The organism is Pseudomonas sivasensis, assembly GCF_013778505.1.
Lineage (GTDB): Bacteria > Pseudomonadota > Gammaproteobacteria > Pseudomonadales > Pseudomonadaceae > Aquipseudomonas > Aquipseudomonas sivasensis.
The window spans coordinates 337,669-448,843 of the sequence record NZ_JAAOWU010000002.1 but is presented as its reverse complement, the minus strand read 5'-3'; the positions used below and the strand labels follow the sequence as shown (position 1 = coordinate 448,843).

108 protein-coding genes, 1 other RNA gene and 2 pseudogenes (2 of these 111 running past the window's edge) are annotated in these 111,175 nt (G+C 59.8%); 66 read left to right on the top strand and 45 right to left on the bottom strand.

What is annotated here, in order from left to right; all coding sequences use genetic code 11:
* From G9Q84_RS05655 to G9Q84_RS05635, 5 genes are all read left to right on the top strand, one after another.
* Positions 1–325, top strand: the 3' portion of a protein-coding gene (locus G9Q84_RS05655; RefSeq protein ID WP_017135862.1) for a RidA family protein. 29 nt of this gene lie to the left of the window's left edge; the window shows 325 of its 354 coding nt (coding positions 30–354); the start codon falls outside the window, past its left edge; its stop codon occupies positions 323–325.
* Between the two features lie 80 nt (positions 326–405).
* A complete protein-coding gene (gene alr / locus G9Q84_RS05650; RefSeq protein ID WP_181643008.1) occupies positions 406–1,479 on the top strand; it encodes an alanine racemase in 1,074 nt (357 codons plus the stop codon).
* 116 nt (positions 1,480–1,595) lie between these two features.
* Positions 1,596–2,144: a cupin domain-containing protein gene (locus G9Q84_RS05645; protein ID WP_003176893.1), complete on the top strand. Its 549-nt coding sequence runs from the start codon at positions 1,596–1,598 to the stop codon at positions 2,142–2,144.
* Positions 2,145–2,325: 181 nt separating this feature from the next.
* Entirely contained in the window at positions 2,326–2,739 is a 414-nt protein-coding gene (locus G9Q84_RS05640) for a c-type cytochrome (RefSeq protein ID WP_032884380.1), read from the top strand.
* Between the two features lie 137 nt (positions 2,740–2,876).
* Positions 2,877–4,799 (top strand): acetyl-CoA hydrolase/transferase C-terminal domain-containing protein, encoded by a 1,923-nt coding sequence (locus tag G9Q84_RS05635; protein ID WP_032884379.1) that lies wholly within the window; start codon positions 2,877–2,879, stop codon positions 4,797–4,799.
* 126 nt (positions 4,800–4,925) lie between these two features.
* Here the strand turns inward: G9Q84_RS05635 and G9Q84_RS05630 are convergent, their stop codons facing one another.
* The gene (locus tag G9Q84_RS05630; RefSeq protein ID WP_003176890.1) at positions 4,926–5,495 is read right to left on the bottom strand and encodes a xanthine phosphoribosyltransferase; all 570 of its coding nucleotides are present in this window, start codon (positions 5,493–5,495) and stop codon (positions 4,926–4,928) included.
* A 58-nt stretch (positions 5,496–5,553) separates the two neighbouring features.
* Complete coding sequence (gene rep / locus G9Q84_RS05625) at positions 5,554–7,563, bottom strand: DNA helicase Rep (protein ID WP_095185200.1); 2,010 nt, start codon at positions 7,561–7,563, stop codon at positions 5,554–5,556.
* A gap of 267 nt (positions 7,564–7,830) precedes the next feature.
* Here rep and G9Q84_RS05620 point away from each other — a divergent pair, with 267 nt between their 5' ends.
* Complete coding sequence (locus G9Q84_RS05620) at positions 7,831–9,504, top strand: putative bifunctional diguanylate cyclase/phosphodiesterase (protein WP_032884377.1); 1,674 nt, start codon at positions 7,831–7,833, stop codon at positions 9,502–9,504.
* Here G9Q84_RS05620 and G9Q84_RS05615 read toward each other — a convergent pair.
* Complete coding sequence (locus G9Q84_RS05615) at positions 9,501–10,913, bottom strand: NorM family multidrug efflux MATE transporter (RefSeq protein WP_179179749.1); 1,413 nt, start codon at positions 10,911–10,913, stop codon at positions 9,501–9,503. The genes G9Q84_RS05620 and G9Q84_RS05615 overlap by 4 nt on opposite strands.
* Before the next feature lie 152 nt (positions 10,914–11,065).
* Here G9Q84_RS05615 and G9Q84_RS05610 point away from each other — a divergent pair, with 152 nt between their 5' ends.
* Together G9Q84_RS05610 and G9Q84_RS05605 are read left to right on the top strand one after the other, a co-directional pair.
* Positions 11,066–11,986 (top strand): LysR substrate-binding domain-containing protein, encoded by a 921-nt coding sequence (locus G9Q84_RS05610; RefSeq protein WP_032884375.1) that lies wholly within the window; start codon positions 11,066–11,068, stop codon positions 11,984–11,986.
* A 177-nt stretch (positions 11,987–12,163) separates the two neighbouring features.
* Positions 12,164–14,140 (top strand): methyl-accepting chemotaxis protein, encoded by a 1,977-nt coding sequence (locus G9Q84_RS05605; protein ID WP_099601749.1) that lies wholly within the window; start codon positions 12,164–12,166, stop codon positions 14,138–14,140.
* 3 nt (positions 14,141–14,143) lie between these two features.
* Here G9Q84_RS05605 and G9Q84_RS05600 read toward each other — a convergent pair whose 3' ends face one another.
* Both G9Q84_RS05600 and G9Q84_RS05595 read right to left on the bottom strand, forming a co-directional pair.
* The gene (locus G9Q84_RS05600; protein WP_095185196.1) at positions 14,144–15,640 is read right to left on the bottom strand and encodes a YifB family Mg chelatase-like AAA ATPase; all 1,497 of its coding nucleotides are present in this window, start codon (positions 15,638–15,640) and stop codon (positions 14,144–14,146) included.
* A gap of 226 nt (positions 15,641–15,866) precedes the next feature.
* The gene (locus tag G9Q84_RS05595; RefSeq protein ID WP_032884370.1) at positions 15,867–16,127 is read right to left on the bottom strand and encodes an accessory factor UbiK family protein; all 261 of its coding nucleotides are present in this window, start codon (positions 16,125–16,127) and stop codon (positions 15,867–15,869) included.
* A 421-nt stretch (positions 16,128–16,548) separates the two neighbouring features.
* Here G9Q84_RS05595 and glnK point away from each other — a divergent pair, with 421 nt between their 5' ends.
* The 4 genes from glnK (at position 16,549) to sutA (ending at position 19,325) form a co-directional block, all read left to right on the top strand.
* Complete coding sequence (glnK, locus tag G9Q84_RS05590; RefSeq protein WP_002555808.1) at positions 16,549–16,887, top strand: P-II family nitrogen regulator; 339 nt, start codon at positions 16,549–16,551, stop codon at positions 16,885–16,887.
* 34 nt (positions 16,888–16,921) lie between these two features.
* On the top strand, positions 16,922–18,259 hold the full coding sequence (locus G9Q84_RS05585) for an ammonium transporter (protein ID WP_032884369.1): 1,338 nt from the start codon (positions 16,922–16,924) through the stop codon (positions 18,257–18,259).
* Between the two features lie 211 nt (positions 18,260–18,470).
* Positions 18,471–18,896 (top strand): secondary thiamine-phosphate synthase enzyme YjbQ, encoded by a 426-nt coding sequence (locus tag G9Q84_RS05580; RefSeq protein WP_032884368.1) that lies wholly within the window; start codon positions 18,471–18,473, stop codon positions 18,894–18,896.
* A 102-nt stretch (positions 18,897–18,998) separates the two neighbouring features.
* A complete protein-coding gene (gene sutA, locus G9Q84_RS05575) occupies positions 18,999–19,325 on the top strand; it encodes a transcriptional regulator SutA (protein ID WP_032884367.1) in 327 nt (108 codons plus the stop codon).
* 106 nt (positions 19,326–19,431) lie between these two features.
* Here sutA and G9Q84_RS05570 read toward each other — a convergent pair whose 3' ends face one another.
* Genes G9Q84_RS05570 through lptM form a run of 6 tightly spaced genes read right to left on the bottom strand, consistent with a single transcriptional unit; the run spans position 19,432 to position 24,017 of the window.
* Positions 19,432–20,127: an HAD family hydrolase gene (locus G9Q84_RS05570; protein ID WP_181643007.1), complete on the bottom strand. Its 696-nt coding sequence runs from the start codon at positions 20,125–20,127 to the stop codon at positions 19,432–19,434.
* Positions 20,124–21,023, bottom strand: coding sequence for a tyrosine recombinase XerC (xerC, locus tag G9Q84_RS05565; protein WP_032884365.1), 900 nt, complete (start codon positions 21,021–21,023; stop codon positions 20,124–20,126). The genes G9Q84_RS05570 and xerC overlap by 4 nt, the downstream gene beginning before the upstream one ends.
* A 2-nt stretch (positions 21,024–21,025) precedes the next feature.
* Positions 21,026–21,742, bottom strand: a complete 717-nt coding sequence (locus G9Q84_RS05560) for a DUF484 family protein (RefSeq protein ID WP_181643006.1) — start codon at positions 21,740–21,742, stop codon at positions 21,026–21,028.
* 13 nt (positions 21,743–21,755) lie between these two features.
* Positions 21,756–22,586 (bottom strand): diaminopimelate epimerase, encoded by an 831-nt coding sequence (gene dapF / locus G9Q84_RS05555; protein WP_032884362.1) that lies wholly within the window; start codon positions 22,584–22,586, stop codon positions 21,756–21,758.
* Between the two features lie 3 nt (positions 22,587–22,589).
* A complete protein-coding gene (gene lysA, locus G9Q84_RS05550; RefSeq protein ID WP_032884361.1) occupies positions 22,590–23,837 on the bottom strand; it encodes a diaminopimelate decarboxylase in 1,248 nt (415 codons plus the stop codon).
* Between the two features lie 9 nt (positions 23,838–23,846).
* Positions 23,847–24,017 (bottom strand): LPS translocon maturation chaperone LptM, encoded by a 171-nt coding sequence (lptM, locus tag G9Q84_RS05545; protein ID WP_010207449.1) that lies wholly within the window; start codon positions 24,015–24,017, stop codon positions 23,847–23,849.
* 238 nt (positions 24,018–24,255) lie between these two features.
* On the opposite strand from lptM, the gene cyaY reads away from it, so the two are divergent.
* The 3 genes from cyaY (at position 24,256) to rnk (ending at position 25,354) form a co-directional block, all read left to right on the top strand.
* Entirely contained in the window at positions 24,256–24,588 is a 333-nt protein-coding gene (gene cyaY, locus G9Q84_RS05540) for an iron donor protein CyaY (RefSeq protein ID WP_032884360.1), read from the top strand.
* A gap of 2 nt (positions 24,589–24,590) precedes the next feature.
* Positions 24,591–24,809: a DUF1289 domain-containing protein gene (locus G9Q84_RS05535; RefSeq protein WP_081797581.1), complete on the top strand. Its 219-nt coding sequence runs from the start codon at positions 24,591–24,593 to the stop codon at positions 24,807–24,809.
* A gap of 131 nt (positions 24,810–24,940) precedes the next feature.
* Positions 24,941–25,354, top strand: coding sequence for a nucleoside diphosphate kinase regulator (gene rnk / locus G9Q84_RS05530; RefSeq protein ID WP_181643005.1), 414 nt, complete (start codon positions 24,941–24,943; stop codon positions 25,352–25,354).
* On the opposite strand, the gene G9Q84_RS05525 is transcribed toward rnk, so the two are convergent.
* From G9Q84_RS05525 to G9Q84_RS05515, 3 genes are all read right to left on the bottom strand, one after another.
* On the bottom strand, positions 25,351–28,191 hold the full coding sequence (locus G9Q84_RS05525) for a class I adenylate cyclase (protein ID WP_181643004.1): 2,841 nt from the start codon (positions 28,189–28,191) through the stop codon (positions 25,351–25,353). The two genes, rnk and G9Q84_RS05525, sit on opposite strands and share 4 nt — an antisense overlap.
* 168 nt (positions 28,192–28,359) lie before the next feature.
* Positions 28,360–28,614: a TIGR02647 family protein gene (locus G9Q84_RS05520; RefSeq protein WP_003195403.1), complete on the bottom strand. Its 255-nt coding sequence runs from the start codon at positions 28,612–28,614 to the stop codon at positions 28,360–28,362.
* A gap of 95 nt (positions 28,615–28,709) precedes the next feature.
* Positions 28,710–28,994 (bottom strand): hypothetical protein, encoded by a 285-nt coding sequence (locus G9Q84_RS05515; RefSeq protein ID WP_032884356.1) that lies wholly within the window; start codon positions 28,992–28,994, stop codon positions 28,710–28,712.
* 125 nt (positions 28,995–29,119) lie between these two features.
* On the opposite strand from G9Q84_RS05515, the gene G9Q84_RS05510 reads away from it, so the two are divergent.
* Positions 29,120–29,779 (top strand): glutathione S-transferase family protein, encoded by a 660-nt coding sequence (locus tag G9Q84_RS05510; protein ID WP_095185191.1) that lies wholly within the window; start codon positions 29,120–29,122, stop codon positions 29,777–29,779.
* Positions 29,780–29,815: 36 nt separating this feature from the next.
* On the opposite strand, the gene argH is transcribed toward G9Q84_RS05510, so the two are convergent.
* Positions 29,816–31,210, bottom strand: a complete 1,395-nt coding sequence (gene argH / locus G9Q84_RS05505; protein ID WP_181643003.1) for an argininosuccinate lyase — start codon at positions 31,208–31,210, stop codon at positions 29,816–29,818.
* Positions 31,211–31,600: 390 nt separating this feature from the next.
* Here argH and G9Q84_RS29710 point away from each other — a divergent pair.
* The 8 genes and pseudogenes from G9Q84_RS29710 to G9Q84_RS05475 all read left to right on the top strand — a co-directional run.
* A pseudogene (locus G9Q84_RS29710) lies at positions 31,601–31,717 on the top strand (sensor histidine kinase); the annotation flags it as partial.
* Positions 31,714–32,460: a LytR/AlgR family response regulator transcription factor gene (locus G9Q84_RS05500; RefSeq protein ID WP_095185190.1), complete on the top strand. Its 747-nt coding sequence runs from the start codon at positions 31,714–31,716 to the stop codon at positions 32,458–32,460. The pseudogene G9Q84_RS29710 and the gene G9Q84_RS05500, both read left to right, overlap by 4 nt.
* Before the next feature lie 138 nt (positions 32,461–32,598).
* The gene (hemC, locus tag G9Q84_RS05495; RefSeq protein ID WP_181643002.1) at positions 32,599–33,540 is read left to right on the top strand and encodes a hydroxymethylbilane synthase; all 942 of its coding nucleotides are present in this window, start codon (positions 32,599–32,601) and stop codon (positions 33,538–33,540) included.
* Positions 33,537–34,298, top strand: a complete 762-nt coding sequence (locus G9Q84_RS29140; protein WP_338104075.1) for a uroporphyrinogen-III synthase — start codon at positions 33,537–33,539, stop codon at positions 34,296–34,298. Before hemC ends, G9Q84_RS29140 begins: the two co-directional genes overlap by 4 nt.
* 18 nt (positions 34,299–34,316) lie before the next feature.
* Complete coding sequence (locus G9Q84_RS29135) at positions 34,317–35,432, top strand: uroporphyrinogen-III C-methyltransferase (RefSeq protein ID WP_032884350.1); 1,116 nt, start codon at positions 34,317–34,319, stop codon at positions 35,430–35,432.
* A 5-nt stretch (positions 35,433–35,437) separates the two neighbouring features.
* Positions 35,438–36,679, top strand: a complete 1,242-nt coding sequence (locus tag G9Q84_RS05485) for a heme biosynthesis protein HemY (RefSeq protein WP_122754201.1) — start codon at positions 35,438–35,440, stop codon at positions 36,677–36,679.
* A gap of 237 nt (positions 36,680–36,916) precedes the next feature.
* Positions 36,917–37,438 (top strand): disulfide bond formation protein B, encoded by a 522-nt coding sequence (locus G9Q84_RS05480; protein WP_095185188.1) that lies wholly within the window; start codon positions 36,917–36,919, stop codon positions 37,436–37,438.
* A 213-nt stretch (positions 37,439–37,651) separates the two neighbouring features.
* The gene (locus G9Q84_RS05475) at positions 37,652–38,110 is read left to right on the top strand and encodes an Rsd/AlgQ family anti-sigma factor (protein ID WP_032884346.1); all 459 of its coding nucleotides are present in this window, start codon (positions 37,652–37,654) and stop codon (positions 38,108–38,110) included.
* Positions 38,111–38,164: 54 nt separating this feature from the next.
* On the opposite strand, the gene G9Q84_RS05470 is transcribed toward G9Q84_RS05475, so the two are convergent.
* Positions 38,165–38,842 carry an FKBP-type peptidyl-prolyl cis-trans isomerase gene (locus tag G9Q84_RS05470; RefSeq protein WP_181643001.1) on the bottom strand — a complete coding sequence of 226 codons (678 nt, stop codon included), beginning with the start codon at positions 38,840–38,842 and terminating at the stop codon, positions 38,165–38,167.
* Between the two features lie 192 nt (positions 38,843–39,034).
* Between G9Q84_RS05470 and G9Q84_RS05465 the strand changes: the two genes are divergently transcribed.
* Complete coding sequence (locus G9Q84_RS05465; protein ID WP_181643000.1) at positions 39,035–40,153, top strand: AlgP family protein; 1,119 nt, start codon at positions 39,035–39,037, stop codon at positions 40,151–40,153.
* On the opposite strand, the gene G9Q84_RS05460 is transcribed toward G9Q84_RS05465, so the two are convergent.
* The gene (locus tag G9Q84_RS05460) at positions 40,150–40,617 is read right to left on the bottom strand and encodes a TIGR02444 family protein (protein WP_122681930.1); all 468 of its coding nucleotides are present in this window, start codon (positions 40,615–40,617) and stop codon (positions 40,150–40,152) included. The two genes, G9Q84_RS05465 and G9Q84_RS05460, sit on opposite strands and share 4 nt — an antisense overlap.
* A gap of 50 nt (positions 40,618–40,667) precedes the next feature.
* Here G9Q84_RS05460 and G9Q84_RS05455 point away from each other — a divergent pair, with 50 nt between their 5' ends.
* The 3 genes from G9Q84_RS05455 (at position 40,668) to G9Q84_RS05445 (ending at position 43,874) form a co-directional block, all read left to right on the top strand.
* Positions 40,668–42,578 (top strand): ATP-binding cassette domain-containing protein, encoded by a 1,911-nt coding sequence (locus tag G9Q84_RS05455; RefSeq protein ID WP_032884341.1) that lies wholly within the window; start codon positions 40,668–40,670, stop codon positions 42,576–42,578.
* Entirely contained in the window at positions 42,578–43,150 is a 573-nt protein-coding gene (locus G9Q84_RS05450) for a mechanosensitive ion channel family protein (protein WP_032884339.1), read from the top strand. The genes G9Q84_RS05455 and G9Q84_RS05450 overlap by 1 nt, the downstream gene beginning before the upstream one ends.
* Before the next feature lie 91 nt (positions 43,151–43,241).
* Positions 43,242–43,874 carry a LysE family transporter gene (locus G9Q84_RS05445; RefSeq protein ID WP_032884337.1) on the top strand — a complete coding sequence of 211 codons (633 nt, stop codon included), beginning with the start codon at positions 43,242–43,244 and terminating at the stop codon, positions 43,872–43,874.
* Positions 43,875–44,017: 143 nt separating this feature from the next.
* Here G9Q84_RS05445 and G9Q84_RS29130 read toward each other — a convergent pair.
* Positions 44,018–44,315, bottom strand: a pseudogene (locus G9Q84_RS29130) (penicillin-binding protein activator LpoB); the annotation flags it as partial.
* Between the two features lie 218 nt (positions 44,316–44,533).
* Between G9Q84_RS29130 and G9Q84_RS05435 the strand changes: the two are divergent.
* Both G9Q84_RS05435 and G9Q84_RS05430 read left to right on the top strand, forming a co-directional pair.
* Positions 44,534–46,429: a cytochrome c/FTR1 family iron permease gene (locus tag G9Q84_RS05435; RefSeq protein ID WP_181642999.1), complete on the top strand. Its 1,896-nt coding sequence runs from the start codon at positions 44,534–44,536 to the stop codon at positions 46,427–46,429.
* Positions 46,430–46,431: 2 nt separating this feature from the next.
* The gene (locus G9Q84_RS05430) at positions 46,432–46,887 is read left to right on the top strand and encodes a YaiI/YqxD family protein (RefSeq protein WP_032884331.1); all 456 of its coding nucleotides are present in this window, start codon (positions 46,432–46,434) and stop codon (positions 46,885–46,887) included.
* Between the two features lie 58 nt (positions 46,888–46,945).
* On the opposite strand, the gene elbB is transcribed toward G9Q84_RS05430, so the two are convergent.
* Entirely contained in the window at positions 46,946–47,611 is a 666-nt protein-coding gene (gene elbB / locus G9Q84_RS05425) for an isoprenoid biosynthesis glyoxalase ElbB (RefSeq protein WP_032884330.1), read from the bottom strand.
* Between the two features lie 116 nt (positions 47,612–47,727).
* Between elbB and G9Q84_RS05420 the strand changes: the two genes are divergently transcribed.
* Positions 47,728–48,963 carry a sterol desaturase family protein gene (locus G9Q84_RS05420; protein ID WP_181642998.1) on the top strand — a complete coding sequence of 412 codons (1,236 nt, stop codon included), beginning with the start codon at positions 47,728–47,730 and terminating at the stop codon, positions 48,961–48,963.
* Here G9Q84_RS05420 and G9Q84_RS05415 read toward each other — a convergent pair.
* A complete protein-coding gene (locus G9Q84_RS05415) occupies positions 48,944–49,579 on the bottom strand; it encodes a DedA family protein (protein ID WP_032884326.1) in 636 nt (211 codons plus the stop codon). The two genes, G9Q84_RS05420 and G9Q84_RS05415, sit on opposite strands and share 20 nt — an antisense overlap.
* Positions 49,580–49,786: 207 nt before the next feature.
* Here G9Q84_RS05415 and hemB point away from each other — a divergent pair, with 207 nt between their 5' ends.
* Together hemB and ppk1 are read left to right on the top strand one after the other, a co-directional pair.
* Complete coding sequence (gene hemB / locus G9Q84_RS05410) at positions 49,787–50,800, top strand: porphobilinogen synthase (protein WP_032884324.1); 1,014 nt, start codon at positions 49,787–49,789, stop codon at positions 50,798–50,800.
* Positions 50,801–50,818: 18 nt separating this feature from the next.
* Positions 50,819–53,041, top strand: coding sequence for a polyphosphate kinase 1 (gene ppk1 / locus G9Q84_RS05405; protein WP_032884322.1), 2,223 nt, complete (start codon positions 50,819–50,821; stop codon positions 53,039–53,041).
* A gap of 127 nt (positions 53,042–53,168) precedes the next feature.
* Here ppk1 and ppx read toward each other — a convergent pair whose 3' ends face one another.
* Positions 53,169–54,671, bottom strand: coding sequence for an exopolyphosphatase (gene ppx / locus G9Q84_RS05400; RefSeq protein ID WP_032884523.1), 1,503 nt, complete (start codon positions 54,669–54,671; stop codon positions 53,169–53,171).
* 504 nt (positions 54,672–55,175) lie between these two features.
* Here ppx and G9Q84_RS05395 point away from each other — a divergent pair.
* From G9Q84_RS05395 to G9Q84_RS05375, 5 genes are all read left to right on the top strand, one after another.
* Positions 55,176–55,820 (top strand): DUF1120 domain-containing protein, encoded by a 645-nt coding sequence (locus G9Q84_RS05395; RefSeq protein WP_122681935.1) that lies wholly within the window; start codon positions 55,176–55,178, stop codon positions 55,818–55,820.
* A gap of 63 nt (positions 55,821–55,883) precedes the next feature.
* Positions 55,884–56,606: a DUF1120 domain-containing protein gene (locus tag G9Q84_RS05390; protein WP_181642997.1), complete on the top strand. Its 723-nt coding sequence runs from the start codon at positions 55,884–55,886 to the stop codon at positions 56,604–56,606.
* Positions 56,607–56,704: 98 nt separating this feature from the next.
* A complete protein-coding gene (locus G9Q84_RS05385) occupies positions 56,705–57,421 on the top strand; it encodes a fimbria/pilus chaperone family protein (RefSeq protein WP_081797568.1) in 717 nt (238 codons plus the stop codon).
* A gap of 117 nt (positions 57,422–57,538) precedes the next feature.
* Positions 57,539–59,932 carry a fimbria/pilus outer membrane usher protein gene (locus G9Q84_RS05380; protein WP_181642996.1) on the top strand — a complete coding sequence of 798 codons (2,394 nt, stop codon included), beginning with the start codon at positions 57,539–57,541 and terminating at the stop codon, positions 59,930–59,932.
* The gene (locus G9Q84_RS05375; RefSeq protein WP_181642995.1) at positions 59,889–60,461 is read left to right on the top strand and encodes a DUF1120 domain-containing protein; all 573 of its coding nucleotides are present in this window, start codon (positions 59,889–59,891) and stop codon (positions 60,459–60,461) included. The genes G9Q84_RS05380 and G9Q84_RS05375 overlap by 44 nt, the downstream gene beginning before the upstream one ends.
* Before the next feature lie 4 nt (positions 60,462–60,465).
* Here G9Q84_RS05375 and G9Q84_RS05370 read toward each other — a convergent pair whose 3' ends face one another.
* Genes G9Q84_RS05370 through G9Q84_RS05355 form a run of 4 tightly spaced genes read right to left on the bottom strand, consistent with a single transcriptional unit; the run spans position 60,466 to position 63,308 of the window.
* Entirely contained in the window at positions 60,466–61,203 is a 738-nt protein-coding gene (locus tag G9Q84_RS05370) for an amino acid ABC transporter ATP-binding protein (protein ID WP_032884313.1), read from the bottom strand.
* The gene (locus G9Q84_RS05365; RefSeq protein WP_095185177.1) at positions 61,190–61,840 is read right to left on the bottom strand and encodes an amino acid ABC transporter permease; all 651 of its coding nucleotides are present in this window, start codon (positions 61,838–61,840) and stop codon (positions 61,190–61,192) included. Before G9Q84_RS05365 ends, G9Q84_RS05370 begins: the two co-directional genes overlap by 14 nt.
* Positions 61,837–62,505, bottom strand: coding sequence for an amino acid ABC transporter permease (locus tag G9Q84_RS05360; protein ID WP_017736949.1), 669 nt, complete (start codon positions 62,503–62,505; stop codon positions 61,837–61,839). The genes G9Q84_RS05365 and G9Q84_RS05360 overlap by 4 nt, the downstream gene beginning before the upstream one ends.
* Before the next feature lie 17 nt (positions 62,506–62,522).
* On the bottom strand, positions 62,523–63,308 hold the full coding sequence (locus G9Q84_RS05355; RefSeq protein WP_017530859.1) for a transporter substrate-binding domain-containing protein: 786 nt from the start codon (positions 63,306–63,308) through the stop codon (positions 62,523–62,525).
* Positions 63,309–63,573: 265 nt separating this feature from the next.
* Between G9Q84_RS05355 and G9Q84_RS05350 the strand changes: the two genes are divergently transcribed.
* The 5 genes from G9Q84_RS05350 (at position 63,574) to G9Q84_RS05330 (ending at position 68,803) form a co-directional block, all read left to right on the top strand.
* Positions 63,574–64,269, top strand: coding sequence for a FadR/GntR family transcriptional regulator (locus G9Q84_RS05350; RefSeq protein WP_032884308.1), 696 nt, complete (start codon positions 63,574–63,576; stop codon positions 64,267–64,269).
* Between the two features lie 121 nt (positions 64,270–64,390).
* Entirely contained in the window at positions 64,391–64,720 is a 330-nt protein-coding gene (trxA, locus tag G9Q84_RS05345) for a thioredoxin TrxA (RefSeq protein WP_015886460.1), read from the top strand.
* 235 nt (positions 64,721–64,955) lie between these two features.
* Positions 64,956–66,215, top strand: a complete 1,260-nt coding sequence (rho, locus tag G9Q84_RS05340; RefSeq protein ID WP_003176825.1) for a transcription termination factor Rho — start codon at positions 64,956–64,958, stop codon at positions 66,213–66,215.
* A 156-nt stretch (positions 66,216–66,371) separates the two neighbouring features.
* Positions 66,372–67,838, top strand: a complete 1,467-nt coding sequence (gene ubiD, locus G9Q84_RS05335) for a 4-hydroxy-3-polyprenylbenzoate decarboxylase (protein WP_032884305.1) — start codon at positions 66,372–66,374, stop codon at positions 67,836–67,838.
* The gene (locus G9Q84_RS05330) at positions 67,838–68,803 is read left to right on the top strand and encodes a CDP-6-deoxy-delta-3,4-glucoseen reductase (RefSeq protein ID WP_122681938.1); all 966 of its coding nucleotides are present in this window, start codon (positions 67,838–67,840) and stop codon (positions 68,801–68,803) included. Before ubiD ends, G9Q84_RS05330 begins: the two co-directional genes overlap by 1 nt.
* Positions 68,804–68,879: 76 nt before the next feature.
* Here the strand turns inward: G9Q84_RS05330 and G9Q84_RS05325 are convergent, their stop codons facing one another.
* Positions 68,880–69,362 carry a sn-glycerol-3-phosphate transporter gene (locus G9Q84_RS05325; RefSeq protein WP_181642994.1) on the bottom strand — a complete coding sequence of 161 codons (483 nt, stop codon included), beginning with the start codon at positions 69,360–69,362 and terminating at the stop codon, positions 68,880–68,882.
* 343 nt (positions 69,363–69,705) lie between these two features.
* Between G9Q84_RS05325 and G9Q84_RS05320 the strand changes: the two genes are divergently transcribed.
* Both G9Q84_RS05320 and G9Q84_RS05315 read left to right on the top strand, forming a co-directional pair.
* Positions 69,706–72,093, top strand: a complete 2,388-nt coding sequence (locus G9Q84_RS05320; RefSeq protein WP_181642993.1) for a TonB-dependent receptor plug domain-containing protein — start codon at positions 69,706–69,708, stop codon at positions 72,091–72,093.
* Between the two features lie 27 nt (positions 72,094–72,120).
* Positions 72,121–72,774 carry a gamma-glutamylcyclotransferase gene (locus G9Q84_RS05315; RefSeq protein ID WP_122754207.1) on the top strand — a complete coding sequence of 218 codons (654 nt, stop codon included), beginning with the start codon at positions 72,121–72,123 and terminating at the stop codon, positions 72,772–72,774.
* Here G9Q84_RS05315 and glpT read toward each other — a convergent pair.
* Complete coding sequence (gene glpT / locus G9Q84_RS05310; RefSeq protein WP_032884299.1) at positions 72,771–74,108, bottom strand: glycerol-3-phosphate transporter; 1,338 nt, start codon at positions 74,106–74,108, stop codon at positions 72,771–72,773. The genes G9Q84_RS05315 and glpT overlap by 4 nt on opposite strands.
* Positions 74,109–74,399: 291 nt before the next feature.
* Entirely contained in the window at positions 74,400–75,377 is a 978-nt protein-coding gene (locus G9Q84_RS05305; RefSeq protein ID WP_181642992.1) for an NADPH:quinone oxidoreductase family protein, read from the bottom strand.
* A gap of 150 nt (positions 75,378–75,527) precedes the next feature.
* Here G9Q84_RS05305 and G9Q84_RS05300 point away from each other — a divergent pair, with 150 nt between their 5' ends.
* A complete protein-coding gene (locus G9Q84_RS05300) occupies positions 75,528–75,935 on the top strand; it encodes a flagellar basal body-associated protein FliL (RefSeq protein WP_032884296.1) in 408 nt (135 codons plus the stop codon).
* A gap of 17 nt (positions 75,936–75,952) precedes the next feature.
* Here the strand turns inward: G9Q84_RS05300 and G9Q84_RS05295 are convergent, their stop codons facing one another.
* The 4 genes from G9Q84_RS05295 to G9Q84_RS05280 form a co-directional block, all read right to left on the bottom strand.
* Positions 75,953–77,071, bottom strand: a complete 1,119-nt coding sequence (locus tag G9Q84_RS05295) for an ABC transporter permease (protein WP_181642991.1) — start codon at positions 77,069–77,071, stop codon at positions 75,953–75,955.
* Positions 77,071–79,788 carry a ribosome-associated ATPase/putative transporter RbbA gene (gene rbbA / locus G9Q84_RS05290; protein ID WP_122756255.1) on the bottom strand — a complete coding sequence of 906 codons (2,718 nt, stop codon included), beginning with the start codon at positions 79,786–79,788 and terminating at the stop codon, positions 77,071–77,073. Before rbbA ends, G9Q84_RS05295 begins: the two co-directional genes overlap by 1 nt.
* A complete protein-coding gene (locus G9Q84_RS05285) occupies positions 79,785–80,750 on the bottom strand; it encodes an HlyD family secretion protein (protein WP_095185174.1) in 966 nt (321 codons plus the stop codon). The genes rbbA and G9Q84_RS05285 overlap by 4 nt, the downstream gene beginning before the upstream one ends.
* A 135-nt stretch (positions 80,751–80,885) precedes the next feature.
* Complete coding sequence (locus G9Q84_RS05280; protein ID WP_095185173.1) at positions 80,886–81,335, bottom strand: EVE domain-containing protein; 450 nt, start codon at positions 81,333–81,335, stop codon at positions 80,886–80,888.
* A 194-nt stretch (positions 81,336–81,529) separates the two neighbouring features.
* Here G9Q84_RS05280 and G9Q84_RS05275 point away from each other — a divergent pair, with 194 nt between their 5' ends.
* Positions 81,530–81,679: a hypothetical protein gene (locus G9Q84_RS05275; RefSeq protein WP_010207387.1), complete on the top strand. Its 150-nt coding sequence runs from the start codon at positions 81,530–81,532 to the stop codon at positions 81,677–81,679.
* A gap of 7 nt (positions 81,680–81,686) precedes the next feature.
* On the opposite strand, the gene G9Q84_RS05270 is transcribed toward G9Q84_RS05275, so the two are convergent.
* From G9Q84_RS05270 to G9Q84_RS05255, 4 genes are all read right to left on the bottom strand, one after another.
* Complete coding sequence (locus G9Q84_RS05270; protein WP_181643048.1) at positions 81,687–82,316, bottom strand: 5-formyltetrahydrofolate cyclo-ligase; 630 nt, start codon at positions 82,314–82,316, stop codon at positions 81,687–81,689.
* A 58-nt stretch (positions 82,317–82,374) separates the two neighbouring features.
* A non-coding RNA gene (gene ssrS, locus G9Q84_RS05265) (6S RNA) lies at positions 82,375–82,553 on the bottom strand.
* A gap of 30 nt (positions 82,554–82,583) precedes the next feature.
* Positions 82,584–82,901 (bottom strand): cell division protein ZapA, encoded by a 318-nt coding sequence (locus G9Q84_RS05260; protein WP_027608375.1) that lies wholly within the window; start codon positions 82,899–82,901, stop codon positions 82,584–82,586.
* Positions 82,898–83,107 (bottom strand): TIGR02449 family protein, encoded by a 210-nt coding sequence (locus tag G9Q84_RS05255; protein ID WP_007982902.1) that lies wholly within the window; start codon positions 83,105–83,107, stop codon positions 82,898–82,900. Before G9Q84_RS05255 ends, G9Q84_RS05260 begins: the two co-directional genes overlap by 4 nt.
* Positions 83,108–83,246: 139 nt before the next feature.
* On the opposite strand from G9Q84_RS05255, the gene G9Q84_RS05250 reads away from it, so the two are divergent.
* From G9Q84_RS05250 to gcvH, 9 genes are all read left to right on the top strand, one after another.
* Entirely contained in the window at positions 83,247–83,804 is a 558-nt protein-coding gene (locus G9Q84_RS05250) for a YecA/YgfB family protein (protein WP_015886444.1), read from the top strand.
* A gap of 20 nt (positions 83,805–83,824) precedes the next feature.
* Positions 83,825–85,147, top strand: a complete 1,323-nt coding sequence (pepP, locus tag G9Q84_RS05245) for a Xaa-Pro aminopeptidase (protein WP_181642990.1) — start codon at positions 83,825–83,827, stop codon at positions 85,145–85,147.
* A complete protein-coding gene (gene ubiH, locus G9Q84_RS05240) occupies positions 85,144–86,331 on the top strand; it encodes a 2-octaprenyl-6-methoxyphenyl hydroxylase (protein WP_099601730.1) in 1,188 nt (395 codons plus the stop codon). Before pepP ends, ubiH begins: the two co-directional genes overlap by 4 nt.
* On the top strand, positions 86,324–86,809 hold the full coding sequence (locus G9Q84_RS05235) for a DUF4442 domain-containing protein (RefSeq protein ID WP_032884283.1): 486 nt from the start codon (positions 86,324–86,326) through the stop codon (positions 86,807–86,809). The genes ubiH and G9Q84_RS05235 overlap by 8 nt, the downstream gene beginning before the upstream one ends.
* A gap of 9 nt (positions 86,810–86,818) precedes the next feature.
* Positions 86,819–88,036: a 2-octaprenyl-3-methyl-6-methoxy-1,4-benzoquinol hydroxylase gene (locus tag G9Q84_RS05230; protein WP_181643047.1), complete on the top strand. Its 1,218-nt coding sequence runs from the start codon at positions 86,819–86,821 to the stop codon at positions 88,034–88,036.
* Between the two features lie 95 nt (positions 88,037–88,131).
* Positions 88,132–89,136: an extracellular solute-binding protein gene (locus G9Q84_RS05225; protein ID WP_032884279.1), complete on the top strand. Its 1,005-nt coding sequence runs from the start codon at positions 88,132–88,134 to the stop codon at positions 89,134–89,136.
* Positions 89,137–89,300: 164 nt separating this feature from the next.
* Positions 89,301–90,917 (top strand): ABC transporter permease, encoded by a 1,617-nt coding sequence (locus G9Q84_RS05220; RefSeq protein WP_181642989.1) that lies wholly within the window; start codon positions 89,301–89,303, stop codon positions 90,915–90,917.
* A 156-nt stretch (positions 90,918–91,073) separates the two neighbouring features.
* Entirely contained in the window at positions 91,074–92,156 is a 1,083-nt protein-coding gene (gene gcvT / locus G9Q84_RS05215; protein WP_032884277.1) for a glycine cleavage system aminomethyltransferase GcvT, read from the top strand.
* Positions 92,157–92,207: 51 nt separating this feature from the next.
* Entirely contained in the window at positions 92,208–92,591 is a 384-nt protein-coding gene (gene gcvH, locus G9Q84_RS05210; RefSeq protein ID WP_095185169.1) for a glycine cleavage system protein GcvH, read from the top strand.
* Positions 92,592–92,637: 46 nt separating this feature from the next.
* Here gcvH and G9Q84_RS05205 read toward each other — a convergent pair whose 3' ends face one another.
* The 6 genes from G9Q84_RS05205 to G9Q84_RS05180 form a co-directional block, all read right to left on the bottom strand.
* On the bottom strand, positions 92,638–93,777 hold the full coding sequence (locus tag G9Q84_RS05205; RefSeq protein WP_032884274.1) for a DegT/DnrJ/EryC1/StrS family aminotransferase: 1,140 nt from the start codon (positions 93,775–93,777) through the stop codon (positions 92,638–92,640).
* Positions 93,778–93,941: 164 nt separating this feature from the next.
* The gene (locus G9Q84_RS05200; protein WP_003176799.1) at positions 93,942–94,256 is read right to left on the bottom strand and encodes a DUF2388 domain-containing protein; all 315 of its coding nucleotides are present in this window, start codon (positions 94,254–94,256) and stop codon (positions 93,942–93,944) included.
* Positions 94,257–94,325: 69 nt separating this feature from the next.
* Positions 94,326–94,772 carry an NfeD family protein gene (locus tag G9Q84_RS05195; RefSeq protein WP_181642988.1) on the bottom strand — a complete coding sequence of 149 codons (447 nt, stop codon included), beginning with the start codon at positions 94,770–94,772 and terminating at the stop codon, positions 94,326–94,328.
* Between the two features lie 10 nt (positions 94,773–94,782).
* Positions 94,783–95,703: an SPFH domain-containing protein gene (locus tag G9Q84_RS05190; RefSeq protein ID WP_032884271.1), complete on the bottom strand. Its 921-nt coding sequence runs from the start codon at positions 95,701–95,703 to the stop codon at positions 94,783–94,785.
* Positions 95,704–95,780: 77 nt separating this feature from the next.
* Positions 95,781–97,460: a GspE/PulE family protein gene (locus G9Q84_RS05185; protein ID WP_181642987.1), complete on the bottom strand. Its 1,680-nt coding sequence runs from the start codon at positions 97,458–97,460 to the stop codon at positions 95,781–95,783.
* An 83-nt stretch (positions 97,461–97,543) separates the two neighbouring features.
* Positions 97,544–97,882 carry a hypothetical protein gene (locus G9Q84_RS05180; RefSeq protein ID WP_032884268.1) on the bottom strand — a complete coding sequence of 113 codons (339 nt, stop codon included), beginning with the start codon at positions 97,880–97,882 and terminating at the stop codon, positions 97,544–97,546.
* Positions 97,883–98,009: 127 nt separating this feature from the next.
* On the opposite strand from G9Q84_RS05180, the gene G9Q84_RS05175 reads away from it, so the two are divergent.
* Positions 98,010–98,474 carry an Lrp/AsnC family transcriptional regulator gene (locus G9Q84_RS05175; RefSeq protein WP_181642986.1) on the top strand — a complete coding sequence of 155 codons (465 nt, stop codon included), beginning with the start codon at positions 98,010–98,012 and terminating at the stop codon, positions 98,472–98,474.
* A gap of 90 nt (positions 98,475–98,564) precedes the next feature.
* Here G9Q84_RS05175 and G9Q84_RS05170 read toward each other — a convergent pair whose 3' ends face one another.
* Complete coding sequence (locus tag G9Q84_RS05170; RefSeq protein WP_032884264.1) at positions 98,565–99,932, bottom strand: CYTH domain-containing protein; 1,368 nt, start codon at positions 99,930–99,932, stop codon at positions 98,565–98,567.
* 158 nt (positions 99,933–100,090) lie between these two features.
* On the opposite strand from G9Q84_RS05170, the gene argE reads away from it, so the two are divergent.
* The gene (gene argE, locus G9Q84_RS05165) at positions 100,091–101,239 is read left to right on the top strand and encodes an acetylornithine deacetylase (RefSeq protein ID WP_032884262.1); all 1,149 of its coding nucleotides are present in this window, start codon (positions 100,091–100,093) and stop codon (positions 101,237–101,239) included.
* A gap of 143 nt (positions 101,240–101,382) precedes the next feature.
* Entirely contained in the window at positions 101,383–102,684 is a 1,302-nt protein-coding gene (gene argA / locus G9Q84_RS05160; RefSeq protein ID WP_032884260.1) for an amino-acid N-acetyltransferase, read from the top strand.
* 132 nt (positions 102,685–102,816) lie between these two features.
* Here the strand turns inward: argA and tauA are convergent, their stop codons facing one another.
* The gene (gene tauA, locus G9Q84_RS05155) at positions 102,817–103,803 is read right to left on the bottom strand and encodes a taurine ABC transporter substrate-binding protein (RefSeq protein WP_181642985.1); all 987 of its coding nucleotides are present in this window, start codon (positions 103,801–103,803) and stop codon (positions 102,817–102,819) included.
* Positions 103,804–104,173: 370 nt separating this feature from the next.
* Between tauA and G9Q84_RS05150 the strand changes: the two genes are divergently transcribed.
* Together G9Q84_RS05150 and G9Q84_RS05145 are read left to right on the top strand one after the other, a co-directional pair.
* On the top strand, positions 104,174–105,574 hold the full coding sequence (locus G9Q84_RS05150; protein ID WP_032884257.1) for an OprD family porin: 1,401 nt from the start codon (positions 104,174–104,176) through the stop codon (positions 105,572–105,574).
* Between the two features lie 293 nt (positions 105,575–105,867).
* Complete coding sequence (locus G9Q84_RS05145) at positions 105,868–106,506, top strand: peroxiredoxin (RefSeq protein WP_181642984.1); 639 nt, start codon at positions 105,868–105,870, stop codon at positions 106,504–106,506.
* A 124-nt stretch (positions 106,507–106,630) separates the two neighbouring features.
* On the opposite strand, the gene G9Q84_RS05140 is transcribed toward G9Q84_RS05145, so the two are convergent.
* The gene (locus G9Q84_RS05140; protein WP_143521203.1) at positions 106,631–106,828 is read right to left on the bottom strand and encodes a hypothetical protein; all 198 of its coding nucleotides are present in this window, start codon (positions 106,826–106,828) and stop codon (positions 106,631–106,633) included.
* Here G9Q84_RS05140 and ssuE point away from each other — a divergent pair.
* The 5 genes from ssuE to ssuB all read left to right on the top strand — a co-directional run.
* Entirely contained in the window at positions 106,827–107,420 is a 594-nt protein-coding gene (gene ssuE, locus G9Q84_RS05135; RefSeq protein ID WP_032884253.1) for an NADPH-dependent FMN reductase, read from the top strand. The two genes, G9Q84_RS05140 and ssuE, sit on opposite strands and share 2 nt — an antisense overlap.
* Before the next feature lie 92 nt (positions 107,421–107,512).
* Positions 107,513–108,481, top strand: a complete 969-nt coding sequence (locus tag G9Q84_RS05130; protein ID WP_032884251.1) for a sulfonate ABC transporter substrate-binding protein — start codon at positions 107,513–107,515, stop codon at positions 108,479–108,481.
* A 25-nt stretch (positions 108,482–108,506) separates the two neighbouring features.
* Positions 108,507–109,655 carry an FMNH2-dependent alkanesulfonate monooxygenase gene (gene ssuD, locus G9Q84_RS05125; RefSeq protein WP_003176786.1) on the top strand — a complete coding sequence of 383 codons (1,149 nt, stop codon included), beginning with the start codon at positions 108,507–108,509 and terminating at the stop codon, positions 109,653–109,655.
* 9 nt (positions 109,656–109,664) lie between these two features.
* On the top strand, positions 109,665–110,453 hold the full coding sequence (ssuC, locus tag G9Q84_RS05120) for an aliphatic sulfonate ABC transporter permease SsuC (protein ID WP_032884249.1): 789 nt from the start codon (positions 109,665–109,667) through the stop codon (positions 110,451–110,453).
* A protein-coding gene (gene ssuB / locus G9Q84_RS05115; protein ID WP_032884247.1) for an aliphatic sulfonates ABC transporter ATP-binding protein crosses the window boundary here: on the top strand, positions 110,450–111,175 show its 5' portion. Its footprint extends 81 nt past the window's final position; only the first 726 of its 807 coding nucleotides appear in the window; it begins with the start codon at positions 110,450–110,452; the stop codon falls past the right edge of the window. The genes ssuC and ssuB overlap by 4 nt, the downstream gene beginning before the upstream one ends.

The following is a 111,175-nucleotide window of genomic DNA, read 5'->3' as shown; positions in this document are numbered from 1 at the left end:
GCGCATGAGCCAGATCGTAGTCCACAGCGGTACCGTGTATCTGGCCGGGCAAGTCGGCGACGACATGAACGCCGGGATTGAACAGCAGACCCGTGAAACCCTCGCCAATATCGAGCGTTTGCTGGACCTGGCCGGCACCGACAAGACCAAGCTGCTGTCGGTGACGATCTACCTGAAAGACATCGACGCCGATTTCGCCGGCATGAACGCGGTGTGGGACAAGTGGCTGCCAAAAGGCGTCGCTCCGGCCCGCGCCACTGTCGAGGCCAAATTGTGCGAACCAGAAATCCTGGTAGAGCTGTCCGTCGTGGCCGCGCTGCCTTAAACAACGATCCCTCTCCCGGTGCCGAAGCTGTTGGTCGGTGCCGGTTTTTTCTTCACTTAGCCGCCTAGAAGCCTGCCGCCATGCGTCCTGCCCGTGCCCTGATCGACCTCCAAGCCCTGCGCCACAACTACCAACTGGCCCGTGAAATTACGGGGGCCAAGGCCCTTGCCGTGGTCAAGGCCGACGCCTACGGCCATGGTGCCGTGCGTGTGGCCCAGGCGCTGGAAGCCGAGGCAGATGGGTTTGCCGTGGCATGCATCGAGGAAGCCCTGGAGCTGCGCGCCGCCGGTATTCGGGCGCCGGTGCTGCTGCTGGAAGGTTTCTTCGAAGCCGACGAGTTGCCGCTGATCATCGAGCATGATTTGTGGTGCGTAGTGCATTCTTTGTGGCAACTGGAGGCGATCGAACAGGCCAAACTGAGCAAACCCCTGACCATCTGGCTCAAACTGGATTCGGGTATGCATCGCGTCGGCCTGCATCCAAAGGATTATCACGAGGCCTACCAGCGCCTGCTGGCCAGCGGCAAAGTCGCGAAAATCGTATTGATGAGCCACTTTGCTCGCGCCGATGAACTCGATTGCGTCAGCAGCAACGAGCAAGTCGCGGTGTTTGAGGCGGCGCGCCAAGGCCTGGCGGCCGAGGTCAGCCTGCGCAATTCGCCGTCGGTGCTGGGCTGGCCGCGCATGACCAGCGACTGGGTGCGCCCCGGCATCATGCTTTATGGCGCGACGCCGTTTGGCGAAGACCATTCCATTGCCGCACGTCTGCAGCCGGTGATGACCCTGGAATCGAAAGTGATCTGTGTACGCGAACTGCCGGCCGGCGAGCCAGTGGGCTACGGCGCCCGGTTTATCACGCCTAAACCGATGCGTATCGGCGTGGTTGCCATGGGTTATGCCGACGGCTACCCGCGCCACGCGCCTACCGGCACGCCTGTGTTGGTGGCGGGGCAGCGCAGCCAATTGCTGGGGCGCGTGTCCATGGACATGCTGTGCATCGATCTAACTGACGTCCCTGAGGCAGGTCTTGGCTCTACGGTGGAGCTGTGGGGCAAGAACATCCTCGCCAGTGACGTCGCGGTTGCCGCTGAGACCATTCCCTACCAGATCTTCTGCAACCTGCGCCGGGTGCCAAGGCTCTATTCCGGCGCTTGACGGTCAGGCACGAACACAGCTTCCTGGGATTTAGGCCCAAGTGTTGTAAATACTGAACGCTGTCGCCATGATAACGCTCAATTACAACAAAGCCTGAATCCTAGGAGGCTCCCGCATTGGACGTCGGCGAACGACTGCAATCCATCCGCAAGCTGAAGGGTCTTTCCCAGCGTGAACTCGCCAAGCGCGCGGGCGTCACCAACAGCACCATTTCGATGATCGAAAAAAACAGTGTCAGCCCCTCGATCAGCTCCTTGCGCAAGGTGCTGGGCGGCATCCCCATGTCCATGGTCGAGTTCTTTTCCGAAGAGATCCTCCAGGAAATACCGACACAGATCGTCTATAAAGCCAATGAGCTGATCGACATCTCTGACGGCGCCGTCACCATGAAACTGGTGGGTCGAGCGCACCCGAGCCGGGCCATCGCGTTTCTCAACGAGATCTACCCACCGGGCGCCGACACTGGCGAAGAAATGCTCACCCACGAAGGCGAAGAAACCGGGATTCTGGTGGAAGGTCGCCTTGAATTGGTGGTCGGTCTTGAAACTTTTGTGCTCGAAGCTGGCGATAGCTACTACTTTGAAAGTACCAAGCCCCATCGTTTTCGAAATCCGTTCGACGTACCGGCGCGACTAATCAGCGCAGCCACACCCGCGAACTTTTAAGAATAGAGGCGTCCTGCCAGCGTTGCAGAGACACCCGAGCTGTATTCCGCGAGGCTGAATCTCCCTTTATTTAATAGGGTTGTTTCGGCCCGGCGGGCTAACCGTTATACTTTCGCCGCCTGCGAAACCGTGGCCGCAGGCGTGAATAGCCACCATTGAGGGTGAACGCGTGAACCTAATTATGAAAATGCTGGCTGCACCAGCAACCGTATTGGCCCTATGGGCTGTGAGCGCACAAGCTGCGACCAATGATGATATTGCCAAGCGTCTGGAGCCGGTGGGCCAGGTCTGCGTCCAGGGCGAGGAATGCAAAGGCATGGAAGTCGCCGTGGCAGCGGGCGGCGGCGGCGGCGCGAAAACGCCGGATGACATCATCGCCAAACACTGCAACGCGTGCCACGGTACCGGCCTGCTGAACGCGCCGAAAATCGGCGACACCGCCGCCTGGAAAGAACGCGCCGACCACCAGGGCGGTCTCGACGGCATCCTGGCCAAGGCGATCACCGGCATCAACGCCATGCCACCTAAAGGCACCTGTGCTGATTGCTCGGATGAAGAGCTTAAAGGCGCGATCAAGAAGATGTCCGGCCTGTAACCTGCCGATCTTCGCCAAAAAAGCCGCTTACGAGCGGCTTTTTTGTGCCTGTGATTTACCCGTCGAGGCTGTTCTTTGCAGCAAAGACCCGGCAAGCTCGGTCCAACCCCTAATCATGGAATGTTCAGGAGGGTCGGATGGTGCAGTTGTGTTCAATCGAGCAAGCAGTTGACGACGTATTGGCGCGTTTGCCAGCGCATATTCACATGGGCATGCCGCTGGGCCTGGGCAAGCCCAATCTGTTCGTTAATGCGCTGTACCGGCGTATCGCCAAGCTGCCGGAGCGGGCGCTGACGATCTATACCGCGTTGAGCCTGGGCCGTCCGACAATGGGTGATGGCTTGCAGAAGCGCTTTCTTGAACCCTTTATCGAGCGGGTGTTTGGGGATTACCCGGAGTTGGAGTTTCTCGCCGCGCTGCATTCAGACAGCTTGCCGAAGAATATCCACGTGCAGCAGTTCTTCATGCAGCCCGGTAGTCTGCTGCACAGCACGTCGGCCCAGCAGGATTACGTCAGCAGCAACTACAGCCACGCCGCCCGCGATATCAACGCCGCTGGCCTGAACCTGGTGGCACAACTGGTCGCGAGCAGCGCGGAACACCCGGACCGCCTGAGCCTGAGCTGCAACCCCGACATCACCCTCGACCTGCTGCCCATGATCGCCAAGCGCCGTGAAGCGGGCGAAACCGTTTTGATCGTTGGGCAGGTTCACACCGATTTGCCCTACATGCCCGGCGATTCCGAGTTGGGCATGGACGCGTTCGACTACCTGATCGATGCTAAGGACAGCACCACACTGTTCTCCACGCCGAACATGCCGGTGGGGTTTCAGGACCATTTCATCGGCCTGCATGCCAGCACTTTGGTGCGCGATGGCGGCACCTTGCAGATCGGTATTGGCTCCATGGGCGATGCGTTGACCGCCGCCTTGCTGGCGCGCCAAGCCGATAACGAAGCTTACCGCCTGCTGCTGACGGATCTGGATGTGTATCAGTGGGCACCGCTGATCAGCCATGAAGGCGGTGTCGATCCCTTCGCCCGTGGCCTTTACGGTTGCAGCGAAATGTTCGTCAACGGCCTGCTGGTGCTGGCGGATGCGGGGATTATCCGGCGCAAGGTCTACCCGGATGTGGCCACTCAGGAACAAGCCAACGCCGGTTTGCTGGACGATGCGGCGCAGCCCGATGGGGTATCGATCCACGGTGGCTTCTTCCTCGGGCCACGCAGTTTTTACCAGCGTTTGCAGGAAATGACCCACGCCAAACGCCTTGAATTCAACATGACCCGCATCAGCTATATCAACGAGCTGTACGGCCAGGAAGAACTCAAGCGTTTGCAGCGCCAGGATGCACGGTTTATCAACAGCGCGATCACGGTGACGTTGCTGGGCGCAGGCGTGGCCGACCAGTTGGAGGACGGCCGCGTGCTCAGCGGCGTGGGCGGGCAATACAACTTTGTGGCTCAGGGGCATGCGCTGGAAGGCGCGCGCTCCATCCTGATCCTGCGCAGTTGGCGTGAGTCGGCGGGGGAGGTCAGTTCCAATATCGTCTGGGAGTACGGACACTGCACCATTCCCCGGCACCTGCGGGACATCGTCATCACCGAGTACGGCATTGCCGACCTGCGCGGGCAGACGGATGCCAAGGTCATTGAGGCGTTGCTCAACATCACTGACTCACGCTTCCAGGCCGACTTGATTGAGCAGGCGCAAAAGGCTGGCAAGTTGCCCAAGGATTTCCAGATGGATCCGCGCTTCACCGACAACACGCCGGAGCGGCTCCAGGGTATCCAGGCGCGGCATCGGCGTTTGTTCCCGGAGTATCCGCTGGGCAGCGATTTCACGGACGAAGAGCGGGATCTGTTGCGCGCATTGAACTGGCTCAAGAGCAAATTCAAGCTGACGGAAATTCTGGAGTTGGGCAAGGCGGCGCTGGATGCACCGGAGCCGGAGGCGTTTCCCGAGCACCTGAAACGGATGTGCCTGGATAAGCCGGAGGGGTTGAAGGAGGATCTGTATCAGCGCTTGTTACTCGCCGGCCTGCAGGCCACCGCGCACTAACAGACAATAGAGCGCAAATGTGGGAGGGGGCTTGCCCCCGATTGCCGTGTATCAGTCACCGAAAATATTGGCTGACCCACTGCTATCGGGAGCAAGCTCCCTCCCACATGTTAAGCGGTGTTGGCTTCAGATGAAGGTAACCACGCCACCGGCCAGCGATTTCACCCGCGCCAGCGACTCAACCCGATAACCCTGCGCATCCAGCTCTGCACGGCCACCCTGGAACGACTTCTCAATCACAATCCCCAAACCGGCAACGGTCGCACCGGCCTGCTTGATGATCGAAATCAGCGCCTGGGACGCCTTGCCGTTGGCCAGGAAGTCATCGATCACCAGTACACGGTCGCTGCTGGTCAGGTGGCGCGGCGAGATGGCCACGGTGCTCTCGGTTTTCTTGGTGAAGGAATACACCGTTGCCGACAGCAGGTTTTCGGTCAGGGTCAGGGACTGCTGCTTGCGGGCGAAGATCACCGGCACGCCCAGGTTCAGGCCGGTCATGATCGCCGGCGCAATGCCCGAGGCCTCGATAGTGACGATCTTGGTGATGCCCGAGTCCTTGAACAGTGCGGCGAATTCATCACCAATCAGCTTCATCAGCGCCGGGTCGATCTGGTGGTTCAAAAAGGCGTCGACTTTGAGTACCTGATCGGAAAGCACGATGCCTTCTTCGCGAATTTTCTTGTGCAGTGCTTCCACGGAAAGCTTCCTCTAATGGCGCGGTCTGCGCCGAAAGTAGATTAAAAAGTAGTCGATTCTAGCGCTTTAACATCGCGCGTATGTCCGCCAGGGCGGTGTTGCCGCGTACGGCTTTCACCTCGGTCGGGGTGTCGTCATTGCCTTCCCAGGCCAGGTCATCCGGCGGCAGTTCATCCAGGAACCGGCTGGGGGCACAATCGATGATCTCGCCGTATTGCTTGCGCTTAGCGGCAAAGGTGAAGGCCAGGGTCTGACGCGCGCGGGTAATACCCACGTAGGCCAGACGCCGTTCTTCCTCAATGGTGTCGGCTTCAATGCTGGAGCGGTGCGGGAGGATTTCTTCTTCCATCCCCATGATGAACACGTAGGGGAATTCCAAGCCCTTTGAGGCATGCAAGGTCATCATCTGCACACCTTCGGCGCCGTCTTCCTCTTCCTGCTGACGTTCGAGCATGTCGCGCAGTACCAGCTTGCCGATGGCGTCTTCAACGGTCATCTCGCCGTCTTCGTCTTTTTCCAGGGTGTTCTTCAGCGCTTCGATCAGGAACCAGACGTTGCCCATGCGGTAATCCGCAGCTTTGTCGCTGGAGCTGTTGGTGCGCAGCCAGTTTTCGTAGTCGATGTCCATGACCATGCTGCGCAGGGCGCTGATCGGGTCTTCGCCGGCGCACTGCTCGCGAACCTTGTCCATGAAGCGCTTGAAGCGCGCCAGGCGATCGGTGAAGCGCGTGTCCAAGTGCTCGCCCAGGCCTATCTCGTCGGTGGCGGCGTACATCGAAATCTTGCGTTCGGTCGCGTAGTTGCCGAGTTTTTCCAGGGTCGTCGAGCCGATTTCCCGGCGCGGCACGTTGATCACGCGCAGGAAGGCGTTGTCGTCGTCCGGGTTAACGATCAACCGGAAGTAGGCCATCAGGTCTTTCACTTCCTGGCGTCCGAAAAAGCTGTTGCCCCCCGACAGACGATATGGAATCTGGTGGTGCTGCAACTTCAGCTCGATCAGCTTGGCCTGGTAGTTACCGCGATACAGGATCGCAAAGTCGCTGTAGGGCCGATCGGTACGCAGGTGCAATGTGAGCAGCTCGACGGCCACGCGCTCGGCTTCGGCGTCTTCGTTGCGGCAGCGGATTACGCGGATCTCATCGCCGTGGCCCATCTCACTCCACAGCTGTTTTTCAAACTCGTGGGGGTTGTTCGAGATCAGCACGTTGGCGCAGCGCAGGATGCGGCTGGTGGAGCGGTAGTTCTGCTCCAACATCACCACTTTCAAGGACGGGTAGTCGACCTTGAGCAGCATCAGGTTTTCCGGGCGGGCGCCGCGCCAGGCGTAGATCGACTGGTCATCGTCGCCCACCACGGTGAACTGGTTGCGCTTACCGATCAGCAACTTCACCAGCAAGTACTGGCTGGCGTTGGTGTCCTGGTATTCGTCCACCAGCAGGTAGCGCACCTTGTTCTGCCACTTTTCGAGGATGTCGGCGTGTTCCTGGAACAGCTTGACCGGCTGCAGGATCAGGTCGTCGAAGTCCACCGCATTGAACGCCTTGAGCGTGCGCTGGTAGTGGGTGTAGACGATGGCCGCGGTCTGTTCCTTGGGGTTGCGCGCGTTTTCCAGGGCCTCCGGGGGGAGGATCAGGTCGTTTTTCCAGGCGCCGATCATGTTTTTGATCTCGTCGACGCCGTCGTCGCCTGCGTATTCCTTCTGCATGATGTCGGTCATCAGGGCCTTGACGTCGGTCTCGTCAAAGATCGAGAAGCCCGGTTTGTAGCCCAGCCGAGCATGCTCCTTACGGATGATGTTCAGCCCCAGGTTGTGGAAGGTACACACCGTGAGGCCACGGCCTTCGCCACCCTTGAGCAGGCTGCCGACGCGTTCTTTCATCTCGCGCGCGGCCTTGTTGGTAAAGGTCATGGCGACGATGTACTGGGCGCGGATGCCACAGCTCTGGATCAGGTGCGCGATCTTGCGGGTGATCACGCTGGTCTTGCCGGAGCCTGCACCGGCGAGCACCAATAGAGGGCCGCCGACGTAGTTCACGGCTTCTTGCTGCCGGGGATTGAGTCGGGACATACAGAATTCAGGGAGTCGTTGTTCAAAAGGGCGGGCATTTTAACAGGCTGGCAAGATTCTGCTGCTCTGGATCGACGGTGTGACGTACCACTCGATCTAAATTTGCCGGTTTTGCTACTTTGCCGCAGGATGTCGAGGCTTTTTGCGGTTAAAACAGCGACAAATGCTTACACCTGCGTATTTGATAACCCCTATCATTGGTCATTATCAGGCCGCACGTCATAATGCCCGCCGCCAACGAAACTTTGCAGAGTCTAGGGAGCTAGCTTGTCTACGCCTGTCGAACCCTTGCGTTTGCTGCTACTGGCCGATACGCCTGAGTGGGCAGCGTTGTTGCGCGAGTGCCTGGCGCCGATGGGCGATGGGGCTGTGCTGATCAGCGCGCCAAACTGGGACTCGGTGAGTCGTCTGTTCGAAGATGACACCAGCGCCGTGCTGTTGACCACGCCCAGCCTGCAACCCGGCCCTGGCCGTTGCAGCTTGTCGTGCGTGGTGTTGTTGGAGCAGGAACCGTTGGTTTCTCCGCTTGGCGTGAGTGATTGGCTGATCCGTGATGCATTGGACGCCGACACACTGCGCCGCTGCCTGCGCCATGTTCGTGAGCGCGGCTTGCTGGAAAACACCCTGCAACGCCTGGCCGAACAAGATCCGCTTACCGGTATCGCCAACCGCCAGGGCTTCCAGACCCTGCTGGCGGCGCGGCTGGCCGAGAACGAGGGCCGTGGCCTGGCCCTCGGTCACCTTGACCTCGACAACTTCCGCCACGCCAACGATGCCCTCGGCCACCAGGCTGGCGACCGTTTGATCCTGCAAGTGGTCTCGCGTCTCAAGAGCCAGCTCGAAATCGGCGACCAACTGGCACGCCTGGGCAGCGACGAGTTCGCTTTGCTGATTGACACCCGCCGCGCACCCCAGCGTGCAGAGTGGATGGCCGAGCGCATCACCGAAGCCATGGCCGAACCGTATTGGGTGGATGGCGAAAGCCTGCTGATCGGTTGCAGCCTGGGCGTGGCCCATGCCCGCGCCCGCGCTGGCGCCGACCCATTGATGTGGCACGCCCATATCGCCATGCAGCAAGCCAAGAGCACTCAAGGCTGCACCTTCCATATCTTCAACGAGCGCATCAACCGCAACGCGCGCAGCCTGGCCGACCTGGAAAGTGAACTGCGCCGCGCCTTGCGCCGGGATGAGTTGGAGCTGCACTACCAGCCGCGCCTGGACCTGGATGACGGCCACATTGTCGGCCTCGAAGCCCTGGTGCGCTGGCGCCACGGCGAGCGCGGCCTATTGCCGCCCAGCGAATTCGTCCCCCTGGCCGAACAGAGCGGCCTGATCGTGCCGTTGGGCTACTGGGTGATCTCCCGCGCCCTACGCGATATGCAGGACCTACGCGAGCGCGGCCTGCCGCCGTTGCACATGGCGGTCAACCTGTCGTTCCGCCAGTTTCAGGACAGTCAGTTGCTCTCTACCCTCAGCCGGCTGATTGCCGAGCGCGGTGTGGAAGCGCAATGGCTGGAGTTCGAGCTGACCGAAACTGCCGTGATGCGCCGCAGCGATCTGGTCAAACAGACCATGGATGCCCTCGGGCGGCTGGGTGTGCGGTTTTCTTTGGATGACTTCGGCACCGGTTTCTCGTCGTTCGTGCACCTCAACAGCTTGCCGATTGCCTTGTTGAAAATCGATAAGAGCTTTGTCGGTGGCATGGAAGAGCGCGAAGAGAATCGCAAGCTGGTGCACGCGATGATCAACCTGGCGCACAACCTGAATCTGGAAGTGGTGGCTGAGGGCGTGGAGACTCCGGAGCAGTTGGCGCTGCTGAGGCTGTTTGGCTGCGATCAGGCTCAGGGTTACTTGATCAGCAAGCCGCTGCCGTTGCCGGAGTTGGTGGAATACCTGACATTCGGCAAGGGCCAGCAGACGCTCGCTGGCGAAGTGTTCTAATCCGGCTGAGTGGCCCGGAACCCTTGGCGGGTTTCGGGTACTGCACCTTCCAGACCAATCATGCGCTTCATCTTCGCTTCAAACGCCCAAGTCAGGCTTACAGCCGCACACGCCAGCCCCAGCGCCAATCCCCACCACACCCCGGTCGGCCCCCAGCCTAGGGTGAAAGCCATCAACCACGCCGAAGGCGCGCCGATTAACCAGTAGCAACCCAGGCCCACCAGGAAGGTGGTCTTGGCATCCTTGAGCCCACGGATGCAGCCCATGGCGATGGTCTGGACGCCATCAAACAGCTCGAACCAGGCCGCGACGGCCAGCAGGCTGACGGCAAGCACGATCACCTCGTGGAATGCCGGGTCGTCATGGTCGAGGAACAGGCCGATCAGCGGGTCGGAAAACAGCCACAACACTAAGGCAAATCCCAACATCACCGCCGCGCCAAAACTGATGCCGACACGACCGGCCATGCGCGCTTGCAGCAACTGCCCGGCGCCATAGTGCTGGCCGATGCGCATGGTCACTGCATAGGACATGCCCGCCGGCACCATGAACGCCACCGAGACGATTTGCAGGGCAATCTGATGCGCCGCCAATTGCGTACTCCCCATGGTGCCCATGCACAGCGCGGCAAAGGCAAACAGCCCGACTTCTACTGCATAGGTGCCGCCAATCGGCAGGCCCAGACGCCACAACTCGCGCAAGTACTGGGTGTTGAGGCGCAGCAGGCCGGCGCTCAGCGGGTAAGCAGCGTAAGCGCGGTTGCTGCGGATGTACCACATCAGCGTCAGGGCCATGCCATTGGCGACGATGGCAGTGACCAAGCCAATGCCCATCAATCCGAGCTTCGGCAGGCCGAACATACCTTCGATCAAGGCGTGGTTGAGCAGGTAGTTCAGCACCGTGCCGCCGAGGCTGATCACCATCACCGGAGTGGCTTTGCCAATGGCGCTGGTGAATCCGCGCAAGGCCATGAAACTCAGGTAGCCGGGCAGGGCGAACGGCAGCATGGTCAGGAATTGCCCCGCCGACTGCACGTTGGTATCGGTCTGGCCGAACATCAGCAGCACCGGCTTCAAGTTCCATAACAGCAGTGCCGCCGCCAAGGCCATCAGCCAGGCGAGCCAGAGCCCGGCCTGGGTTAGGCGAGTGGCACCTTCGATGTCGCCAGCGCCGTGACGGATTGCCACCAAGGTGCCCACGGCGGCAATCACTCCGATGCAGAAGATCGACACGAACGAATAGCTCGCTGCGCCCAGGCCACCACCGGCCAGCGCTTCAGGGCTCAGGCGAGCCATCATCAAAGTGTCGGTCAGCACCATCAGCATGTGCGCCAACTGTGAGGCAATCAACGGCCCAGACAGCCGCAGAATGGCCCAGAGTTCGTTACGCGCTGGATGCTGCATGATCATCACACTCAGAAAGTCAGAGGGTTGGAGAGGGTTGGATTCTCGGCCCTCTCAGCTCATTGCACAAAGGGATAAAAGCGATCATCTACATGATTAAAACTCATGCCTGACTGATTCTGGTACGGTTTCGGCATCCTGCTGTCGGAGCTTTCCTCATGTCTCGTCGTCTTCCTCCTCTTTATGCCTTGCGTGCATTTGAAGCGGCCTCCCGGCATAACTCCTTTACCCGCGCCGCCGAGGAACTGTCGATTACCCAAAGTGCGGTGAGCCGACATATCCGCACGCTGGAAGAGCATTTCGCCTGTCGCCTCTTCCAGCGCAGCGGCCGTAACCTACAGCTCACGGAAGCGGCGCGCCTGCTGTTGCCCGGTGTGCGCGAGGGGTTCGCGGCGCTGGAGCGGGCCTGCCATACCCTGAACGCCGAAGATGACATCCTGCGCATGAAAGCGCCGTCGACCCTGACTATGCGGTGGTTGTTGGCGCGCCTCAGTCGCTTCCGCGCATTACAGCCAGGCAATGAAGTGCAATTGACCAGCGCCTGGATGAATGTGGATGAAGTGGATTTCAACCAGGAGCCGTTCGACTGTGCGGTGCTGTTGAGCTACGGGCACTTTCCGGCGGATTGGGAGGCCAGCTATTTATTTCCTGAGCTGTTGATACCGGTGGGCGCGCCGAATCTGTTGGACGATGGCCCATGGGATGTAAATCGACTCGCCGGTGCCGAGTTGCTGCACCCCACGCCCGACCGCAGGGACTGGCGCAATTGGCTGGAGCGCATGGGGCTTTCGAATCAGGTTTCGCTCAAGGGTGGGCAGGTGTTCGATACCCTGGAGCTGGGCATGATCGCCGCCGCTCGCGGTTATGGCGTCTCCATGGGCGATCTGCTGATGGTGGCCGAGGATGTGGCGCAGGGACGTTTAAGCTTGCCGTTGCCGACGGCGGTAGCGAGCAGGGAAAATTACTATTTGGTGTGGCCGAAAACCCGTCCGGGCGGCGAGCGCTTGCGACGCTTGGCGGATTTCCTCCAGAGCGAAGTGCAGGCCATGGTTTTGCCCGATGTCGAACGGCTTGATTGAATAATTCTGGCTCTATCACGCAACCGTTTGCGTGATACCCCTGCGATTCGCTCAAGTATTGCAAAGCGCCGCCGAAGTAGGGGTGTTGGAACCATCGTGCACCAACGTTTCCCACCAGATAATTTGCCGAGCAGCGCTATGAGATCAGGATGATCCTGGCCTCGGCCAGGAGCTTTCATGTCTCAACCTCGCGCCCGGATCGCCTCGCAGTTAGGTCTTGCATTAGCCGTGATTTTGGCTGTCGTCATCAGCGGCAGTACTGTTTTCGCCTTGCGTTCCCTTGACTCCGCCAACCTCGATACCCGCGAGGAACACTTGGCCAGCGAGGCACGACTGCTGGCCGACCAACTCAATACCTTCCACAGCACGCTGCGCGAGAGCACCCAGCGTCTGACCGGATTGTTTGAAAAGCGCTTCAGCGCCGGGTTGCGTGTGCAGGCTGATCAAATGGTCGCGGTGGCTGGGGTCCAGACGCCGAGCTTGTTGCTGGGCAGCGAAGTGCTCAATAACAACTTCACTGAAGTCGATGAGTTCAAGCAGATGTCCGGCGGTGTGGCCACGGTGTTCGTGCGCAGCGGCGACGACTTTGTGCGCGTCAGCACTTCCCTGACCAAGCAGGACGGCAGCCGCGCCATCGGCACCGTGCTTGACCGCCAGGGTCCGGCTTACCAGCGCGTGCTCGGTGGTCAGGCGTATATCGGCCGCGCGGTGTTGTTCGATCGCTCCTACATGACCCAATACAGCCCCGTACGAGACAGCAGCGGCAAAGTGATCGCTGTGTTGTTCATCGGCTTTGACTACACCGACGCCCAGGCCGCGCAGTTTGAGAACCTCAAGCGCTTCCGCATCGGTCAGACCGGCTCCCTGGCGTTGCTCGACGAGCAGAAGCGTTGGCTGGTACCGCCCGCGGGTGTGCAGGCCTTGGACCAGTCGGTTGCGGTGATGCTGGACCTGGCCAAGACCCCAGGCAAAGGCCGCTTCTGGAGCGATAAGAACGAAGACTTCTACAGTGTTTCGGTACCGTTCGACGGCGGTCCTTGGGCCGTCGTTGCGAGCATGCCGAAAGCTGAAATCCGTGCAGTGACCTGGGCGGTCGGTATTCGCCTGGTGATCGGCAGCATACTGGCGATGTTGCTGGCGGTAGGCGCCACGGTCTGGTTGCTGCGCAGCAAACTGCAGCCGCTGAGTGATCTGGTGCGCCAGGCCGAAGCCTTGGGCGCGGGGGACTTGAGTGCGCGCCTCAACGTGTCCAGCCATGATGAAATCGGCCAACTGGCCCGCAGCTTCAACCAGATGGGTGAAGCGCTCTCGACCATGGTTTCCCATATCCGCAAGGCGGCCGAAGAGGTCAACAGCCGTGCACAGGCACTGTCCGGGTTATCCGGCGGGGCCTATGACGGGATGGAGCAGCAGTCTGGCGAAATCACCAGCATGGCTGGTGCGGTGGAAGAGTTCAGCGCCACTTCGCTGAATATCGCCGACAACATGGGCAACACCGAGCGTCTGGCTCAAGAGAATGCCCAGCAAACCCGCATCGGCCGCACCTCGATGCAGGAGGCGTCGTCGTCGCTGGAACATATCGCGACCGCGCTGAATAGCACGGCCACGGTGATCAATACCCTGGGCCAGCGCTCCCAGGAAATCGGCGGCATCGTCGGTGTGATCACCTCCATCGCCGAACAGACCAACCTGCTGGCGCTGAACGCCGCCATCGAGGCTGCTCGCGCAGGTGAACAGGGCCGTGGGTTTGCCGTGGTCGCTGACGAAGTGCGTAACCTGGCCTCGCGTACCCGCGAAGCCACCGATGAAATTTCCGGGATGATCCAGAGCATTCAGCGGGAAACCGGCAACGCCATCAGCACCATGGAGCACGGCAACACGCTGATGCAGGAAGGCCTGTCGCGCAACGCCGACGTGGCGTCGGCCCTGGCACGTATCGACGAGCAGAGCCGTTCGGCCGGTCAGCAGTTCGCGGCGATTACCACGGCGACTCAGGAGCAGAGCAGCACCGCGACATTGCTCAGCAGCAATTTGCAGAGCATCGCACTGGCCAACAGCGAGCAGCGGGAAGTGGTGTCGAACCTAGCGATTACGGCCAAGGAGCTCGAGACGTTGGCGGCGGGCTTGCGTCATGAGGTGGATCGCTTTCGCTGAGGCTCAATTGAGGGAGGCCGGGCGGTACTGCAAGGCCTCCTTCAAATGGTCCCGCGTGATGGCATCCACCTGATCCAGGTCCGCCAACGTGCGTGACACTTTGAGCAGCCGATGAGCCGCACGCAGCGACAACGTCAGTCGCTCGCAGGCGCTTTCCAGCCAGCCTTCATCGGCTTTCAAAAGTTGGCAGTGCTCACGCAACCTCGGTAGATCAAGGAAGGCGTTGGCACAGCCTTGGCGTTGTTGCTGACGCTCCCGAGCATCTGCCACCTGGGCTGAGGCCGTTGCCGTCGTATCTCCAACCTGCTGGGTTGGATTCAGCGCAGTTGTTTCCCGCGCCACGGTGAGGTGCAAGTCAATCCGATCCAGTAACGGTCCAGACAGCTTATTGCGATACCGCTGGACCTGCTCCGGTGTACAGCGACAACGCCCAGTGGGTTCGCCCATATACCCGCAAGGGCAGGGGTTCATCGCTGCCACCAGTTGAAAACGCGCTGGGAAACTCACACGGTCGCGGGCGCGGGAAATCACGATATGCCCTGATTCCAATGGCTCACGCAAAACCTCCAGCACCTTGCGATCAAACTCCGGTAACTCATCCAGGAAAAGCACGCCATGATGTGCCATGGTGATTTCCCCAGGCTGCGGTTTCGATCCACCGCCCACCAGTGCGGGCCCTGACGCAGAGTGGTGCGGCTGGCGAAACGGCCGGTGCGGCCAATGGCTCAGCGGTGCGAGGCTGACCACCGACTGAATTGCCGCCACTTCCAGGGCCTCCTGCTCGCTCAGCGGAGGCAGCAAACCGGGCAAGCGGCTGGCAAGCAAGGTCTTGCCGGTGCCCGGTGGCCCGCTGAACAGAAGGTTATGTGCGCCCGCTGCTGCAATCAACAACGCCCGCTTGGCGGAGAGTTGGCCTTGCACTTCGCTCAAATCCGGGTAGGGCTTGTTCAGGTACAACAAACCATCGGATTTATAGGGCTCAATCGGCACTTGTCCGTTGAGGTGCGCCACCACCTGTAGCAAGTGATCCACGGCAATCACCTTCAGCCCCGACGCCAGGCAAGCTTCCTCTGCATTCGCCCGCGGCACTATCACGGTGCGCCCAGCCTTGCGCGCCGCCAAAGCGGCTGGCAACACACCTTTGACCGCACGCACTTCGCCGGACAACGCCAACTCACCCAGGCATTCAATGTCATCGAGCATCAACGCTGGCACCTGCACACTGGCGGCGAGGATCCCCAGTGCAATCGCCAAATCAAAACGCCCGCCGTCCTTGGGCAGGTCGGCGGGCGCGAGGTTGAGCGTGATGCGGCGGGAGGGGTATTGCAGGGCGGAGTTGAGGATGGCGCTGCGTACTCGGTCCTTGCTTTCCTTGACGGCGGTTTCGGGAAGGCCCACCAGCGTGAGGGACGGGAGACCGTTGGCCATGTGCACTTCGACGGTGACGGCTGGGGCTTCTACGCCGATCTGGGCGCGGCTGTGGACGATGGCGAGGGACATGCTCGTTCCTTGAGTGGGAGGGCCGCTTCCTGCGGGTTTTTCAAGGGTAGACGAGGGGTGGGGCTAGTGAGGGAGGGAGGTTTTACAGAACGTATCCAGAGAACGGCGCAGAACAAATGTGGGAGGGGGCTTGCTCCCGATAGCAGTGGGTCAGTTGATAAATATGTCACTGACCCACCGCCATCGGGAGCAAGCCCCCTCCCACATTTTGGCCTCGTTGCGTCAGTTACTCGGCCGTTGGGATTAGCCGCGCTTCCAGTTCAGCCACCTTCGCCTCCAGGCTCTCCAGCCGCGCACGCGTGCGGGCCAGCACCACCATTTGGCTATCAAATTCTTCCCGGCTCACTAGGTCGAGCTTGCTGAAACCGCTTTGCAGCAAGGCCTTGAACTGGCTTTCGATTTCATTGCGGGGCAGAGGGGTTTCGCCGCTGAACAGGCGAGAGGCGTGGCCGCTCAGGGCGTCGAGTAGGTCTTTGGGCGCGAGCATGGGAAATATTCCGGAAACTGTTGGCGGGCAGTGTATCACGCAGCGTCTATAGTCTTTTTCGCGGCCTGCAGCGCACGCTTTTCGCGCATCGGGCTGTGCGACGGCGCACTGTTTTCGTGCGCATTGCAGCTGCCAAATAGTCCTGTGGGTGAGGTTAAGTGGGCAAAGGACTGATTTCAGTGATTTTTACGGAGCTGGCAAGGTTTCTGCTTAGACGATCATGACCCATGCACTGATGCAGTCGCTGTGACGAATGCAGTGCGCCGACGGATCAGGGGTACAGGTTTCGTCACCAGTGGTTCGCTGGCGTCGCAAAGGCAACTGCCCTTGCGACGATGCGTTACAAAGCCAGGCACTGCGCTTAGACTTGAGACGGGTTTGTTTTCCTGGGGCAAGTCCACCAATTCGGGAGAGAGTTTTCATGAAGCTAGTCACTGCCATCATCAAGCCGTTCAAGTTGGACGATGTACGCGAGTCGCTGTCCGAGATCGGCGTGCAGGGCATTACCGTTACTGAGGTCAAGGGCTTCGGTCGGCAGAAGGGTCACACCGAGCTGTATCGCGGCGCGGAATACGTAGTCGATTTCCTGCCGAAGGTGAAGATTGATGTCGCCATTGACGACAAGGATCTTGACCGGGTTATCGAAGCGATAACCAAGGCCGCCAACACCGGCAAGATCGGTGACGGCAAGATCTTCGTGGTCAATCTGGAACAGGCTATTCGCATCCGTACCGGCGAAACCGATACCGACGCAATCTAAGCCGCCAAACCCCAACGCCCCAGGAGAAAACAATATGACTCTGCGTAAATTCGCAGGGCTCGGAGCCCTGTTGTCCATCGTAATGCCAAGCCTGGCCATGGCGGCAGACGAAGTGGCTGCTCCAGTCCTCAACTCTGGCGACACCGCCTGGATGCTGACCGCCACCGCACTGGTGCTGTTCATGACCATTCCCGGCCTGGCGCTGTTCTACGGCGGCATGGTCCGCTCCAAAAATATTCTGTCGGTGATGATGCAGTGCTTCGCCATCACTGGCCTGATCAGCATCCTGTGGGTCGTCTACGGCTACAGCATTGCGTTCGATACCACCGGTATGGAACAGGGTGTGGTCAACTTCAATTCCTTCTTCGGCGGCATGGGCAAGGCGTTCCTGGCGGGTGTGACCCCAGCCAGCATCACCGGGCCTGCGGCGTTGTTCCCGGAAGCGGTGTTCATCACCTTCCAGATGACCTTCGCCATCATCACCCCGGCGCTGATCGTCGGTGCCTTCGCTGAGCGTATGAAGTTCTCTGCGATGCTGATCTTCATGGGCATCTGGTTCACCCTGGTTTATGCGCCAATCGCGCACATGGTCTGGAGCGGCAACGGCGGCCTGATGTGGGACTGGGGCGTGCTGGACTTTGCCGGCGGCACCGTGGTGCACATCAACGCCGGTGTGGCTGGGCTGGTGGCGTGCATCGTGCTCGGCAAGCGTAAAGGCTTCCCTACCACCCCGATGGCACCGCACAACCTGGGTTACACCCTGGTGGGCGCGGCAATGCTGTGGATCGGTTGGTTCGGCTTCAACGCCGGCTCCGCTGCTGCGGCCAACGGCACTGCTGGCATGGCGATGCTGGTCACTCAGATCGCTACCGCTGCTGCGGCGTTGGGCTGGATGTTCGCCGAGTGGATCACTCACGGCAAGCCAAGTGCACTGGGCATCGCCTCGGGCGTAGTGGCTGGTCTGGTAGCTGTAACACCAGCCGCCGGCACCGTTGGCCCGATGGGCGCTCTGGTAATCGGCCTGGTGGCCGGTGTGGTCTGCTTCTTCTGCGCGACCAGCCTCAAGCGTAAGCTGGGCTACGACGACTCCCTGGACGCATTCGGCGTGCACGGTATCGGCGGCATCGTCGGTGCGATCCTCACAGGTGTATTCGCAGCCCCTGCTTTGGGCGGCTTCGGCACCGTCACTGACATCGCGGCTCAAGTCTGGATCCAGTGCAAGGGTGTTGGCTTCACCGTGATCTACACGGCGATCGTCACCTACGTCATCCTCAAGGTGCTCGATATGGTCATTGGCCTGCGTGTTACCGAAGAGGAAGAGGCTGTCGGCCTCGACCTGGCGCAACACAACGAACGCGGCTACAACTTGTAAGTGCGCGTAAAAAAAATGCCCGGCTTGCCGGGCATTTTTTTGCCTGGTGTTTGTCAGTCGTAAGACGCTGTGCCGGTTTTTGCGCAAAGTTTGTGATCGGCCGCACACGGCACTTTTCAGTGTGCGAATGTCTTACAGGCACGTAGGCGTATTCGGCACTTTGTTTTTTCCCAGAGCGCGCTAGAATGCGCGCCGATGGGCGGAGAACTCTATGTGGCAACAGACCCTGATTACCCTGCGGGCCAAGCCCCGGGGCTTTCACTTGGTGACCGATGAGTTGCTTGCCGGCTTGCCTGAATTGAAGGCGTGTCGTGTGGGCCTGTTACACCTGTGGTTGCAGCACACCTCGGCTTCTCTGACCGTCAACGAGAATGCCGATCCGGCGGTTCGCCGTGACTTCGAACGTTTTTTCAACTTGCTGGTGCCGCAAGGCCGTGCCGGGTTCGAACACAATGACGAAGGTCCGGATGATCTGCCGGCGCACTTCAAGGCCAGTCTCCTGGGCTGCCAGCTGAGTTTGCCGGTCAAGGCCGGCCGCTTGGCGATGGGTACCTGGCAAGGTGTTTATCTGGGCGAGCACCGTGATCATGGGGGTGCTCGTAAAGTCCTCGCCACCTTGCACGGTGACGGGGCGTAAGCCACTGGTTATCCAGTGGATGTTGATTTTTCCCTGGCGACCTCGACAGAGGGCGAAGCTGGGCTATAACTAATCTGCTTTTCGCAAGTCATGAGGTAGAACATGAGCGACGATGATCTGGAAAACGACGAACTCGAAGTAGGTGACGAAGACGACACCGAAGAAGGTCTTGAAGCTGCAGCGGAAGACGTTGCGGACGACGATGGTGGCGATGATGCGCCTGCCCCTGCGGCCAAAGGCAAAGCCAAGGCAGCTGTTTCGGTAGATGAATTGCCGAGCGTTGAGGCCAAGAACAAAGAGCGCGATGCTCTGGCCCGTGCGATGGAAGAATTCCTCGCTAAAGGCGGCAGAGTGCAGGAAGTCGAGGCTAATGTGGTGGCAGACCCACCCAAAAAGCCGGATAACAAGTACGGCAGCCGACCTATCTGAGGTCAGTCACCTGCTTGTAAGAAAAAGCCCGCCGTCGCTGCGGGCTTTTTCATGCTTGCTGATTCATTTGAGCTTCGTGGTGATCCCCATATTGGGATCTGTAGTACTACTGCCACTTGCGGAGTAATTTCGGCAGCTCCGTAAGGCTACGAATCTCCGCGTCGGGGCGTTTATCCCCCTCCCACACCTTGGCGCTGGGGTTAAACCACACGGCCCGCAGCCCCGCCTGCTGCGCCCCCGCAATGTCGTCCCCGGGATGGTCGCCAACATGCACTGCTGCGCTGGCATCCACTCCGCCGCGTTGCAGCGCCTCTTGGAACAGCCGCGCATCCGGCTTGGCAATACCAATATCTTCAGCGCGCAGCGCAAAGTGAAAGTAGTCAGCCAGGCCCACACGCTGCACATCGGCATTGCCATTGGTGATCACACCCAGCAGAAAGTGCTGGCGCAGCGCTTGCAACATCGGCTCGGCTTCAGGGAAGGGAGTGAGCTGATGACGGGCGTGAATGAACGCCTCGAAGCACACGTCTGCCATTTCCGTGGCTTGCGGCTGTGGATATCCGGCCTCCTCGAAGGCGTGCATCAGCACCCGGTGGCGCAACACGCTGATGCGGTGTTTGAGCTCCGGATGACGCTGCAGCACCTGTTGGCGCAGGCTGGCGAAATGCTCCAGTGGCAGGTCGCCGACGTTGGGGGCATGCACGACCAGCCATTCGCGCATCGACGCCTCGGCGCTGATGATGACGGGTACGTTGTCCCAGAGTGTGTCGTCCAGGTCGAAGGTGATCAGCTTGATACTCATGAGTCGCCGCCCTTGATGCGTTTGGCCCGTGGATGGGCGCTGTCGTACACCGTTGCCAGGTGTTGGAAGTCCAGATGGGTATAGATCTGCGTGGTCTTGATATCGGAGTGGCCCAGCAACTCCTGCACGGCGCGCAGATCCTGGGACGATTCCAGCATATGGCTTGCAAAGGAGTGCCGCAGCATATGCGGGTGCAGGTTTTGACCCAGTTCGCGCTCCCCGGCGGCTTTGACCCGCACCTGAATAGCCCGCGGCCCCAGTCGCCGGCCTTGCTGGCTGATAAACACGGCGTCGTCCGCCGGGTTGGCCAACGCCCGCAGCGGAAGCCAGAGTTGCAGGGCTTCGCGGGCCTTCCTGCCCACCGGCAGCACGCGGGTTTTGCTGCCCTTGCCGAGTACTTGCACCAGGCCGTCTGCCAGGTCCAATTGGTCTAGGTTCAGGCCAGTGAGTTCCGACAGGCGCAGGCCCGAGGAATAGAACAGCTCCAGGATCGCCTGGTCGCGGTGGGCCAGGAAGTCATCCTCTACGGCGCCATCAAGCAATTGCAAAGCGCGGTCGGTATCCAGGGTCTTGGGCAGGCGCCGTTCGCCCTTGGGCGGAGACAGGCCGTTGGCCGGGTCGTGGTCGCACAGGCCTTCGCGGTTGAGGTAGTGATAGAGCCCGCGCACAGCCGACAGCAGGCGAGCGAGGCTGCGCGAGGATTGGCCCGTCTGGTGCAAGCGCGCGATCAGGCTGCGCAGGCTCTGGATATCCAAGGCCTTCCAACTGGTGACCTGCTGTTTTTCGCAGTAGGCCAGGACTTTGTTCAAGTCCCGCCGATAGGCTTCCAGTGTGTGGGGCGACACCTGGCGCTCGTTGCGCAGGTGAGCGCAGTAAGCGTCCAGTTGCCGTTCCATGGCTAGCGCACCGCGCGCAGGGCAGTGGTGAAGCGCGGCAGGACGCGGCCCAACACTTCGGCGATATAGGTCAGGAACAGTGTGCCCACCGAGCTTTTGTAGTGCGCAGGATCACGGCTGGCGATAGCCAGCACGCCATGCAAGCCTTGATGGCTGAGGGTGACCACGGCTGTGGAGCCGATCTCCTTGAGCTGTTCGGGACCAAACAGGAAGTCCAGCTCATGCTCGCGCAAGGTGCCGCTGATGGTCTTGCCTTCGGACAACAGGCCGCCAATCGCGGTCTGTGCGTCGCTGCCGCTGACCCAGCGGCCTACAGGCATCGGGTTGTCGCTGAATAGGATCAGGCTGACAAATGGCACTTGGAAGTCCTGGCGCAGGCTGTCTTCCACGGCGATCACGGTTTCTTCCAGGCTGGTGGCGTCCATCAGCGCAAGGATCAGGCGACGTGTTTTGTCGAACAAGCGGTCGTTGTCGCGGGCGACGTCCATCAAGTGCGAGAGCTTATGACGCATCTCGATATTGCGCTCGCGCAGGATCTTCATCTGTCGCTCCACCAGCGACACGGTGTCGCCGCGCTGGTGGGGGATGCGCAGTGCCGGCAGCAGTTCTTCGTGCTCGACGAAGAAATCCGGATTCGCCTCAAGGTACGCCGCGACAGCAGCGGCCTCCAGACTTTCGCTCGGGGTTGCGGGTGCGGGTACTTGAGGCTTATCGGTCATTAGCTTGGCTCACTCATAGACGGACCTGTCCTTCGTATACACGCGAGGCCGGCCCGGTCATCAGAACCGGGTGGCCAGGGCCTGCCCATTCGATGGACAGGCGTCCACCGGGCAGGTCGATCAGCAGCGGCGAATCCATCCACCCCTGGCTGATCGCGGCCACGGCAGCGGCGCAAGCACCGGTGCCGCAGGCCTGGGTTTCGCCGGCGCCGCGTTCCCACACACGCAATTGCGCGCGGGAACGGTCGATCACCTGCAGGAAACCCACGTTGACCCGTGCCGGAAAGCGCGGGTGGTGTTCGATCTTCGGCCCCAGTTCATGTACGGGGGCATTGTTGATGTCGTTGACCCGCAACACAGCATGGGGGTTGCCCATGGAGACGGCCGCCAAGTCGACGATCTTGCCGTCGACATCGACTGCGTAGCTGGTGGCCTGCTCGCTGGCCTGGAAGGGAATATCCGCTGGCACCAAGCGCGGCGCGCCCATGTTGACGCTGATTTGGCCGTCGCTGCGAATATCCAGCTCGATCACGCCGCTCTTGGTCTCGACGCGGATCTGGCGCTTGGCGGTCAGGCGCTTATCCAGCACGAAACGCGCGAAACAGCGCGCACCGTTGCCGCACTGTTCCACTTCGGAACCGTCGGAGTTGAAGATCCGATAACGGAAATCCACCTCCGGGTTGCTTGGCGCCTCGACGATCAGCAATTGGTCGAAGCCAATGCCTGTATGCCGGTCGCCCCACTGTTTAGCGTGCTTGGGCAGGATGTGCGCGTGCTGGCTGACCAGGTCGAGGACCATGAAATCATTGCCGAGCCCGTGCATCTTGGTAAAACGCAGCAGCATGGCTTACTCCGGCAGCAGGCTTTCGCCAGCATACAACTCGGCTACCGTCTCGCGGCGACGCACTTCAAACGCTTGATCACCGTCCACCAGTACCTCGGCGGTACGGCCGCGGGTGTTGTAGTTGGAACTCATGACAAACCCGTAGGCACCGGCCGAATGCACGGCCAGCAGATCGCCTTCCTCCAGCGCAAGCTGACGATCCTTGGCGAGGAAGTCGCCGGTTTCGCAGATCGGGCCGACGATGTCATAGGCGCGAGCTTCGCTGTCGCGAGGCGTCACAGCGGTGACATTCATCCAGGCCTGGTACAGCGCCGGGCGGATCAGGTCGTTCATCGCCGCGTCGACGATGGCGAAATCCTTGTGCTCGGTGTGCTTGAGGTACTCGACCTGGGTCAGCAGCACGCCGGCGTTGGCGACGATGTAGCGGCCCGGCTCGAACATCAGCGTCAGGTCGCGGCCTTCGATGCGCTCGCGCACGGCCTGGATATAGTCGGCAATCAGCGGCGGCTCTTCATCGCGATACCGCACGCCCACGCCGCCACCGAGGTCGATGTGGTGCAGGTAGATACCGCATTCGCCCAGGCGATCAATCAGCGCCAGCAGGCGGTCGAGGGCATCTAGGAACGGCGGCAGAGTGGTCAGTTGCGAACCGATGTGGCAGTCGACGCCCAGCACTTCCAGGTTTGGCAACTGCGCGGCGCGGATATACACGTCCTCGGCGTCAGCAATGGCGATGCCGAACTTGTTCTCTTTGAGACCGGTGGAAATGTACGGGTGGGTGCCAGCATCGACGTCCGGGTTGACGCGCAGGGAGATCGGCGCGCGTACGCCCATTTCGGCGGCTACGACCTGCAGGCGCTCCAGCTCGTCGGTGGATTCGATGTTGAAGCAATGCACACCGACTTCCAGGGCACGGCGCATGTCTTCGCGGCTCTTGCCGACGCCGGAGAACACGATCTTGTCAGCCTGGCCACCAGCTGCCAGTACCCGCTCCAGCTCGCCACGGGAGACGATGTCAAAACCAGCGCCCATACGCGCCAGGACATTCAGTACACCCAGATTGGAGTTTGCCTTGACCGCGTAGCACACCAAGTGCGGTACGCCGTCCAGTGCGTCGGTGAAGGAGCGGTATTGAGCTTCGATGTGAGCGCGTGAGTACACGTACGTCGGGGTACCAAAGCGCTGGGCAATCGCGGACAGCGCCACGCCTTCCGCGAACAGCTCGCCGTCCCGGTAGTTAAAAGCGTCCATGGAGCTCCCTTATTCGTAGGTGTCGTGCTTATGCGCTTTGGATGGCTTTTGCGACGATTGCGCCTGTTCATTCGGGTCTTTGCTGTCATCGGGCAGGTACAGCGGGCCTTTTTGACCACAGGCACTAACGAGGCAAGCGACCGCGACGAGCGCAGCAAGGGAAGAGATCAGGCGCTTCATGGCGAAATCCTTGAATATGCATTAATTGCGCCCGAGTATACCGACCACCCGCCAGCTTGCCTATGCGCCGAAATACCCGTCCGGCGGGGGTTTGCCGACATGAAGGTGAAGCGGGCTACGCTGGCAGAGGATATTTCATACCGTCATCGGTAATGAAATCGGTATCCTTTGCAATCGGCGAGGCTCGCCCGTATCGTGCGGCGCTTGAGCAAAACCAGACACTTTTGAGGTTGCCACAATGAGTTTGACCGAAGCCCGTTTTCACGACCTGGTGGATGCGACCCAGCAGGCGCTGGAAGATATTTTTGACGACAGCGGCCTGGATGTGGACCTGGAAAACTCGGCCGGCGTGCTGACCGTCAAGTTCGAGAGTGGCCAGCAACTGATCTTCAGTCGCCAGGAACCCCTGCGTCAGCTGTGGCTGGCGGCGCGCTCCGGTGGCGTTCACTTTGACTACGACGAAGAAAGCGGCAAATGGCAGTGCGATAAGAGTGAAGAGTTGTTGGGCGAGATGCTCACGCGCCTGGTCCACGAATATACCGGCGCCGAGCTGGATTTCGACGAGATTTGACCGTGACTGAGCCTGCGCCCGTACGTCCGCCAAAGCCGCTGTTCAGTAATGTCAGCCCGGCGGTGCCGTCACCTTGTATCAGTTTGTGTCGTCTGGACGAGCAAAAAGTCTGCCTCGGCTGCTTTCGTCACGTTGAAGACATCCGCGAATGGCGCTCCGCCGACGATGCCCGGCGCAGGGTGATCTGCGCCGAGGCCGAGCAGCGCAGGGCGCACGCCTGAGGCTGTCTTGTTTATTTGTGACGCTGTGGTAGTGTCCGGGTACGCCTCAACTCATCGAGGCCCGCGAGAACCCCGCCTTTTTTTGGCGGGGTTTTGCTTTTTTGTGCAGAAAAAAGGAGTCTGCCTGAATCATGACCACCGCACCGTCCATCATCCTCACCCGTCTTGACGTGCAGCGTCTGGAGCAACTGATCGACCGCTTGGGCGACGAAACTCCCGGCGTCGAAGCGTTGCAAGCCGAACTCGATCGCGCCGAAGAAGTGGTTGGCCACGATGAAGTGCCTGCGGGTGTCGTGACCATGAACTCCAGCGTACATTGCCGTGAGCAAGGCAGCGGCAAGGACTACCACCTGACGCTGGTCTATCCGAAAGATGCCAATGCAGACGCCGGCAAGATCTCGATCCTGGCACCCGTGGGCAGCGCGTTGTTAGGCCTGAAAGTGGGCCAGCATATCGACTGGCCGGCACCTGGCGGCAAGACCCTCAAGCTTGAATTGCTCAGTGTTGAAGTCCAGCCAAAAGACGGCGGCGCCTTCACTCTCTAAATCTGGCTCAGCGCCTCGTTGAGCGACAGCTCCAGCTCGGCCTTGTAACGCAGGTAAAGGTTGCTCGGGCTCTGCACATCACCGAGCAGGCCCGATAGATCCAGGTCGGTGATGTAGCAACGGTAGCGCTCGGTTTCCCGGCGCTGTCCAACGATCTCCTGGGCGACCACGGCAAATAGCTGGTCGCCGAATTCCAATTCGGAAAACTCCCGCTGATTGCAGTACAGGGTAATGCCCACCTTGCCGTGTGCTGCTTTGCCGATAATCGCCTGCACGTCGTAAAACGATTTGTTCGTTGGATTGTGCGGCGCCGGCCGAGGTTCGATCCCGCGGGCGCGTCCGCTTCCTGTCGGCAATAGTTGGTAATACAAGGTCTGCACCGCGCCCAGGGGTTGTTGCGTGTCCAGCGGCGACAACGCATCCCGCCGATAGATGATGGATTGCAGAAAGCGCTGCAAAGGCGCCAGCAGGCTCTGCTCATCATGAAACGGCAGGCGCTGCTGCCAGAGCGCGTTGAACTCATCCAGCACATACAGCTCGGCGAAATCCTCATTGACCCGGTAGAACACTTGCACGCAATCAGCCATGCCCATGGGCAGCAGCAGCGCCAGGTCGTGGTCTTCCAGGGCCATCGTGTCCAGATGCAGCGGGCTGTAGCTGGCCAGCTCTTCGCTGAGGTAGGCGATCAGCGCGTCCTGGGTTGCCAGTGACACATGGGTGGCTTGGCCCGGCATCAACTCCATTACGTGGTAGTGCTGCTGAACTTGCAGCAAGTAGCGGTGGTTGGACTGACCCAGCAGCAGGTTCTGCGCGGTGTCGAAGATTTCCTCCACGCGCTGGGCAATGAACTGCGCACGGTTATGACAGAAGCAGCGCACCCGCAGACGCGGCAGGCGGTCTGATGGCAGTTGGTTTAGGTAGTCGCGCAGGCAATCGAGCAAAGCGTGCGGGCCGTCGTAACGGCTGACCATCACCTCGTTCCAGCTGTTGAGCGTGACTTGGTCCAGGGTCAGCACCAGGTTATCGCGAACACCGGCATAACTCAGGGAGTCGGTGCGCTCGGTGGTCATCAGGATGTTCAGGTCGCGGTGATGCTTGAGCGGGTCGACGCCGACGTTGATCAGCAGCAACACTTCCTCGGGCACCGCCGATCGCAGCAGGCTTATTTCATCGACGCTGGTCAGGGGCAGGGCGACCGTTTGTTGCAGGCTGCCCAGCAGGTTGAACAACTCGAATTCGGTCATGTCGCTGGTGCCGGGGTGCAGCGCCAGGCGCGTGCTGCTGTCGATTACACCGTTGCGATGGCACCAAGTGAGCATTTCCAGCAGGTCGCGGCTGCGCTTGATGGGCGCAAAGTGTTCCCACTCCAGGGCCGTGAGGTTGCCGTTGTACAACCCCCAGTGATGCTGGCCCGGTTCCTTGCGGTTGGGCGACTGCACCAGGGTCAAGGTGTCTTCAGCCAGGTCCGGTGCGATGCCGGGGTTGATGAATTCGACCTTGCCGGCCTTGCGCTCAAAAGCGGCATACAGGCGCCGGCCCAGAACGTTAAGGTCGCGCTTGTTGATCAGGCTGACGGTTTGTTCGGTCCGGGCAAACTGGGTCAGGAAGCGATAGCTGTAGTTCAGCTCGCTGACCAGGGCGCGGCGTTCCGAGGCCACCTGACGCACTTTCCACTGGCTGCGGCTGTCCAGCAGGGCGAGTTGACGCTGGTCCCAGCTCCATTCGCGGGCCAGGCGCTCCAGCAACAGTCGCTGCCAACTGCTGGTGCGTTGGCCGGCGGTGAGCTTGCGATTGACCTTCAGGTACAGCGCGCGGCGTACCAATTCCAGGCGTTCGGGCTCGTTGCGTGCCTTGAGGTATTCCTCGATGCGGCGGTACACCACGATGTATGGGTCCAGCTCATCCAGGTCCATCTGGTTCGCGAACACCGCGCGCTTGAAGCGCAGGCTCAGGCAATGCACGTTGGGGTGTTCGCTGGCGTAGACCTCAGTCAGCAGCAGTTTGAGCACCGATTTGTAAGGTGACTCGATGCCTTTGAACAACTGCCATAGACCGGCTCCGATGAATTCGCCGGGTGGAATATGTGCCAGGTGGCCGAGGTCAAGGGTTTCATCGGCGCGGATAAACCGCTTGGAGAGCAGTGTGTGGGTGAATTCGGCGTAACGGGTCTCTTCGTATACCGGCACCAGCCACCAAATCGGCGTGCGCCCGGCCAACCAGATGGCTGTACGGTAGAACTCGTCCAGCAGCAGGTAATGCTGGGTGGTACCGCAGTCGTCGGAGCTCAGTTGGGTGTCGCGCTCGCCGAGTACGAAGCGCGTTGGCTCGATCAGGAAGAAGTGTGCCTCGGCACCCATGGTGAGGGCCCAGGCTTCTAGCAGTTGGCATTTCTTGCGCAGTTCGGCCAGCTCGTTTTCGCCCAGGTCGGGGGCGTGGCACACCCATACGTCCATATCGCTCTGATCCGCTTGGGCGAGGGTGCCAAGGCTGCCCATCAGAAATAGGCCATGGATAGGCTTGGGCTGATTGACCGGGCGCGGCTTGTAAGAGAACGAGCGGGTCAGGCGTTGGGCTTCGGCCAAGGCCTGAGCGTCGGGCTCGAAATTCGAAAGCCCGGCTGGCGTGCTGCCCGAAACATAACCGGGCAACAGCGGATGATTAACATGAAAAAACAGTGGCAGGAGGGTCAGCACGCTTTGCTGGCGCGGCGTCAGCCCCTCGACGGCACGCGCCATGCGCCCCTCATTGAGGGCCATGAAGCGCGCGCGCAATTGGGCCAGCACCTTGCGGTCGATGCCTTCGTCCAAGTCAGGGCGGATTTCATGGGTGCGGGTCATGTCGAACTCGGTGGCTCGCAGGGCCCGACGTGGGCGGCCGTGTAGGAGTTTACAGCCAGTGGCGTAGGAGGTTTAGGGGGAAATGGTCTTTGACGCCAGAATTTTAACTGGCCCACAGCAACGCCCTTGGAATCCGCAGTGAGCGGACTCCATGGGCGGTATCGGGTATCAGGCTGCTTCTTTGGTGCTGGCAGTGGTCAGAATAGTCAGCAGGGTTTGGGCCTGCTCTGCGGCGTCCCGACCGAGGCTGGTCAGATAGCCCCCGTCTGGCTGGTCGATAAGTCCTTTGGCATGGAGGCGCTTGGCAGCGGCGATGGCAGTAGGAGCGGCGGTCTGATGGACCTTCAGACCTTCCTTGGTGCTGTCCAAGGGGAAGAGTACAAGGATTTCCAGTTCGGCAACCAATTCAGGGGTATACGACATAAGGACTCCAGACTTTCTAAAATTTATTAGAGGCTAGCAGGCCATAAGGTGAACGCACTTTGCCGAACTGTCCAGCGTGTTGCTGCGTGCCGGGATTATTCCTTTTCAGGCGGCAACTCAGGCAGTGCCCGCAGCGCGGTTTCATACCATTCGGTATTGAAGGCGCGGTCCTCGTCCAGCATCGCGTCGATCTCGAACGCCAGCACGTGGGCCATAAGATTCAGGATGTCTTCGCGTTCATAACCCACCAGGGTCAGTTTGTTGAAGGTCGCCTTGGCGGCGGGGGGATTGTCGCTTTCGATCTGGTTCTCGATCGCTTCGATCAGGGTGTTTTCGGTGAATTCTTCTTCGTCACTGTCGATATCGGTCGGCTCGCTCATGGCAGGCTCCTCAAGGAAAGGGCGCCAGTCTACCTCCATTCAGGCAGGTGATGCTGCTGGTCAGGCTGGGCGTCAAGATCTATAACTCTTGCAGCCAACCCCGCACACGGCCTGGAGGCTTTGCGATGCTCAAGCTCTACGGATTTTCGGTCAGCAACTACTACAACATGGTGAAACTGGCGCTGTTGGAGAAAGGGCTCCTGTTTGAAGAGGTGCCTTTCTACGCCGGTCAAACCCCGGAAGCCCTGGCAATTAGTCCGCGCGGCAAGGTACCGGCGCTTGGCGTAAAGCAGGGGTTTATCAACGAAACCAGCGTGATACTCGAATACATCGAGCAAACCCAGGAAGGCCCTTCGCTGTTGCCAGCAGACCCATTCCAACGTGCCCAAGTGCTGGCGCTGTGCCGGGAAATCGAGCTGTACATCGAATTGCCCGCCCGCGCGTGTTTTGCCGAGGCGTTTTTCGGTATGCCGGTGCCGGAGGCGATCAAGGAAAAATCCAAGGCTGAGTTGCTGCTGGGGATCGGTTCTTTAGGTCGGCACGGCAAGTTCGCGCCTTACGTGGCGGGGGAGAGTTTTACGATTGCGGATCTGTATTTCATGTACAGCGTGAACCTCGCCTGTGGCGTGGGCGAGAAGCTGTTTGGATTGGATTTGCTGGCTGAGTTGCCAAAGGCGAAAGCGTTGTTGGAGCGATTGCATGCCATGCCCAACGCCCAAAAGGTGGCAGCGGACCGGGAGGCGGCGATGCCTGCGTTTATGGCGATGATTGCGGCCAAAAAGTGATCAAGTGTGGGAGGGGGCAAGCCCCTCCCACATTTTTTAGCGGCTGGCGAGCAACGCCTGGCCGCGTACGACCGCTGCCTTCACCTGCGCGGGCGCAGTGCCGCCGATGTGATTACGCGCATTCACCGAACCTTCCAGGGTCAGTACGGCGAACACATCCTGCTCGATCTGGTCGCTGAACTGGCGCAGTTCTTCCAGGCTCATTTCTGCCAGGTCTTTGCCGGTTTCCACGCCGTATTTCACTGCGTGGCCGACGATTTCGTGGCAGTCACGGAACGGCAGGCCACGGCGTACCAGGTAGTCCGCCAGGTCCGTTGCCGTGGAGAAACCGCGCAAAGCCGCTTCACGCATGATCGCGTGTTTTGGCTTGATCGCCGGGATCATGTCGGCAAAGGCACGCAGCGAGTCGCGCAGGGTGTCGGCAGCGTCGAACAGCGGTTCCTTGTCTTCCTGATTGTCCTTGTTGTAGGCCAACGGCTGGCCTTTCATCAGGGTCAGCAGGCCCATCAGTGCGCCGAATACGCGGCCGCTCTTGCCGCGGACCAGCTCTGGCACGTCGGGGTTTTTCTTTTGCGGCATGATCGAGCTGCCGGTGCAGAATCGATCCGGGAGGTCGATGAACTGGAATTGCGCGCTGGTCCACAGCACCAACTCTTCGGAGAAGCGTGACAGGTGCATCATCGCAATGCTGGCGGCGGCGCAGAATTCGATGGCGAAGTCACGGTCCGAGACGCCGTCCAGGGAGTTGCCGCCCACAGCGTCGAAGCCCAGCAGTTGCGCGGTGTACTCGCGGTCGATTGGGTAAGTGGTGCCAGCCAGCGCGGCGCTGCCCAGTGGCATGCGGTTGGCGCGCTTGCGGCAATCGACCAGGCGCTCGTAGTCGCGGCTGAGCATTTCGAACCAGGCCAGCAGGTGGTGACCGAACGTCACAGGCTGGGCGGTTTGCAGGTGAGTGAAGCCGGGCATGATGGTGTCCGATTCGCGTTCGGCCTGCTCCAGCAGGCCTTTTTGCAGGCGCGTTATTTCGGACAGGATCAGGTCGAGTTCATCGCGCAGCCACAGGCGGATATCGGTGGCCACCTGGTCGTTACGGCTACGACCGGTGTGCAGTTTCTTGCCGGTCACACCGATACGGTCGGTGAGGCGGGCCTCGATATTCATGTGCACGTCTTCCAGGTCGACGCGCCAGTCGAACGTACCGGCTTCGATCTCACCGCGGATGGTGGTCAGGCCGTCAATGATGCTGTCGCGCTCGGCGTCGGTCAGCACGCCGACTTTGGCCAGCATCGTCGCGTGGGCGATGGAGCCCATGATGTCGTGGCGGTACAGGCGCTGGTCGAAGGTGACGGAGGCGGTGAAGCGGGCGACGAAGGCGTCGACGGGTTCACTGAAGCGGCCGCCCCAGGACTGGTTGGTCTTGTCGGTGCTCATGGATTCGCTCGTGGTCTGCTTAATAAAGAGGCGTGGAAGTCTGCCGGCGATAATAACAGGGTTGCCCGTGGAGGCGGTGCTGCGGGTCGTCGGCATTTTTATTTGTGCAAAGGATGGCTAAGTGCCTTGCCGCCGAACGCGTCCGGGAAGAGACTGGAGGTAGATGTTTATCGAAACGATATTTGACGATTGCGCAATATCGTTCCGGTGAGCGTCTACAGTTGGACTGATAGTGTGTGAATGCACCAAAGTCGGGTATTGCGGTCAGAGCCTGACTATCCATTTAAAAGGGGGGTATTCGGATTGTGTATCAGCAAACCCTACGACGATGCCCGATGGCAGCAGGTCTTGGGCGCTATTGAACAGGTCCGGGTAAATATGGGTGCCGCTGTCAGGGCACTTTTTGCCGCTCGCGCTAGTCTTAGCGTGGATCGCTGTGACGCAAGTCACCGCACCTGTCTACGCTATCCTTGTGCGAGACTCACGCAGGAATCCAGCGCTATATGAATGTCCTGATCGTTGATGACGAACCCCAAGCCCGCGAGCGACTGACCCGCTTGGTCAGTGAACTTGAGGGTTATACAGTCCTTGAGCCGAGTGCCACCAACGGGGAGGAGGCGTTGACGCTGATCGACAGCCTCAAGCCCGACCTGGTGTTGCTCGATATCCGCATGCCGGGCCTTGATGGCCTGCAAGTCGCCGCCCGGCTGAGCGAGCGAGAATCGCCACCCGCCGTGGTGTTATGCGCCGCGCAAGAAGAGTTTGCTGAGCAGACGCTGGAAGCCAGTGGCGTCAGCTTTGTGATTAAACCAGTGACTGCCGAAGCCTTGCTCAAGGCCATGAAGAAAGCCGAGCGCCCCAACCGCGCCCAACTGGCAGCCTTGACCCAGCCTGCCGCCCAAAGTGGTAACGGGCCGCGCAGCCACATCAGCGCACGTACGCGCAAAGGGATTGAGCTGATCCCACTGAGCCAGGTTGTTTATTTTATTGCCGATCACAAGTACGTGACCCTGCGACATGAGGCTGGCGAAGTGTTGCTCGATGAGCCGCTCAAGGCCCTTGAGGATGAGTTCGGCGAACGCTTCGTGCGTATCCACCGCAATGCGTTGGTGGCCCGCGAGCGGATCGAACGTCTTCAACGCACACCTCTGGGACACTTCCAGTTGTTCCTTAAAGGGCTTAACGGCGATGCTTTGATCGTCAGTCGACGCCATGTCGCGGGCGTGCGCAAAATGATGCAGCAGCTTTAGTTCGAGGGCTGTAGCGAGGCCTGCATTCCTTATCCCGGTGCGACGTGGCCAGGGAGGCCCCGCACTTGCTGATTCAAATCAAAGCGCATTTGCCTGAGCTGTTATTATCTGCCGTATCTATTCAGTACGGATTGATCCATGTCCTCTCGCGAAATCCGCATCGCCACCCGTAAAAGTGCTCTGGCCTTATGGCAGGCCGAATACGTCAAAGCACGCCTTGAACAGGCCCATCCCGGCCTCACGGTGTCCCTGGTGCCCATGGTCAGTCGCGGCGACAAGCTGCTTGACTCGCCACTGTCGAAAATCGGGGGCAAGGGCCTGTTCGTCAAGGAACTGGAAACTGCGCTGCTGGAAAACGAAGCCGACATCGCCGTGCATTCGATGAAAGACGTGCCCATGGACTTTCCCGAAGGCCTGGGCCTTTTTTGCATCTGCGAGCGCGAAGACCCGCGTGATGCCTTCGTTTCCAACACCTATGCATCCCTGGATGAGCTGCCGCTGGGCAGCATCGTCGGCACCTCCAGCTTACGTCGTCAGGCCCAGCTGCTGACCCGCCGTCCAGACCTGCAGATCCGCTTTCTACGTGGCAACGTCAACACTCGCCTGGCTAAGCTGGATGCTGGCGAATATGACGCGATCATCCTGGCTGCCGCTGGTTTGATCCGTCTGGGTTTCGAAGATCGCATCACCTCCGCCATCAGCGTCGAAGACAGCTTGCCAGCGGGTGGGCAGGGCGCCGTGGGCATCGAATGTCGCACCGCCGACAGCCAAATCCACGAACTTCTCAAGCCGCTCGATCACCACGATACCGAAGTGCGTGTCACAGCCGAGCGAGCTCTGAACAAGCACCTCAATGGCGGCTGCCAAGTGCCGATTGCTTGCTACGCCGTGCTCGAAGGTGAAGACCTGTGGCTGCGTGGCCTGGTCGGCGACCCTGACGGCGGCACCTTGTTGACGGCAGAAGTGCGCGGGCCGCAGCGTTATGCCACGGCGTTGGGTATCCAGGTCGCTGAAGAGCTACTGGATAAAGGCGCTGGTGCCATTCTGCAAAAAGTCTACGGTGAGGCCGGTCCGCAGTGAGTGGGTGGCGAGTGCTGCTGACGAGGCCTGCAGAGGAATCGACCGCCCTGGCGGCGTCGTTATCTGAAGCCGGCATTTTCAGCAGCAGTTTGCCCCTGCTGGACACTGAGCCGTTACCCATCACGCCCGAGCAACAGGCTGTCTTCCGTGACCTGCATCGCTATTGCGCGGTGATCGTGGTGAGCAAGCCCGCTGCGCGCCTTGCCCTGCAGCAGTTGGCTCATCATCCCAAGCCACAAATTCCTTGGTTCAGCGTCGGCGCCGGAACTGCGCAGGTACTGTCCGATCAGGGCCTGAACGTTCACTATCCCCAAAGCGGCGACGACAGCGAGGCCTTGCTTCAATTACCGGCGTTGCGCGAGGCTATCGCGTGCCGCGATTCACGGGTGTTGATTCTGCGTGGCGAGGGCGGTCGAGAGTTGCTGGCGGAGCGTTTGCGCGAGCAAGGTGCTAGTGTCGACTATCTGGAGTTGTACCGCCGTTTCCTGCCGACCTATGACGCCGGTGTGCTGGTGCAACGCATCCAGTTGGAACGCTTGAACGGCCTGGTGGTCAGCAGTGGGCAGGGTTTTTTGCACCTGCAAGCCTTGGCCGGCCCCGATTGGCCACAGGTGGCACAGCTGCCGTTGTTCGTGCCCAGCCCACGAGTCGCCGAGATGGCACGGGCTGCTGGCGCAGAAAAAGTTGTGGATTGTCGCGGCGCGAGTGCCGCGGCTTTGTTAGTGGCGTTACGGAGTCATCCCGTTCCCACTCTCTGATACGCAAAGGACGGATACGTGAGCGAAACAGCCTTGCCTAAAGATGAAACCCAACCCGCACTCGATGCGCCGGTTGAGTCACCGGTCACCACGCCGCGCCGTGGCAATGGCCTGGCAGTTGTCGCCTTGCTGCTTGGCGCCGTGGGTGTTGCTGCCGGAGGTTGGGGGATCTGGCAGGTCCGCGCCCTGCAAGCCAGCAGCCAGCAGCAGCTGGGTCAGGTGCAGACCTTGGATGACCAATCCCAGTCCCTCAAGCAAAGTCAGCAGCAACTGGCTGCGCGCTTGGCCCAGTTGCCGGGCGCTGACGAGTTGGAAGAGCGCCGCCGTCTGGTCGCCCAGTTGCAAGGTGATCAGCAGCGCCTTAACCAGCGTCTGGAAACCGTGCTGGGGGCCAGCCGTAAAGACTGGCGCCTGGCCGAGGCCGAGCACCTGATCCGTCTGGCGAGTTTGCGGCTGTCCGCCCTGCAAGATATCAACAGTGCCCAGGCGCTGGTGCAGGGTGCCGACGAGATTCTTCGCGAGCAGAGCGATCCAGGTTCCTACGCTGCGCGAGAACAATTGGCCAAGAGCCTGGCCGCGTTGCGCAGTACCGAGCAGCCGGACCGTACCGGGCTCTATCTGCAATTGGCAGCCTTGCGTGACCAGGTTGTGCAGTTGGCAGCCATTGCCCCTGAATATCAACTCACCGAGCCCTCTGGGCAGGGGCGTCCAAGCACTGATACGGATAGCCGCTGGAGACAGTGGTGGGAGCAGATTTCCCGTTACTTCCGCATCGACTTCAATCCCGACGATAACATTCGACCACTGCTCGCCGGTCAGGGGCTGAACCAAGTTCGCCTGGCCCTGAGTCTGGCGCTGGAGCAGGCGCAATGGGCGGCGCTCAATGGAGAGTCGGCGGTGTACAGCCGTTCGCTGGGCGAGGCGCGCAGCGTGTTGCAGGACAACTTCAACCAGGACAATCCGCAGAGCAAGGCGATGCTGGCGCGTATCGCCGAGCTTGAGCCAAAAGCTGTGTCGGTAGTGACACCGGACCTGGCGGCGAGTCTGGCTGCGGTGCAGGCGTACCTAGAACGTCGTCATGTGTCTGCTGACGAAGCTAAGGCGGCGGCTGGCAAGCCGGCGATCCAGGAGTAGAGCCGATGAAGCGTTTCTATGTGATCCTGGTGCTGGTGGTTGCGATCGCCCTGGCACTCGCTGTGGGCATTTCGAAACACACCGGCTATGTGCTGATTACCTATCCTCATGTGCTGCATTACGAGTCGAGCCTATGGGCGACCGTGGTAGCAGTGTTTGCCATCGGCCTCGCCATTTACCTGATTCGCGTGTTGCTGAGCCTGGTGACCACCTCCGGTGGCGTGGTCAACCCGTGGTCTCGGCGTAACCGCAGTCGCCGTGTGCAGATCGCCATCGAACAGGGCCAGATGGACCTCGCTGAGGGCCGCTGGGCCAGCGCTGAGCGTCATCTGCATCGTGCAGCTGAAGCTGAGCGCCAGCCTTTGTTGTACTACCTGGGCGCGGCCCGTGCGGCGAATGAGCAGGGCCGTTATGAGGAGTCCGACGGTTTGCTGGCGCGTGCGCTGGAGCGTCAGCCCCAAGCGGAGTTGGCGGTCGCGTTGAGCCATGCGCAATTGCAGTTGGACCGTGGCGATACTGACGGCGCGTTGACGACCTTGCAGGTCATGCACGAGCGTCATCCCCATAACGCCCAGGTATTGCGCCAATTGCAGCGTTTGCACCAGCAGCGAGGCGACTGGTCTTCGGTCATCCGACTGCTGCCGGAGCTGCGCAAGGACAAAGTGCTGCCTGCCAGCGAACTGGCCGAGTTGGAGCGCCGTGCCTGGGGCGAGAACCTGAGCCTGGCTGCTCAGCGCGAAGAGCAGGGCGAAGCGGGTTTGCAGTCCCTTGAGCGGGCCTGGCAGCAACTCACTTCGGCTCAGCGTCAGGAGCCGCAGTTGGTGCTGGCTTACGCTGAGCAACTGCGCCAGCTGGGCGCCGATGCCAAGGCGGAGGAGGCGTTGCGCGGTGCTATCAAGCGCGGCTATGACAGCCACCTGATTCGTCTGTACGGCCTGCTGCGCGGCGGTGACCAGGCCAGGCAATTGAAGTTTGCCGAGGGGTGGCTCAAGGATCATCCGGGTGATGCCAGCCTGCTGCTGACGTTGGGTCGTCTGTGCTTGCAAAACAGCCTGTGGGGCAAGGCACGGGATTATCTGGAAAGTAGCCTTCAAGTGCAGCGTAATCCTGAGGCGTGTGCCGAGCTGGCGCGGTTATTGGCCCAGTTGGGTGATACCGAGCGCAGCAACCAACTGTTCCAAGAAGGTTTGGGTCTGCTGGATAACCGCTTACTGGCCTCTCCGCTGCCAGTTCCTACCCGGTCTTGATGTAGGAAAGGAATGGAGGGTTTGCTCAGATACGTCTGAGAGTTAGCCCTTCAATGCCCAGCAGATGCTGGGTTTTAAGCGCTCTACTGCAAACTCCTACACTGGGATGCTCGAAGTCTTTCATGCTTATGCGGGATATCCCTGCGATCTCACAGAACTGTCTGCTCTGTCGCGTATTGAAAGGGGTCGGGCCTTTCCTCTACCGTAACGACCTATCTCTCGCTGTGCGGATAAAGCATGTCTTTGGCCCCTTCACGCTCCTTGTTTTTTCTTGCGTTCATGGCGGGTGCGCTGACGTTGGGCGCGTCCTTCTATCTTGAGTTCGGTGCATCGTTACGCCCGTGCTTCCTGTGCCAGATACAACGGGCCTTTCTGGCCGCATTCACGCTCATCAATCTGGTTGCCGCTATCCATTCATCCAGTCGATCCACTTACTACCTGTACGGGCTGACGAGCATGGGATGTGCATTGTTGGGTGCCGTTACCGCTGTGCGTCAGGTGCTGCTGCAAAATGCCGCACCGGATCAGGCCGCCGATTGCTGGCCCAGCCTGAGCCACATGATCGATAACCTCTCGGTGTGGCAGGCCTTACGATTGGTGGTCGAGGGTACCGTCGATTGTGTGGAAATAAGCTGGACGCTGTTCGACTTGAGCCTTCCCGAATGGAGCCTGTTGTTCTTCCTGGGCATGCTAGTCCTCGGTGTCATACAGTTTTCACGGCTGTATTTGAGCCGTCCCCTGCGTCCGGTAGGGCGCTGAACGAAGGTCGCGGTTTGTAGGATGGGATTAAACACTTGTATGAACTTTCTCTCCTGCGTACCTTGAAGCCATAGTCGTGCGGGCATAATCTGGCCCGCACGCGTTATTAAAACCGTTTGCTTGTCAGATGCGGCCTTGTCCCGCTGCGGCTTACTCCTTGAAGTGTTGCGCGGGCATCAGGCGGCAGCGCCCCTATAGGGAAGAGAGATCATCATGCTGGAAAGTTGTCAGAATGCTCAGGAACGCTGGGGTGGGGTGCACAAGCTGATCGACAGCTGGTTGAAGGCACGTCACGAACTGGTTCGGGCCTTTGATGCTCTCGGCGCCAAGCCTGAGGCACTGGGTGAGAATCGCGAGCCGTTGCAGGATTTCTGTGGTGTCTTGGTGGACTACGTGTCGGCCGGCCACTTCGGCGTCTACGAGCAGCTGACCAAGGAGGCCGAAGCCTTCGACGATCAACGTGGTCTCGACTTGGCCGAAACCATTTACCCACGCATTGATGTCATCACCGAGAAGCTTCTGGCGTTCACCGACCTGTGTGATGCCGGAAACTGCGTTGCCGAAAAATTCAAGGAGTTGGGCGCGCTGTTGCATGAGCGCTTCGAACTGGAAGATTGCTTGATCGAAGTGCTGCACAATGCTCACAAGGAAGAGCCAGCCACTCAGGCTTGATCCTCAACGGTGATTTAAAAAAACGGTGCGCATGACGCACCGTTTTTTATTGGATCATTGGCGAGTGCCGAGTAACTCGATCTCGAATACCAATGGCGTGTAAGGCGGGATCAACTCGCCCGCGCCGTCGGCACCGTAGGCTTGGGCTGATGGAATCACCAGGCGCCATTTCGCTCCCACCGGCATCTGTTGTAACGCACTGCTCCAGCCGCTGATCACACTGTCCAGGCGAAACCACTGGGGCTGTGTGCTCTGATCGAAGACTGTGCCATCGGGTAACCGCCCAACGTATTTCACTTGAACCTGATCATTAGCTCCAGGTTTGCTGCCGCTGCCGGGTGTCAGTTCCGTGAGCAGGATTCCGTCAGCTAATTCGCGCACCCCTTTTGCAGTTTTTTCCTTGGCTAGAAACTGCTGTTCAGCTGCGAGCGACTTTTCACTTTTGGGTGCTTGGGCGTCGGCTTCGGCCTGCGCTTCATGCTGGGCAAGAATCTGTTCGATGCGCTTGTTATCCAACGCCAGCGGCTTGCCTTGATAGGCTTGATTGAGGCCCTCGATCAACGCCTGGATCTGCAGGTCCGGCACTTCCTGGCGCAGGCGTTCACCGAGGCTGGCGCCCAGGCTGTAGGCAAGGTCGTGCTGCTCTCGGTCTGCCGTTTTGGAGGGTGATTGCTCGCCCGCATTGGCTACGGAAATTGCCAAGCCCAGAACAAGAAAAAGGTAACGCGACATGGGCATTCTCCCGCCGAAAGTGCGACGGATTATGCCAGTGTGAAAGGGTAAAAAGTGTCGCGTGTTTTCGATATATCGATAAGAATTTTCGTACCGTGCAACGCAAGGCAAACGATACTGTCAACATGCCCTAGCGGCGGTAAGAGCAGAGGGCTAGTATGAGCCGCACCCACGTCAGCCAGGAGGTAAACCATGTCGGCCAAACAGAAGCCTGTTAATACCCCGTTGCACTTACTCCAACAACTGTCGAGCAGCCTGCTCGAACATCTGGAAAGCGCGTGTTCCCAAGCGTTGGCCGATGCAGAAAAACTGCTCGCCAAGTTGGAAAAACAACGCGGTAAGGCGCAAGAAAAGCTGCATAAATCCCGTACCAAACTGCAAGACGCCGCCACCGCCGGCAAGGCCAAGGCACAAGCCAAAGCCAAAGACGCTGTCAAAGAACTTGAGGACCTGCTGGACGCCCTCAAGGATCGCCAAGCTGAAACGCGCGCGTACATTTCCCAACTCAAGAAAGATGCTCAGGAAAGCCTGAAATTGGCCCAGGGCGTTGGTCGTGTTAAAGAAGCCGTGGCGAAAGTGCTGGGCGCTCGTACACCTGCAAAAGCATTTGCAGCGAAGGCACCCGCCAAAGCCGCCGCCAAGCCAGCTGCTAAGGCTGCTGCTGCAAAACCAGCCGCTAAGCCAGCTGCTAAGACTGCTGCTGCAAAACCAGCCGCCAAGCCAGCTGCTAAGACTGCTGCTGCAAAACCAGCCGCCAAGCCAGCTGCTAAGACCGCTGCTGCAAAACCAGCCGCCAAGCCAGTTGCTAAGACCGCTGCTGCAAAACCAGCCGCCAAGCCAGTTGCTAAGACCGCTGCTGCAAAACCAGCCGCCAAGCCAGCTGCTAAGACTGCTGCTGCAAAGTCAGCCGCCAAGCCAGTTGCTAAGACTGCTGCTGCAAAACCAGCCGCCAAGCCAGCTGCTAAGACTGCTGCTGCAAAACCAGCCGCCAAGCCAGTTGCTAAGACTGCTGCTGCAAAACCAGCCGCCAAGCCAGCTGCTAAGACTGCTGCTGCAAAGCCAGCCGCCAAGCCAGTTGCTAAGACTGCTGCTGCAAAACCAGCCGCCAAGCCAGTTGCTAAGACTGCTGCTGCAAAACCAGCCGCCAAGCCAGTTGCTAAGCCTGCCGCTGCAAAACCAGCTGTTAAGCCTGCTGCTGCAAAACCAGCAACAACTGCAACCGCCCCGACAGCCTCCACCGCTCCAACAGCACCGGCCAGCAGCACTCCTGCACCGGCAGCATCGAACACCACCCCAACCAGCGCTTCCTAAGTGCCGGTGGCCACGGCGCGCAAGTGTTGCAGCGCGTCGTGGTCAAGGTTGTTGGCCGCCTCAGCCCCCAGTCCTTCAAGCCATTTCTGACCCCCGCTCACCTCTGCGCTCATCCAGTTCTGCGCCAGCGCCTCCAGGCGTGTCAGTAGCCCGCGCTCCGCCTCCAACTCCAGGGCTTTGACCCGCTCCCGTAACGCCGCCAGCTGTTCGTCCTGCTGTGCCAACGTCCGCCATTGCACGCGCACTTGTCGCAAGGGCTCGATGACTTGCTTCTGCCACGGCCCGGCTATCTGTGTTAACGCTTGAATGCGCTCATAGGTCAGCGCCACGCCACGATGTTCCAGCCATGCCCCACACAGCAGCAGGCACACATCCGCTCCTTGTTCCTGCAAGCGCAGACAAGCGGCTTCCACGCCCGGACGGGCGTAAGTCGAGAGGGCAAAGCTCCACAGGTCAGCGCACATATTCACACCCAAGCCAGCGGGCAACGAAGCTGGTAGACTCCGCCGCCATTATGATCCGACTTCAAAGCCTAACATTACAGCGTGGCCCGCAACGTCTTCTCGAAGACGCCGAGCTGACCCTGCACGCCGGTCACAAAGCCGGCCTGATCGGTGCCAACGGCGCCGGCAAATCCACGTTGTTTGCCCTGTTGCTGGGTGAGCTGACCCCGGATTCCGGGGACTGCTTGCTGCCCGCCGACTGGCGCATCGCCCATATGCGCCAGGAGATCGACACCCTGGACCGCATCGCGATCGACTACGTGCTCGATGGCGACCTGCGTCTGCGCCAGGTGCAACACGACCTGGCCGAGGCCGAGAAAGCCCAGGATGGCGCCGCACAGGCCCGCCTGCACGCGGAACTCGACAGCGCCGACGGCTACACCGCCGACGCCCGCGCCCGCAAGATGCTTGCCGGCCTTGGCTTCACCAACGAGCAGATGGACCGGCCGGTCGCCGACTTTTCCGGTGGCTGGCGCATGCGCCTTAACTTGGCCCAGGCGCTGATGTGCCCCTCGGACCTGTTGCTGCTCGACGAACCAACCAACCACTTGGACCTCGATGCGATCCTGTGGCTGGAAGACTTCCTCAAGAGCTACCAGGGCACTTTGCTGCTGATTTCCCACGACCGGGATTTCCTCGATGCTGTGGTCGACAACATCGCCCACGTCGAACAGAAGAAGATCACCCTCTACCGTGGCGGCTACACCGCGTTCGAACGTGCGCGTGCCGAGCGCCTGGCCCAGCAGCAGCAGGCGTTCGAGAAGCAGCAGGCGCAGCGTGCGCACATGGAAAGCTACATCGCACGGTTCAAGGCCCAGGCCACCAAGGCCCGTCAGGCCCAAAGCCGGATCAAGGCGTTGGAGCGCATGGAAGAACTGTCGGCGGCCCACGTCGATTCGCCATTCGACTTTGTGTTCCGCGAGTCGGTGAAGATCTCCAGTCCCTTGTTGGACCTCTCGGATGCTCGCCTGGGTTATGGCGAAAAAACCATCCTGGAAAAGGTCAAACTGCAGCTCACGCCAGGCGCGCGCATCGGTTTGCTCGGCCCCAACGGCGCGGGCAAGTCGACCCTGATCAAGAACCTCTCGGGCGAGCTGCAACCTTTGGCCGGCCGCCTGACTCGTGGTGAGAACCTGGTGGTGGGCTACTTCGCCCAGCATCAGCTGGACTCTCTCGATTCCAAGGCAAGTCCGTTGCTGCACCTGCAACGCCTGGCGCCGACCGAGCGCGAGCAAACCCTGCGTGATTTCCTAGGTGGTTTCGACTTCCGTGGCGCGCGTATCGATGAGCCGGTGCTGAACTTCTCCGGTGGCGAAAAGGCCCGCCTGGCCTTGGCGCTGATCGCCTGGGACCGCCCAAACCTGCTGCTGCTCGATGAACCCACCAACCACCTGGACCTGGAAATGCGCCTGGCGCTGACCATGGCCCTGCAGGAGTTCAGCGGTGCGGTGCTGGTGGTGTCTCACGATCGCCACTTGCTCAAGAGCACCACCGATAACTTCCTGCTGGTCGCAGATGGCAAAGTCGAAGAGTTCGACGGCGACCTCGATGACTACGCACGCTGGCTGACGGATTACCGTCTGCGCAACGCGCCGGTCAGCAACACACCGGTTAACCCGGATAAGACTGACAAGAAGGCTCAACGTCAGGCTGCTGCTGCATTGCGCCAACAGTTGGCGCCGCATAAGCGCGAAGCCGACAAGCTCGAAGCCGAGCTGGGCAAGGTTCACGAGCGCCTGGCCAAGATCGAAGCCAGTTTGGGCGACAGCGCTGTATACGAGGCGGCCCGCAAGGACGAGCTGCGTGACCTGCTGGCCGAGCAGGCCAAGCTCAAGGTGCGTGAAGGGCAGTTGGAGGAAACCTGGATGGAAGCCCTCGAACTGCTTGAAACCCTGCAAGCGGAGCTGGAGGCGCTGTCCTGATGGAGGCGTTGCAGTTGCCGATACCCACGCAATGGGTCGAGCCCGCGTGGATCGGCGTACAAATCCTGCTGATCCTGCTGGGCGCATACCTCGCCCAGCGTTTCGTTGCCAAAGGCCTGACCCGTTTGGGTGAGCGCTACCCGTTTCCGCCGCAACTGTTGATGCCGCTGCGCGGTGGCTTGCGCTGGCTGATCATGGGCAGTGCGCTGATCTTCGTGCTGGGTCGCCTGGGCGTGTCCGCCACGGTGTTGTGGACGGCGCTGTCGGGGTTTGTTGCGGTTGCCGCCGTAGCGTTCTTCGCGATGTGGTCGGTGCTGTCGAACCTGCTGTGCGCGATCTTAATCTTCACCGTTGGGCCGTTCCGCATTGGTGACATCGTCGAGCTGGTGGATACGGTCGACAAGCCGGGGGTGAAAGGCCGTGTGGTGGCAATCAATCTGCTCTACACCACGCTGATCGAAGTGGCGGAAGCCGGCACCGACAGCGCGATGGTGCAGGTCCCAAACAGCCTATTCTTCCAACGCTCTGTACGACGCTGGCCAGGCACCCATGTGTTTCCTGGTGACCGCTAGCATTCACCGCGCGTAAAAATCTATAGCCAGCCTCTGGTCGGCGGAGTTAGCTTTAGGCACAACAATCGCTGACTCTCTCCCGAGGTGTGCAATGGCACTCGATACGTGGCTGGCCTTTTTCCTGGCCAGTTGGATCATCTCCCTTTCCCCTGGCGCCGGTGCCATCGCTTCGATGTCCAGCGGCCTGCAATATGGTTTCGTGCGCGGTTATTGGAATGCCATTGGCCTGCAATTGGGCCTGGCGATGCAGATTGCTGTGGTGGCGGGCGGCTTGGGTGCCATTCTGGCGGCGTCGTCGACCGCGTTCTATGCGATCAAATGGTTTGGTGTGGCGTACCTGGTGTACCTGGCTATCAAGCAATGGCGCGCCTTGCCCATGGACATGACCGATGACGCGGCGCCACGTCCGATCGGCAAGCCGATGGCGATGATGTTCCGTGGCTTTCTGGTCAACGCCAGCAATCCAAAAGCCCTAGTGTTCATGTTGGCGGTACTGCCGCAGTTCGTGAACCCGCAGGCGCCTTTGCTGATCCAGTATCTGATCCTGGGCGCGACGATGATCAGCGTCGATATGATCGTGATGGCGGGATATACGGGATTGGCGTCAAAAGTGCTGCGGCTGTTGCGTACGCCTAAGCAGCAAAAACGTGTTAACCGCACGTTTGCCGGATTGTTCGTTGGGGCTGCGGGTTTCCTGGCCAGCTTGCACCGCGCTACGGCATAACTGAAGAAACGGGGTCAAAAGTGTGGGAGGGGGCTTGCTCTCGATGGCGGTGTCTCAGCTACAGCTAAACTGACTGAGACACTGCTATCGGGAGCAAGCCCCCTCTTACATTGGGTTTGTGTCGCCCAGAGGATCACCGCTCTGCGCAAAGTCTTCGGCGCTTCATTCCTAGGCACGTTATTACGCAACACCGGTAGGTTGGGCGCTTGATGCCCACCACCCAATTGCTCCACATCCTCTCCGAGTGCCTTTGCCACTTCTTTCATACCATTCGGGCGGTTCAGGCTAACGCGCACATTGCGGCTGTTCACCAGTTTGGTGTCCTGGCCCTCACCGTGGTGGTAAATGCCGAGGTGATCTCAAAGGTGCGTGTGTTGACCGGCTGAAATCCTCCACCAGCGTCAGGCCCAGTACGGTTGAGTGGCTGTGGGAGTTCTCCAGAGCATGGCCAGATCCTCGCGAAATCGTCCCTACCGGTTAATAGCTGTTACCTGTGTGAGTGAACCGATTTGGAGCCCATATGGGTAAGCCATGCCGAAGTGCCACTATTCGACTGCAAAAATCCAGGGTCCTTATCCGCACCCCATCACTTACACCTTGAGTCAAACCGGATAAGCCTTAACAATGTGTTACTTCGTATTTCCCTTTGAGATTCGTTCATGACTGCCCCCTTCCGTTTTCTCGCCTGGCTGATGTTGCCGGCGTTGATGTCGTGCAGCTCCAACCTGTTGGCGGCAACTGCCGAAGGCGCGCCACAAGCCCTGCATTTGCTGGACTACATTGGCGCTGACTACCCGCCGACGGTGGAGGCGGGCAAGGTAGTGGATGATTCGGAATTTCGCGAGCAGGTGGAGTTTCTCGGGGTGTTGCAGGGGTTGGTGGCGGACTTGCCGCAAAGACCCGAGCGTGCCGAGCTGGTAAAGGGCGTTGATGAATTACTGTCAGCTGTCAACGCGCATGAGGATGGCGCGACCGTCGCCCGCCAGGCCCGTCAGTTGGGCGCCAAGTTGGCCATCGCTTATGAAGTCAGTCAGGCCCCGGCCATCACGCCCGACCCGACGCGCGGTGCACCGCTCTATGCCCAGCATTGCTCGGTGTGCCACGGCACTGCCGGCGCGGGTGATGGCCCGGCGGGCGTGGGCCTCACACCGCCGCCTGCCAACCTGCGGGATGCCGCGCGCCTGGATCGTCTGAGCCTCTACGCGATCTATAACACTCTGGGCCTGGGCGTCGAAGGCACCGATATGCCGTCCTTTGCCGATCAGTTGGACGACCGTCAGCGCTGGGACCTGGCGACCTACATCGCTGGCTTCACCGCTGACCCGGCTGCGGCAAAAAGTGAGCAGCCCTTCAACCTCGCCGATCTGGCTCGCCGAACCCCCAACGAAGTGTTGGCCGCAGACGGCCCGGCCGCTGCCGCAACCTTCCGCGCCCAGCGTGCGCAACCACCGCAGGTCAAGCGTGGCCCGGCCCAGTTGCTCGACTACACCGCAACGACCTTGGACAAGAGCCTCGCCGCGTTCCGTAATGGCGACCACGAACAAGCCTACGACCTGTCCGTTGCGGCTTATCTGGAAGGTTTCGAGCTGGTGGAAAGCTCCCTGGATAACGTCGATGCTAACGTGCGCAAAGATACCGAGAAGGCCCTGATGGCCTACCGTCAGTCGTTGCAGGATGGCTTGCCGATTGAGCAGGTGCAGCAGCGCCTGGACGTGGCCAAGGGCAAGCTCACCGAATCCGCCGGTTTGCTGGGCAGCGACGGTTTGAGTTGGTCGTTGAGCTACATCTCAGGCCTGCTGATCCTGCTGCGCGAAGGCCTGGAAGCAATTTTGGTGCTGGCAGCGATCCTTGCCTTCCTGCGTAACACCGGCCAGCAATCGGCGGTGCGCAGCGTTAACGTCGGCTGGGGCCTGGCGTTGCTGGCGGGCTTGGCCACCTGGGCATTGGCGGCGTATGTCATTGATGTCAGTGGGGCCCAGCGCGAATTGCTTGAAGGCTGCACGGCCCTGTTCGCCAGTGTCATGGTGCTGTGGCTGGGCGTCTGGATGCATGATCGCCGCCATGCAGCGGCGTGGCAGGACTACATCAAGAGCAGCTTGGTGGGCGGCGGTGGGCGTTTTGGTTTCGCGGTGCTGGCGTTCTTCTCGGTATACCGCGAGTTGTTCGAAGTAATCCTGTTCTACGAAACCCTGTGGCTTCAAGCCGGCCCGGCCGGGCACAACGCGGTGCTGGCGGGCGGTGCAACGGCGCTGGTGCTGCTGGTGGGCCTGGCTTGGGTAATCCTGCGCGGTTCGGCGAGGTTGCCGCTGGCGCTGTTCTTCGGCATCAACGCGGCGCTACTGTGCGCGCTGTCGGTGGTGTTCGCCGGACATGGCGTCAAGGCGTTGCAGGAAGCCGGCATCTTCGGCACGCGGCCAGTGGCATTCTTTGATTTCGACTGGCTGGGTATCCACGCCGACGCGTATTCGTTGAGCGCCCAGGCCTTAGCGATCCTGGCGATTGTGGTGCTGTATGGTCGCAGTCGTTTGGCCGAAAAACGCCGCGTGACGGCTTGACTATGCGGGTATGGATTGACGCCGATGCCTGCCCTCGGGCGGCCAAGGACCAAGTGGTGAAGTTTGCCCTCAAACGCCAGTTCGAGGTGGTGCTGGTGGCTGGGCAGAGCCAGATCAAGCCGAGCTTTGCCTGCGTGAAGCTGATCGTGGTGCCCAGTGGTCCGGACGCGGCGGATGATTACTTGGTAGAGCACGCCGTGCCCGGCGAACTGGTGATCTGCAGCGATGTGCCGTTGGCCGACCGCCTTGTGAAAAAGGGTGTCACGGCGCTCGACCCGCGGGGCAAGGAGTTCAGCCCCGCGAACATGAGTGAGCGGTTGGCGGTGCGTAACCTGTTTACCGATCTGCGTGAGCAAGGCCAGATGGGCGGTGGGCCGCCGCCCCATAGCGAGAAGGATAAGCAGGCGTTCGCCAACTCGCTCGACCGCATCCTCACCCAGTTGATGCGCCCCGCCTGACTTCCGTACCTCGCCCGGGGCAAGCCCGCTCACCACAATCTAGTGTTGTGTGAGCGGATCAGTCGTTTTCGTGGGTCAGTTCCAATACCCGGTCCACCAGCTTGTTGATGCCTGAAGCCACCTCGCTGATGTTCTTGCCGAGCATATAGGCCGGCGTACTCACGAGCTTGCGCGCCGTGTCTTCGGCGATATCTTCAACCGCGCACTCCTGATGGGAGGCGCCCATTTTGTCCAGGGCTGCGACGGTGTCGGTGTCGTTGCCGATGGTGCAGGTCACGCCAGGGCCGTAGATTTTTGCGGCCAGGGCCGGTGAGATGCAGATCAGCCCGACCGGCTTTCCGGCTTCGGCAAAGGCTTCAGCCAGTGCCAATACTTGTGGATTAACGCTGCACTCTGCGCCTTTTACAGCAAAGTCCGACAGGTTCTTCGCCGCACCAAACCCGCCGGGCACGATCAACGCATCAAACTCTTCGGCATTGGCCTCTTTGATGTCCTTCACCTCGCCTCGGGCAATGCGCGCCGACTCCACCAGCACATTACGTGACTCAGGCATCTCTTCACCGGTGAGATGGTTGACTACGTGCAGCTGTGGAATGTCGGGGGCAAAGCATTGGACCTGAGCGCCGCGCTGGTCCAGGCGCAGCAGGGTGATCACGCTTTCTTGGATCTCTGCGCCGTCATACACGCCGCAGCCGGAAAGGATCACTGCAATCTTTTTGCTCATGGGCATTTCTCCTGGGGTCTTGGCGTTAAATGTCTACTAATTTGTAACCTGTTGCCAATGGGATCTCGCGTCGCTGCACCTAATCTTGATGCCACAACAATAGACCGGACTAGCTCATGGACTTCGTGCCTTACGCGGTACCGTTTTTCATCGCCTTGATCGTGGTGGAATTGCTCGCTGACCGTTGGCGCGGCCAGCGCAACTACCGGGTCGCGGACGCCATCAACAGCCTCAGCACCGGTGTGCTGTCCACCACCACGGGGTTGTTGACCAAGGGCGTCGGGCTGCTGACCTACGCATTCGCCCTCAAGCACTTGGCGCTGATCGAACTGCCTGCCCAGAGTGTCTGGACCTGGGTCTTCGCCTTTGTGCTCTACGACTTCTGCTACTACTGGCTGCACCGGATGGGGCACGAGCGCAATATCCTGTGGGCCGCACACTCGGTGCATCATCAGAGCGAGGACTACAACCTCAGCACCGCCCTGCGCCAGACCAGCACCGGGTTTCTGCTGAGCTGGATTTTCTACCTGCCCCTGGCCGTGCTCGGTGTGCCGTTGGTGGTATTCATCAGCGTCGCCTCGCTCAACCTGCTCTATCAATTCTGGGTGCACACCCGTCATGTGCCCAAGCTCGGCTGGTTCGAGTGGTTCTTCGTCACGCCATCCAATCATCGGGCCCACCATGCACAGAACGCTCTTTACATGGATCGCAACTACGGCGGGGTGTTCATTCTTTGGGACCGGCTGTTCGGCACCTTCCAGGAAGAAGACGACAACGAACCGGTGGTTTTTGGTGTGACGACCCCCTTGGCGAGTTGGAACCCGCTGTGGGCCAACTTGCAGTTTTATGCGCAGCTTTGGAGCGATGCGCGGCGTACCGAGAGTAAGTGGGACAAGCTGCGCATCTGGTTCATGCGCACCGGCTGGCGCCCTGCTGACGTGAAGGCCAAATACCCCCTGGCCAAGCCTGACTTGAGCCAGTTCCGCAAATTCGACGTGCCGCTGGACGCGCGCCAACAGGTGTACATCGCCCTGCAGTTTGCTGCGTATGTGGGGTTTGGCAGCTATTTGATGAATTTCGGCGAGGGTTTGCCCGCCACCGCGCTGATTGTGGGCTGGGGCGCGATGGCGTTTGGGTTGTTTACGTTGGGCGTGGCTCTGGAGAATCGCCCGTGGACCTTGAGGGCTGAGCTGGTACGGCTGGCATTGAATGTACCGCTGGTGTGGCTGGCACCGCAGGTGGGGCTGTGGCCGGCCAGCCACTTGGGCTGGCTTGGGCTGCTGAGTTATAGCCTGCTCAGCGTGATCGGCCTCTACTGCTGTAGAAGCCGGCTTACTCGACTGGTGTCTTAGGCGCTTCGATCGAGGCAGGCTCGGCCGCGAGCCGGGCCTTGGCATCTGCACAGGCCTGGCGGGCGATTCGAGCGTTCTTGAAGCGGCGCCGCAGCCACAGGCCAAAGCCTAGTAACAACAACGCGCCGAGCACCCACAATTCGTACTTTTTGACGCTGCCGAGCATGCCTTCCAGTACTGCGCCGAAGTGATAAGCCGCCGCACCCAAAGCCGCTGCCCAGATGGCAGCACCGATCCCGTTGAGGATCAGGTAGCGCAGTGGCGGGTAGCCCGACAGACCAATCGCGACCGGCATCACCGTGCGCAATCCGTAGACGAAGCGGAAACTCAGCACCCAGATATCCGGGTGTTTGCGGATATGTTCCAGTGCTTTGTCGCCCATCAGTTGCCAGCGCGGCTTGCGTGCCAGCAGTTTGCGGCCGTGCTTGCGCCCCATGTAATACCAAAGCTGGTCGCCGGCGTAGCTGCCGAAGAAGGCAACGACCACCACCAGGTTGATATCCATATAGCCACGGAACGCCAGGAAGCCTGCGAGCACCAGAATGGTCTCGCCTTCAAAGAACGTCCCGAGGAAGAGGGCAAAGTAGCCGAAGTCATGCAGAAATTGTTGAAGCATGGTCTGGGTGCTGGCGAAATGAACGCGCAGCCTACGCCTTCGTGAACATTCATGAAAGTATCGAGATGTGTCACGAAGTGAACAATTCCTACATAAACGACGAATGCGACTACAGGTCGCATCGATAAGCACAACTGTCATACCTTCGTCATAATGGCCGCTTATAACTGCAACGCTCGCCCGTAAACCCGGGCTCAGGAGTCTGTCGTGAGCTTTACCCCTGCCAATCGCCTGTTCCCAGCCACTCGTCTGCGTCGCAATCGCCGTGATGATTTTTCTCGCCGTCTGGTTCGTGAAAACGTACTGACGACGAATGATCTGATCCTGCCGGTGTTTGTGCTCGATGGCGAAAATCGTCGGGAAGCCGTTGCGTCAATGCCAGGGGTGGAGCGTCTGACCATTGATCTGCTGCTGGAAGAGGCGGCGGGTTGGGTCGAACTGGGGATTCCGGCGTTGGCGCTGTTCCCGGTCACGCCGGCTGAACTCAAGTCCCTCGATGCGGCCGAAGCCTGGAACCCGCAAGGGATCGCCCAGCGCGCAACACGTGCTCTGCGCGAGCGTTTCCCTGAGTTGGGGGTGATCACCGACGTGGCGTTGGACCCGTTCACTACCCACGGTCAGGATGGCATCCTGGACGAAGACGGCTATGTTCAGAACGACATCACCGTCGATGCGTTGGTCAGGCAGGCCTTGTCCCACGCCGCGGCAGGCGCCCAGGTGGTCGCACCTTCGGACATGATGGACGGCCGCATCCAGGCGATTCGCGAAGCCCTGGAGCTGGCCGGCCACGTCAATGTGCGAATCATGGCCTATTCAGCGAAGTACGCCAGCGCCTACTACGGCCCGTTCCGGGACGCGGTGGGCTCGGCACTGAATTTGGGCAAGGCCAACAAGGCCTCTTACCAGATGGATCCTGCCAATAGCCATGAAGCCTTGCACGAAGTGGCGGCCGATCTGGCCGAAGGCGCCGACATGGTGATGGTCAAGCCGGGGATGCCGTACCTGGACATCCTTTGGCGGGTCAAAGATGAATTCAAGGTGCCGACCTTTGTCTATCAGGTCAGCGGCGAATACGCCATGCACATGGCTGCAATACAGAATGGATGGTTGAGTGAAGGGGTGATTCTGGAATCCCTGACGGCCTTTAAACGTGCCGGAGCTGATGGCATTCTGACCTACTTTGCCGCCCGCGCCGCCCAATTGCTTAGAGAGCAACAATAGCCCTCACAGGAACACTCGATGAATACCGAAGGACTCTCCGAAGTTGCAGTAAAAGACGCTCACCCGGTGGTTGAACAAGTCGCCGAGACCCCGCCGGAGCTGGAACCGGCTCCGCCTGCCGTGGTGGCCGAAGTACCAGCGCCGGCGCCAGTGCCGATGGTGACCAACCTGGATGACAGCAGCCTTTACATCCACCGCGAGCTGTCGCAACTGCAATTCAACATCCGCGTGCTGGAACAGGCGCTGGATGAGTCCTACCCGTTGCTGGAGCGGCTGAAATTCCTGCTGATTTTCTCCAGCAACCTGGACGAGTTCTTCGAGATCCGTGTTGCCGGCCTCAAAAAGCAGATCACCTTCGCCCGCGAACAAGCCGGCGCCGACGGCCTGCAACCGCACCAGGCGTTGGCGCGCATCAGCGAGCTGGTGCACGGCCATGTGGACCGCCAATACGCGATCCTCAACGACATCCTGCTGCCGGAGCTGGAAAAACATCAGGTCCGCTTCATCCGTCGCCGTCACTGGACCACCAAGATCAAAACGTGGGTGCGTCGCTATTTCCGTGACGAGATCGCGCCAATCATCACGCCGATCGGCCTCGACCCGACGCACCCGTTCCCATTGCTGGTGAACAAGAGCCTCAACTTCATCGTTGAGCTGGAAGGTATCGACGCCTTCGGTCGCGATTCCGGCCTGGCGATCATCCCGGCGCCGCGTTTGCTGCCACGGATCATCAAGGTGCCGGAAGAGGTGGGGGGCGCTGGCGACAACTATGTATTCCTGTCCTCGATGATCCACGCCCACGCCGATGATCTGTTCCAAGGCATGAAGGTCAAGGGCTGCTACCAGTTCCGCCTGACCCGTAACGCCGACCTGGCGCTCGACTCCGAAGACGTCGAAGACTTGGCCCGTGCCCTGCGCGGCGAGCTGTTCTCGCGGCGCTACGGCGATGCGGTGCGCCTGGAAGTGGCCGACACCTGCCCGAAACACCTGTCGGACTACCTGCTCAAGCAGTTCAACCTGGGCGAGACCGAGTTGTATCAGGTCAACGGTCCGGTGAACCTTACGCGTCTGTTCAGCATCACCGGCCTGGACAGCCACCCGGAGCTGCAATACACGCCGTTCACGCCGCAGATCCCGAAACTGCTGCAAAACAGCGAGAACATCTTCAGCGTTGTGAGCAAGCAGGACATCCTGCTGCTGCACCCGTTCGAGTCCTTCACTCCGGTGGTCGACCTGCTGCGCCAGGCCGCCAAGGACCCGCACGTGTTGGCCGTACGCCAGACCCTGTACCGCAGCGGCGCCAACTCGGAAATCGTCGATGCCCTGGTGGACGCTGCGCGCAACGGCAAGGAAGTCACTGCGGTAATCGAGTTGCGTGCGCGGTTCGACGAAGAATCCAACCTGCAACTGGCCAGCCGTCTGCAAGCGGCCGGCGCGGTGGTGATCTACGGCGTGGTGGGCTTCAAGACACACGCCAAGATGATGCTGATCCTGCGCCGCGAAGCGGGTGAGATCGTGCGCTACGCCCACTTGGGTACCGGCAACTACCACGCTGGCAACGCCAAGCTCTATACCGACTACAGCCTGCTGACTTCCGACGACGCCTTGTGTGAAGACGTCGGCAAGTTGTTCAGCCAGTTAATCGGCATGGGCAAGACCTTGCGCATGAAGAAGCTGCTGCACGCGCCGTTCACCCTGAAGAAGGGCATGCTCGACATGATTGCCCGCGAAACCCAGTTCGCCCTCGACGGCAAACCGGCGCACATCATTGCCAAGTTCAACTCGCTGACCGATCCGAAGATCATCCGCGCGCTGTACAAGGCCAGCCAGTCCGGCGTGCGTATCGACTTGGTGGTGCGTGGCATGTGCTGCCTGCGTCCGGGCATTGTTGGCGTGTCGCACAATATCCATGTGCGTTCGATCATCGGCCGCTTCCTGGAGCACACGCGGGTGTTCTACTTCCTCAACGGCGGCGAAGAGCAGATGTTCCTGTCCAGTGCCGACTGGATGGAGCGCAACCTGGATAAGCGTGTGGAGACCTGCTTCCCTGTAGAGGGCAAGAAGCTGATCATGCGGGTTAAGAAAGAGCTGGAAAGCTACCTGACCGACAACACCCACAGCTGGAGCCTGCAATCCGACGGCCGTTACGTGCGCAACACGCCGACCGGCAACCAGAACCCACGCAGTGCGCAGGCGACGTTGCTGGAGAAGTTGGGCAGTCCGATTCTGTCGGTGAACTAAGCACCGACGCGGTCTGAAAATGTGGGAGGGGGCTTGCTCCCGATGAGGGAGTGTCAGTCAATAGATTCATTGACTGGTCCACCGCCATCGGGAGCAAGCCCCCTCCCACAGTTGTTTCCGGTGTTCTCTAGCGCAGGTTCAGGCTGAACCCCACTCGTGTCAGCCACTCCGCTTCCTGGGCGAAGTCCGCCTGGGTCAGTTGGTTCTCATCCAGCCAGCCTTTCGGGAACACGACATCCAGGCTCTCGCCATTGGCGCGCAGGCTCACCTGGGGCATTTCCTGGGTGCCGCGAATGTGGTGGAACAGGATCGCGAAGCGCAGCAGTACGCACAGGCGGATCAGCTTGATGCCTTCATCACCGAACTCGGCAAACTTATCCTTGGGAATATTGCGACGATGGCCGCGCACCAGCAGTGCGAGCATCTGCTGGTCTTCCCGGGAGAAACCGGCCAGGTCGGAGTGCTCGATCAGGTAGGCGCCGTGCTTGTGGTAATGGTAGTGGGCGATATCCAGGCCTACCTCATGCACCTTAGCGGCCCAGCCCAGCAGCTCTCGCCATACGCCATCTTCCAGGTCCCAGTCCTCGGCCACTTGGTCGAACGCGTGCAAGGCTTTGCGTTCCACACGGGCGGCTTGTTCCAGGTCGACGTGATAACGCTCCATCAGCGAGCTGAGCGTGCGCTCACGTACGTCCTCGTGGTGATGGCGGCCCAGCAGGTCGTAGAGCACACCTTCGCGCAGGGCGCCGTCACAGTGGTCCATGCGTTGCAGTTCGAGGGCGTCGAAGATGGCTTCGAGAATCGCCAGGCCGGCCGGGAAAATGGTGCGACGGTCGGGCTTGATGCCGTCGAAGTCGATTTTCTCGGCGTCCCCCAGTTTGAATAGCTTGCGCTTGAGCCACGCCAGGCCTTCGGCGTTGACCTCACCCGTGCCATGGCCGCCGGCCTTGAGTGCCAGGCCGATAGCACGGATGGTGCCAGACGAGCCGATGGCCTCATCCCAGGTCAGGCGGTGCAGGGCGTGTTCGATACTCATGATTTCCAGCCGCGCTGCGGTGTAGGCCTGGGCGTAGCGCGCCGGAGTGATCTTGCCGTCCTTAAAGTAACGTTGGGTATAGCTGACGCAACCCATCTGCAGGCTTTCGCGTAGCAGCGGTTCGAAACGCTGGCCGATGATGAACTCGGTACTGCCGCCGCCGATGTCCGCCACCAGACGCTTGCCGGGGGTGTCGGCCAAGGTGTGGGACACGCCTAGATAGATCAGGCGCGCTTCTTCACGGCCGGAGATGACTTCTACCGGGTGGCCGAGGATTTCCTCGGCGCGGCGGATGAATTCGCCGCGATTGCGCGCTTCGCGCAGGGCATTAGTGCCGACAATCCGCACCGCGCCCAGGGGCATACCGTTAATCAGCTGCGCAAAACGCTTGAGGCAATCGAGCCCGCGCTGCATGGATTCTTCATTGAGCTGGCGGGCGTCGTCGATCCCGGCAGCCAGTTGCACTTTCTCGCCGAGCCGTTCAAGGATGCGGATTTCGCCGTTCTGGGCCTTAGCCACGACCATGTGAAAGCTATTGGAACCCAGGTCTATGGCGGCGATCAGGGACAGATTCTTGGCTTGGGATTGCGGCATGGTTTGGGGGTCTCGGTCGATAACCTGACCATCGTGCCACGATCGACCGCTGGCGCCAACGCGTAGCGCCATAGGATTTCCAATCAGGGCTTCAGCGGAAATTGCCGATGCGGGTTGTAGGAGATTTTCATGACGATTGCATTACAAAGTTAACAGATGCCGTAGTCCTTGATTTCCGGGGCTTTATTTATGGGATTGGTAACTAATTCCTACATGCTTCTGTATTAGTTCTCCAAGTTGTTGTTTTGATTCGCACAACGAATATTCCAGTGTGGAATGGCTGCCGCTGAGTACTCTTACAATCATTGATATTTTTTCCGGTTTAATTGAAGGGGTGGAGTGTTAATACTTCGGTCCGGCGATTTTGCCTAGGTGTTATTTATTTATAGTTGAGCGTTCGGTGTGGGCGGCTTTTAAATGTGGGCTTGTAAGATTGGCTTTTAGATGGTTTGAGTTTTTAGTTGTGCGCAGATAAATGATCTTTGATAATAAGGTGGACTGTATATGAAAAATAAAAGTGCTTTGTTTGGGGGCGTGTTCCTTGCAGTTGCTTGCCTGAGCGTTCAAGCTGCGGACTTACGTGTCAAAGGCTCCATTGCACCTTCCAGTTGCAGTTTTACACTCACAAATTCGACCATTGATTATGGCAAAATCAATCCGAGCTCTTTAAGCGCCACCCAATATAATCCGTTACCAAACAAAAGCACTCCGTTCGTCATAAAGTGTGCTGCACAAGCTCGGGTCGCTATAAGTGCAACGGATAATCGTGCGGCAAGTAAAGTGGGTGGCATAACACTTCAATATGGCTCGCAGTACAATGATAACTATAACTACGGGCTTGGTAATACCGGTAATGGTGAACATATCGGCGGTTATATTTTATACATGAGAAGTTCGGTGGCTGATGGCAAGGCTGTCAATATTATGCAGTCATTCGACAATGGTGGCGTTTGGCGCGGTATCGCCGGTGCCATGGCGCAAACTCCTGTCTTGACCAGCTGGTGGTCGGGTGACCTTACACCGCTGAAGTTTTCCACGCTGTCCGGTACGCTAAACGTTCGGGCCATTCTTAATAAGACATCCGCTCTCAGCCTCAGTAATGAAATCAAGCTGGACGGTCATGCCACGCTGGAACTGAAGTACATCTGAACATAACTACCCTAATGGTCAACTGGGGCTGATTGCTTTTCGGCGGGGCGACGGCGCTCTGCAGTGAATTTTTTCAGTGCCAGGCCTATGGGCGAGCTTTATCTGTGGCTATCCATTTTTTTGTTAAAGGTGATAAGTTTGAAAAATAAAATTATTGTAATGATGGGTGTATGTTTGGCTGCGACGGGGCTCAATGCCCAAGCAGCTGATGTCCGTGTTAAAGGAACCATCGCGCCCGCAAGCTGCAGCTTTACGATAGTCAACTCGGTATTTGATTACGGTATGATTCGACCGAGTTCGCTAAGTGCCACCCATTACACAAAGTTGGATAAAAAAAGCACGCCCTTTACCGTCAAATGCGATGCACCTACTTTGGTAAGCATCAAGACACAGGACAATCGTGCAAGCAGTAAAGTGCCTGGTATGATGCGAAGTGCATTTAATCAGACCTATGTTGACACCTTTAACTATGGGCTAGGCACGTCATCCAAAGGTGAGAAAGTTGGCGGTTACGTTATGTTCATGGCCAATACCGTTGCTGACGGTAAAACGGTCAGGGTTAATGGTTCGAACAATAACGGCGTTACTTGGTCCGTCGGCGACGGGGCCCTGGCACAGCCTCCGCATTTGACAAGCTGGGCGTCTGGGACCACTACGCCGATTAAACTTTCAGTGGTTTCCGGAAACTTGCAAGTGCAAGGGGTTATCAACAAGACCTCTGCTTTTTCCGTCGGTGAGGGTATCAATCTGGATGGCCATGCCACCTTAGAGTTACGTTACTTGTAAGCAATGTTGAGTCGGTCAGCACACGTTGAAACTTTAGGTGTTTGAAGTTTTAACGTGTTCTGACTGTTTTGCTGTGTTCGAAGTAAAGGAAGCGTCGGATGTGTATCGTCTCCAAGTCGAAGTTCTTTTTAGCGTTTAGCGTGTGCGTTAACTTTCTTTTATGCGGTGTGGCGTACGCCGATGGCATGGAGCCTGAAACCACTGTCATTGTGCTAAATGAGTCCGATGGCGAGGCCAGTATTAACGTCAAAAATACTGACGTCGGGCCTGCGCTACTCCATTCGGCTATTGAAGATGTTCCGGAAGACCTGGAACCCTTGGTGGTTGTCACTCCCCCGGTTGCAAGGGTGGATGGTGGCCAACTGCAAATGGTGAGGTTCATGTTGATTGGCAAGGAACCGCTCAAGACTCAGCGTTTGAAGCGTGTCACCTTCGAGGGTATCCCACAAACCCAGCCAGGCTCGGGTGCGACGATCGGTATCAGCCTGCGACAAAACCTGCCGCTGATTCTCCATCCCAAGGGACTGCCACAGCACAATGCGCCTTGGGAGTTACTGACCTGGCGCCTGCAGGGCAAAACGTTGAGCGTGCATAACGACAGTCCCTATGTCGTTCGTTTGGCCGCCGAGGTGCAACTGAACCCGCAAAAAGCCAAAGCCTATCTTTCACGCACCTATATCTTGCCGGGTGAGGTGCTGAGCGCTGAATTTTCAAGCGCTCACCCTGATGCCACGTCAGTCACCATCATGCCTGCCACTGTTTATGGATTTACCGTAGACAACTACGATGCCTTGCTCCTAGCCAACATGCCTTGACCTCGTATGGGAAAAATAAACGAGGTTACCGGCGCTGTTGGTAAAAAACGGTGTGGGGGTAAAAAGGCCGCAGCGCCTTTTAAGTTCAACCGAGTCAGTCTCTCAGCCTGCGTAGCGATGTTTTCTGGCGCCGCAGGTCACGTTTACGCGGGGCCCGGGGCGCACCCGCTGGAATTCGATCTGACTATCTTGCAGCATCGCGGACTCGATCCTTCGGTTGCCCGCTATTTTCGAGACGCGCCACGATTCACTGAAGGTGTTCGGGTTGTTGATCTGACGGTTAATGGTGATCGCGTTGGATTGACCGATGCGCGGTTCAACCATGAAGGGGCGTTGTGCTTTACCCGTGGCTTGCTGGACCGAGCGGGGCTGCGTGTACCTGCTTCAGTGATAGATAAACAGGTTTCTGCTGACCAGGCCTGTCATGACTTCCTTACCGAGTTTCCCAGCACGGAATTGAACCTGCGTCCGGGCAACGAGGAGGTAGCGATCGTCGTTCCCACCCAGGCGATCCGTGAGCCGCAACGAGCCACTGGCCATTTCGCTCGAGGTGGAGCGGCGGGCTTGCTCAACTATGACGTGCAAGGCATCAACAGTCATTCGCGCGATGCCAGGGGCCGTTTTCTATCGGCGTCCACGGAGGTGGGGTTTAACGTAGGCGATTGGATTGCGCGCAGTCGTCAGCTCTATATCTCTACCGATGGTCGGTCTGGGGCCGAGCACCTGTACGCCTATGCGCAACGGGATATTGCGCGGTTGGCGTCGACCCTCCAGGTGGGGCAGATATCCGGTAACAGCCCGGTGTTCGGCGGGGTGCAACTGACCGGTTTCCAACTGTCTCCAGACGGTGTCGACGGCGGTGCCGGCGGTAATGGAGTAGTGGTCGAAGGCCAGGCCCTTAGCCAGTCTCGGATAGAGGTACGCCAGTCGGGCGCACTGATCTACACAACAGTCGTGCCGGAAGGGCCGTTTGCATTGAGCAACCTGCCGTTGCTCAACGGCACGAGTGACCTTGATGTACGGGTCATTGAGACCCGTGGCGGACAGCGTAGCTTTGTAGTGCCGGCTGCTTCGTTTCGCGATGCGATGCCGGTGAAGTCCGGGTATACCGCGGCCGTCGGCAAGATACGGGATGTGGAACGTAGCGGTGCCGATGAGCCTATGCTGGCCGTGGCAAGCGGGACCTGGGCGCTCACCCCCGCCACGGCCCTCAGTTCGGGTGTGCAGGTTACCGATCATTACAATTCGGTGGGGCTTGCGCTGGACAGCAGTTTCGCGCAGCGATTCTCTGTTGGTCTGCGTAACAACCTCTCACGGGACGACAAGAACAACGTACGGGGTGTGCGTAATAGCGTTTCGTTGGGCAGCGTGCTGCCGGGTGACGTGCAGATGACCCTGAGCGCTACGACCCATACACCTGGCTATCGTGATGTGCTCGATAGTGTGCGCGCTGACAGTGGTGAGTTGGCGAACTCGCGGTTCAAAAACCAATACACGGCAGGTCTCAGCTGGGCGGACCCGCAATTGGGTGTGTTCACGATTGGGTACACCCGTGCTGCAAACTTCAACAGTAGCGCCTCTCAGTATGTGCATGGCGCCTGGAACAAGCAGTTCAGGTACGCCAATGTCGGGTTGAGCGTGGACTCGCAAGTTGGCACTTCTGGCACTAACAAGAACAACAACGATGGGCTAGGCGTGCGTTTGCAAGTCAGTGTTCCCTTGGGGGGTGATCGTTCGCTCACTTCTACCGCCAGGCACCAGGGGCGTCGATCGAGTATTGGCGCAGCCTTCAACGAACGCGTCGACGACACACTCAATTATGAACTGCGCACTGACAGCGACCTTGGTACGGCCGCCCGGCATGCGCAGGGCGGTTTGCTCAACATGACGTCCCGTTATGCTCAGTTGGGCCTGGGCATCAACCGGGACTCGACCAACACCAGCTATAGCGGTCAGTTGCAGGGCGCAGTCGTGGCTCATGAGCGGGGGCTGACGCTGTCTCCGTACAGGGTCGAGGATACGTTTGGGGTTGCGTCGGTCGGCGATGTGTCGGGCGCGCGTATCACTACACCCCAGGGGCCTGTATGGACCGATCGGTGGGGAATGGCGGTGATACCGGGATTGCCCGCTTATCAGAGCAGCCTTGTCGAGGTGGAAGGCAAATCCCTGCCACGGCAGGTAGATATCAAGAACGGCACCCAATCCCTGGAAGTTGGACGAGGCTCATTCAGCAAGGTCGACTTTGAAGTGGTTAAGGTCAGGAGGGTGCTGTTGCGTGCCGTCGATCAGAGTGGCCAAGCGTTACCCAAAGGTGCTTCGGTGCTTACGGCAGACAATGCATTCCTGACCTCCGTCGTCGGAGACGGCCTGATTTTCCTGAATAACATCGACGCGCCACAAACCTTGACCGTGTCATCGCCGAACGCGACCTCCTGCAAACTGCAACTCGAACTGTCGGAACAAATCGATGAAGGCCAACTTTATGAAAACACAGCGGCGGTCTGCAGCTAAAAGTGCTCTGACGTCAGGGATGCTCGCGGCGGTGGTGAGCCTATTGACGGTTTTTGAGGCGTCGGCTTCTGAGTGCCACCTGTCAGTGAGCCAACCGCAAATTGATTACGGGCTTCTGCGCCCCGTTTCAAAGCCTGATGCTCGCGGGGTTTTCCTGGGTAAGCGCATGGTGCGTGTGAGCGTGGTGTGCACTGATGCTAGGTTTATAGCCCTGCGTTTTATGGGCGTGCCTGCCGACGGTCAAGGTTTCAGGTTTGGTCGGGAGGGGCGGTTTGACCTGACGCTGCAGCAGCCAGTGCTCGATGGCCAGGCGATAGAGTTGGCGCCGATGCACAACAGGGCCGAGCGCGGTGGTCACCTGAGGCCGGACCAAGCGCTGGTGCTGTTGAAGGCAGGGCAGCCTGTCAGCGGGCGGGTGTTTTCAGCGCAGGTGCAGATTGACACCTATCTCTCGAATGCCGCCGCCTCAGTACGCGATAAAACGTTATTGGAGGGCGGCGGGCGCTTCGAGTTGGTACCTGGCGGCTAATCGATCAGGCGTGGGCTTCTGTTGTACCGATGAAGTTTGCCAACTCAGCGGTCTGGGGATTGGCAAACAGCAGTTTTGGATCGCCGACTTCATGCACCTTGCCCTGGTGCATAAATACCAGCTTGTCACCGACTTCCCGGGCGAAGCGCATTTCGTGCGTCACCATGATCAAGGTCATACCGTCCTTGGCCAGCTGGCGCACCACGCTGAGCACTTCGTTGACCAACTCCGGGTCCAGGGCTGAGGTGATTTCATCGCACAGCAGCACTTTGGGTGACATAGCCAGGGCACGGGCAATGGCGACGCGCTGTTGCTGGCCGCCGGACAAGCGATCTGGGAAAGCGTCGAATTTCTCTCCCAGCCCAACGCGTTCCAGCATCTGCTTGGCCAACTGTGCCGCTTTGGCCTTGGGCACTTTCTGCACCACTTGTGGCGCGAGCATGACGTTTTCACCCACCGTCAGGTGCGGGAACAGGTTGAACTGTTGGAACACCATGCCGACTTTCTGCCGCAGGCTGCGCAAGTCAGCGCGGGCGGCATCAAGGTATTCGCCGTCGACCTCGATCACTCCATCGTTAATCGACTCCAGGCCATTGAGGGTGCGCAGCAGGGTGGATTTACCCGAGCCGCTGCGCCCGATGATCGCCACCACCTGGCCTTCTTCAACCGTCAGGTCGATGCCCTTGAGGACGTGGTGATCGCCGTAATACTTATGCAGGGCGGAAATTCTAAGCAGAGGCATGCAGTCTCCTTTCCAGGTAGCGAGCACTGAGGGACAAGGGGTAGCAAAGCAGGAAGTAACCGAGGGCCACCAGGCCGTAGACCATGAAGGGCTCGAAGGTCGCGTTGGCGAGCATGCCGCCGGTCTTGGTCAATTCGGTGAAGCCGATGATGGAGGTCACGGCGGTGCCTTTGACCACCTGCACCGAGAACCCCACCGTTGGCGCCACGGCGATCCGCAGGGCCTGGGGCAGGATCACGTAGCGCAGTTGTTCAAGCGGATTCAGCGCCAGGCTGGCCGAGGCTTCCCACTGCCCGTGGGCGATGGAGTCGACACAACCGCGCCAGATCTCAGCGAGGTAGGCGCTGGTAAACAATGTCAGGGCAATCGCCGCTGCCAGCCACGGTGAAATATCCACCCCCAGCAGGGCGATGCCGAAGAACACCAGGAACAGCTGCATCAACAACGGCGTGCCCTGGAACAGCTCGATGTAGGTGCGCGCAAGATTGCGCGCGAACGCCTTGCTGCTGATGCGCATGGTCATCACCAGCAAGCCGATCAGGCCGCCGCCGATGAACGCCACCAGCGACAGCAACAGCGTCCACTGAAGGCCCGTAAGCAGATTGCGTACGATGTCCCAGAAGGAAAAATCACTCATCGGCTATTCCTCATCACAAAGCGGCGGCCGATCCAGTTGAGCAACTGGCGAATCATTAACGCCATGCACAGGTACACCAGGGTGGTCAGGGCATAGGTTTCAAACGCGCGAAAATTACGCGACTGAATAAAGTTGGCGGCGAAGCTCAGCTCTTCGGTGGCGATCTGTGAACACACCGCCGAACCGAGCATCACGATGATGATCTGGCTGCTCAGTGCCGGCCACACTTTGCCCAGCGCCGGCAGCAACACCACATGGCGGAACGCTTCGAAACGCGTCATCGCCAGCGCGGCGGCGGCTTCCAGTTGCCCGCGCGGGATGGCCTGGATGCCGGCGCGAATGATCTCCGTGGAGTAGGCCCCCAGGTTGATCACCATCGCCAATACGGCGGCTTGCCACTCGGTAATCTTTAGCCCCAGGGACGGCAGGCCAAAGAAGATGAAGAACAGTTGCACCAGGAACGGCGTGTTGCGGATCAACTCGACATAGACGCCGAAGAACCAGGCAAACGGCTGGATCTTCCACGCCCGCACCACCGCGCCGACGGTGCCCAGGGCCACCCCCAGGATCGCACCGATGGCCGTCAGCTCAAGGGTGAACAACGCGCCGCGCAACAGCAGATCGGTATTGGCCAGCACCGGCACAAAGTCAAATTGATACGCCATGAGTCAGCTCCGTCGTATCAAAGATCGGCGGGCAGCGGCTCTTTCAGCCATTGCATCGCGTTCTTTTCCAGGCTGCCATCGGCCTTGGCCGCGACCAGGATCTGGTTGACCTTCTCCAGCAGCGCCGGCTCGTTTTTGTTCACGCCGACGTACACCGGCGAATCTTTGAGTTTCACTTTCAGCGCTGGCACGCGTTTCGGGTTGCGCTCGCTGATCGCCACCATCACCACGTTGCCGCTGGCGATCAGGTCGACCTGGCCTGCCAGGTAGGCGGCGATGGTGGAGTTATTGTCTTCGAAGCGCTTGATGGTCGCTTCCTTGGGCGCTACTGCGGTCAGCTCGATGTCTTCGATGGCGCCACGGGTCACGCTGATGGTCTTGCCCTTAAGGTCGTCGGTGCTGCTGATGGCGGCATCAGGTGGGCCGAATACGGCCAGGTAGAACGGCGCGTAAGCCTTGGAGAAGTCGATGACTTTTTCTCGCTCCGGGTTTTTGCCCAGGCTGGAGATCACCAGATCAACCTTGCCGGTGGTGAGGAACGGGATGCGGTTGGTGCTGTTGACCGGGGTCAGCTCCAGCTTGACCTTGAGTTGGTCGGCCAGCAGCTTGGCAGTATCGATGTCCAGGCCGCGCGGCTTCATGTCGGGGCCGACCGAGCCAAACGGCGGGAAGTCCTGGGGCACGGCTACCTTAAGGGTGCCACGGGCGACGATATCGTCCAGCCCATTGGCCTGGGCGGGTGCCTGGCTCAGCATCAGGCTGGCAAACAGGGCAGTGAGCAGGGCGCTGTAGCGCTTAGTCATGGCAACTCTCCGAAAAGGGCGAAAGGATTTTCTGGATTTGGCTTGCTTGCGTGATTGCACAGCCCATGCCAGTAGGCTCGAAATCGTCTGTAAGGCTGGGATTTGTTGAGCTTCATTGGTCTTACTGGTCTGAACAGTGGCATAGCCTTTCGCACCCTTTTCGAGCGCCGGCAAAAACCTGCGAGCCCCTTTGGGGCGTGGCTTGCCGCCGGCCGCGAATAGCTTTACAACTAGCCGCTCTGCTGACTGAAACCTTGAGTTTTTTATGAATTCCATCGCCCAAGCCGTACCGGAAGCGGCCCTGCAGGCCATTCGCAAACTGATCAAGGAGCAGGGCTTCGGGCCAGGCGACGCGTTGCCGTCCCAACGCGACCTGGCGGTGCAGTTGGGCGTGAGCCGAGCGTCGTTGCGTGAGGCGTTATCGTCCCTGAGTGCGTTGGGCGTGGTCAGCGTGCTGCCGGGCAAAGGCGTATTCGTGCAGGCGGCGGAGGACGCGCCGGGCTTTGCCTGGCCTTTCGCGGCCCAGGCCACGCCGTTGGATATCTTCCAATTGCGCTATGCGCTGGAGGGGTTTGCGGCGGGGCTGGCAGCGGTCACGCTGACCATCGATGAGCTGGACAGTCTTGAGGACAACGTTGAGGCGATGCGCAAGGTGCTCAAGGCCGGCGACTTCGACGCCGCGGCGCGGCTGGACTTCGAGTTTCACCAACGCATCCTGTTGGCCAGCGGCAACCAAGCGATGGTGAGTATTCTCAGTGCCAGCGCCGAGGTGTTCCTGGAAAGTCAGAAATTACCGTTCATCCGGCCAGAGCGGGCCATGGAAACCTGGCAGGAACATCGCAAAATTTTGCGTGCCTTGGCCCGGCGTGCGAGTGCGACAGCGCAGAAAACCATGCAGGAACACGTACGTAATGCAGCGTTACGCACGGGCATTACCTTTGTGAGTCCCGTCGCGTCTTGAATTGGGCTATACCCAAACTCATGCATCACCATAGCAAGACTCAATCAGAGGCGGCTTCCTGAACGGGGGAAGGGCGGCTATGATGGGCAACGTTTTTTTTGCTTACAATCCGGAGACATCCATGAGCAACGATCTTATCAAGCACGTCACCGACGCGACCTTTGAGGCCGAAGTACTCAAGGCTGCTGGCCCGGTGCTGGTTGACTACTGGGCTGAATGGTGCGGCCCTTGCAAAATGATCGCTCCGGTCCTGGACGACATTGCAACTACTTACGAAGGCAAGCTGACCATTGCCAAGCTGAACATCGACGACAATCAGGAAACCCCGGCCAAGCACGGTGTGCGCGGTATTCCTACGCTGATGCTGTTCAAAAACGGCAACGTTGAAGCCACCAAAGTAGGTGCGCTGTCGAAGTCCCAGCTGCAAGCTTTCCTCGACGCCAACATCTAAGCGTCGTCAAAAAGGCCCCGCAAATTGCGGGGCTTTTTCGTTAAACAGGGCTAGACGCTCCGAAATTCAGGTGGTACATTCGGCCCCGCACTGGTTTCTCCACTGCCCCCTGCAAGCCGTCGCCGACGCATTCCTTTTCGATTAGTACGCGATCCTGTCGCCTTCTCTGCGGCGCGGCCTCATTAAGCCAAAAGCTTAATTTCCCCCCCTCCATAAATGATTACGTCATTCCTATATGAATCTGACTGAACTCAAGCAAAAGCCGATTACCGACCTGCTCCAATTGGCCGAAGAAATGGGCATAGAAAATATGGCCCGTTCGCGCAAGCAGGACGTGATTTTCTCCCTGCTCAAGAAGCACGCGAAAAGCGGCGAGGAAATCTCCGGTGATGGCGTGCTGGAGATTCTCCAGGACGGCTTCGGCTTCCTCCGCTCTGCAGACGCTTCCTATCTCGCCGGCCCAGACGATATCTACGTCTCGCCGAGCCAGATCCGTCGCTTCAACTTGCGCACCGGTGACACCATCGTTGGCAAGATCCGTCCACCGAAGGAAGGCGAGCGTTACTTCGCCCTGCTCAAGGTCGACACGATCAACTTCGATCGTCCAGAGAACGCGAAAAACAAGATTCTCTTCGAGAACCTGACCCCGCTGTTCCCGACTGTGCGCATGAAGATGGAAGCCGGTAACGGTTCCACCGAAGACTTGACCGGTCGTGTGATCGACCTGTGCGCTCCGATTGGCAAAGGCCAGCGTGGCCTGATCGTCGCACCGCCGAAAGCCGGTAAGACCATCATGCTGCAGAACATTGCAGCGAACATCGCGCGTAACAACCCTGAAGTTCACCTGATCGTATTGCTGATCGATGAACGTCCGGAAGAAGTGACCGAAATGCAGCGCACCGTGCGCGGCGAAGTGGTTGCCTCGACGTTCGATGAGCCGCCAACCCGCCACGTGCAGGTTGCTGAAATGGTGATCGAGAAGGCCAAGCGCCTGGTCGAACACAAGAAGGACGTGGTGATCCTGCTCGACTCCATCACCCGTCTGGCCCGTGCTTACAACACCGTGATCCCGAGCTCCGGCAAGGTATTGACCGGTGGTGTCGATGCCCACGCCCTGGAGAAGCCGAAGCGTTTCTTCGGCGCCGCGCGGAACATCGAAGAAGGCGGCTCGCTGACCATTATCGCCACCGCGCTGGTTGAAACCGGCTCGAAGATGGACGAAGTGATCTACGAAGAGTTCAAGGGTACCGGCAACATGGAACTGCCTTTGGACCGTCGCATCGCGGAAAAACGCGTGTTCCCGGCGATCAACATCAACCGTTCCGGCACCCGCCGCGAAGAGTTGCTGACTGCCGACGACGAACTGCAGCGTATGTGGATCCTTCGCAAGCTGCTGCACCCGATGGACGAAGTTGCAGCCATCGAGTTCCTTATCGACAAGCTGAAAACCACCAAGACCAACGACGAGTTCTTCCTGTCGATGAAGCGTAAGTAATACGACGTTTCAGGTCCGAAAGAATGGCGCCCCCAGGGGCGCCATTTTTTTTTGCGCGTTTTTTAAGCGCATTCGGCAGTCAAATGCACCGCGATAAGCTGCCAGCCAGCCTCAGAGCAGGTAGGATGTACGCCTATTTTACGGGTGGCATGGTTAATGAAATTCAAGGATCTTCGGGATTTCGTGCAGCAACTTGAGCAGCGCGGAGAGTTGAAACGTATCCAGGTGCCGGTTTCCCCAGTGCTGGAAATGACTGAGATTTGCGACCGTACCCTGCGTAGCAAGGGCCCGGCGCTGCTGTTCGAAAACCCGACCGGCTTTGATATTCCGGTGCTCGGCAACCTGTTCGGCACGCCCGATCGCGTGGCGTTCGGCATGGGCGCGGAGTCGGTCAGCGAACTGCGCGAGATCGGCAAACTACTGGCCTTCCTCAAGGAGCCCGAGCCGCCCAAGGGGCTGAAGGACGCCTGGTCGAAGCTGCCGATCTTCCGCAAAATCATTGCCATGGCCCCCAAAGTGGTCAAGGACGCGGTGTGCCAGGAAGTGGTCATCGAAGGCGATGACGTCGACCTGGCCATGCTCCCGGTGCAAACCTGCTGGCCCGGCGACGTCGGCCCGCTGATCACCTGGGGCCTGACCGTCACCAAAGGCCCGAACAAAGACCGTCAGAACCTCGGTATCTACCGTCAGCAAGTGATCGGCCGCAACAAGGTGATCATGCGTTGGCTGAGTCACCGTGGCGGCGCGCTGGACTTCCGTGAGTGGTGCGAAAAACACCCTGGCCAGCCGTTCCCGGTTTCCGTGGCCTTGGGTGCAGACCCCGCCACCATCCTGGGCGCTGTGACCCCTGTGCCGGATAGCCTGTCCGAATACGCCTTCGCGGGCCTGTTGCGTGGCAACCGTACCGAGCTGGTCAAATGCCGTGGCAACGACCTGCAAGTGCCGGCCACTGCTGAAATCATCCTCGAAGGCGTGATCCACCCTGGCGAGATGGCCGACGAAGGTCCTTACGGCGACCACACCGGCTATTACAACGAAGTCGACAGCTTCCCGGTATTCACCGTCGAACGCATCACCCACCGGATCAAGCCGATCTACCACAGCACTTACACCGGCCGTCCGCCGGATGAGCCGGCCATTCTCGGCGTGGCGCTCAACGAAGTGTTCGTGCCTATCCTGCAAAAGCAATTCCCGGAAATCACCGACTTCTACCTGCCGCCGGAAGGCTGTTCGTACCGCATGGCCATCGTGACCATGAAGAAGTCGTACCCTGGCCATGCCAAGCGCGTCATGTTGGGTGTGTGGTCGTTTTTGCGACAGTTCATGTACACCAAGTTCGTTATTGTCACCGACGACGACATCAACGCCCGCGACTGGAACGACGTGATCTGGGCCATCACCACGCGCATGGACCCCAAGCGCGACACGGTGATGATCGACAATACGCCGATCGACTACCTCGACTTCGCGTCGCCGGTATCGGGCCTGGGCTCTAAGATGGGCCTGGATGCTACCCACAAATGGCCGGGTGAAACTACCCGCGAGTGGGGTCGGGTGATCGTCAAGGATGAAGCCGTGACCGCGCGCGTCGATGCGATGTGGAAAGAATTGGGAATAGATTGATGCGTGTAACCCTGCAACCTTCCGGCGCCGTGCTGGAGCTGGTCCCCGGCGAGCGAATCCTCGAAGGGGCGCGCCGCCTGGGCTACGAATGCCCGCAGGCCTGTCGCAATGGCGTCTGCCACGTGTGTGCCGCGCTGCTGGTGGAAGGCCGGGTGCAGCAAGCAGGTGAGGTGCGCGACCACGGTGAGTTCTACACCTGCATCGCCGAACCGTTGGAAGATTGCATTGTGTTGTGGGATGGCGTGTTGGCGCCGGGAGAGTTGCCGTTGCGCAAGTTGTCGTGCCAAGTGAGTGAATGCGTAGAGGTCGGTGGTGATGTGTGGCGCGTGCGCCTGCTGGCCCCGGCCGGCAAGGCGGTGCGTTACCACGCCGGGCAATACCTGATGATCGAACGGGAAAATGGCGAAAAATCCGCATTCTCCCTAGCGTCGGCGCCTCACTCCGGGCGCGAGCTGGAACTGCATGTGCTGGCCCGTGAGGACAGCGCGCGCGCCCTGCTGGAACAGCTGCAACGCAATCAGATGGCCCGTGTGGAGTTGCCGTTTGGCGATACCCATCTGGCTGAACTGCCGGACGGTCCGCTGGTGTTGATCGCCGCCGGCACTGGTATGGCACAGATGCATAGCCTGATCGAACATTGCCGCGCCTCCGGCTTCAAGCACCCGGTGCACCTGTACTGGGGCGTGCGACGCCCGGAAGACTTCTACCAGATCGAACACTGGGACCAATGGCTGCAACTGCCAAACCTGTTCCTGCACAAAGTCGTCAGTGATCTGTGCGGTTGGGAAGGACGCTGCGGTTTGCTCCATGAAGCGGTGTGCGAGGACATCGCCGACCTCAAGGCCGTGCACGTCTACGCCAGCGGCTCACCGGCGATGATCTACGGCACGCTGGATGCGCTGGTCGACGCCGGCATGGATGCGCATCAGATGCGCGCCGACGTATTCGCCTACGCGCCGCGCTGATCCATTCCAAGAGCCGCCGGCTTTTTGTGGTGAGCGGGCAAGCCTGTTCATCACAAAAGCCCCGCTCAGTGCTCGCTTAGAAACGCACGCCGGTCGTCACCATCGCCGCATTGAACCCCAACAACACCAACTCCGCCGCCACCGGCCCGTAATGGGTGCCTACCGACGGAATAATCACCGGCGCCACACCGAAACGGTTCAATGGGATCTTGTCGCGGTACTTGCCGCGATAGCCCTGGATCGCCCCGCCCGTGACCTTCAGGTACACCGGATAGTCGGTCATGTCATAGCGCTTGCCCGCGTAGGCGTAGTACGAGCGCTGGCGGAACGAGTTGCGAAAGGTTGCCCCGCCATACACCAACCCTGAAGTTTCATTGCGCTCCAGGCCAATCAGGTCTTGGTTGTTGTTGTGGTCCTTGTCCGGCGCGAAGTGCCGAGTGTAGACGCTGGTCTGCGCGTACCAGAAGCCCTTGTCGTCTTCGGTGACGGGCGATTCGCCAGCTAGCGCGGTGGTGGCCTGGGCCAGCAATAACAGGCCAGGCAGTCGAAAATTCTTCATGGGTGCGACCTCGGTAGTCGGTTTGATGGGCGGCTAAGTGGGTCGTGATGTGCACCCTATTTTGACGGCTTGGCGCGTGCCCAGGCTGAACCGGGGCTGAAAGTAACGGGATCGCTGCGGATAATCCTGACGGAGGGGACCCTGGGCTTATGCATTCTCTTATTCCTTAAAGGTATTTAATTTGTTACATGAATATCTTTAAGCTATATCGCAACGGACTACCGATTTTCTGCCAATCACCAACAACTGACCGCCACCGCCCGCCAGCCGGATCGATCGTATGAGCTCAGAGCACTGACGTTCTGATGTTTGATTACTGATTCATAAGGGAAAGGGGAGCGGTATGGGGAGCTACAAGAAACACGCGCTGTACTCGGCGATTTTGTCGGCCAATTTGCTGACCGCTGTGAGCTTCAATCCAGTCTTTGCGGCCGAAACGTCCGCCACCGATGCACCCAAACTCGACACCGTGATTGTCACCGGCACCCGCGCTCAGGAGCGTACGGCCAGTGCTTCACTGTCACCCATCGATGTGATTTCCGGTGACAGTCTGCGCAGCACCGGCTCCGATGAGCTGGGCGCAGTGCTGGCGCGCCTTATTCCATCAATCAATTTCCCACGCCCAAGCCTGGTGGACGGCGCCGAATTGGTGCGGCCTGCACAGTTGCGCGGCCTGTCACCTGATCAGGTGCTGGTGCTGGTCAACGGCAAGCGCCGCCACACCAGTGCCTTCGTCAACCTGGGCGGCGCAGTGGGCCGTGGGTCGGCACCGGCGGACCTGAATGCGATCCCGCTGTCGGCGGTGGACCATATCGAAGTGCTGCGAGACGGTGCTTCCGCGCGCTACGGCTCGGATGCGATTGCCGGGGTGATCAACGTGATACTCAAGCACGCTGACCATGGCGGCTCGATCTCCACCAAGTTCGGCGAATACAAGAAGGGCGACGGCATCCAGCGTAATGTCAGCGGCAACACCGGCCTGGCATTGGGCGACAACGGCTTTATCAACCTGTCGGCCGAAGGGGCTGACAACGACTACACCAACCGCGCCGGTGATGACTACCGCACCGGAAGCGTCGGCTCTACCACCTATGGCCAGCGCGTGTTCCGCCAAGGTGAGCCGGCCACCAATGAAGGCAAGTTCCAGTTCAACTCCGAATATTCCTTCAACGACGCGGCCGAGTTCTACACCTTCGGCGGTTACAGCAAGCGGCGTGGCGAGACGGCGGCGTTCTACCGCGCGAGCAATGCGTCCAACAACATCCCGGCGCTCAACCCCAACGGTTACCTGCCGCTGATCAAGGGCAACCTTGAAGACACGTCGTTGGTGGTAGGCCTGCGTGGCTTGCTGGCGTACGACTGGCATTACGACCTGTCGGCCAACTACGGCAAGAACCAGTACGCACTCAGCACTGAAACCATCAACACCTCCCTGGGCCTGGCGACACCGCGCAAGTTCGACAACGGCACCCTGAGCAACGACCAGAAGCAAGTCAGCCTGGACCTGTCCCGCGAGTTCGACGTGGGCTGGCTGCCTTACCCGGTGTCCGTGGCGTTCGGCGGTGAATACCTGCATCAGGGTTATGAAATCGAGGCGGGCGAGCCAGCGTCCTACTTCCAGACCGGCAGCTCCGGGCTGGGCGGCTTCCGGGATGCCGACGCGGGCACCAGCTCTCGTCACAATTGGGCGCAGTATCTGGACCTGGAAACCAACTTCACCGAAAAACTCAGCGCCTCGGCCGCCGTTCGCCATGAGGACTACAGTGACTTTGGCTCCAACGTCAGCGGCTCGCTGTCAGCTCGTTATGACTTCACCCCGCAAGTGGCCTTGCGCGGCAGTGTATCCAACGGTTTCCGCGCGCCGTCCCTGGCCCAGCAGAACTTTGCCTACACCTCATCGCAGCTGATCGGCAGCACCATCCAGGAAGCCGGTACCTTCCCGGCCAACAGCCAGGTTGCGCGCTTGCTCGGTGCTGAAGACCTCAAGGCCGAGAAGTCGCGCAACTACAGCCTTGGTCTGGTACTGGAGCCGGCCGATGACCTGACGGTGACGGTGGATGTGTACCGTATCGACATTCGCGACCGTATCAGCCTGTCCTCCAACCTCGGCATAAACGCGGCGACGCGTGCCTACCTGCAGGCCAACGGCGTGGGCAACATTGATTACACCACCGCCCGCTACTTCACCAACGCCACCGACACCAGCACCGACGGCGTCGATCTGGTAGCCAACTATCGCTACCAATTCGATAGCGGTATCCGCTGGAACAGCACCGTGGGCTACAACTACAACCACACCAAAGTGACCGATGTGAAACCCAACCCGGCCATCCTCGATAGCCTTGGGGCGAACCTGGTGAGGGTGGACCGTCGCGAGCGCATCGGTTTGCTCGGCGATACCACCCCCCAGCACAAGCTGAGCCTGGGTAATGACTTCACCTACGGCAATTGGGCACTGCACAGCAATTTGGTGCGCTATGGTGAGTTCACCAGCTACCAGGCGGACAAGGTCAACGACCAGACTTTCAAGGCCGCCTGGGTGCTGGATTTATCGGCTGACTACAAGCTGAAGAACTGGACCTTCACCTTAGGCGGCGACAACGTCACCGATAAATACCCAGAGAAGGTCAACGCCTTCGCCAGCAGTAGTGGCAATTTGGCCTATAGCACTTTTTCGCCGTACGGTTACAGCGGCGCGTTTTATTACGGTAAAGTTGCTTACAACTGGTAACACTCAGGAGGCGTACCGCTTTTCGCCATGACCGCCATAGAAACCGATCTTCAGCAGTTGGCTTACCCTCCGCGGCTCGATCTGGGGCCGCAACTCACTCACGAACAGTTAATGAGCTCGATGCAGGCCACCATGGGCCGGCATAAAGGTGGGCCGGTCTGGCTATTTGCGTACGGTTCGCTGATCTGGCGTCCTGAATGCTCGTCCTCCGAGCGGGTGCGGGCGCGGGTCCACGGCTATCACCGCGGCCTGTACCTGTGGTCCCACGAGCATCGGGGCACGCCGGAAACGCCAGGGTTGGTGTTTGGGTTGGATCGCGGTGGCTCTTGCAGCGGGTTCGCTTACCGCTTGCCCGAAGATCAGTTGGAGGCCTCGCTTTACGCCTTGTGGCAGCGCGAGATGCCTTACCCGTCCTACCGGCCGCACTGGCTCAGCTGCCGTCTTGAAGATGGCAGTCAGGTGCAGGCGTTGGGGTTTGTCCTGGAGCGGCACTTGCCCAGCTATGCTGGCAACTTGCCGGATATCGTGCTCAACCATGTGCTGCAAAGCGCTTGCGGGCGTTACGGCACTACTCGCGATTATGTCGAGCAGACCGTAAACGCCCTGCGTAGCCACGCCATGCCAGATAGGAATCTGGAGGCGCGGCTCAAGCGTTGTGCAAAGGGTTGCTCTGGCGATTAACGCGCCGAGCTGACGCTGTTGGTGTGCCACAGCGTTGGGATCAGGAACGCGATAGCCAGCAGGCACGCACCGATCAGCAGTACGAAACCACCGTCCCAGCCGAAGTGGTCCACGGTGTAGCCCATTGCCGCACTGGCTGCCACCGAACCGCCCAGATAACCGAACAGACCGGTGAAGCCCGCGGCCGTGCCGGCGGCTTTCTTGGGTGCCAACTCCAGAGCCTGCAGGCCGATCAGCATCACCGGGCCGTAGATCAGGAAACCGATGGAGAACAGCGCAATCATGTCGACCATCGGGTTGCCCGGCGGATTGAGCCAGTACACCAGGGTTGCCACGGTCACCAGCGCCATGAACACCACGCCCGTCAGGCCACGGTTGCCACGGAAGATCTTGTCCGACATCCAGCCGCACAGCAGCGTGCCTGGAATGCCTGCCCACTCGTAGAAGAAATACGCCCAAGACGTTTTATCCACGTCGAAGTGCTTGGCTTCCTTCAGATAAGTTGGCGCCCAGTCCAGCACGCCGTAGCGCAACAGGTAGACGAACACGTTGGCGAAGGCGATGTACCAAAGCATTTTGTTGCGCAGCACGTATTTGACGAAGATTTCCTTGGCGCTGAATTCTTCCTCATGGCTGGCGTCGTAGCCTTCGGGATAGTCGTTCTTGTATTTCTCGATGGGCGGCAGGCCAACCGATTGCGGTGTGTCGCGCATGGTGATGAAGGCAAAGGCCGCTACCGCCAAGGCCACAGTGGCCGGCACGTAGAAAGCTGCGTGCCAGTCGTTGAACCACGCCATGCCCAGCAGGAACAGCGGACCGATCAGGCCGCCACCGACGTTGTGCGCCACGTTCCACACCGACACTACACCGCCGCGTTCTTTCTGCGACCACCAGTGCACCATCGTCCGCCCACTTGGCGGCCAGCCCATGCCCTGGGCCCAGCCGTTGATGAACAGCAGAATGAACATCATGGTCACGCTGGACGTTGCCCAAGGTGCGAACCCGAAAATGAACATCACACCCGCCGATATCAGCAGGCCGAAAGGCAGGAAGTAGCGTGGGTTGGAACGGTCGGACACCAGGCCCATGAGGAACTTGGACAGGCCGTAGGCAATGGCGATGGCCGACATCGCCAAGCCCAGTTGACCACGGGTGTAACCCTCGTCGATCAGATAGGGCATGGCCAGGGAGAAGTTTTTACGCAGCAGGTAATAACCGGCGTAACCGAAGAAAATACCGGCGAAGATCTGCCAGCGCAGTCGTCGGTAGGTACTGTCTATTTTTTCTTCAGGCAGGGGCGCCTGATGCGCGGCAGGACGAAAGAAAGCAAACATTCAAGAGCTCCAAATTTCTTGTTTTGACTGCGGATGCGAATGTTACAGTTTCGTTACCGAAAATAGCATCGCTTCTCATGCACAAACACAGGAAATGGGAGCAATTGCATGTTCTTTTACGAACATGTCGTAAATGGATAAGTATGGGTCGTTATCGATTTTAAGATCGCAGGAGATCAAAGGTGAGAGGGGGCTTGCCCCCGATAGCGGTAGGTCAGCCAGCTTATCTGTAGCTGACCCACTGCCATCGGGGGCAAGCCCCCTCCCACATTTGATTGCATTTCAGGTCGGTTAGCGGGTCTGGACGACGACCTTGCCGACAGCCTTGCGCTGGCCGAGGTCATTGATCGCCTGGGCGGCTTGGTCCAGTGGATACACCTGCGAGACCAACGGCTTGAGCTTGCCCTCACCGTACCAAGTGAACAGTTGCTGGAAGTTCGCCGCATTGTCCTGCGGCTGGCGCTGGGCAAACGAGCCCCAGAACACCCCGACCACCGCTGCGCCCTTGAGCAAAGCCAGGTTCACCGGCAGCTCTGGAATACGCCCGCTGGCGAACCCAACCACCAGCAAACGCCCGTTCCAGGCGATGGCGCGGATGGCCTGGTCAAACAGGTCACCGCCCACCGGGTCGTAGATCACATCGGCGCCGTTGCCGTCGGTGAGGCGCTTGATCTCTTCTTTGAGGCTGGTTTCGCTGTAGTTGATCAGCTCATCGGCACCCGCGGCCTTGGCCACGGCGAGCTTGTCGGCGCTGCTGGCTGCGGCGATCACACGGGCGCCCATGGCCTTGCCGATTTCCACCGCGGCCAGGCCTACGCCGCCGGACGCACCGAGCACCAGCAAGGTTTCGCCCGGTTGCAGGTTGGCGCGTTGTTTGAGCGCATGCATCGAGGTGCCGTAGGTCATGCTGAAGGCGGCAGCGGTGTTGAAGTCCATGCCCGGCGGGATCGGTAGCACGTTATAGCCCGGCACCGCGACCTGCTCGGCAAAGCTGCCCCAGCCGGTGAGTGCCATGACCCGGTCGCCGACTTTCAAATGGCTGATCTTCTCACCCACTTCGCTGACTACGCCCGACGCCTCGCCACCCGGCGAAAACGGAAAGGGCGGCTTGAACTGGTACTTGCCCTCGATGATCAGGGTGTCCGGGAAGTTCACCCCCGCCGCGTGTACGTCCAGCAGGATTTCGTTCTTCTTGATCGCCGGGCTGGCGATTTCTTCCAGCACCAGGGTTTCGGCGGGGCCGAAGGCTTTGCACAGCACAGCTTTCATCGGGCTATTCCTTTTGGTGTCGTGGCCGATAAGTGTAGGAGGGTAGGCCCGTGGGTCAACGAGCATGCCCGGCCCTGATAAGCCGCCATAAGCTTGTGCTCTGCCTTGCTAGCGTTATGCTACCCGGCAACCGAATGTGAGGAATGAACTGTGAAAGCGTGGATCCTGTTGATGCTGGCCCTGACCTTGCCCATGGCTGCCCAGGCCGAAGAAGCCAAAGAAGGCGAGGCGCCGAAGGTCAGCTATATCAGCCTGAGCCCGCCGTTCGTGGGTAACTACGGCCTGGACGGCACGGCGAAACTCAAGGTGTTCAAGGCTGACATCGCCCTGCGCGTGACCGGTACCGAAGCCGCTGCTGCTGTCAAAGCCAACGATGCGTTGATTCGTAACCAGTTGGTGGCGCTGTTTACCCAGCAGACCAACGAGGCCATGAGCACCGTCGAAGGCAAGGAAAAGCTGCGCCAGGAAGCCCTCAAGCAAACCCAGCAAGTGATGAACGACGAGACTGGCAAGCCGGTGGTGGAAGACCTGTTGTTCAACAACCTGATCATTCAGTAATCAGCCTGGCTGGCGGTTCAGGAAGCCAAACTCTTCCTGAACCGCACCAACGCCACCGCAAAAAACAACAATCCAATTGCCGCCAGCGCCAGCAAGTCCGGCCATACCACACTGACGCCCGCGTCCCGAAACAGGATCGCTGCACTCAGGCTCACAAAGTGCGTCGACGGCGAGCCCTGCATCACCCACTGCAACCACTCGGGCATGCTGTCCAGTGGCGTACTGCCGCCGGATAGCAACAGCATTGGGATAATCACCGGGATTGCCAGCAAGCCGAACTGCGGCGTCGAGCGGGCAAGGGTGGCGAGGAAGATCCCCAGTGCGGTGCTGGCAAACAGGTACAGCGCGGTCACGAATAGAAACAGGCCCATCGATCCCGCCAGGGGCACGCCGAGCAAGCCTTTGACCACCACCTCCAGCGACACCCAAGTACACACCACCACCACCAACATGTTGCTCCAGATTTTTGCCAGCATGATTTCCAGCGCGGTCAGCGGCAGCACCAGCAGATGGTCGAGGGTGCCGTGCTCTCGCTCCCGCAACAGCGCGGTGCCGGTCAATACGATGGCGAGAATGGTGATGTTGTTGACGATCTGGATCACCGCCAGGAACCAGCCACCTTCCAGGTTGGTATTGAACAGCGCCCGTGTGGTCAGCAGCGACGGGGCTTTGCTGGCGGTATCGGTTTGGCCGCTGTAGCTCAGCAACTCCCGTTGGAAAATCCTGCCGATATAGCCCGCGCCCATGAACGCCTGGCTCATTGCCGTGGCATCGACGTTCACCTGTACGCCTGGCTGGCGACCCGCGAGCAGATCAGCCTGGAAGTTGGCCGGCACGTTGATCACGAAGGTGTACTGGCCGCTGTCCATCACCTTGTCCAATTGGTCGTAGGCCAGCGGCGCAGGCGCCTGGAATTCCGGCGGTTGCAGCGCCTCTGCCATCTGCCTGGAGAGCGCGCTGTGATCCTCGTCCACAAAGGCGACGCTGGCGTTGTGTAAGCCAATTACAGATCCGGCGGCAGGCATATAGATGGCGACAGTGAAGGCGTAGAACAGGAACAGCAGCAATACGCTGTCGTGGCGCAGGCTGGTGAGTTCCTTGATGCCCAGGCGCAGGATATGAGTGAGCGTGTGCATCAGGCCTCCTGCTTCTTGAGCATGATCAGGCTTAGCCCGGTGAATCCGATGAAGAACCCGAACAGCGCCAGGCATTGCGGCCACAACTGGCGTAGGTCCAAAGCCTTGGTGAACGTGCCGACTGCGATATCCAGGAAGTGCCCGGCTGGAAACAGCATGCCCATCAGTGCCGCTGCGCCTTCCAGAGAGGAGCGCGGCACGATCAGCCCGGAAAACTGGATGGTCGGCAGGCTGGTGATGATCATGGTGCCGAGGATCGCCGCGATTTGAGTACGGGTGAACGCGGAAATCAGCAGGCCCATGCTGGTGGTGGCCAGCACGTAAAGCAGTCCGCCAAAGGCCAACGTCAGGCCGCTGCCCTTGAACGGTACGCCAAACAGCCAGCGATTCATGGCCACCAGCAGCGCCAGGTTGATCAGGCTCACGGCGATGTAGGGCGCCTGCTTGCCCAGCAGGAACTCCAGGCGCGTCAGTGGTGTGGCATAGAAGTTGGTGATCGAGCCCAGTTCTTTCTCGCGCACGATTCCCAGAGCCGTGAGCATCGCTGGGATAAACGCCAGGATCAGCGCCATCACCCCTGGGCCGATGGCATTCACGCTGACCACGTCCTGGTTATAGCGAAAGCGGGTTTCCAGCTTGGCGGCGGCCTGGGTGGTCTGCGGCAGGCTGCTCAGTTCGGCCAGTTGTTGCAGGTTGCCCTGGTGTACCGCTTCTACATAGTTGCGGCTGGTTTCCGCGCGAAACGGCATGCCGCCGTCGAGCCAGGCGGCGACTGTGGGTTGGCGGCCAGCGTAGAGGTCGCGGCCAAACCCTGGCGGTATCTCCAGGGCCAGTTTGATTTCCGAGCGCTGCAGGCGCCGGTGCAACTCACTGGAATCCTGGATGGGCGCCTGTTCGGCGAAGTAGCGCGAGCTGCGGAAGGCTTCCAGATAGGCTCGGCTTTGGGGGCTTTGGTCCTGGTCGTAGACGGCAAAGGCGAGGTTTTCCACGTCCAGGGAAATGCCGTAGCCGAAGATCACCATCATGAACATCGCGCCGAGGAGGGCGAAGGCCATGCGCACTTTGTCGCGCAGTAGTTCTTTGCCTTCACGGCTGGCCACGGCCAACAGGCGAGAAAGGCTGAAGCCGCGTTTGCTCACGGGCGGCGCACTGATTTCGCTGACGGTTTTGGCCGGTGCGGCGGGCTCGGGTTCGCCTTGGGCCTGTTCCAGGCAGGTGACGAACGCAGCTTCCAGGGTGTCGCCGTGGAACTGCTGTTGCAGTGCCTCCGGTGTGTCGCAGGCCAGCACTTTGCCGGCGTGCATCAAGGAAATGCGGTCGCAGCGCTGGGCTTCGTTCATGAAGTGGGTGGACAGGAAGATGGTTACGCCTTGCTCCCGAGACAACTCGACCAGCAGCCGCCAGAAATCATCCCGAGCTGCCGGGTCGACGCCGGAAGTGGGTTCATCGAGGATCAGCACTTCCGGGCGATGCAGCACGGCCACTGCCAAAGACAAGCGCTGGCGCAGACCGAGGGGTAATTCGCCGGAGGGTTGCTCGGCTATCTTGCTCAGGTCAAAGCGTTGGATCAATTCATCGATACGCGGCCCACTGTCTGCTTTGGGCAGGTCGAACAGTTGCGCGTGCAGCACCAGGTTCTGGCGCACGCTGAGCTCGCCGTACAGCGAGAAACTCTGGGACATGAAACCCACGCGCTTGCGGGTGGCCAGGTCCTTGGCGTTCACAGGGTTGCCCAGCAGTGTCGCGCTGCCTTCGGTGGCCGGCATCAGCCCGGTGAGGACTTTCATGGTGGTGGTCTTGCCGCAACCGTTGGAGCCGAGGAAGCCGAAAATCTCGCCTCGACCAATAGCAAAGCTAACCTTGTTCACCGCCGTGAAATCACCGAAACGCAGGGTCAACTCGTGCGCTTCGATGGCGATATCGGCGTTGGCGTTTTCCCTTGGCGGGATCACCAGCGGCTGGTTGTCATGGGCGCCATCGCCCTGGAAGTGAGTGAAGGCCTCATCCAGTTTGCCACTCGGCGTCGCTGCCGCCAGTTCGCGACTGAGGCCGTCGGCGATCAGTTTGCCGCGGTCGAGCATCATGCAATGTTCGAACTGCTCGGCTTCCTCCATGTAGGCCGTGGCTACCAGCAGCGTCAGTTGCGGGCGTTCGCTGCGTACGGTTTCTACCAGCTCCCAGAAGCGTCGACGGGACAGCGGATCGACGCCGGTGGTGGGCTCATCAAGGATAAGCAGGTCCGGGTCGTGGATCAGCGCGCAGCACAGGCCGAGCTTCTGCTTCATGCCGCCGGAAAGTTTGCCGGCTGGGCGCTCGGCGAAGCGAGCCAGGTCGGTGGCCAGCAGCAGGTTGTGCATGCGCTGGTCGCAGTCGGCTTTGGACAGGCCGAACAGGGTGGCGAAGAAGCGGATGTTCTCGCTGATGGACAGCTCGGGGTACAGGTTGCCACCCAAACCCTGAGGCATGAAGGCGATGCGCGGATACAGGCTGTTGCGGTGACGGCGATCCTGAATGGAGCCGCCGAGTACCTCTAATTGGCCGGCCTGGAGTTTCTTAACGCCGGCGATCAACCCCAACAAACTCGATTTGCCCGCACCATCCGGGCCGATCAGCCCGCAGCGTGTACCGGCGGGCAGGCTGAAGGCGATGTCGATCAGCGCCTGTTGTTTGCCGTAATGGTGGTTGATGCCTTTGGCGTGCAGCGCCAGGCCGGTCATTGCAGGTTGGCCGGCCAGTCGATATCAGCTGTGCGCACATAGCCGGAGCCGGGCATACCCGGTTTGGCTTGGGGCACGGCGCTCGGTTGAGTCAGGTGCAATTTGACGCGGAATACCAGTTTCTGGCGTTCGTCGCGGGTCTCCACTTCCTTGGGGGTGAACTGCGACTTGGCGGCGACAAAACTGATCTTGGCCGGCAACGGCTGCTGGGGCAGGGCGTCGAGCAGAATCCGCGCGTCACTGCCGACGGTCAGGCGTCCGGTCACGGAGGCGGGCAGATAGAGGTTCATGTACTGATCATTGGGGTCGATCAGCAGCAACACGCGCCCGCCCGCGCCAAGCACTTCACCCGGTTCGGCCAGGCGCAGTTGGATAATGCCGTCGATAGGCGCGCGCAGGCTGCTGTCGTCGATTTCACTGGTGAGCTGCGCGACCTGGGCTTGTGCGGCACCGATGGTGGCTTTTGCCGAATTGACTTGGGCCTGGGCGGCGGTCACGGCGGCGTTGCCGGTGTTCTGGCGGGCTTGCTGCTGGTCGATCAACTGGCCGCTGGCGAAGCCGCGTTTGTACAGCTCCTGGGTACGCTTGAGTTCCTGGTTGGCCAGCAGTTGTTCGCTCTGGCGCAGTTGCACGTTGGCCTCGGCGGCGGCGAAGTTCTCCTTGGCCCGCAGCACTTCGGCTTCGGCCTGGGCGCGCTGGGCTTCCAGCGTACGGGTGTCCATGCGCGCCAGCAGTTGGCCCTTGAGGACCTTGTCGCCTTCGTCGACCCGCACTTCGGCCAGGCGCCCTGGGATCTTGGCGGCGATCTGCACTTCGGTGGATTCCAGGCGGCCATTGCCCATGCCCAGACCTTCGGGCAGACGGTCCTGGGTGGAGCGCCAGTAACCGAAGCCGCCGGCACCGAGCAACAACGCGATCAAGAGAACGGCAAACAGGTGGGAAGAGCGGGGTGTGGTCGACATGGGTGCATCCTGCGGCTTTAGCATCCTAGTTTGATCGGTGCTGCCCGGGGGCGTTGATACCGATCAAATGAAGCGCAAGCCTAACCCGGTTAAGGGGCAGATGCATGCGTCGAGCGCGTGACCGCAGGGTTCTCGTCAGCGCAGCGCCAGCACCGTCGCCCATTGCTCGGCGGTGACCGGCATCACCGACAGGCGGCTGCCTTTTTGCACCAGGGGCAATTCGGCGAGGGCGGTTTGCTGTTTCAGGTAGCCGAGCCCCAGCACCTTGGGGAAGGTTTGGACGTGCGCGACGTTGATCGCAGTCCACGGGTTTTTCTCCGGGGTGGCTTTGGCGTCGAAATAGTGGCTGTCCGGTTCCAGTGCGGTCGGATCCGGGTAGGCCGCTTCGACAATTTTGCCGATACCCGCAATGCCTGGCTCTGGGCAACTGGAGTGATAGAAGAAAAACTCATCGCCCACGGCCATGGCGCGTAGGAAGTTGCGCGCCTGGTAGTTGCGTACGCCGTCCCAGCGCGCTTCGCCAAGCTTTTCCAGGCCGCTGATGGACAGTTCGTCGGGCTCGGATTTCATCAGCCAGTAGGCCATTTTTGGGCTCCTGAAAAAGGCAGTGGGCAAGTTGTCAGGCAATTTGATGACAAACCGACAGTCGGTTGGCGCCAAGGTTTGCGTGTTGGTTCACGTTACCGCAAAATGCCGGCCTTTAAGCTTGACGCAGCTGCAACGGACTACTTTGGAACGTTGTTGTCATCGTGTACGAGATGCCTGAAGGGGGGCAATCGATGCAACGTAAACCGGATTTACTATGGATTTTGGTGATTTTGTTTGGTCTGGGCGTCGTGACCACCGGGTATGCCCAAAGCTTGTGGTCGAACAAGACCGATGCTCCCGTTGAACTGGCTCAACAGCAGCCGCAACCGTTCAAGCGTTAAGCCTTCTTCAAGACGCCGCTGCTTCAAGCGGCGTTTTTGCGACATACCACTGCTTATCAGTGACAGTGCCAGCCAATGGCACATCCCAACTGGCTTGTGCCAATCGATCGACCTTCTGACATTCATGGGCCAGGCCTAGCAGCGTCGGCTTGCGCCAGCTTTGACGGCGTGCCAGATACGCCAGGCTGCGGTCGTAGAAACCGCCGCCCATGCCCAGGCGGCCACCCGCGTCATCGAACCCCACCAACGGCAGCAACACCAGGTCCAGCGCCCACACCTTGCGCTGGCGCTTGGCATTGACCCTTGGCTCCAGAATTCGAAAGCGGTTGGGCAGCAGCTTTTCGCCAGGCTTCACGCGCTGGAACACCATCTTGGTACGCGGCCAAGCGCTGAGCACCGGCAGATAGGTGGCCTTGCCCCGGCGCTGAGCGGCGCGCAGCAGCAGGCGCGGATCGATTTCACCGTCCGTCGGTAGATACAAGGAAATATGTTTGGCCCGGCGAAACAGCGGGTGCTGTGCCAGTTGCCGATACAGGCCTTGGGCGGCTTGGCGCTGCTCGCTCGGCGTAAGGGCGCGGCGGGCGTTGCGTAACATGCGTCGAAGTTGCGGACGGGAAAGCGGCGCAGGTTCGGTCATGGTTTTTCGGCTCATAAAACAATGCCAGTCCTTAAGACTGGCATTGAGTTTGGAATTCAGGCTCCCCGACAGAACCGCTGTCGACTAAGCCCTTGAACCCGAAAGTTCAAGGTGGAAGAAGCAGTAGGCTTTAAGGCTTTCCGTCTAGCGGACATGCACACCAGCCCAACGTGCAACTTCCAGGGTAGTGCGAATCGGCTCCGGGACATCGCCGACTGGCAAGCACGCCAGGGAGTGGGGCGAGTATACCTTAAACAGTCGCGGGGATCAGCCCTTGGGTTGCTCTGTGTCGCTGGAAAGCACCAGATCAACACGTTCGAGCAGATCGCGAACCTGCTCGCGGGTCGAGCCGCTGGCCTGCACGTCAGGGCGTTCCTGCTTATGCAGCAGATCGTGGGTAATGTTCAGCGCGGCCATCACGGCGATACGGTCGGCGCCGATCACTTTGCCGCTGCTGCGGATTTCACGCATTTTTCCATCCAGGTAACGGGCGGCGCTCACCAGGTTGTTGCGCTCTTCCTGGGGACAGATGATCGAATATTCTTTGTCGAGGATCTGCACGGTGACGCTATTGCTTGAACTCATGAGTCTTGCTCCAGGGCCTTCAGGCGCGAAATCATCGATTCGACCTTACGCCGGGCGATTTCGTTTTTTTCAATGAGGTGAGCGCGTTCCTCGCGCCAGGTCTTTTCCTGAGCTAATAGGAGTCCGTTTTGACTCTTAAGTTGCTCGACCCGAGTAATTAGCAATTCGAGTCTGGCCATCAGCGCTTGCAGGTCGGTGTCTTCCATTGGGTTCCACTGGATTTTGTCTGATGAATGGCAACTGCAGGATAAACGATCTGACGCCCTTGATAGTCTTGGTACGTCTGCCGGTGCTAGGATACAGCGCTCCATTCTAGACATTGCGCCGTCTGGCGCCTAGCTCACCATGCCCATTCAGAACTCCCCGTACGATGCTTTTTCCAAACTGCTGAGCACCAGCGGCCACCCATGCTCGCCTGCCGAACTGCACGGCGTGCTGTTGGGTCGCAGCTGCACCGGTGTTGGCTTTGATGCCGACAACTGGTTGGCCGATGTCGCCGAGCTGTTGGAAACCGAACCGACCGACAACGTGCGTAACGCGCTGATCGGCCTGCAAGAGATGGTCAAGGGCGAACTGACCGGTGATGACGTCACCGTAGTCCTGTTGCTACCGACCGACGACGCTCCGCTCACCGAACGCGCCGCCGCATTGGGCCAATGGTGCCAGGGTTTCCTCCACGGTTTCGGCGTGAACGCCGGCGGCCTGGAGCTGAGCACCGACGCCAAGGAAGTGCTGCAGGACCTCGCCGCGATCTCCCAAGTGCAAGATGCGCTGGAAGAGTCCGAAGACGGCGAAGGCGACTACATGGAAGTCATGGAATACCTGCGCGTCGCGCCGTTGCTGCTGTTCACCGAGACCAAGAAGTCCGCTGAGCCTGCTGCACCCAAGCCGTCGCTGCACTAAGAAAGGAAGCCCATCTGCCCATGATCCATATCCCCAAAGCGGAATACACCCGCCGCCGCAAGGCGCTCATGGCGCAGATGGAACCCAACAGCATCGCGATTCTGCCGGCCGCCGCCGTGGCCATCCGCAATCGCGATGTCGAGCACGTTTACCGCCAGGACAGCGACTTCCAGTACCTGAGCGGTTTCCCCGAACCGGAAGCTGTGATCGTGCTGATGCCCGGTCGCCAGCATGGCGAGTACGTGCTGTTCTGCCGCGAACGCAATGTCGAGCGTGAACTGTGGGACGGCCTGCGTGCCGGTACCGAAGGCGCAATCCGTGAGTTTGGCGCCGACGATGCCTTCCCTATCACCGATATCGACGACATCCTGCCCGGCCTGATCGAAGGCCGTGACCGGGTGTATTCGGCCATGGGCAGCAACGCTGAATTTGACCGGCACGTGATGGAGTGGATCAACGTGATCCGCTCTAAAGCGCACCTCGGCGCCCAGCCCCCGAACGAATTTGTTGCCTTGGATCATCTGCTCCACGACATGCGCCTGTATAAATCGGCGGCAGAAGTGAGGGTGATGCGCGAGGCCGCGCGGATTTCCTGCGCTGCCCACGTCAAGGCGATGCAGGCCAGCCGCGCTGGGTTGCATGAGTTCAGCCTGGAAGCCGAGCTGGATTACGAATTCCGCAAAGGCGGCGCGAAGATGCCGGCTTACGGCTCCATCGTCGCCGCCGGGCGCAACAGCTGCATCCTGCATTACCAGCAGAATGACGCGCTGCTCAAGGATGGGGACCTGGTGCTGATCGACGCCGGTTGCGAGATCGACTGCTACGCCAGCGACATTACCCGCACCTGGCCGGTCAACGGAAAGTTTTCACCTGAGCAAAAAGCGATCTACGAGATTGTGCTGGCCTCCCAGGAAGCCGCCTTTGCCGAGATCGCGCCGAATAAACATTGGAACCAGGCCCATGAGGCGACCGTGCAGGTCATCACCGCTGGGCTGGTTAAGTTGGGACTGCTGCAAGGTGACGTTGACGAACTGATCGCCAGCGAAGCCTATAAACCTTTCTATATGCACCGCGCCGGCCATTGGCTGGGCATGGATGTGCACGATGTGGGCGAGTACAAGGTGGGCGGTGAATGGCGGGTGCTGGAAGTCGGCATGGCGTTGACCGTGGAGCCGGGGATCTATATTTCGCCGGACAACCAGAACGTGGCGAAGAAATGGCGTGGCATTGGCGTACGCATCGAGGACGACGTGGTAGTGACCAAGCAAGGCTGTGAAATCCTGACCGGCGGCGTTCCCAAGACCGTCGTCGAGATCGAAGCGCTGATGGCGGCCTCCCGATGAGCCGGGTCAATCTCGCGATTATCGGCGGTGGCCTGGTGGGCGCCAGCCTGGCGCTGGCGTTGCAGGCCGGGGCCAAGGCGCGGGGCTGGAAGATCATGCTGATCGAGCCCTTCGCTCCGGGCGACAGCTACCAGCCAAGCTACGATGCACGATCGTCGGCGCTGTCGTTTGGCGCGCGCCAGATTTATCAGCGGCTGGGTATCTGGCAGGAGGTTTCCCGCCGAGCCGAGCCGATCAAGCAGATTCACGTGTCGGACCGTGGGCGTTTCTCCACCGCACGTTTGTCCGCCATGGAGGAGGGTGTGCCAGCACTCGGCTACGTAGTGGAAAACGCCTGGCTCGGCCAATGCCTGTGGCAAGGCCTGGACAAAGACGTGGTCAGCTGGCGCTGCCCGGCGGAAGTCACCCGCATGGAGCCGCTGCCCGACGGCTATCGCCTGACGCTCAACGATGAAACCGTGTTGGAATGCGACCTCGCCGTGCTCGCCGATGGCGGCCGATCCGGCTTGCGCGAGCAATTGGGCATTGGCGTGAAGACCCGTCCGTACAACCAGAGCGCGCTGATTGCCAACATCACTCCCAGCGAAGCCCATAACGGCGAAGCCTTCGAGCGCTTCACCGACGAAGGCCCGATGGCCTTGCTGCCGCTGCCAGACAACCGCTGCGCGCTGGTGTGGACACGCATCGGCATGGACGCCCAGCGCCTGGCCGCCCTCGACGAACGCAGTTTCCTCAGCGAATTACAGAGCGTGTTCGGCTACCGTCTGGGCACCTTGAAGCAAGTCGGCGCGCGCCATTTGTATCCGCTGACCCTGGTGGAAGCCGAAGAGCAGGTACGTTCCCACCTGGTGATCCTCGGCAACGCCGCCCACAGCCTGCACCCAATTGCAGGGCAGGGTTTCAACCTTTCCCTGCGCGATGCGAGTGCCTTGGCCGAGGCCCTGCTCGCCGGGCCAGCGGTGCCCGGTGACCTGGCGACGTTACAGGCGTACCGCGAGCGCCAGCGTATGGACCAGAAGTTGACTGTCGGTTTCTCCGATCAGGTCACGCGCCTGTTTGGCAGTGCACAACCGCTGGTAGCGCTGGGCCGCAATATGGGTCTGCTGGGCCTGGATTTGTTGCCGCCGGCCAAACGCTGGTTCGCCCGTCAGGCCATGGGCTTGGGGACGCGTCCCGATGCGTAAGTGGTTGGTGGCGCGGTTGGGCAAGGCGCGCTTGCTGCGTTGGATCATGACCCTGTACCCGCCATACCTGGGCGCTGGCGTCAGCGTGCAGCATATGAGCGCGGATTTTCGTCACGTCAAAGTGCGCATGGGGCTGGGTTGGTACAACCGTAATTACGTCGGCACGCAGTTCGGCGGTAGCCTGTATTCGATGGTCGACCCGTTCTACATGCTGATGCTGATGGAAAATCTGGGCCGCGACTACATCGTCTGGGACAAGGCCGCGAGCATCGACTTTATCTCGCCGGGCAAAGGCCCGGTGTACGCCGAATTTTTCATCGACGAGGCCTTGCTTGACGAGGTGCGCCGACAGACCGAAGGCGGCGAGAAATACCTGCCTCACCTCACGGTCCAGATTCATGACGGCTCCGGCACCCTGGTGGCGCGGGTCGACAAAACCCTTTACGTGCGGCGCAAGCCGCAAGCGAGACAGGCTTAAACCATGGACATGCGCGCAGATGTGCTGATTGTCGGGGCCGGAATGGTCGGAAGCGCGCTGGCGCTGGCGTTGCAGGGCAGTGGCCTGCAAGTGCTGCTGCTCGATGGCAGCCCGCTGAGCGTCAAACCGTTCGACCGTGAAGCGGCCTTCGAACCCCGCGTGAGCGCCTTATCGGCCGCCAGCCAGCGCATCCTGGAGCGCTTGGGCGTGTGGGACGGCATTGTGTCGCGCCGGGCCAGCCCTTACGGCGAGATGCAGGTGTGGGATGGCAGCGGCACTGGGCAGATCCACTTTTCGGCGGCCAGCGTGCACGCCGAGGTGCTCGGGCATATCGTCGAAAACCGTGTGGTGCAGGATGCTTTGCTTGATCGCCTGCACGACTGCGACTTGGGCCTGCTGGCCAACGCGCGGTTGGAGCAGATGCGCCGCTCCGGCGATGACTGGCTGCTGACCCTGGCCGATGGCCGCACCTTGCGCGCGCCGTTGGTGGTCGCCGCCGATGGCGCCAACTCCGCCGTGCGTCGCCTGACCGGCACCGCCACCCGTGAATGGGATTACTTGCATAACGCCATCGTCACCAGCGTACGTAGCAGTCAGCCGCACCAGCGTACGGCGTGGCAACGCTTTACCGACACCGGCCCGTTGGCGTTTTTGCCGTTGGTACGCGATGGGCAGGAAGATTGGTGTTCGATCGTATGGTCCACCACACCGGCTGAGTCCGAGCGCCTGATGGCCTTGGATGATGAGAGTTTTTGCCGTGAGCTGGAGCGCGCCTTTGAAGGGCGGCTTGGCACTGTGGTCAGTGCTGATCCACGGGTTTGCGTACCGTTGCGCCAGCGTCACGCCAAACGCTACGTGGCTGAGGGCCTGGCGTTGATCGGCGATGCGGCTCATGTGATCCACCCGTTGGCCGGGCAGGGCGTCAACCTGGGTTTCCTCGATGCGGCGGTGCTGGCCGAAGTGTTGCTGTCGGCTACTGAACGCGGCGAGCGTCTGGCGGATGTGAAAGTGCTGAGCCGTTATGAACGTCGTCGGATGCCCCACAACTTGGCGCTGATGGCCGCAATGGAAGGTTTTGAGCGGTTGTTCCAGGCCGATCAACTGCCGTTACGTTGGTTGCGTAACGCCGGGCTGAAGATGGTCAACCAGATGCCCGAAGCCAAAGCGGTATTTGTGCGCCAGGCCTTGGGCTTGACGGGCGATCTGCCAACACTCGCGAAACCCTGAGGCATCTGTGCAACATCTGGTAACGCCTCCACCGAGCGTTACCAAATGTGAGTCCCTATCATTTGCGCTCACTTTGCAAATGAGAGACCGCACCCATGTTGGCACCCAAGCGCCTACTGACTGCCCTGGCACTCACCCTGATCGGCAGCACGACTGTGCAGGCAGCCGACGAAGTGGTGGTCTACTCCTCGCGCATCGACGAACTGATCAAACCCGTGTTCGATGCCTACACCAAAAAGACTGGCGTCCAGGTGAAGTTCATCACCGACAAGGAAGCCCCGCTGATGCAGCGCATCAAGGCCGAGGGCGAAAACGCTACCGCCGACCTGTTGCTCACCGTGGATGCCGGCAACCTCTGGCAGGCCGAGCAAATGGGCATCCTGCAACCCTTCACCTCACCCGTGATCGACAAGAACATTCCTCTGCAATACCGCTCATCCGCCCACGCTTGGACTGGCTTGAGCCTGCGTGCGCGGACCATCGCCTATTCCACTGACCGGGTAAAACCGGGTGACTTGACCACCTACGAAGCCCTGGCCGACAAACAGTGGGAAGGTCGTCTGTGCCTGCGCACGGCGAAAAAGGTCTACAACCAGTCGCTCACCGCGACCCTGATCGAAACCCACGGCGCGGCCAAGACCGAAGAAATCGTCAAGGGCTGGGTGAATAACCTCTCTACTGACGTGTTCTCTGATGACATCGCCGTGCTGGAGGCGATCAACGCCGGGCAGTGCGACGTGGGTATCGTCAACACCTACTACTACGGCCGCCTGCACAAGCAGAAGCCGGACCTGGCTGTGAAGCTGTTCTGGCCGAACCAGGGCGACCGTGGTGTGCATGTGAACCTGTCGGGTATCGGCTTGACCAAGCACGCGCCACACCCGGAAGCCGCCAAGGCTCTGGTGGAATGGATGACCACACCTGAAGCGCAGAAGATCTTTGCCGATGTGAATCAGGAGTTCCCGGCCAACCCGGCTGTACCGCCGTCGGCCGAAGTGGCGACCTGGGGCAAGTTCGTTGCGGACACCTTGCCGGTGGAAGTGGCGGGTAAGCGCCAGGCTGAAGCCATTCGCTTGATGGATCGCGCCGGCTGGAACTAAGTACAATTTGTAGGACGCCGCAGATCCAAATGTGGGAGGGGGCTTGCCCCCGATGGCGGAGGATCAGTCACCGATGAGTCGACTGACATTCCGACATCGGGGGCAAGCCCCCTTCCACATTGGGTTGTGGTGATTTCAAGATCTTCATTATCGAGAACCCACCTTTGGCCCACCCCGCCCAACGCCGCTGGTACCTGCCGGTTTTCACCGTCGCCGCCCTGGTGCTGCTGCCGCTGAGCGTGCTGTTGCTGTCCTGGCAAAGCATCGATGCGCAAATCTGGTCCCATCTGTGGGAAACCCAGATGCCCCGGCTGCTGGGCAATACCCTGACCCTTGTGGTTGGGGTGGGTTTGGGCGTGACCCTCTTGGGCGTAAGCCTGGCCTGGCTCACTAGCCTCTGCGAATTCCCCGGCCGGCGCTGGCTTGACTGGGCGTTGATGCTCCCCTTCGCCATCCCCGCCTACGTGCTTGCCTTCGTCTTTGTTGGCCTGCTGGATTTCGCAGGCCCAGTGCAGACCCTGCTGCGAGAGTGGTTCGGCACCGGTCTGCGCCTGCCTCGCGTGCGTTCCACCAGTGGCGTGATCATCGTGTTGGTGCTGGTGTTCTACCCCTACGTCTACCTGCTGGCGCGCACTGCATTCCTGGCCCAGGGCAAAGGCCTGATGGAAGCCGCGCGAGTGTTGGGGCAATCGCCGTGGCAAGCGTTCTGGCGCGTGGCGCTACCCATGGCGCGGCCGGCGATTGGCGCCGGGGTCGCCCTGGCGTTGATGGAAACCCTGGCGGATTTCGGTGCGGTCTCGGTGTTCAACTTCGATACCTTTACCACCGCGATCTATAAAACCTGGTACGGCTTTTTCAGTCTTTCCAGCGCAGCCCAACTGGCCAGCCTGTTATTGCTGGTGGTGATGCTGGTGCTGTACGGCGAACGGCGTGCCCGTGGCGCGAGCCGTCCCAGCAATGATCGGCCTCGGGGCAAGGCGCTCTACCACCTGCGTGGGTTCAAAGCGTTAGCCGCCAGTGCCTGGTGTGGGCTGGTGTTTGCGTGCGCCTTTGTCATTCCGGTGCTGCAGTTGATCGCGTGGTTCTGGCAGCGCGGCCGGTTCGACCTGGATGAGCGCTATTCGGGCCTGATCGTCCACACCCTCTATCTCGGTGGTATTGCGGCATTGATCACGGTCAGCGTGGCGCTGGTACTTGCCTTCGCCAACCGCCTGTCGCCGACCCGGGCGATTCGCTCCGGTATCAGCCTGGCCAATGTTGGCTATGCATTGCCGGGTTCGGTGCTGGCGGTGTCGATCATGTTGGCGTTCAGTTATCTGGACCGCGAACTGGTGGTGCCGCTGTCCGGCTGGCTCGGTGGTGCGGGCAAACCGCTGTTGCTGGGCAGCCTGTCGGCGCTGGTGCTGGCGTATCTGGTGCGTTTTCTAGCGGTGGCCTACGGGCCGCTGGAAAATAGCCTGGCGCGCATCCGGCCTTCGTTGCCGGAAGCGGCGCGTAGTTTGGGCGTGAGTGGGCCGCGACTGTTTTGCAAAGTGTATCTTCCGCTGTTGCTACCCGGCACCCTGAGTGCTGCGCTGCTGGTGTTCGTGGATGTGCTCAAGGAAATGCCCGCAACCTTGCTGATGCGCCCGTTCGGCTGGGACACCCTGGCGGTGCGGATCTTTGAAATGACCAGCGAAGGCGAGTGGGCACGGGCTTCGCTGCCGGCACTGACACTGGTACTGGTGGGCCTGCTGCCGGTGATCGGGCTGATCCGACGCTCTGCCCGACCAATCGGTTAGGTGTCAGTCCTACGGCTTGAGGCTACAATGCGCGGCATTCGGTGCGCTCCGCCTTTCGGATCGGGTCGTTGTACGTGGCTGCAGCCCTTGTAATTCAAGGTCTTCAGCACGAACAGCAACGCTGCGCACCTTCGCCAAGCCCGGAAGGAGAAACCCATGGGACAGCGTACGCCTCTGTATGACCTGCATCTCGCCCTCGGCGCGAAAATGGTCGATTTTGGCGGTTGGGATATGCCTTTGCATTACGGCTCGCAAGTTGAAGAGCACCATCAGGTGCGACGCGACTGCGGGGTGTTCGATGTATCTCATATGACCGTGATCGATATCAGCGGCCCCCAGGCCAAGGAATGGCTCCAGCACCTGCTGGCCAATGATGTCGAACGTTTGCATGGCTGTGGCCGTGCGTTGTACAGCGCCATGCTCAACGAGCAGGGCGGCGTGGTGGACGACATGATTGTCTATCGCACTGATGCCGGGTACCGGTTGGTGGTCAACGCCGCCACTCGTGACCAGGACATCGCCTGGATGCAGGCGCAACTCGGCAGCTATCAAGTGCAACTGCACGAGCGGCCCGAGTTGGCCATGCTCGCCATTCAAGGCCCCCATGCTCGGCAGAAGATCGCCGAGTTGGTCACCCAGTCTCGCGGCACCCTGATCCACCAGCTCAAGCCATTTGAAGGCGAGGCCGACGGCGATTGGTTTATCGCCCGCACGGGTTACACCGGCGAAGACGGCCTGGAAATTGTGTTGCCTGCCGATCAGGCACCGGGATTTTTCAACGATCTGGTGGGTGCAGGCATCTCACCTATCGGCCTCGGCGCGCGGGACACCCTGCGCCTGGAAGCCGGCATGAACCTGTACGGCCAGGATATCCACCAGAACGTTTCGCCCCTGGCGGCCAACATGGCGTGGAGTATCGCCTGGGAACCAGCCGAGCGCGATTTCATCGGGCGTGCGGCGCTGGAAGCAGAGCTGGCCGCCGGTGTGCAGTTCAAACTGGTCGGGCTGGTACTGGAAGAACGTGGGGTTTTACGCGCTCATCAGGTAGTTCGCATCGCCAATGTTGGCGAAGGTGAGATCACCAGTGGTAGTTTCTCTCCTACGCTGAGCAAATCCATTGCCTTGGCGCGTGTACCGACGGCAACTGCCGACCGGGCCGAAGTGGAAATCCGCGGCAAGTGGTACCCGGTTCGAGTGGTCAAACCGACCTTCGTGCGCCATGGCAAAACCTTGATCTAACTATTTCCGGCAGGCCGATGGCCGCTGACACTACTTCTGAGGACACAGACTATGAGCAATATCCCGGCCGACCTGCGTTTTGCCGAGAGTCATGAATGGGCCCGTCTGGAAGCTGACGGTACCGTGACCGTCGGGATCTCCGACCACGCCCAGGAAGCGTTGGGTGATGTGGTGTTTGTTGAGTTGGCCGAAGTCGGCGCCCAGTTTGGCGCGACTGATCAGGCAGGTGTGGTGGAGTCGGTCAAGGCCGCTTCGGATATCTACGCCCCGGTTGCAGGCGAAGTGATTGCAGTCAACGAGGAACTGAGTGGTAGCCCCGAGTTGCTGAACTCCGACCCGTACGGCGCCTGGATCTTCAAGCTCAAGCCAAGCAACCCGGCTGACCTGGAAAAACTGCTGGATGCTGCTGGTTACAAAGCCGCCATCGGCGAGTAACACCGCACATAACCCTGTAGGCGCCGGCAAGCCGGCCCCTATAGGGTTAGCGTTTGAGCACCGCTTTCACTGCCGCCACCGACCGCTCCACATCCGCCTCAGTCATCGCCGTGAACATCGGCAATGAAACAATCAAGCGCCCAACCTTTTCCGCCACCGGGAACATGCCTTCCTTGAAACCCTGTGCCCGATAAAGGCTCAGCAGGTGGATCGGTGGGTAGTGATAACCAATGCCCACGCCATGAGCCTGCATCTGTTCCATGAACGTTGCGCGGGCCGGCAGGCCGTCCTGACGCTCCGGCAGCACTAGCTGGAACAGGTGCCAGTTGCTGTTTTCGAAGTCGGCGGGTGGCAGTTGTGCGCCGTACTTCTCTTCAAAGTCACTGCCGAAACACTTGAAGTAGTGCCTCGCCAGGTTCTGGCGGTGGGCGGTGATTTTCTCGATATGGGCAAACTGCCCCAGGCCAATGGCCGCAGCGATATCGGTCATATTGAACTTGCCACCCAGCACATCAACATCCAGGCCGTCGAAGCCGGTACGGGTGACGCCCTGCAGGCGGTATTTTTCTGCCAGGCGTGCCTCTTCGGCGCTATTCAAAACCAGGCAACCACCCTCGGACGAGGTGATGTTCTTGTTGGCCTGGAAGCTGAACGAAACGAAGTCCCCGGTGGCGCCAATGCGTTCGCCATCCCAACTGGAGCCAAGGGCCTGGGCCGCGTCTTCGACGATACGCAGTTTGTACTTGTTGGCCAGCGCGTAAAGCATTGGCATATCCAACGGCAGCCCGGCCAGGTAAACGGGGATGATGGCCTTGGTGCGCGGTGTGATCGCGGCTTCCACCTGGGACAGGTCGATATTGCGGGTGATTGGGTCGATATCGGCGAACACAGGTGTGGCACCGACTTCCAGAATCACGTTGGCCGTTGCCACCCAGGAAATCGGTGTGGTGATGACTTCATCCCCAGGCCCGATACCGGCGATGCGCAAGGCAATCTCCATGGTGCAGGTGCCCGAGTTGAAGGTGCGAACGTGGCGGCCGCCAAAGTATTCCGACAGCTGCGCCTCGAACGCCTGCACCTTCGGCCCGCTGGTGATCCAGCCCGAACGCAATACATCGCCCACCGCCGAGATGGTGGCTTCATCGATGGTGGGTTTGGAGAACGGCAGAAAGGGCAGTTGGCTCATAACGACGAATGCATCCGTTTCAGGTTGGCGATGAGTACGGGAGGTATCAGTGCCGGCATGGTTGCACGGCTTGACTGAATATAGCCTGTCACCTGTGAATGAATCGTCATGTTACGGGCAAAAAAAATGCCGCTTCAAAAGCGGCATTCTTCAGAGTGCGGAAATCACTCGGTGACAGCGTTTTTCGCGAGGATAGCGTTAGCCAGCTCCATATCCGTGGCCTGCAGGCCAGGATTGTCGGCGCGGACTTTCTGCATGGCGGCTTCCAGGTATGGGCCACGGATGCCGCCGTCGCTGGCAACAAAGCTGCCTGCGTCGTCTTGTGCGGCAACGACCAGCTTGTGGTCCTTGAAGGTCAGGTACGTCGAGCCGGTGGTGGCGCCCGACGAGATAACATTGCGCCAGAAACTGTCGGCCATGGCTGAACCGACAGGAAGGGAAAGCACAGCAAGGGTAGCGACAGCATATTTAAGACGCATGGTGGGTGACTCCGGGTGGGTGATCTGTACCGTTTGATTGTAGTTAGCCCAACCGAGTTCCATCACTGACTAAACAGTTTCTACCTTCAAAATCACGCCATCCAGGCCAACCACCCGTACTTGAGCGCCTGCAGGGCTGTCAGGACCGGTCACCATCCATACGCCATCACCGACTTTTACCTTACCCCGACCGCCCGCGATCGCCTGGTGCACTACAAATGTGCGGCCGATCAGCTCCGAGCCGCGCTCGTTGAGCCCCGGTTGGTCACTGGCCTTTGCGCTGCTGCGCTGGCGTTTCCACCAGTACACCGCTGTCAATATCGACAACACGGCGAACAGCAACAGTTGCCATTCCAGCCCCAGGGGCGGTACCAGGAACTTGATAACGCCTACGGCTGCTGCTGCGATACCCATCCATAGCAGGTAACCACCGGCGCCGAACACTTCAAGAATCAACAGCACTGTACCCAGCGCCAGCCAATCCCAGAATGAAAGATGCTGCAGGAAATCCCACATGGCGACGGCCTCAACCTTTCTTGTTATCGAACGTTGCCTTGACGATCTCGCCGATGCCGCCCACCGCACCGATCACCTGGCTGGCTTCAAGCGGCATCAGGATGACCTTGCTGTTGTTGGCCGAGGCAAGTTTGCCCAAGGCGTCGATGTATTTTTGCGCAACGAAGTAGTTGATGGCCTGCACGTTACCGGTGGCGATGGCCTCGGAGACCACCTGGGTTGCACGGGCTTCAGCCTCTGCTTGACGCTCACGGGCTTCAGACTCCAGGAATGCGGCTTGGCGCCCACCTTCAGCTTCAAGAATCTGTGCCTGCTTCTTGCCTTCGGCAGTCAGGATTGCCGATGCTCGCAGGCCTTCGGCCTCAAGGATTTGCGCACGCTTGATCCGCTCGGCTTTCATCTGGCCGGACATGGCGGCCATCAGGTCGGCGGGCGGGCTGATGTCTTTGATCTCGATACGGGTGATCTTGATGCCCCACGGAGCGGTGGCTTCATCCACGGTGCGCAGCAGTTTTTCGTTGATGCCGTCACGCTGGCTGAGCATGGCATCCAGCTCCATAGAGCCGAGCACGGTGCGGATATTGGTTTGCAGCAAATTGCGGATGGCGTGTTCGAGGTTGTTGACCTCGTAGGCGGCCTGGGCGGTATTGACCACCTGGAAAAAACACACGGCGTCGATCTGTACGGTGGCGTTGTCGGCGGTGATGACTTCCTGGGGTGGAATATCCAGCACGCTCTCCATCACGTTGATCTTGCGGCCGATGCGATCCATGACCGGGATGATGATGTTCAGGCCAGGCTTGAGGGTGTTGGTATAACGGCCGAAACGCTCGACGGTCCACTGGTAGCCTTGAGGCACCACCTTGAAGCCCATGAATAATATGGCGGCGGCCAAGCCCACGAAAAGAAGCAGTACGGTTCCGATCTGCATAGCGATTCCCTATCTGATGGTGTCAGTTAAACGACGGTTGGCCGAGTGTAACGGTGTTGTCACAGATAAGAACGATTTCAGCGCGCCGTAACCAAAGGATTTGTTACCGAATCCCCAGGCGTTACTCGCAACACTTCGGCCATCGTGGTCAGCCCAGCTTGCGCCTTCCTCAATCCGGCCATGCGCAGGCTGCACATGCCTTGCGCAATAGCCGCCTGGCGTAAGGTCTGCACGTCGGCGCCCGGAGTGATCAGTGCTTTGATCGACTCATTCAACACCATGATTTCGTAGACCCCTGCGCGTCCCCGGTACCCGCTGTTCCGACATTCCGCACATCCGACGGCCTCGTGGACATCGCCCGTCGAGCGCTTGCAATGGGGGCACAGCACTCGTACCAAGCGCTGCGCCATAACACCCAACAAGGTGGCCTTGATCAAATAATGAGCGATGCCCAGTTCCTGCAAGCGGCTAATGGCGCTGGGCGCATCGTTGGTGTGCAGCGTCGAGAGGACCAAGTGCCCGGTCAGTGCGGCCTGGATAGCCATTTCTGCGGTTTCCTGATCGCGAATCTCGCCGATCATGATGATGTCCGGGTCTTGGCGCAGCAGAGCGCGGATGCCGCTGGCGAAGGTCAGGTCGATGTTGTGCTGCACCTGCATCTGGTTAAAGGCCGGCTCGACCATCTCGATCGGATCTTCCACCGTGCACAGGTTGACCTCCCGGGTCGCCAGTTGCTTGAGCGTGGTGTAAAGAGTGCTGGTCTTGCCTGAGCCGGTAGGACCGGTGACGAGGATGATGCCGTTGGTCTGGCGCGTCATCGCGTGCCAGCGGTGCTGGTCCTCGGTGGATAAACCCAACTGGTCAAAATCCTTGAGCAGCACCTGAGGGTCGAAAATCCGCATCACCAGTTTCTCGCCGAAGGCTGTGGGCAAGGTCGACAGACGCAACTCAACTTCTGCGCCCGTCGGGCTTTTGGTCTTGACCCGGCCATCCTGGGGCTTGCGCTTTTCTGCCACGTTCATCCGCCCCAGGCTTTTCAGGCGGCTGACCACCGCCATCGTCACCTGGGGTGGAAATTGATAGACGTCGTGCAGCAGCCCATCAATGCGAAAACGTACCCGGCCCTGCTCACTGCCAGGCTCGATATGAATATCGCTGGCCCGCTGTGCGAAGGCGTACTGCAACAGCCAGTCGACGATATTAACGATATGTGCGTCATTCGCGTCCGGCTCCTGGTCGCTGGCGCCAAGGTTCAGCAACTCGAAGTTACCCGGCACCACGACCTTTTGATCGGCCCCGCTGACGGACTTCGCCAGCCGGTAAAACTCGCTGATACACCGCTGGATGTCCTGAGGGTTTGCAACCACTCGCTTGATCGAACGCTTGAGTACTTGCGCCAGTCCGGATTCCCAACTGCTGACGTGGGGCTGGGCGCTGGCGACGGTAACGGTATGCGCATCCACGGCCACGGCAAGAATGGCGTGGCGCTGGGCGAACGCGTGGGACATCAGTGGCACCACTGTTGCGACATCTATCTTCAACGGGTCGATACGCAGATAAGGTTGCTGGACACGCTGGGCAAGCCATTGGGTCAGGGTTTCCAGGGAAGGCCCATGGGCGGCGATGCGCTCCAATGGGTGTTGAGCGTTGTCGGGGTGCGCCGCCGATAACCGCTGCGCGGCGTCGGGAGTGATCAAACCTTCCTCCACCAAGGCCGGCAGCAACGCATGCAGTTCCAATCGCTGATCAACAGACATGAAGGTGTTCCTGGGTAGCCTTGGACGAAATTTCAGGCTAGCCAGCTCCCGAGTTTCATCCTCCCAGTGTGTGTTGCAGGTCTTTACTGAGCGGCTGCAACCACCGCTATAGGCCCCACGGAATCAGCTGACCACATGTCCAGCGCGCACACGCTGATCAGGTTTCGAATCTTTTCACCGATGACTTGGGCCCGATGCCAGCTCAGGCCGTCGATCACGATATCGATGTTCAGCAGGTCGTCTTCCCGATTCACGGCGACGTGCCGAGGCGTCAGAAACTGCAACGCAAAATAGTTGAGTACTCGGCACAACACATCGGGCTCCGCCTCGGCAACGATCTGGTAGTGCGCCTGGCAATGGGCGCTGGTGACAGCCCACGCATCGGCGCGCGCAGCAGGTTGGATGGTTTCGACGGCGTGCATGCTGACTCTCCAGATTCGATGGAAGGAATTTTTACATTCGCCAGCGGAGATTTCTTATCTAAGATGGGCATGTTTTGCTAAAAATCGAATAGATCAATTCGAGTTATATTAAATAATGGGTATTTCTATGCATAGCGAGTTAGACGCCTACGACCGTCGCATCCTGGCCCTGTTGCAGGAGGACGCTTCGCTTTCCAGTGCACAGATTGCCGAACAGGTGGGTTTGTCCCAGTCGCCATGCTGGCGACGAATCCAGCGGCTGAAGGAGGAAGGTGTGATCCGCAGGCAGGTGACGTTGTTGGATCGCAAGAAGATCGGCCTCAACACGCAGATTTTTGCCGAGGTCAAACTCAACGCCCACGGCCGATCCAACTTCACTGAGTTCACCGATGCGATTCGCGGCTTTCCGGAAGTGTTGGAGTGCTATGTGCTAATGGGGGCGGTGGATTTTCTGCTGCGCATCGTGACGTCGGACATCGAGGCGTACGAGCGGTTTTTCTTTGAGAAATTGTCGATGGTGCCAGGGATTCAGGAGGTGAACTCGATTGTGGCGTTGTCGGAAATCAAGTCCACCACTTCCCTGCCAGTCTAGCGCTGACAGCGGGGGCTTCATCGGGGGCAAGCCCCTCCCACAGTTGAAACGCGTCCAAATGTGGGAGGGGCTTGCCCCCCGATGGTGGTATTACAGACGCAGAAGAGTCTTCCAGGCACGGTTCTGGTACACCGCAATCGCCTGATGCATACGCGCATCCAGCGATTCATCAGTGATCGGCTGGTTGGCCAATTGCGCCAACTTGTTCAGTTCGCCGTACAAACGGTCCAGCTCAGGAATATCCACCACGTTACGCGCATGGTGCAGCCAGGCCTGGATGCGTTCGATACGCGGCAGTTGCTCGGCCAGGTCTTCCGGTTGTTGCTGGTAGCGCGGCAGTTGCAGGGCGACGGCATCTTCGGCCAACAGGCGTGGCAGCCAGTTGGTGATTTGCGCAGCGCCCTGACGGTTGCCACGCACGTTGCGGTCGGCGGTCCAAGTGCGGGCGAGCAGCCATCGCGACAGGTTCAGTGAGAACAGGCCCCAACGCACGTCTTCCAACTCTTCGACGAATTGCTCCGGTGCGGCTTTGCGGATGTCTTCATCGTCGTCACCGGCTTGTACCAGTGGGCGCCAATCTTCCAGCAAGGCATCGAGTACGCTGCGCAGTTCGCTGGTGGATTGACGCGGTGCGGCCTGGCCGAGGCTGCCGATCAGGGCACGCAATTCGCCGAGGTTGTCGACCCAGTCTTGCAGCAGGCGCCAGTGGCCATTGAAGCGATATTGTTCGGCCAGGCGTTGGCTGCTGCCCAACAGGTGCCACATGATCGCGGCAAAGGCGTCGTCCAACGGCATTTCGGCGTGGATCTGCGGCGCCGGCAGGCTCAGGGAGTAGCTGCTGGCGTCGTACAGGCGATAGCCGCGCTCGGCCTTGCTGATATCGCACGGCATCAGGGCAAGCGTCGCGGCCAGTTCAGCGGCCAGCTCCAGCAAGGCCGCTGGTTCGCCTTCGCGCAGTTCCAACTCCAGCTCGCAGATTTCTTCTTTCTGTTTGCCGACCACCACGTGGCCCAAGTCCAGGGCGGCTTCGATCACGACTTTGGCCTTACCGCGGCCCCAGGCGATTTCAGCGCGTTCACGCACGAAGTCGGTGGTGAAGATCGGCTTGAGGGTCTTCTTGTCCAGCTCGGCCAATTGCTCGGGCCAGCATTCGCCGTCGAGTTTCTTCACGTCGAGCTTGGCTTTGGGCAGGTCCCAGTTGTACTCATTGCGTTCCGACAAACCGGCGACGCTTTGGCCACGGGTCTTGAGGGTCTGGATAATGTCGTCACCGTCTTTGCGCAGGCGCAGGGCGACTTTTGCCTGGGCCAGGTCGCGCTCGGGGGTGTCAAAGTACTGGTTCATCAACTCACGGCGTTCCCAGCCACTTTTGTTGCGTTTTTTCAGTAACGGGTGCTCACGCAGCGCGGCGAGTGTTTCGCGGCTGACGCGTAGCTTGATTTCGGTTTCTTTCTGCATGGCCGGAAAATCCAGGATCGGGAGCGCAGCCGGGGAAAAGTGTGGCTGCCAAGGTCGTGCAGTGTACAGGACTGAGCCCGGCAACGTGCCGCAACGGTTTATTGTGTCGTGCAGATGGCTCTATAGTGGGGCTCATCCGGGAAGTTGAGAGACCGCGCATGCCGTTACCGTCCATGAAAGAGCAGTTTGCCGCCTTGATTGCCGCACCGTCGGTCAGTTGCACCCAAGCGTCTCTCGACCAGACCAACCGGCCCGTGATCGATTTGCTCGCCAGTTGGCTGGGTGATCTGGGTTTTGCCATCGACATCCAGCAAGTCAGCCCCGGCAAGTTCAACCTCTTGGCCAGCTTCGGCAGCGGCCCCGGTGGACTGGTGCTGGCCGGTCATAGCGACACCGTCCCTTATGACGCCGCCCTGTGGAAAACCGACCCGCTCAAGCTGACGGAAGTCGACGGCCGCTGGGTAGGATTGGGCAGTTGCGACATGAAGGGCTTTTTCGCCCTGGCCATCGAAGCCGTGTTGCCGCTGCTGGACCAACCGTTCAAGCAACCGCTACTGATCCTCGCCACCTGCGACGAAGAAAGCTCCATGTCCGGCGCCCGCGCGCTGGCCGAAGCCGGGCGCCCTCTGGGCCGTGCGGCGGTGATCGGCGAGCCCACCGGGCTCAAGCCAATCCGCCTGCACAAAGGCGTAATGATGGAGCGCATCGACATCCTTGGGCGCAGCGGCCACTCGTCGGATCCAAGCCTGGGCCACAGCGCCCTCGAAGCCATGCACGATGCCATCGGCGAGTTGCGTGGCCTGCGCCTGGCCTGGCAGCGCGAGTACCGCAACCCGCAATTCAGCGTACCGCAGCCGACCATGAACTTCGGCTGTATCCACGGTGGCGACAACCCGAACCGCATCTGCGGTCAGTGCTCCCTGGAGTTCGACCTGCGGCCCTTGCCGGGCATGGACCCACAGGTGTTGCGTGCAGCCATCCGGCAGAAGCTCGAACCCTTGGCCGAGCGGCATCAGGTCAAGATCGACTATGCGCCGCTGTTCCCCGAGGTGCCGCCGTTCGAACAATCGGAAGACGCCGAACTGGTGCGGGTTGCGGAACGATTGACCGGTCATCGTGCCGAAGCAGTAGCGTTCGGCACCGAAGCGCCTTATCTTCAGCGCCTTGGTTGTGAAACCCTGGTGCTTGGCCCTGGCGACATCGCCTGCGCCCACCAACCGGGTGAGTACCTCGAAATGTCACGCTTGACGCCTACAGTGCGTCTATTGCGGGAACTGATCGACCATTACTGCCTGAAACCTGCATAAATTAACCCCAGCCTATTCGTACATACGTACATAGAAGGAGAGCGAGCGTGTCGCCAAGCCTGTTCCGACGATAACCATCAGCCCGCTGTGCGTTTTCACGATTCATCCTTTTTTGGCTGCTTTTTATTACAGGCCCAGGTGTTATGCCCGAATACGTCAATTGGCTTCGTCACGCTTCGCCCTACATCAACGCCCACCGCGACTGCACTTTTGTAGTCATGCTGCCTGGCGACGGTGTGGACCATCCCAACTTCGGCAATATCGTCCACGACCTGGTGCTGCTGCACAGCCTGGGCGTGCGGCTGGTGCTGGTTCATGGCTCGCGCCCACAGATCGAAGCGCGCCTTGAAGCGCGCGGCCTGATCCCGGCTTATCACGAAGGTATGCGTATCACCGACGCGCCGACGCTGGAATGCGTTATCGACGCCGTCGGCCACCTGCGTATCGCTATCGAAGCGCGCTTGTCGATGGACATGGCCTCGTCGCCGATGCAAGGCTCGCGCCTGCGCGTGGCCAGCGGCAATCTTGTGACCGCGCGCCCGATCGGCGTGTTGGAAGGCGTGGACTATCACCACACCGGCGAAGTGCGTCGGGTCGACCGCAAAGGTATTAATCGCCTGCTGGACGAGCGCTCCATCGTGCTGCTGTCGCCATTGGGTTACTCGCCTACCGGTGAAATCTTCAACCTGGCCTGCGAAGACGTCGCCACCCGCGCCGCCATCGACCTGGGAGCCGACAAACTGTTGCTGTTCGGCGCCGACCTCGGCCTGATCGATGAAAATGGCCGGTTGGTGCGCGAACTGCGTCCGCAACAAGTACCGGCTCACCTGCAACGCCTGGGCAGTAGCAACTACCAGGCCGAACTGCTCGATGCCGCGGCCGAGGCTTGCCGGGGCGGGGTAGGGCGCAGCCATATCGTCAGCTACGCCGAAGATGGCGCGCTGCTCACCGAACTGTTTACACGCGATGGCGGCGGCACGCTGGTGGCCCAGGAGCAATTCGAACTGGTGCGCGAAGCGGCGATCGAAGACGTCGGTGGTTTGCTTGATCTGATCAGCCCGCTGGAAGAGCAGGGCATCCTGGTACGCCGTTCGCGGGAAGTGCTGGAGCGTGAAATCGAGCAGTTCAGCGTGGTCGAGCGCGAAGGCATGATCATCGCCTGTGCGGCGCTTTATCAGATTGCCGATTCGGATGCGGGTGAGCTGGCGTGCCTGGCGGTGAACCCGGAGTATCGCCATGGCGGTCGTGGTGATGAGTTACTCGAGCGCATCGAAACACGCGCCCGTGCCCAAGGCTTGAAGACCTTGTTCGTCCTCACCACTCGCACCGCGCACTGGTTCCGTGAGCGTGGTTTTGTACCGAGTACTGTGGACCGACTGCCGTCGGCGCGGGCGTCGCTGTACAACTATCAGCGTAATTCGAAGATTTTCGAAAAGGCGCTGTAAACCCGATCTTCAAAGCGCTGGAGATCCAAATGTGGGAGGGCGCTTGTTCCCGATAGCGGTGTATCAGTCAGAGAGATGTCGACTGATACACCACCATCGGGAGCAAGCCCCCTCCCACGTTTTTTACCGAGTTTAGTCTTTGATGAATTTGTCGGTCACAAAGGCCGAATAGTCCGGTAGCACCGTCTCAACCTTCCCCTGCTCCTTCAAGAATTTCGCTGTCTCCCCAATCGCCTTCGCCGTGCCGCCTTTGAGCAGCGCATCGGTTTGCTGCGCTTGGGCATCCGGGAATGTGGTGCCTGCCAGCAGCTCGGGAATGTCCGCGGCATTAGAGCCTGTCAATTTGGCGATTTTCTGCACCGGCTCCGAGTCCACCGTCCAGCTGTCTTTATGGGCGGCATAATCGGCGAACGAGTCCAGGGTCACCTTGGCAAACTTGGCAACTGCCTCAGGATGTTTCTCCGCAAAATCCTTGCGCGCCACCCAGACTTCAAACGTCGGAGCACCCCACTGGCCCACCTGGGCCGCGTCAGTCAGGGTTTTGCCGGTCTTGCGGATTTCTCCCAGCGCAGGCGACCACACGAAGGCTCCATCGATATCCCCACGTTTCCACGCAGCGGCAATTTCAGCCGGTTGCAGGTTGACCACTTTGACTTGCTTGGTGTCCAGACCCCAGTGCTTCAAGGCGCCGAGCAGGCTGTAATGAGACGTCGAGACAAAGGGCGTCGCGATCGTCTTGCCGATCAAGTCTTCGGGTTTATCGATGCCGCTGCCGTTGCGAACTACCAGGGCTTCAGAACTATTGATCTGCGCCGATACGATGAACGCGACGATGGGTAGATTGCGCGAGGCAGCAGCTGCCAGGGGGCTGGACCCGAGGTTGCCGATTTGCACATCGCCGGAGGCGATGGCTGTTACGACTTCCGGACCACTGTTGAAGCGGCGCCAGGCAATCTTCTCGCCAATGGCCTTTTCATAGGCGCCATCGGCCTGTGGGACCTTGCTGGGATCGATGCCGGTTTGGTAGCCGATGGTCAAATCGGCGGCTTGGACAGCAAAAGAAACTATTAGTGACACAAAAACTGTAACAAATTGACGGGAGGATATGCGTTTGGCCATGATGGCGTCGCCTTTTTGATCGTGGGTGACGTATGCAGCAGAGTCGTCACACTAATCGATCTAAAAAAGCGCTAATAAATACCCTTTAGGAATTAGCTTATGGAGCGGGTGGTCTATTCTGACCGGTCCTTTTCATGCAAAGGCTTATTCCCAGATCGTATGAAAAAGAATGAAATAATTCTTTTTGGGTGTATGAAAAACTCATTACCCTGCAGGGACCAAATCAACTGCGATTAGACGAAGGTAGTAGACACACAAGGTTACGATTGACTTGTCAGTCACTATCCGGTGGTAATCGCGCATCTGTGGATCGAGGGCGTCAGACCCGAGACCAAAGAAATACAAAAATTAGAAATGAGAGGAGCGGTACATGAAGAAGTCCACCTTGGCTTTGGCTGTAGCTTTGGGCGCGATCGCCCAGCATGCAGGCGCTGCCGGTTTCATCGAAGACAGCAAGGCCACACTGGGTCTGCGTAACTTCTACATCAACACTGATAACCGTGACGACGCTACCAAAGCAGCCGGCGCGCAGAACAAGTCGGAAGAGTGGGGCCAGGCTTTTGACCTGCGCTTCATCTCCGGTTACACCCAAGGCACCGTAGGCTTTGGTCTTGACGCTATCGGCCTGCTGGGCGTGCGTCTGGATTCGGGCGGCGGCACCAACGGCGCCACTGCTCCGTCGACTGGCAACGCTGGCTCTTACGGCGGCACGGTTTTCCCGAGCAAGTCCAATGGCGAAGCCGTTGATAACTACTCCAGCCTGGGCCTGACTGCCAAAGCCAAGATCTCCCAGACCGAATTGAAGCTGGGCACGCTGCAGCCAAAGCTGCCGGTTCTGGTGACCAACGATGGTCGTCTGCTGCCGCAAACCTTCCAGGGTGGCCAGATTACTACCAACGATATCAAGGACTTCACGCTGGTAGCGGGTCAGATCGAAAAGGCCAAGGGTCGTAACTCCAGCAACGTTGAAAACCTGTCCATCGCAGGTGCCAACGGTCGTACTGCTGCGGGTCGCGACAGCAACAAGTTCATCTACGCCGGTGGCGACTACAAGATCACCAAAGACCTGACTGCCCAGTACTACTACGGCAATCTGGACCAGTTCTACAAGCAACACTTCCTGGGCCTGCTGCACAACTGGGCTATCGGTCCTGGCGTGTTGAAAACCGACTTGCGCTACTTCAATAGCCGCTCTGACGGTAACAACAGCAACGACGCCAACTACTTCACCAGCGGTGACTACGGTACTAACGCCGCCGGCGCTAATATCGTCAAAGGTAAAGTCGACAACAACCTGTACAGCGGCTTGTTTCTGTACACCGTTGAAGGTCACACCTTCGGTGGCGGTTACCAGGCCAGCAACGGCAACAGTGACTTCCCGTTCCTGAACCAGGGCGATGGTGCGTCGGCTTATCTGACCACTGACTCGCAGATTGCCAAGTTTGCCCGTGCTGGCGAACGTACCTGGCAAGCTCGCTACGCGTATGACTTCGCCAAGATTGGCGTACCTGGCTTGACCGCTGGTGTGGTTTACCTGCGTGGCGACAATATCGATACCCGTGGCCGAGTGGGTGTTGCTCAGGTCCAGACAAACTCCAACGGCGCGAGCGAGTGGGAACGTGACATCACTGTTGCCTACGTCGTGCCACAAGGTCCGCTGAAGAACGTTGGCGTAGCCTGGAAAAACGCCATGTGGCGCAACGATATTGCGGGCCAGCGCGATCAGGACGAAAACCGCCTGATCGTCAGCTACTCGCTGCCACTGTTCTAGTAGCGTGAAGCTGTTGTAAGACTGTAAAAACCTTGCCCGGCGCAACGCCGGGCAAGGTGTCTTGCTTTTCAAGTCGGGCTCAACCCCCGCAAGCCCTTCCTGAACCCCTCTTTGTACAGCGTCTCAAGGCCTTCTCGAACCTTGGAAACGATGGTGCCCTTCACCGTTTCCGGCGTCCAATGAACACATTTTTAATATTCCTTTATCGTCTAGATAAATCGATATTTATTCTTTTTAAATAATCTCTAATCCATGCACAGTGGGCTCCATAAGCACTCACCAGGAGCCACACCATGAGCCTAAGACTGGGCGATATCGCCCCCGACTTCGAACAGGATTCCAGCGCCGGCAAGATTCGTTTCCACGAATGGTTGGGCGATAGCTGGGGTGTGTTGTTTTCCCATCCGGCGGACTTCACCCCGGTGTGCACCACCGAGCTTGGTTTTACCGCCAAGCTCAAGGATGAATTCGCCCAGCGCGGCGTCAAAGCCATCGCCCTGTCGGTCGACCCGGTGGATTCGCACCACAAGTGGATCGAAGACATCAACGAAACCCAGAACACTATCGTCAACTTCCCGATCCTCGCCGACGCCGACCGCAAGGTTTCGGACCTCTACGACCTGATCCACCCAAACGCCAGTGACACCCTCACTGTGCGCTCTCTGTTCGTGATCGACCCGAACAAAAAGATACGCCTGACCATCACTTATCCGGCCAGTACGGGTCGCAACTTCCACGAAATCCTGCGGATCATCGACTCGCTGCAACTGACCGATAACTACAAAGTCGCCACTCCCGCCAACTGGCAGGACGGTGATGAAGTGGTGATCGTGCCGTCGCTCAAGGATGAGGAAGAGATCAAGAAGCGCTTTCCGAAGGGTTATCGGGCGGTGAAGCCGTATCTGCGGCTTACTCCACAGCCCAATCGTTAGCACATAACTGTGTGGGAGGGGCTTGCCCTCGATTTCGGTGGATCAGCCAATTCGTTGGTCACTGACACACCGTAATCGGGAGCAAGCCACCACATTTTGACTGCATTTCAAGTTGCAAACCGAATCACATAGCAGGGGTTTTCAGGCCGTTTTTACGGCCTTTTTTTTCGCCTGGCGGTTTACGAACTACATATGCATTTAAAGAATAAACAAATGAAAAAATAAGATTTATAGATATATAAATCTGCTGATAAGGTCTGTCACATATTGGCGCCATCGCCGCACAGCGAACCGCCGGCACTTGCTCAAGGAATTCCTGCATGTTGGTCGTAACACTTGGAGGCAGTCCCAGCCAGCGTTCCCGCTCCGGGGTCTTGCTGGAAAAAACCCGTCAATGGTTGCAAGACAAAGGCGTTGAAGTGGTGAGTTATCAGGTACGGGACTTCCCGGCCGAAGACTTGCTGCACGCGCGCTTCGATAGCCCCAAGGTCATCGACTTGCTGCAACAGGTGGCTAATGCAGATGGCCTGGTGATCGCCACGCCGGTGTACAAGGCTTCGTTCTCGGGTGCGCTGAAAACCGTGCTCGACCTGCTGCCCGAACGCGCCCTGGCCCACAAGATCGTATTGCCGATGGCAACCGGCGGCAGCATCGCCCATATGTTGGCGGTGGACTACGCGCTCAAGCCAGTGTTGTCGGCGTTGAAAGCCCAGGAATTGCTCCACGGCATTTTTGCCGAAGATAGCCAGATTGCTTACGCCGAAGGCAGCGCCCAGGCGCAACTGGTGCCGGTGCTTGAACACCGTTTGCATGAGGCTTTGGAAACGCTCTACAGCGCCATGGCCCGCCGCCCTAAACCGCTGGACCCCCATGTGTTGAATGACCGTTTGTTGACTGCTCGCTGGAGCATCTGAGCCTCACCCTTTAAGAAACACTCACCTTACTCAGCCGCTAACGGCCAAGCAGGTGCAGCCAAAACCCTAATCGCATATTTGGAGAGAGCGCCATGCGCACTGTCATCTTGCGTCGTGGTCTGGTCGCACTGTTTGCTGCGGCTGTGTCCTTCGGCGCCATCGTTCAAGCTCAAGCCGCCGAGACACTGCGGATCGGCTATCAGAAATACGGCACGTTGGTGCTGCTCAAAGCCAAGGGCACCCTGGAAAAGCGTCTGGCCGCCCAGGGCGTGCAGGTGCAATGGACCGAGTTTCCCGGTGGTCCGCAACTGCTTGAAGGCCTGAACGTGGGCTCCATCGACTTCGGCGTTACCGGCGAAACCCCGCCGGTGTTCGCCCAGGCCGCCGGTGCCGATCTTCTCTACGTGGCCTACGAGCCGCCAGCGCCCACCAGTGAAGCGATCCTGGTACCGAAAGACTCGACGATCAAATCGGTGGCCGAGCTCAAGGGCAAGAAAATCGTGCTCAACAAAGGCTCCAACGTGCACTACCTGCTGGTACGTGCCCTGGAAGACGCTGGCCTCAAATACACCGACGTACAAACCGTGTTCCTGCCGCCCGCCGATGCCCGCGCCGCGTTCGAGCGTGGCAGCGTAGACGCCTGGGTGATCTGGGACCCGTACCAAGCTGCCGCCGAGAAACAATTGCAAGCCCGCACCCTGCGTGACGGCACCGGCATCGCCGACAACCATCAGTTCTACCTGGCGACCAAGCCCTACGCCGAGCAGCACCCTGAAGTGGTCAAGGCACTGATTGAAGAAGTGCGCGCCGTGGGCGAGTGGTCCAAGGCCAACCCCCAGGAAGTGACTGAACAAGTCGCGCCACTGCTCGGCCTGCCGGCGGATATCACCCTGACTTCGGTGAAACGCCAAGGCTACGGCGCGCTGTTCCTGACCCCTGAAGTGGTCGCCGCCCAGCAAAAGATCGCCGACAGCTTCTACCAACTCAAATTGATCCCCAAACCCTTGAGCATCAAGGACGTGATCTGGACGCCACCCGCCGCTGTGGCCAAAGCGCCGTAATTCGACTTCTTCAGGAGACAACTCCATGAGCCTCAATATTTTCTGGTTCCTGCCTACCCACGGTGACGGCCATTACCTTGGCACCGCCGAAGGCGCTCGCGCCGTTGATCACGGTTACCTGCAGCAAGTGGCCCAGGCCGCTGACCGCTTGGGATTCGGCGGGGTGCTGATCCCCACTGGTCGCTCCTGCGAAGACTCGTGGCTGGTGGCCGCCTCGCTGATCCCGGTGACCCAGCGTTTGAAATTCCTTGTCGCGTTGCGCCCCGGGATCATTTCCCCGACGGTGGCGGCGCGTCAGGCCGCGACCTTGGATCGACTGTCCGGCGGCCGTGCGTTATTCAACCTGGTGACCGGTGGTGACCCGGAAGAGCTGGCCGGTGATGGCTTGTTCCTCAGTCACGAAGAGCGCTACCAGGCTTCGGTGGAATTCACCCGCATCTGGCGCCGCGTGCTGGAAGGCGAAACCGTGGATTACGACGGCGAGCACATCAGCGTCAAAGGCGCCAAGTTGCTCTACCCGCCGATCCAGCAACCGCGTCCGCCGCTGTACTTTGGCGGTTCCTCCGAAGCGGCCCAGGACCTGGCAGCCGAACAGGTGGAGATGGTGCTGACCTGGGGCGAGCCACCGGCCGCAGTCGCCGAGAAAATCGAACAGGTACGGGCCAAGGCCGCGAAACTCGGGCGCACCGTGCGCTTCGGCATTCGCCTGCATGTGATCGTGCGCGAAACCAACGATGAGGCCTGGAAAGCCGCCGACAAACTGATCTCCCACTTGGACGACGACACCATCGCCCGTGCCCAGGCTTCCTTGGCGCGCTTCGATTCCGTCGGCCAGCAGCGCATGGCTGCCTTGCATGGCGGCAACCGCGACAACCTCGAAGTCAGCCCCAACCTGTGGGCCGGTGTCGGCCTGGTGCGTGGCGGTGCGGGCACCGCGCTGGTGGGCGATGGCCCAACCGTTGCGGCGCGGGTCAAGGAGTACGCTGCGCTTGGCATCGACACCTTTATCTTCTCCGGTTATCCGCACCTGGAAGAGTCGTATCGGGTGGCTGAACTGCTGTTTCCGCACTTGGACATCGAACGTCCCGAACTGCCGAAAAGCGCCGGTTACGTCAGCCCGTTCGGTGAAATGGTCGCCAACGACATCCTTCCCAAAGCTGCGTCACAGAGCTGAGGCGGCGTTATGAACTTTGAAAAATTGAGCCATCGCGTAGCGCCTTGGGTGCTGCCGATTCTATTACTGGCGGTGTGGCAGTTGTCGGTGTCGGCGGGCTGGTTGTCGACGCGCATTCTGCCGGCGCCCAGTGCGGTGATTGAAGCCGGTGTTCACTTGGTGGCCAGCGGCGAAATCTGGACGCACTTGGCCATCAGTGGCTGGCGCGCCGGCCTGGGCTTTGTGATCGGTGGCAGCATCGGCCTGGCGCTGGGCTTTATCACCGGTTTGTCGAAATGGGGCGAGCGCCTGCTGGACAGCTCGGTGCAGATGATCCGCAACGTGCCGCACCTGGCGCTGATTCCGCTGGTGATCCTGTGGTTCGGGATTGACGAGACCGCGAAGATTTTCCTGGTCGCCCTCGGCACGTTGTTCCCGATCTACCTGAACACCTATCACGGCATCCGCAACGTCGACCCGGCGCTGGTGGAAATGTCGCGCAGCTACGGTTTGTCCGGTTTCAGCCTGTTCTGGCAAGTGATCCTGCCGGGTGCGCTGCCCTCGATTTTGGTGGGCGTGCGCTTTGCTCTGGGCTTTATGTGGTTGACGCTGATCGTTGCGGAAACCATCTCCGCCAGCTCGGGCATCGGCTATCTGGCAATGAACGCCCGTGAATTCCTGCAAACCGACGTGGTGGTACTGGCCATCGTGATGTACGCGATCCTCGGCAAACTCGCCGATCTGGCCGCGCGCGGTCTGGAGCGGGTTTGGTTGCGCTGGCACCCGGCGTATCAAGTGAATAAAGGGGGTGCGGCATGACAGCTCAACAACCTCCGCGCCTGCTGAAGGGAATTCCTCTGGCGGTGCGCAAATTGCGCAAATCTTTCGGCGCACGGGAAGTGCTCAAAGAGATTGATCTGCACATTCCGGCGGGTCAGTTCGTGGCCGTGGTCGGCCGCAGCGGTTGCGGCAAAAGTACCTTGCTGCGCCTGCTGGCCGGCCTGGACAAAGCCAGCGGCGGCGAGTTGCTGGCCGGTTCTGCGCCGCTGAGCGAAGCGATTGAAGACACGCGGTTGATGTTCCAGGAAGCACGTTTGCTGCCGTGGAAAAAGATCATCGACAACGTGGGTCTGGGGCTCACCGGCAACTGGCGCCCTAAAGCGCTGGAGGCGTTGGAAGCGGTCGGCCTGGCCGAGCGTGCCAATGAATGGCCGGCGGCTCTGTCGGGAGGCCAGAAGCAACGTGTCGCCCTGGCGCGTGCGCTGATCCACCAACCGCGCCTGCTGCTGCTTGATGAACCGTTGGGGGCTCTGGATGCCCTGACTCGCATCGAGATGCAGCAACTGATCGAAAACCTTTGGCAGAAGCACGGCTTCACTGTGTTGCTGGTGACCCATGACGTCAGCGAAGCGGTGGCGATTGCCGACCGGGTGATCCTGATCGAAGACGGCGAGATCGGCCTCGATCTGATCGTTGATCTTCCACGTCCGCGTGCCCGTGGCTCACACCGCCTGGCCGCACTGGAAGCTGAAGTGCTCAAC

Bases quoted from the DNA above. Each gene is read 5' to 3' on its own strand.
- alr (WP_181643008.1), top strand. From the start codon at position 406: ATGCGTCCTGCCCGTGCCCTGATCGACCTCCAAGCCCTGCGCCACAAC.
- G9Q84_RS05640 (WP_032884380.1), top strand. From the start codon at position 2,326: ATGAAAATGCTGGCTGCACCAGCAACCGTATTGGCCCTATGGGCTGTG.
- G9Q84_RS05635 (WP_032884379.1), top strand. From the start codon at position 2,877: ATGGTGCAGTTGTGTTCAATCGAGCAAGCAGTTGACGACGTATTGGCG.
- rep (WP_095185200.1), bottom strand. From the start codon at position 7,563: ATGTCCCGACTCAATCCCCGGCAGCAAGAAGCCGTGAACTACGTCGGC.
- G9Q84_RS05615 (WP_179179749.1), bottom strand. From the start codon at position 10,913: ATGATCATGCAGCATCCAGCGCGTAACGAACTCTGGGCCATTCTGCGG.
- G9Q84_RS05610 (WP_032884375.1), top strand. From the start codon at position 11,066: ATGTCTCGTCGTCTTCCTCCTCTTTATGCCTTGCGTGCATTTGAAGCG.
- G9Q84_RS05605 (WP_099601749.1), top strand. From the start codon at position 12,164: ATGTCTCAACCTCGCGCCCGGATCGCCTCGCAGTTAGGTCTTGCATTA.
- G9Q84_RS05600 (WP_095185196.1), bottom strand. From the start codon at position 15,640: ATGTCCCTCGCCATCGTCCACAGCCGCGCCCAGATCGGCGTAGAAGCC.
- G9Q84_RS05595 (WP_032884370.1), bottom strand. From the start codon at position 16,127: ATGCTCGCGCCCAAAGACCTACTCGACGCCCTGAGCGGCCACGCCTCT.
- glnK (WP_002555808.1), top strand. From the start codon at position 16,549: ATGAAGCTAGTCACTGCCATCATCAAGCCGTTCAAGTTGGACGATGTA.
- G9Q84_RS05585 (WP_032884369.1), top strand. From the start codon at position 16,922: ATGACTCTGCGTAAATTCGCAGGGCTCGGAGCCCTGTTGTCCATCGTA.
- G9Q84_RS05580 (WP_032884368.1), top strand. From the start codon at position 18,471: ATGTGGCAACAGACCCTGATTACCCTGCGGGCCAAGCCCCGGGGCTTT.
- sutA (WP_032884367.1), top strand. From the start codon at position 18,999: ATGAGCGACGATGATCTGGAAAACGACGAACTCGAAGTAGGTGACGAA.
- G9Q84_RS05570 (WP_181643007.1), bottom strand. From the start codon at position 20,127: ATGAGTATCAAGCTGATCACCTTCGACCTGGACGACACACTCTGGGAC.
- xerC (WP_032884365.1), bottom strand. From the start codon at position 21,023: ATGGAACGGCAACTGGACGCTTACTGCGCTCACCTGCGCAACGAGCGC.
- G9Q84_RS05560 (WP_181643006.1), bottom strand. From the start codon at position 21,742: ATGACCGATAAGCCTCAAGTACCCGCACCCGCAACCCCGAGCGAAAGT.
- dapF (WP_032884362.1), bottom strand. From the start codon at position 22,586: ATGCTGCTGCGTTTTACCAAGATGCACGGGCTCGGCAATGATTTCATG.
- lysA (WP_032884361.1), bottom strand. From the start codon at position 23,837: ATGGACGCTTTTAACTACCGGGACGGCGAGCTGTTCGCGGAAGGCGTG.
- lptM (WP_010207449.1), bottom strand. From the start codon at position 24,017: ATGAAGCGCCTGATCTCTTCCCTTGCTGCGCTCGTCGCGGTCGCTTGC.
- cyaY (WP_032884360.1), top strand. From the start codon at position 24,256: ATGAGTTTGACCGAAGCCCGTTTTCACGACCTGGTGGATGCGACCCAG.
- rnk (WP_181643005.1), top strand. From the start codon at position 24,941: ATGACCACCGCACCGTCCATCATCCTCACCCGTCTTGACGTGCAGCGT.
- G9Q84_RS05525 (WP_181643004.1), bottom strand. From the start codon at position 28,191: ATGACCCGCACCCATGAAATCCGCCCTGACTTGGACGAAGGCATCGAC.
- G9Q84_RS05520 (WP_003195403.1), bottom strand. From the start codon at position 28,614: ATGTCGTATACCCCTGAATTGGTTGCCGAACTGGAAATCCTTGTACTC.
- G9Q84_RS05515 (WP_032884356.1), bottom strand. From the start codon at position 28,994: ATGAGCGAGCCGACCGATATCGACAGTGACGAAGAAGAATTCACCGAA.
- G9Q84_RS05510 (WP_095185191.1), top strand. From the start codon at position 29,120: ATGCTCAAGCTCTACGGATTTTCGGTCAGCAACTACTACAACATGGTG.
- argH (WP_181643003.1), bottom strand. From the start codon at position 31,210: ATGAGCACCGACAAGACCAACCAGTCCTGGGGCGGCCGCTTCAGTGAA.
- G9Q84_RS05500 (WP_095185190.1), top strand. From the start codon at position 31,714: ATGAATGTCCTGATCGTTGATGACGAACCCCAAGCCCGCGAGCGACTG.
- hemC (WP_181643002.1), top strand. From the start codon at position 32,599: ATGTCCTCTCGCGAAATCCGCATCGCCACCCGTAAAAGTGCTCTGGCC.
- G9Q84_RS05485 (WP_122754201.1), top strand. From the start codon at position 35,438: ATGAAGCGTTTCTATGTGATCCTGGTGCTGGTGGTTGCGATCGCCCTG.
- G9Q84_RS05480 (WP_095185188.1), top strand. From the start codon at position 36,917: ATGTCTTTGGCCCCTTCACGCTCCTTGTTTTTTCTTGCGTTCATGGCG.
- G9Q84_RS05475 (WP_032884346.1), top strand. From the start codon at position 37,652: ATGCTGGAAAGTTGTCAGAATGCTCAGGAACGCTGGGGTGGGGTGCAC.
- G9Q84_RS05470 (WP_181643001.1), bottom strand. From the start codon at position 38,842: ATGTCGCGTTACCTTTTTCTTGTTCTGGGCTTGGCAATTTCCGTAGCC.
- G9Q84_RS05465 (WP_181643000.1), top strand. From the start codon at position 39,035: ATGTCGGCCAAACAGAAGCCTGTTAATACCCCGTTGCACTTACTCCAA.
- G9Q84_RS05460 (WP_122681930.1), bottom strand. From the start codon at position 40,617: ATGTGCGCTGACCTGTGGAGCTTTGCCCTCTCGACTTACGCCCGTCCG.
- G9Q84_RS05455 (WP_032884341.1), top strand. From the start codon at position 40,668: ATGATCCGACTTCAAAGCCTAACATTACAGCGTGGCCCGCAACGTCTT.
- G9Q84_RS05450 (WP_032884339.1), top strand. From the start codon at position 42,578: ATGGAGGCGTTGCAGTTGCCGATACCCACGCAATGGGTCGAGCCCGCG.
- G9Q84_RS05445 (WP_032884337.1), top strand. From the start codon at position 43,242: ATGGCACTCGATACGTGGCTGGCCTTTTTCCTGGCCAGTTGGATCATC.
- G9Q84_RS05435 (WP_181642999.1), top strand. From the start codon at position 44,534: ATGACTGCCCCCTTCCGTTTTCTCGCCTGGCTGATGTTGCCGGCGTTG.
- G9Q84_RS05430 (WP_032884331.1), top strand. From the start codon at position 46,432: ATGCGGGTATGGATTGACGCCGATGCCTGCCCTCGGGCGGCCAAGGAC.
- elbB (WP_032884330.1), bottom strand. From the start codon at position 47,611: ATGAGCAAAAAGATTGCAGTGATCCTTTCCGGCTGCGGCGTGTATGAC.
- G9Q84_RS05420 (WP_181642998.1), top strand. From the start codon at position 47,728: ATGGACTTCGTGCCTTACGCGGTACCGTTTTTCATCGCCTTGATCGTG.
- G9Q84_RS05415 (WP_032884326.1), bottom strand. From the start codon at position 49,579: ATGCTTCAACAATTTCTGCATGACTTCGGCTACTTTGCCCTCTTCCTC.
- ppk1 (WP_032884322.1), top strand. From the start codon at position 50,819: ATGAATACCGAAGGACTCTCCGAAGTTGCAGTAAAAGACGCTCACCCG.
- ppx (WP_032884523.1), bottom strand. From the start codon at position 54,671: ATGCCGCAATCCCAAGCCAAGAATCTGTCCCTGATCGCCGCCATAGAC.
- G9Q84_RS05395 (WP_122681935.1), top strand. From the start codon at position 55,176: ATGAAAAATAAAAGTGCTTTGTTTGGGGGCGTGTTCCTTGCAGTTGCT.
- G9Q84_RS05385 (WP_081797568.1), top strand. From the start codon at position 56,705: ATGTGTATCGTCTCCAAGTCGAAGTTCTTTTTAGCGTTTAGCGTGTGC.
- G9Q84_RS05380 (WP_181642996.1), top strand. From the start codon at position 57,539: ATGTTTTCTGGCGCCGCAGGTCACGTTTACGCGGGGCCCGGGGCGCAC.
- G9Q84_RS05375 (WP_181642995.1), top strand. From the start codon at position 59,889: ATGAAGGCCAACTTTATGAAAACACAGCGGCGGTCTGCAGCTAAAAGT.
- G9Q84_RS05370 (WP_032884313.1), bottom strand. From the start codon at position 61,203: ATGCCTCTGCTTAGAATTTCCGCCCTGCATAAGTATTACGGCGATCAC.
- G9Q84_RS05365 (WP_095185177.1), bottom strand. From the start codon at position 61,840: ATGAGTGATTTTTCCTTCTGGGACATCGTACGCAATCTGCTTACGGGC.
- G9Q84_RS05360 (WP_017736949.1), bottom strand. From the start codon at position 62,505: ATGGCGTATCAATTTGACTTTGTGCCGGTGCTGGCCAATACCGATCTG.
- G9Q84_RS05355 (WP_017530859.1), bottom strand. From the start codon at position 63,308: ATGACTAAGCGCTACAGCGCCCTGCTCACTGCCCTGTTTGCCAGCCTG.
- G9Q84_RS05350 (WP_032884308.1), top strand. From the start codon at position 63,574: ATGAATTCCATCGCCCAAGCCGTACCGGAAGCGGCCCTGCAGGCCATT.
- trxA (WP_015886460.1), top strand. From the start codon at position 64,391: ATGAGCAACGATCTTATCAAGCACGTCACCGACGCGACCTTTGAGGCC.
- rho (WP_003176825.1), top strand. From the start codon at position 64,956: ATGAATCTGACTGAACTCAAGCAAAAGCCGATTACCGACCTGCTCCAA.
- ubiD (WP_032884305.1), top strand. From the start codon at position 66,372: ATGAAATTCAAGGATCTTCGGGATTTCGTGCAGCAACTTGAGCAGCGC.
- G9Q84_RS05330 (WP_122681938.1), top strand. From the start codon at position 67,838: ATGCGTGTAACCCTGCAACCTTCCGGCGCCGTGCTGGAGCTGGTCCCC.
- G9Q84_RS05325 (WP_181642994.1), bottom strand. From the start codon at position 69,362: ATGAAGAATTTTCGACTGCCTGGCCTGTTATTGCTGGCCCAGGCCACC.
- G9Q84_RS05320 (WP_181642993.1), top strand. From the start codon at position 69,706: ATGGGGAGCTACAAGAAACACGCGCTGTACTCGGCGATTTTGTCGGCC.
- G9Q84_RS05315 (WP_122754207.1), top strand. From the start codon at position 72,121: ATGACCGCCATAGAAACCGATCTTCAGCAGTTGGCTTACCCTCCGCGG.
- glpT (WP_032884299.1), bottom strand. From the start codon at position 74,108: ATGTTTGCTTTCTTTCGTCCTGCCGCGCATCAGGCGCCCCTGCCTGAA.
- G9Q84_RS05305 (WP_181642992.1), bottom strand. From the start codon at position 75,377: ATGAAAGCTGTGCTGTGCAAAGCCTTCGGCCCCGCCGAAACCCTGGTG.
- G9Q84_RS05295 (WP_181642991.1), bottom strand. From the start codon at position 77,071: ATGCACACGCTCACTCATATCCTGCGCCTGGGCATCAAGGAACTCACC.
- rbbA (WP_122756255.1), bottom strand. From the start codon at position 79,788: ATGACCGGCCTGGCGCTGCACGCCAAAGGCATCAACCACCATTACGGC.
- G9Q84_RS05285 (WP_095185174.1), bottom strand. From the start codon at position 80,750: ATGTCGACCACACCCCGCTCTTCCCACCTGTTTGCCGTTCTCTTGATC.
- G9Q84_RS05280 (WP_095185173.1), bottom strand. From the start codon at position 81,335: ATGGCCTACTGGCTGATGAAATCCGAGCCCGACGAACTGTCCATCAGC.
- G9Q84_RS05275 (WP_010207387.1), top strand. From the start codon at position 81,530: ATGCAACGTAAACCGGATTTACTATGGATTTTGGTGATTTTGTTTGGT.
- G9Q84_RS05270 (WP_181643048.1), bottom strand. From the start codon at position 82,316: ATGACCGAACCTGCGCCGCTTTCCCGTCCGCAACTTCGACGCATGTTA.
- G9Q84_RS05260 (WP_027608375.1), bottom strand. From the start codon at position 82,901: ATGAGTTCAAGCAATAGCGTCACCGTGCAGATCCTCGACAAAGAATAT.
- G9Q84_RS05255 (WP_007982902.1), bottom strand. From the start codon at position 83,107: ATGGAAGACACCGACCTGCAAGCGCTGATGGCCAGACTCGAATTGCTA.
- G9Q84_RS05250 (WP_015886444.1), top strand. From the start codon at position 83,247: ATGCCCATTCAGAACTCCCCGTACGATGCTTTTTCCAAACTGCTGAGC.
- pepP (WP_181642990.1), top strand. From the start codon at position 83,825: ATGATCCATATCCCCAAAGCGGAATACACCCGCCGCCGCAAGGCGCTC.
- ubiH (WP_099601730.1), top strand. From the start codon at position 85,144: ATGAGCCGGGTCAATCTCGCGATTATCGGCGGTGGCCTGGTGGGCGCC.
- G9Q84_RS05235 (WP_032884283.1), top strand. From the start codon at position 86,324: ATGCGTAAGTGGTTGGTGGCGCGGTTGGGCAAGGCGCGCTTGCTGCGT.
- G9Q84_RS05230 (WP_181643047.1), top strand. From the start codon at position 86,819: ATGCGCGCAGATGTGCTGATTGTCGGGGCCGGAATGGTCGGAAGCGCG.
- G9Q84_RS05225 (WP_032884279.1), top strand. From the start codon at position 88,132: ATGTTGGCACCCAAGCGCCTACTGACTGCCCTGGCACTCACCCTGATC.
- gcvT (WP_032884277.1), top strand. From the start codon at position 91,074: ATGGGACAGCGTACGCCTCTGTATGACCTGCATCTCGCCCTCGGCGCG.
- gcvH (WP_095185169.1), top strand. From the start codon at position 92,208: ATGAGCAATATCCCGGCCGACCTGCGTTTTGCCGAGAGTCATGAATGG.
- G9Q84_RS05205 (WP_032884274.1), bottom strand. From the start codon at position 93,777: ATGAGCCAACTGCCCTTTCTGCCGTTCTCCAAACCCACCATCGATGAA.
- G9Q84_RS05200 (WP_003176799.1), bottom strand. From the start codon at position 94,256: ATGCGTCTTAAATATGCTGTCGCTACCCTTGCTGTGCTTTCCCTTCCT.
- G9Q84_RS05195 (WP_181642988.1), bottom strand. From the start codon at position 94,772: ATGTGGGATTTCCTGCAGCATCTTTCATTCTGGGATTGGCTGGCGCTG.
- G9Q84_RS05190 (WP_032884271.1), bottom strand. From the start codon at position 95,703: ATGCAGATCGGAACCGTACTGCTTCTTTTCGTGGGCTTGGCCGCCGCC.
- G9Q84_RS05185 (WP_181642987.1), bottom strand. From the start codon at position 97,460: ATGTCTGTTGATCAGCGATTGGAACTGCATGCGTTGCTGCCGGCCTTG.
- G9Q84_RS05180 (WP_032884268.1), bottom strand. From the start codon at position 97,882: ATGCACGCCGTCGAAACCATCCAACCTGCTGCGCGCGCCGATGCGTGG.
- G9Q84_RS05175 (WP_181642986.1), top strand. From the start codon at position 98,010: ATGCATAGCGAGTTAGACGCCTACGACCGTCGCATCCTGGCCCTGTTG.
- G9Q84_RS05170 (WP_032884264.1), bottom strand. From the start codon at position 99,932: ATGCAGAAAGAAACCGAAATCAAGCTACGCGTCAGCCGCGAAACACTC.
- argE (WP_032884262.1), top strand. From the start codon at position 100,091: ATGCCGTTACCGTCCATGAAAGAGCAGTTTGCCGCCTTGATTGCCGCA.
- argA (WP_032884260.1), top strand. From the start codon at position 101,383: ATGCCCGAATACGTCAATTGGCTTCGTCACGCTTCGCCCTACATCAAC.
- tauA (WP_181642985.1), bottom strand. From the start codon at position 103,803: ATGGCCAAACGCATATCCTCCCGTCAATTTGTTACAGTTTTTGTGTCA.
- G9Q84_RS05150 (WP_032884257.1), top strand. From the start codon at position 104,174: ATGAAGAAGTCCACCTTGGCTTTGGCTGTAGCTTTGGGCGCGATCGCC.
- G9Q84_RS05145 (WP_181642984.1), top strand. From the start codon at position 105,868: ATGAGCCTAAGACTGGGCGATATCGCCCCCGACTTCGAACAGGATTCC.
- ssuE (WP_032884253.1), top strand. From the start codon at position 106,827: ATGTTGGTCGTAACACTTGGAGGCAGTCCCAGCCAGCGTTCCCGCTCC.
- G9Q84_RS05140 (WP_143521203.1), bottom strand. From the start codon at position 106,828: ATGCAGGAATTCCTTGAGCAAGTGCCGGCGGTTCGCTGTGCGGCGATG.
- G9Q84_RS05130 (WP_032884251.1), top strand. From the start codon at position 107,513: ATGCGCACTGTCATCTTGCGTCGTGGTCTGGTCGCACTGTTTGCTGCG.
- ssuD (WP_003176786.1), top strand. From the start codon at position 108,507: ATGAGCCTCAATATTTTCTGGTTCCTGCCTACCCACGGTGACGGCCAT.
- ssuC (WP_032884249.1), top strand. From the start codon at position 109,665: ATGAACTTTGAAAAATTGAGCCATCGCGTAGCGCCTTGGGTGCTGCCG.